The organism is Lactobacillus apis (genome assembly GCF_002837055.1).
Lineage (GTDB): Bacteria > Bacillota > Bacilli > Lactobacillales > Lactobacillaceae > Lactobacillus > Lactobacillus apis.
In genome coordinates this window covers 57,672-173,014 of sequence record NZ_PDKP01000001.1, presented here as the reverse complement: position 1 = coordinate 173,014, position 115,343 = coordinate 57,672, and the positions used below count along the sequence as shown (strand labels likewise).

The 115,343-nt window shown below is 36.4% G+C and carries 104 protein-coding genes, 2 tRNA genes and 4 pseudogenes (2 of these 110 cut by a window edge); 19 read left to right on the top strand and 91 right to left on the bottom strand.

Annotation, left to right across the window (positions count from 1 at the left end; translation table 11 throughout):
- The 11 genes and pseudogenes from CRG87_RS00935 to CRG87_RS00885 all read right to left on the bottom strand — a co-directional run.
- Positions 1–1,072, bottom strand: a pseudogene (locus tag CRG87_RS00935) (phospho-sugar mutase); its annotated part reaches 266 nt to the left of the window's first position; the annotation flags it as partial.
- A gap of 132 nt (positions 1,073–1,204) precedes the next feature.
- Positions 1,205–2,134, bottom strand: coding sequence for a thioredoxin-disulfide reductase (trxB, locus tag CRG87_RS00930; RefSeq protein WP_074425572.1), 930 nt, complete (start codon positions 2,132–2,134; stop codon positions 1,205–1,207).
- A gap of 57 nt (positions 2,135–2,191) precedes the next feature.
- Entirely contained in the window at positions 2,192–3,211 is a 1,020-nt protein-coding gene (locus CRG87_RS00925; RefSeq protein ID WP_074425573.1) for an NAD(P)H-dependent glycerol-3-phosphate dehydrogenase, read from the bottom strand.
- A 31-nt stretch (positions 3,212–3,242) separates the two neighbouring features.
- The gene (lgt, locus tag CRG87_RS00920; protein ID WP_074425574.1) at positions 3,243–4,079 is read right to left on the bottom strand and encodes a prolipoprotein diacylglyceryl transferase; all 837 of its coding nucleotides are present in this window, start codon (positions 4,077–4,079) and stop codon (positions 3,243–3,245) included.
- Positions 4,076–5,038 (bottom strand): HPr(Ser) kinase/phosphatase, encoded by a 963-nt coding sequence (gene hprK, locus CRG87_RS00915; protein WP_074425575.1) that lies wholly within the window; start codon positions 5,036–5,038, stop codon positions 4,076–4,078. The genes lgt and hprK overlap by 4 nt, the downstream gene beginning before the upstream one ends.
- 17 nt (positions 5,039–5,055) lie before the next feature.
- Positions 5,056–5,340 (bottom strand): hypothetical protein, encoded by a 285-nt coding sequence (locus CRG87_RS00910; protein ID WP_074425576.1) that lies wholly within the window; start codon positions 5,338–5,340, stop codon positions 5,056–5,058.
- Between the two features lie 8 nt (positions 5,341–5,348).
- A protein-coding gene (gene prfB / locus CRG87_RS00905; protein WP_165775955.1) for a peptide chain release factor 2 occupies positions 5,349–6,465 on the bottom strand; the annotation gives its coding sequence in 2 pieces (ribosomal slippage) (positions 5,349–6,392 and positions 6,394–6,465; 1,116 coding nt in all).
- 71 nt (positions 6,466–6,536) lie between these two features.
- Complete coding sequence (locus tag CRG87_RS08260; RefSeq protein ID WP_101138659.1) at positions 6,537–9,068, bottom strand: preprotein translocase subunit SecA; 2,532 nt, start codon at positions 9,066–9,068, stop codon at positions 6,537–6,539.
- 129 nt (positions 9,069–9,197) lie between these two features.
- Complete coding sequence (hpf, locus tag CRG87_RS00895) at positions 9,198–9,746, bottom strand: ribosome hibernation-promoting factor, HPF/YfiA family (protein ID WP_074425579.1); 549 nt, start codon at positions 9,744–9,746, stop codon at positions 9,198–9,200.
- A gap of 81 nt (positions 9,747–9,827) precedes the next feature.
- Positions 9,828–10,517 (bottom strand): ComF family protein, encoded by a 690-nt coding sequence (locus CRG87_RS00890; protein ID WP_074425580.1) that lies wholly within the window; start codon positions 10,515–10,517, stop codon positions 9,828–9,830.
- Positions 10,514–11,797 (bottom strand): helicase-related protein, encoded by a 1,284-nt coding sequence (locus tag CRG87_RS00885; RefSeq protein ID WP_074425581.1) that lies wholly within the window; start codon positions 11,795–11,797, stop codon positions 10,514–10,516. Before CRG87_RS00885 ends, CRG87_RS00890 begins: the two co-directional genes overlap by 4 nt.
- 47 nt (positions 11,798–11,844) lie before the next feature.
- Between CRG87_RS00885 and CRG87_RS00880 the strand changes: the two genes are divergently transcribed.
- Positions 11,845–12,507, top strand: coding sequence for a YigZ family protein (locus CRG87_RS00880; RefSeq protein ID WP_074425582.1), 663 nt, complete (start codon positions 11,845–11,847; stop codon positions 12,505–12,507).
- A 13-nt stretch (positions 12,508–12,520) separates the two neighbouring features.
- Here the strand turns inward: CRG87_RS00880 and CRG87_RS00875 are convergent, their stop codons facing one another.
- The 16 genes from CRG87_RS00875 to CRG87_RS00800 form a co-directional block, all read right to left on the bottom strand.
- Entirely contained in the window at positions 12,521–13,678 is a 1,158-nt protein-coding gene (locus CRG87_RS00875) for a glycosyltransferase family 4 protein (protein WP_046306471.1), read from the bottom strand.
- Between the two features lie 111 nt (positions 13,679–13,789).
- Positions 13,790–15,421: a ribonuclease Y gene (gene rny, locus CRG87_RS00870; protein ID WP_074425583.1), complete on the bottom strand. Its 1,632-nt coding sequence runs from the start codon at positions 15,419–15,421 to the stop codon at positions 13,790–13,792.
- A 130-nt stretch (positions 15,422–15,551) separates the two neighbouring features.
- Entirely contained in the window at positions 15,552–16,664 is a 1,113-nt protein-coding gene (recA, locus tag CRG87_RS00865) for a recombinase RecA (protein ID WP_074425584.1), read from the bottom strand.
- Positions 16,665–16,816: 152 nt separating this feature from the next.
- Positions 16,817–17,476 (bottom strand): ABC transporter permease, encoded by a 660-nt coding sequence (locus CRG87_RS00860; protein WP_046306465.1) that lies wholly within the window; start codon positions 17,474–17,476, stop codon positions 16,817–16,819.
- On the bottom strand, positions 17,476–18,411 hold the full coding sequence (locus tag CRG87_RS00855; protein ID WP_074425585.1) for an osmoprotectant ABC transporter substrate-binding protein: 936 nt from the start codon (positions 18,409–18,411) through the stop codon (positions 17,476–17,478). The genes CRG87_RS00860 and CRG87_RS00855 overlap by 1 nt, the downstream gene beginning before the upstream one ends.
- A gap of 13 nt (positions 18,412–18,424) precedes the next feature.
- A complete protein-coding gene (locus CRG87_RS00850; RefSeq protein WP_074425586.1) occupies positions 18,425–19,048 on the bottom strand; it encodes an ABC transporter permease in 624 nt (207 codons plus the stop codon).
- Between the two features lies 1 nt (position 19,049).
- Entirely contained in the window at positions 19,050–20,225 is a 1,176-nt protein-coding gene (locus CRG87_RS00845; RefSeq protein WP_074425587.1) for an ABC transporter ATP-binding protein, read from the bottom strand.
- A 154-nt stretch (positions 20,226–20,379) separates the two neighbouring features.
- Positions 20,380–20,940 carry a CDP-diacylglycerol--glycerol-3-phosphate 3-phosphatidyltransferase gene (gene pgsA / locus CRG87_RS00840; RefSeq protein ID WP_074425588.1) on the bottom strand — a complete coding sequence of 187 codons (561 nt, stop codon included), beginning with the start codon at positions 20,938–20,940 and terminating at the stop codon, positions 20,380–20,382.
- A gap of 34 nt (positions 20,941–20,974) precedes the next feature.
- A complete protein-coding gene (locus CRG87_RS00835; RefSeq protein WP_074425589.1) occupies positions 20,975–22,033 on the bottom strand; it encodes a helix-turn-helix domain-containing protein in 1,059 nt (352 codons plus the stop codon).
- Between the two features lie 78 nt (positions 22,034–22,111).
- Positions 22,112–22,840: an elongation factor P 5-aminopentanone reductase gene (ymfI, locus tag CRG87_RS00830; RefSeq protein ID WP_074425590.1), complete on the bottom strand. Its 729-nt coding sequence runs from the start codon at positions 22,838–22,840 to the stop codon at positions 22,112–22,114.
- Positions 22,841–23,011: 171 nt separating this feature from the next.
- Entirely contained in the window at positions 23,012–25,459 is a 2,448-nt protein-coding gene (locus CRG87_RS00825) for an FtsK/SpoIIIE family DNA translocase (protein ID WP_074425591.1), read from the bottom strand.
- A 19-nt stretch (positions 25,460–25,478) separates the two neighbouring features.
- Entirely contained in the window at positions 25,479–25,871 is a 393-nt protein-coding gene (locus tag CRG87_RS00820; RefSeq protein WP_046306452.1) for a DUF1149 family protein, read from the bottom strand.
- A complete protein-coding gene (locus CRG87_RS00815) occupies positions 25,871–26,431 on the bottom strand; it encodes a tRNA (cytidine(34)-2'-O)-methyltransferase (RefSeq protein WP_046306450.1) in 561 nt (186 codons plus the stop codon). The genes CRG87_RS00820 and CRG87_RS00815 overlap by 1 nt, the downstream gene beginning before the upstream one ends.
- A gap of 48 nt (positions 26,432–26,479) precedes the next feature.
- A complete protein-coding gene (locus CRG87_RS00810; RefSeq protein WP_074425592.1) occupies positions 26,480–27,682 on the bottom strand; it encodes an AI-2E family transporter in 1,203 nt (400 codons plus the stop codon).
- A 13-nt stretch (positions 27,683–27,695) separates the two neighbouring features.
- The gene (locus tag CRG87_RS00805) at positions 27,696–28,076 is read right to left on the bottom strand and encodes a PTS glucitol/sorbitol transporter subunit IIA (protein WP_074425593.1); all 381 of its coding nucleotides are present in this window, start codon (positions 28,074–28,076) and stop codon (positions 27,696–27,698) included.
- Positions 28,077–28,157: 81 nt separating this feature from the next.
- Positions 28,158–30,914 (bottom strand): cation-translocating P-type ATPase, encoded by a 2,757-nt coding sequence (locus CRG87_RS00800; RefSeq protein WP_074425594.1) that lies wholly within the window; start codon positions 30,912–30,914, stop codon positions 28,158–28,160.
- A gap of 161 nt (positions 30,915–31,075) precedes the next feature.
- On the opposite strand from CRG87_RS00800, the gene CRG87_RS00795 reads away from it, so the two are divergent.
- Positions 31,076–32,110, top strand: coding sequence for a lactonase family protein (locus CRG87_RS00795; RefSeq protein ID WP_074425595.1), 1,035 nt, complete (start codon positions 31,076–31,078; stop codon positions 32,108–32,110).
- A gap of 27 nt (positions 32,111–32,137) precedes the next feature.
- On the opposite strand, the gene CRG87_RS00790 is transcribed toward CRG87_RS00795, so the two are convergent.
- Genes CRG87_RS00790 through CRG87_RS00780 form a run of 3 tightly spaced genes read right to left on the bottom strand, consistent with a single transcriptional unit; the run spans position 32,138 to position 34,459 of the window.
- Positions 32,138–33,037, bottom strand: a complete 900-nt coding sequence (locus CRG87_RS00790) for an RluA family pseudouridine synthase (protein WP_074425596.1) — start codon at positions 33,035–33,037, stop codon at positions 32,138–32,140.
- Positions 33,024–33,830, bottom strand: a complete 807-nt coding sequence (locus CRG87_RS00785) for an NAD kinase (protein WP_074425597.1) — start codon at positions 33,828–33,830, stop codon at positions 33,024–33,026. The genes CRG87_RS00790 and CRG87_RS00785 overlap by 14 nt, the downstream gene beginning before the upstream one ends.
- Entirely contained in the window at positions 33,830–34,459 is a 630-nt protein-coding gene (locus CRG87_RS00780) for a GTP pyrophosphokinase (protein ID WP_074425598.1), read from the bottom strand. Before CRG87_RS00780 ends, CRG87_RS00785 begins: the two co-directional genes overlap by 1 nt.
- Positions 34,460–34,959: 500 nt before the next feature.
- Between CRG87_RS00780 and CRG87_RS00775 the strand changes: the two genes are divergently transcribed.
- Together CRG87_RS00775 and CRG87_RS00770 are read left to right on the top strand one after the other, a co-directional pair.
- A complete protein-coding gene (locus CRG87_RS00775) occupies positions 34,960–35,583 on the top strand; it encodes a CYTH domain-containing protein (protein ID WP_074425599.1) in 624 nt (207 codons plus the stop codon).
- 73 nt (positions 35,584–35,656) lie between these two features.
- A complete protein-coding gene (locus CRG87_RS00770; RefSeq protein WP_074425600.1) occupies positions 35,657–36,298 on the top strand; it encodes a DsbA family protein in 642 nt (213 codons plus the stop codon).
- On the opposite strand, the gene CRG87_RS00765 is transcribed toward CRG87_RS00770, so the two are convergent.
- From CRG87_RS00765 to CRG87_RS00740, 6 genes are all read right to left on the bottom strand, one after another.
- The gene (locus tag CRG87_RS00765; RefSeq protein ID WP_306452971.1) at positions 36,273–37,142 is read right to left on the bottom strand and encodes a competence protein CoiA; all 870 of its coding nucleotides are present in this window, start codon (positions 37,140–37,142) and stop codon (positions 36,273–36,275) included. The genes CRG87_RS00770 and CRG87_RS00765 overlap by 26 nt on opposite strands.
- 55 nt (positions 37,143–37,197) lie before the next feature.
- Positions 37,198–37,923 (bottom strand): adaptor protein MecA, encoded by a 726-nt coding sequence (locus tag CRG87_RS00760; RefSeq protein ID WP_074425602.1) that lies wholly within the window; start codon positions 37,921–37,923, stop codon positions 37,198–37,200.
- A gap of 104 nt (positions 37,924–38,027) precedes the next feature.
- A complete protein-coding gene (spxA, locus tag CRG87_RS00755) occupies positions 38,028–38,426 on the bottom strand; it encodes a transcriptional regulator SpxA (protein WP_074425603.1) in 399 nt (132 codons plus the stop codon).
- Between the two features lie 208 nt (positions 38,427–38,634).
- Complete coding sequence (ptsP, locus tag CRG87_RS00750; RefSeq protein WP_074425604.1) at positions 38,635–40,368, bottom strand: phosphoenolpyruvate--protein phosphotransferase; 1,734 nt, start codon at positions 40,366–40,368, stop codon at positions 38,635–38,637.
- Positions 40,368–40,634, bottom strand: a complete 267-nt coding sequence (locus CRG87_RS00745) for a phosphocarrier protein HPr (RefSeq protein WP_046306433.1) — start codon at positions 40,632–40,634, stop codon at positions 40,368–40,370. Before CRG87_RS00745 ends, ptsP begins: the two co-directional genes overlap by 1 nt.
- Before the next feature lie 112 nt (positions 40,635–40,746).
- The gene (locus tag CRG87_RS00740) at positions 40,747–40,929 is read right to left on the bottom strand and encodes a hypothetical protein (RefSeq protein WP_046306432.1); all 183 of its coding nucleotides are present in this window, start codon (positions 40,927–40,929) and stop codon (positions 40,747–40,749) included.
- A gap of 179 nt (positions 40,930–41,108) precedes the next feature.
- Between CRG87_RS00740 and CRG87_RS00735 the strand changes: the two genes are divergently transcribed.
- Together CRG87_RS00735 and CRG87_RS00730 are read left to right on the top strand one after the other, a co-directional pair.
- A complete protein-coding gene (locus CRG87_RS00735) occupies positions 41,109–43,304 on the top strand; it encodes an ATP-dependent Clp protease ATP-binding subunit (RefSeq protein WP_074425605.1) in 2,196 nt (731 codons plus the stop codon).
- Between the two features lie 125 nt (positions 43,305–43,429).
- The gene (locus CRG87_RS00730; protein WP_046306430.1) at positions 43,430–43,711 is read left to right on the top strand and encodes a DUF1827 family protein; all 282 of its coding nucleotides are present in this window, start codon (positions 43,430–43,432) and stop codon (positions 43,709–43,711) included.
- Positions 43,712–43,750: 39 nt separating this feature from the next.
- Here CRG87_RS00730 and CRG87_RS00725 read toward each other — a convergent pair whose 3' ends face one another.
- Both CRG87_RS00725 and CRG87_RS00720 read right to left on the bottom strand, forming a co-directional pair.
- Positions 43,751–45,322 carry a peptide chain release factor 3 gene (locus CRG87_RS00725; RefSeq protein ID WP_074425606.1) on the bottom strand — a complete coding sequence of 524 codons (1,572 nt, stop codon included), beginning with the start codon at positions 45,320–45,322 and terminating at the stop codon, positions 43,751–43,753.
- Positions 45,322–46,191: a hemolysin family protein gene (locus tag CRG87_RS00720; protein WP_074425607.1), complete on the bottom strand. Its 870-nt coding sequence runs from the start codon at positions 46,189–46,191 to the stop codon at positions 45,322–45,324. The genes CRG87_RS00725 and CRG87_RS00720 overlap by 1 nt, the downstream gene beginning before the upstream one ends.
- Positions 46,192–46,291: 100 nt before the next feature.
- On the opposite strand from CRG87_RS00720, the gene CRG87_RS00715 reads away from it, so the two are divergent.
- The gene (locus CRG87_RS00715) at positions 46,292–46,753 is read left to right on the top strand and encodes a hypothetical protein (RefSeq protein WP_046306424.1); all 462 of its coding nucleotides are present in this window, start codon (positions 46,292–46,294) and stop codon (positions 46,751–46,753) included.
- Between the two features lie 6 nt (positions 46,754–46,759).
- Here CRG87_RS00715 and CRG87_RS00710 read toward each other — a convergent pair whose 3' ends face one another.
- The gene (locus CRG87_RS00710) at positions 46,760–47,239 is read right to left on the bottom strand and encodes a hypothetical protein (protein WP_074425608.1); all 480 of its coding nucleotides are present in this window, start codon (positions 47,237–47,239) and stop codon (positions 46,760–46,762) included.
- A gap of 9 nt (positions 47,240–47,248) precedes the next feature.
- Positions 47,249–48,064: a recombination regulator RecX gene (gene recX / locus CRG87_RS00705; protein WP_074425609.1), complete on the bottom strand. Its 816-nt coding sequence runs from the start codon at positions 48,062–48,064 to the stop codon at positions 47,249–47,251.
- A gap of 125 nt (positions 48,065–48,189) precedes the next feature.
- Here recX and rlmD (CRG87_RS00700) point away from each other — a divergent pair, with 125 nt between their 5' ends.
- Positions 48,190–49,566, top strand: coding sequence for a 23S rRNA (uracil(1939)-C(5))-methyltransferase RlmD (rlmD, locus tag CRG87_RS00700; RefSeq protein ID WP_074425610.1), 1,377 nt, complete (start codon positions 48,190–48,192; stop codon positions 49,564–49,566).
- A gap of 281 nt (positions 49,567–49,847) precedes the next feature.
- On the opposite strand, the gene CRG87_RS00695 is transcribed toward rlmD (CRG87_RS00700), so the two are convergent.
- Entirely contained in the window at positions 49,848–50,810 is a 963-nt protein-coding gene (locus tag CRG87_RS00695) for an alpha/beta hydrolase (protein WP_371258107.1), read from the bottom strand.
- Between the two features lie 63 nt (positions 50,811–50,873).
- Here CRG87_RS00695 and CRG87_RS00690 point away from each other — a divergent pair, with 63 nt between their 5' ends.
- A complete protein-coding gene (locus CRG87_RS00690) occupies positions 50,874–51,158 on the top strand; it encodes a hypothetical protein (RefSeq protein ID WP_074425612.1) in 285 nt (94 codons plus the stop codon).
- 311 nt (positions 51,159–51,469) lie between these two features.
- On the opposite strand, the gene CRG87_RS00685 is transcribed toward CRG87_RS00690, so the two are convergent.
- The 7 genes and pseudogenes from CRG87_RS00685 to map form a co-directional block, all read right to left on the bottom strand.
- Positions 51,470–51,658: a hypothetical protein gene (locus tag CRG87_RS00685; protein ID WP_074425613.1), complete on the bottom strand. Its 189-nt coding sequence runs from the start codon at positions 51,656–51,658 to the stop codon at positions 51,470–51,472.
- Positions 51,659–52,148: 490 nt separating this feature from the next.
- Complete coding sequence (locus CRG87_RS00680; RefSeq protein WP_074425614.1) at positions 52,149–53,312, bottom strand: hydroxymethylglutaryl-CoA synthase; 1,164 nt, start codon at positions 53,310–53,312, stop codon at positions 52,149–52,151.
- A gap of 11 nt (positions 53,313–53,323) precedes the next feature.
- Positions 53,324–54,644: pseudogene (locus tag CRG87_RS08255) on the bottom strand (hydroxymethylglutaryl-CoA synthase); the annotation flags it as partial.
- Positions 54,645–54,647: 3 nt separating this feature from the next.
- Positions 54,648–55,799 carry a thiolase family protein gene (locus tag CRG87_RS00665; RefSeq protein ID WP_074425616.1) on the bottom strand — a complete coding sequence of 384 codons (1,152 nt, stop codon included), beginning with the start codon at positions 55,797–55,799 and terminating at the stop codon, positions 54,648–54,650.
- A 136-nt stretch (positions 55,800–55,935) separates the two neighbouring features.
- Complete coding sequence (gene galU / locus CRG87_RS00660; protein WP_074425617.1) at positions 55,936–56,832, bottom strand: UTP--glucose-1-phosphate uridylyltransferase GalU; 897 nt, start codon at positions 56,830–56,832, stop codon at positions 55,936–55,938.
- Positions 56,833–56,891: 59 nt separating this feature from the next.
- Entirely contained in the window at positions 56,892–57,815 is a 924-nt protein-coding gene (locus tag CRG87_RS00655) for a YihY/virulence factor BrkB family protein (protein WP_074425618.1), read from the bottom strand.
- Positions 57,816–57,820: 5 nt separating this feature from the next.
- On the bottom strand, positions 57,821–58,648 hold the full coding sequence (gene map / locus CRG87_RS00650) for a type I methionyl aminopeptidase (RefSeq protein ID WP_046306396.1): 828 nt from the start codon (positions 58,646–58,648) through the stop codon (positions 57,821–57,823).
- A 139-nt stretch (positions 58,649–58,787) separates the two neighbouring features.
- On the opposite strand from map, the gene CRG87_RS00645 reads away from it, so the two are divergent.
- Positions 58,788–59,234, top strand: a complete 447-nt coding sequence (locus tag CRG87_RS00645; RefSeq protein ID WP_074425619.1) for a flavodoxin — start codon at positions 58,788–58,790, stop codon at positions 59,232–59,234.
- Entirely contained in the window at positions 59,227–59,760 is a 534-nt protein-coding gene (locus CRG87_RS00640) for a GtrA family protein (protein WP_074425620.1), read from the top strand. Before CRG87_RS00645 ends, CRG87_RS00640 begins: the two co-directional genes overlap by 8 nt.
- 40 nt (positions 59,761–59,800) lie before the next feature.
- Here CRG87_RS00640 and wecB read toward each other — a convergent pair whose 3' ends face one another.
- On the bottom strand, positions 59,801–60,943 hold the full coding sequence (gene wecB / locus CRG87_RS00635; RefSeq protein WP_074425621.1) for a non-hydrolyzing UDP-N-acetylglucosamine 2-epimerase: 1,143 nt from the start codon (positions 60,941–60,943) through the stop codon (positions 59,801–59,803).
- Between the two features lie 412 nt (positions 60,944–61,355).
- On the opposite strand from wecB, the gene CRG87_RS00625 reads away from it, so the two are divergent.
- Positions 61,356–61,592: a DUF2188 domain-containing protein gene (locus CRG87_RS00625; RefSeq protein ID WP_074425623.1), complete on the top strand. Its 237-nt coding sequence runs from the start codon at positions 61,356–61,358 to the stop codon at positions 61,590–61,592.
- A gap of 223 nt (positions 61,593–61,815) precedes the next feature.
- Here the strand turns inward: CRG87_RS00625 and CRG87_RS00620 are convergent, their stop codons facing one another.
- A complete protein-coding gene (locus CRG87_RS00620) occupies positions 61,816–62,721 on the bottom strand; it encodes an NHL repeat-containing protein (protein WP_074425624.1) in 906 nt (301 codons plus the stop codon).
- Between the two features lie 1,727 nt (positions 62,722–64,448).
- On the opposite strand from CRG87_RS00620, the gene CRG87_RS00615 reads away from it, so the two are divergent.
- Together CRG87_RS00615 and CRG87_RS00610 are read left to right on the top strand one after the other, a co-directional pair.
- Entirely contained in the window at positions 64,449–65,669 is a 1,221-nt protein-coding gene (locus CRG87_RS00615; protein WP_165775954.1) for an AAA family ATPase, read from the top strand.
- Positions 65,662–66,285: an RloB family protein gene (locus CRG87_RS00610; protein WP_074425626.1), complete on the top strand. Its 624-nt coding sequence runs from the start codon at positions 65,662–65,664 to the stop codon at positions 66,283–66,285. Before CRG87_RS00615 ends, CRG87_RS00610 begins: the two co-directional genes overlap by 8 nt.
- 256 nt (positions 66,286–66,541) lie before the next feature.
- Here CRG87_RS00610 and CRG87_RS00605 read toward each other — a convergent pair.
- The 15 genes from CRG87_RS00605 to CRG87_RS00535 all read right to left on the bottom strand — a co-directional run bounded on the left by CRG87_RS00605 (position 66,542) and on the right by CRG87_RS00535 (position 84,279).
- Positions 66,542–66,614 (bottom strand) — tRNA-Arg (locus CRG87_RS00605).
- A 51-nt stretch (positions 66,615–66,665) separates the two neighbouring features.
- Positions 66,666–67,994, bottom strand: coding sequence for a PTS sugar transporter subunit IIC (locus CRG87_RS00600; protein WP_074425627.1), 1,329 nt, complete (start codon positions 67,992–67,994; stop codon positions 66,666–66,668).
- A complete protein-coding gene (locus CRG87_RS00595) occupies positions 67,991–69,229 on the bottom strand; it encodes a DEAD/DEAH box helicase (RefSeq protein WP_371258105.1) in 1,239 nt (412 codons plus the stop codon). The genes CRG87_RS00600 and CRG87_RS00595 overlap by 4 nt, the downstream gene beginning before the upstream one ends.
- On the bottom strand, positions 69,229–69,936 hold the full coding sequence (locus CRG87_RS00590) for a GH25 family lysozyme (RefSeq protein ID WP_074425629.1): 708 nt from the start codon (positions 69,934–69,936) through the stop codon (positions 69,229–69,231). The genes CRG87_RS00595 and CRG87_RS00590 overlap by 1 nt, the downstream gene beginning before the upstream one ends.
- A 120-nt stretch (positions 69,937–70,056) precedes the next feature.
- Positions 70,057–71,058, bottom strand: a complete 1,002-nt coding sequence (locus CRG87_RS00585; RefSeq protein ID WP_074425630.1) for a D-2-hydroxyacid dehydrogenase — start codon at positions 71,056–71,058, stop codon at positions 70,057–70,059.
- Between the two features lie 209 nt (positions 71,059–71,267).
- Positions 71,268–72,452 carry a metal-dependent hydrolase family protein gene (locus CRG87_RS00580; RefSeq protein ID WP_074425631.1) on the bottom strand — a complete coding sequence of 395 codons (1,185 nt, stop codon included), beginning with the start codon at positions 72,450–72,452 and terminating at the stop codon, positions 71,268–71,270.
- A gap of 384 nt (positions 72,453–72,836) precedes the next feature.
- Positions 72,837–73,322 (bottom strand): prolyl-tRNA synthetase associated domain-containing protein, encoded by a 486-nt coding sequence (locus CRG87_RS00575; RefSeq protein WP_074425632.1) that lies wholly within the window; start codon positions 73,320–73,322, stop codon positions 72,837–72,839.
- Between the two features lie 21 nt (positions 73,323–73,343).
- Positions 73,344–74,555 (bottom strand): MFS transporter, encoded by a 1,212-nt coding sequence (locus tag CRG87_RS00570; RefSeq protein WP_074425633.1) that lies wholly within the window; start codon positions 74,553–74,555, stop codon positions 73,344–73,346.
- Between the two features lie 196 nt (positions 74,556–74,751).
- Complete coding sequence (locus CRG87_RS00565; RefSeq protein ID WP_074425634.1) at positions 74,752–75,639, bottom strand: restriction endonuclease; 888 nt, start codon at positions 75,637–75,639, stop codon at positions 74,752–74,754.
- A gap of 190 nt (positions 75,640–75,829) precedes the next feature.
- Positions 75,830–78,838 carry a type I restriction endonuclease subunit R, EcoR124 family gene (locus CRG87_RS00560; protein WP_074425635.1) on the bottom strand — a complete coding sequence of 1,003 codons (3,009 nt, stop codon included), beginning with the start codon at positions 78,836–78,838 and terminating at the stop codon, positions 75,830–75,832.
- 18 nt (positions 78,839–78,856) lie between these two features.
- Complete coding sequence (locus CRG87_RS00555; RefSeq protein WP_074425636.1) at positions 78,857–80,026, bottom strand: restriction endonuclease subunit S; 1,170 nt, start codon at positions 80,024–80,026, stop codon at positions 78,857–78,859.
- A gap of 20 nt (positions 80,027–80,046) precedes the next feature.
- Positions 80,047–81,624 carry a type I restriction-modification system subunit M gene (locus CRG87_RS00550; protein ID WP_074425637.1) on the bottom strand — a complete coding sequence of 526 codons (1,578 nt, stop codon included), beginning with the start codon at positions 81,622–81,624 and terminating at the stop codon, positions 80,047–80,049.
- Positions 81,625–81,756: 132 nt separating this feature from the next.
- A complete protein-coding gene (locus tag CRG87_RS00545) occupies positions 81,757–83,097 on the bottom strand; it encodes a KAP family P-loop NTPase fold protein (RefSeq protein WP_074425638.1) in 1,341 nt (446 codons plus the stop codon).
- A 36-nt stretch (positions 83,098–83,133) separates the two neighbouring features.
- On the bottom strand, positions 83,134–83,673 hold the full coding sequence (locus CRG87_RS00540) for a DUF7010 family protein (RefSeq protein ID WP_228150040.1): 540 nt from the start codon (positions 83,671–83,673) through the stop codon (positions 83,134–83,136).
- A gap of 39 nt (positions 83,674–83,712) precedes the next feature.
- Positions 83,713–84,279, bottom strand: coding sequence for a DNA-3-methyladenine glycosylase I (locus CRG87_RS00535; RefSeq protein ID WP_074425639.1), 567 nt, complete (start codon positions 84,277–84,279; stop codon positions 83,713–83,715).
- A gap of 227 nt (positions 84,280–84,506) precedes the next feature.
- Between CRG87_RS00535 and CRG87_RS00530 the strand changes: the two genes are divergently transcribed.
- Together CRG87_RS00530 and CRG87_RS00525 are read left to right on the top strand one after the other, a co-directional pair.
- Positions 84,507–84,941, top strand: coding sequence for a LytTR family DNA-binding domain-containing protein (locus CRG87_RS00530; protein ID WP_074425640.1), 435 nt, complete (start codon positions 84,507–84,509; stop codon positions 84,939–84,941).
- Complete coding sequence (locus CRG87_RS00525) at positions 84,938–85,396, top strand: DUF3021 domain-containing protein (RefSeq protein WP_074425641.1); 459 nt, start codon at positions 84,938–84,940, stop codon at positions 85,394–85,396. The genes CRG87_RS00530 and CRG87_RS00525 overlap by 4 nt, the downstream gene beginning before the upstream one ends.
- A 124-nt stretch (positions 85,397–85,520) precedes the next feature.
- Here CRG87_RS00525 and CRG87_RS00520 read toward each other — a convergent pair whose 3' ends face one another.
- The 5 genes from CRG87_RS00520 to rlmD (CRG87_RS00500) all read right to left on the bottom strand — a co-directional run bounded on the left by CRG87_RS00520 (position 85,521) and on the right by rlmD (CRG87_RS00500) (position 91,544).
- Entirely contained in the window at positions 85,521–85,886 is a 366-nt protein-coding gene (locus tag CRG87_RS00520; protein ID WP_074425642.1) for a TIGR02328 family protein, read from the bottom strand.
- Positions 85,883–86,263 (bottom strand): YbgA family protein, encoded by a 381-nt coding sequence (locus tag CRG87_RS00515; protein WP_074425643.1) that lies wholly within the window; start codon positions 86,261–86,263, stop codon positions 85,883–85,885. The genes CRG87_RS00520 and CRG87_RS00515 overlap by 4 nt, the downstream gene beginning before the upstream one ends.
- A 266-nt stretch (positions 86,264–86,529) precedes the next feature.
- Positions 86,530–87,777 (bottom strand): DNA cytosine methyltransferase, encoded by a 1,248-nt coding sequence (locus CRG87_RS00510; protein ID WP_074425644.1) that lies wholly within the window; start codon positions 87,775–87,777, stop codon positions 86,530–86,532.
- A 39-nt stretch (positions 87,778–87,816) separates the two neighbouring features.
- Positions 87,817–89,643 carry an ATP-binding protein gene (locus CRG87_RS00505; RefSeq protein WP_074425645.1) on the bottom strand — a complete coding sequence of 609 codons (1,827 nt, stop codon included), beginning with the start codon at positions 89,641–89,643 and terminating at the stop codon, positions 87,817–87,819.
- A gap of 548 nt (positions 89,644–90,191) precedes the next feature.
- The gene (gene rlmD / locus CRG87_RS00500; protein WP_074425646.1) at positions 90,192–91,544 is read right to left on the bottom strand and encodes a 23S rRNA (uracil(1939)-C(5))-methyltransferase RlmD; all 1,353 of its coding nucleotides are present in this window, start codon (positions 91,542–91,544) and stop codon (positions 90,192–90,194) included.
- A gap of 175 nt (positions 91,545–91,719) precedes the next feature.
- On the opposite strand from rlmD (CRG87_RS00500), the gene CRG87_RS00495 reads away from it, so the two are divergent.
- Entirely contained in the window at positions 91,720–92,433 is a 714-nt protein-coding gene (locus CRG87_RS00495) for a Bax inhibitor-1/YccA family protein (protein WP_074425647.1), read from the top strand.
- Positions 92,434–92,659: 226 nt separating this feature from the next.
- Complete coding sequence (locus CRG87_RS00490; RefSeq protein WP_074425648.1) at positions 92,660–93,667, top strand: choloylglycine hydrolase family protein; 1,008 nt, start codon at positions 92,660–92,662, stop codon at positions 93,665–93,667.
- 61 nt (positions 93,668–93,728) lie between these two features.
- Here CRG87_RS00490 and CRG87_RS00485 read toward each other — a convergent pair whose 3' ends face one another.
- From CRG87_RS00485 to CRG87_RS00405, 17 genes and pseudogenes are all read right to left on the bottom strand, one after another.
- On the bottom strand, positions 93,729–94,649 hold the full coding sequence (locus CRG87_RS00485) for a diacylglycerol kinase family lipid kinase (protein WP_046306347.1): 921 nt from the start codon (positions 94,647–94,649) through the stop codon (positions 93,729–93,731).
- Positions 94,650–94,679: 30 nt separating this feature from the next.
- Positions 94,680–96,110: an Asp-tRNA(Asn)/Glu-tRNA(Gln) amidotransferase subunit GatB gene (gatB, locus tag CRG87_RS00480; protein WP_046306345.1), complete on the bottom strand. Its 1,431-nt coding sequence runs from the start codon at positions 96,108–96,110 to the stop codon at positions 94,680–94,682.
- Between the two features lie 3 nt (positions 96,111–96,113).
- Entirely contained in the window at positions 96,114–97,553 is a 1,440-nt protein-coding gene (gatA, locus tag CRG87_RS00475; protein ID WP_074425649.1) for an Asp-tRNA(Asn)/Glu-tRNA(Gln) amidotransferase subunit GatA, read from the bottom strand.
- On the bottom strand, positions 97,553–97,855 hold the full coding sequence (gene gatC / locus CRG87_RS00470; protein WP_046306342.1) for an Asp-tRNA(Asn)/Glu-tRNA(Gln) amidotransferase subunit GatC: 303 nt from the start codon (positions 97,853–97,855) through the stop codon (positions 97,553–97,555). Before gatC ends, gatA begins: the two co-directional genes overlap by 1 nt.
- A gap of 12 nt (positions 97,856–97,867) precedes the next feature.
- Positions 97,868–99,007, bottom strand: coding sequence for a CamS family sex pheromone protein (locus tag CRG87_RS00465; protein ID WP_074425730.1), 1,140 nt, complete (start codon positions 99,005–99,007; stop codon positions 97,868–97,870).
- A 13-nt stretch (positions 99,008–99,020) separates the two neighbouring features.
- A complete protein-coding gene (gene ligA, locus CRG87_RS00460) occupies positions 99,021–101,033 on the bottom strand; it encodes an NAD-dependent DNA ligase LigA (protein WP_074425650.1) in 2,013 nt (670 codons plus the stop codon).
- Positions 101,034–101,076: 43 nt separating this feature from the next.
- Positions 101,077–103,323 carry a DNA helicase PcrA gene (pcrA, locus tag CRG87_RS00455; protein ID WP_074425651.1) on the bottom strand — a complete coding sequence of 749 codons (2,247 nt, stop codon included), beginning with the start codon at positions 103,321–103,323 and terminating at the stop codon, positions 101,077–101,079.
- Positions 103,324–103,402: 79 nt separating this feature from the next.
- On the bottom strand, positions 103,403–104,050 hold the full coding sequence (locus CRG87_RS00450) for a glycoside hydrolase family 73 protein (protein ID WP_074425652.1): 648 nt from the start codon (positions 104,048–104,050) through the stop codon (positions 103,403–103,405).
- 156 nt (positions 104,051–104,206) lie between these two features.
- Positions 104,207–104,293, bottom strand: a tRNA-Leu gene (locus CRG87_RS00445).
- 63 nt (positions 104,294–104,356) lie between these two features.
- The gene (locus CRG87_RS00440) at positions 104,357–106,108 is read right to left on the bottom strand and encodes an ABC transporter ATP-binding protein (RefSeq protein WP_074425653.1); all 1,752 of its coding nucleotides are present in this window, start codon (positions 106,106–106,108) and stop codon (positions 104,357–104,359) included.
- Positions 106,109–106,176: 68 nt separating this feature from the next.
- The gene (locus tag CRG87_RS00435; RefSeq protein ID WP_074425654.1) at positions 106,177–106,863 is read right to left on the bottom strand and encodes a MarR family winged helix-turn-helix transcriptional regulator; all 687 of its coding nucleotides are present in this window, start codon (positions 106,861–106,863) and stop codon (positions 106,177–106,179) included.
- 127 nt (positions 106,864–106,990) lie between these two features.
- Complete coding sequence (locus CRG87_RS00430; protein ID WP_074425655.1) at positions 106,991–107,464, bottom strand: SprT family protein; 474 nt, start codon at positions 107,462–107,464, stop codon at positions 106,991–106,993.
- Positions 107,445–108,143, bottom strand: a complete 699-nt coding sequence (locus CRG87_RS00425) for a glycosyltransferase family 32 protein (protein ID WP_074425656.1) — start codon at positions 108,141–108,143, stop codon at positions 107,445–107,447. The genes CRG87_RS00430 and CRG87_RS00425 overlap by 20 nt, the downstream gene beginning before the upstream one ends.
- A gap of 2 nt (positions 108,144–108,145) precedes the next feature.
- Positions 108,146–109,105, bottom strand: a pseudogene (locus CRG87_RS08320) (oligosaccharide flippase family protein); the annotation flags it as partial.
- Positions 109,106–109,172: 67 nt separating this feature from the next.
- Positions 109,173–109,700, bottom strand: a pseudogene (locus CRG87_RS08315) (lipopolysaccharide biosynthesis protein); the annotation flags it as partial.
- A gap of 3 nt (positions 109,701–109,703) precedes the next feature.
- Positions 109,704–110,849 carry a CDP-glycerol glycerophosphotransferase family protein gene (locus tag CRG87_RS00410; protein WP_074425658.1) on the bottom strand — a complete coding sequence of 382 codons (1,146 nt, stop codon included), beginning with the start codon at positions 110,847–110,849 and terminating at the stop codon, positions 109,704–109,706.
- A 199-nt stretch (positions 110,850–111,048) separates the two neighbouring features.
- On the bottom strand, positions 111,049–111,897 hold the full coding sequence (locus CRG87_RS00405) for an aldo/keto reductase (protein ID WP_074425659.1): 849 nt from the start codon (positions 111,895–111,897) through the stop codon (positions 111,049–111,051).
- 207 nt (positions 111,898–112,104) lie between these two features.
- Here CRG87_RS00405 and CRG87_RS00400 point away from each other — a divergent pair, with 207 nt between their 5' ends.
- Complete coding sequence (locus tag CRG87_RS00400; RefSeq protein ID WP_074425660.1) at positions 112,105–112,851, top strand: CPBP family intramembrane glutamic endopeptidase; 747 nt, start codon at positions 112,105–112,107, stop codon at positions 112,849–112,851.
- A gap of 68 nt (positions 112,852–112,919) precedes the next feature.
- Here the strand turns inward: CRG87_RS00400 and CRG87_RS00395 are convergent, their stop codons facing one another.
- From CRG87_RS00395 to CRG87_RS00380, 4 genes are all read right to left on the bottom strand, one after another.
- A complete protein-coding gene (locus CRG87_RS00395) occupies positions 112,920–113,681 on the bottom strand; it encodes a GntR family transcriptional regulator (RefSeq protein WP_074425661.1) in 762 nt (253 codons plus the stop codon).
- Between the two features lie 125 nt (positions 113,682–113,806).
- On the bottom strand, positions 113,807–114,340 hold the full coding sequence (locus CRG87_RS00390) for a ClbS/DfsB family four-helix bundle protein (protein ID WP_074425662.1): 534 nt from the start codon (positions 114,338–114,340) through the stop codon (positions 113,807–113,809).
- A gap of 91 nt (positions 114,341–114,431) precedes the next feature.
- Entirely contained in the window at positions 114,432–115,331 is a 900-nt protein-coding gene (locus CRG87_RS00385) for an ABC transporter ATP-binding protein (protein WP_074425663.1), read from the bottom strand.
- Positions 115,321–115,343, bottom strand: partial view of an ABC transporter ATP-binding protein gene (locus CRG87_RS00380; protein ID WP_074425664.1) — the 3' end only. 1,057 nt of this gene lie beyond the right edge of the window; the window shows 23 of its 1,080 coding nt (coding positions 1,058–1,080); its start codon lies off the right edge, out of view — the gene reads right to left on this strand; it ends in the stop codon at positions 115,321–115,323. The genes CRG87_RS00385 and CRG87_RS00380 overlap by 11 nt, the downstream gene beginning before the upstream one ends.

Sequence of the window (115,343 nt, the reverse complement as noted above, 5' to 3'; positions counted from 1 at the left end):
TTGAAGTGATTAATTCATAGTCACTTGCTAGTTGATGATTGTCTTTTAAGTTAACTAAAAGATAATAGATCATCAAAGTGGCAATTTGATTACCAGTCAGAACCTGGAATTCGCCATCTTTTGTCCTTACACAAGCTCCCATTCGGTCTGCATCCGGATCCGTCGCAATAATCAAATCAGCGTTTACTTGGTTTGCAAGTTCAATTCCTGGATTAAAAACATCACGATACTCAGGATTAGGCTTCTTAGTTGTTGGAAATTCAGGGTCAATAATCGATTGACTTGCTACAGGGTAAACATTAACGAACCCGTTTTGCTTAAAGGCACGCTCATAAAGCATCTTGCCTGTACCATGGAGTGGTGTATAGACAATTTTTAATTGATCTGCATTCTGCTTAATTTGCTTTTTATCAACATTAACCGTTTTCAGTTCAGCTAAATAGGCTTCATCCAGATCTTCACCAATTAAATCCAAAGTGCCATTGGCGCGTAATTCCTGAACTTCAGCAGTCTTAACTTGAAAAATGTCTGTTATCTTTTGTGCATAGTCAAAAACGCGGTCAGCATCTTCTGGTCCCATTTGGGCACCATCCTCACCATATACTTTATAGCCGTTATATTGCTTGGCATTATGCGAAGCGGTAATGTTAATACCAGCAAATGTATGGAGATAACGGACTGCGTAAGACAATTCTGGCGTTGGCCGCAAGTCATCGAATAGGTAGACGTGAATATCATGGGCTCCAAGCACGCGAGCCGCATGTTCAGCTAAGTCACGCGAATGATATCTTGAGTCAAAAGAAATGACTACACCACGCTTTTGCGCTTCAGAACCTTTTTCATCAATTAGTCTTGCTAGCCCTTCTGTTACCCAGCCAATTGTAAACAGGTTTATCCGATTAATTCCTGGCTCAAGTCGGCCTCGCATACCGGCAGTTCCAAAATTAATTTCTTGGCCAAAAGCATCTTCAATCCATTTCGGATCTTGTCCCAACTGTTCTAATTGTTTCTTTAAATAATCTGGCATATTAGGCGCTTTTTGCCAAACTTGAAATATTCCTTTAGCGTTCATTACAGCACTAAACCTCTTTTTCTTGTATTTAAATGGCTAATTCGTTTTCATAATTTCTATTCTAGCATTTATCAACCTAGCTATCCGCAATAATAAAAAAAGAATCCATTTTTTATGAATCCTTCCTTAGTTTTATTTATCATTTAAATCTTGTAGATAATTGTAAGCGGCTTGACCAGCTATACTACCGTCACCAACAGCATTAGCAATCTGACGCAAATCCTTTGCTCGAGCATCACCTAAGGCAAAAATACCATCAACCTTAGTTCGCATGTGGTCATCTGTTGGAATCCAGCCCTGCTCATCGGTTATTCCAAGTTCTTTAAAAGGAGCGGTTTGAGGAATCACACCAACGTAAATGAAGACACCACGAGTAGCCAATTGCTTTTCTTCACCAGTTTCTTTGTCCTTGTATGTAACACCTGTTACGCGTTGACCATCGCCATCGATTGATTCAGTTATCCCATTCCAAATGAAATTGATTTTATCATTGGCAAAAGCACGTTTTTGTAAAGTTGGCTGAGCCCGTAACTGATCCCGACGGTGAATAACAGTCACTGATTTAGCACTCTGAGCCAAATAAATTCCTTCTTCAATCGCTGAATCGCCACCGCCGATTACTGCAATGTCTTCATCCTTGAAAAATGCAGCATCACAAACAGCACAATAAGACACTCCCTTACCGGAATATTCTTCTTCTCCTGGTACGTTTAGGTGCCGATGATCAGCACCTGTTGCAATAATCAATGCAGGAGCACTATATTCACCAGTGTCAGTCTTAACAACCTTATTTTCACCGTCTATAGTTACTGATTGAACATCACCATATTCAAATTCGGAGCCAAATTTCATTGTCGAGTTATACATTTTTTCGCCCAACTCAGGTCCCTTAATTTCAGTAAAACCCGGATAATTGTCAATTGCATCGGTATTGTTCATTTGACCGCCATATAGGCCACGATCTAAGATTAAAACCGAGAGATTGGCTCGCGAAGCATATAGTGCTGCAGTTAATCCGCCTGGACCAGCACCAATCACAATTACATCATATTTTTTTGCCATAATTACACCTTAACTATACTCTTATTTTTCGTAAGTAAATTTTATATCTAAAGTCGATTAAAGTCTAATTTCTTGCTTTGGACTTCTCCCCATCATTTTGGTAATTTCATCGTCAACATTAGAATTTTCATATAGTACACGATAAATTGCTTCACTGATTGGCATGTCAATTTGCTTTTCTTGGCATAATTCATGAACTGCCTTCACGGTTGTCGCACCTTCAACAACTTGTCCCATGTTTTGCAAAACATAATCAAGGCTCTTGCCTTCGCCAAGTTGTTTACCACAACGCCAATTACGTGAATTAACTGAAGTACAAGTAACGATTAAATCACCGATACCAGATAAACCACTAAATGTCATTGGATCAGCACCAAAGTAGTTAACGCCAAGTCTTGTGATTTCAGCAAGACCTCTGGTCATTAAAGCTGCTTTAGCATCATCACCATAATGCTTACCAACCAAAATTCCTGCAGCGATTGCAATTACGTTTTTAACTGCACCTGCAACTTCAACACCAACTAAGTCGCTATTAGTGTATAAGCGGAAATATTCATTTGAAAACATTTCCTGTACTTTTTCGGCGTTTTCTTTACTTGTTGATGCACAAGAAATAGCAGTGAGATCTTTTTGAGCAACACTTTCTGCATGGCTTGGACCAGAAATTGCCACAATTTTATCCGTGTCGTTAGGATAGATTTCTTCGGTTAGAATTTCTGAGATTAATTTCTTAGTCCCTGGCTCAATTCCCTTAGTTGCAGTTACAATTAAAGGCTTGCGACCAGTTTCAGTCAAAATTTGACCAACTTGCTTGGCAACAATCCTAATTGCTTGCGTTGGCAACACAAAAAGAATGACTTCAGCCCCATCAAGCGCCTTGTTTAAGTCACCTGTGGCTGTGGCTGTTTCATTAACACTCCAATCCTTCATGTAGTGCTCATTGGTGTGATGCTCGTTAATTTCTTGGTTAACTTCCTCATTATTACCGTAAAGTACGATTTCATTACCTTTATCAGCAAGCATCGAGCCTAAAACTGTTCCCCATGAACCTGCTCCTAAAACTGCAATTTTTGTCATTGTTTTTCCAATCTTTCTATTTATATTTTTACTAATCTCTTGAATACGGGAATTTTAGCCCACTACCGTCAAGATACCATTTAGGTTTGACGACTTTTCTTCGATATATGAATAAAGCAATTACAGCAATAAACAAAATCAAACTTAATAATTGCGAAACCCTTATTCCACTTGTTAAATATAAACTATCTGTACGCAATCCTTCGACAAAAAAGCGCACGACAGAATACCAGCCTAGATACAGCATAAAGACCTCACCTTGTTTAAACAAGTACTTTCTGTGTCTTAATAACAGAATCAGAATTAACCCGATGAGGTTAAAAAATGATTCATACAAAAATGTCGGCTGATAATAAGTTCCGCCAATCTTCATTTGATTAATGATAAAATCTGGCAAATGTAGACTCTGTAAAAAATGCAAAGTTGTTGGCCCACCGTGAGCTTCTTGATTGAAAAAGTTACCCCAGCGTCCAAGAATTTGTGCTGCCATGACCCCTGGTGTAATTACATCTAACATTAAAAATGGTGGTAACATTCTTCGATAAGAAAATATTAGTAAAACAATCAAGCCAGCAATTAAACCGCCATAGATTGCAATACCACCATTCCAAATTGCAATAATTTGATCAGGATGCTTTGAATAATAACTCCATTCAAAAATCACATAATAGATTCGAGCCCCAACGTAGCCAAGTGGAACTCCCCATAACAATAGGTCAAGAAAGTCCTCACTTTCGATTTGGCGCTTTCTACCTTCAACAATTGCCATTGAAACCGCCAAAATGATTGCAACAGCCATGATAATGCCGTACCACTTTACACTAAAGTTCCCAATTACAAAGGCGTCAGGACTAATCACTAACTTCATTTACTTTCACCCTTTGTTGAGTCATCTTTAGAATTTTCAGCAATCAAACTAGTTAAATTATTGTCGAAGGTAGTCGTGGCATTATAGCCCATTCTTTTTGCCCTAAAGTTCATTGCAGCAATTTCAATGATATCTTCCATACTGCGACCAACTTTGACTGGAATAGTAATCTGTGGAATTTCAACATTGCAAATTTCACGTTTACTTTCTTCGAAACCTAACCGATCATAATTAGCCTTTTCATTCCAATTAACCAGTTTGATTACAAGCTGAATTACCTCGCGGTTTTTCACTGCACCGACACCAAATAAATCCATTACATCAATAATGCCGATACCACGGATTTCCATCAGATGCTTCAAAATTTGTGGTGCCTCACCCATTACAGTTTCAACATCACGTTGGTAAACATCAACACGGTCATCAGCAATTAGCCTGTGGCCCCGATGAATCAAACCAAGAGCAGTTTCTGACTTTCCAACACCAGAGTCACCAGTTAGTAAAATACCCATTCCTTTTACTTCAACTAATACGCCATGAACGGTATCTCTAACTGCCAAGCGTTCACGCAAGTATTCCGTTAGTCTACTTGAAACATAGGTTGTTGATTCAGTTGAAGATAAAATTGGAATTTTAGCGTCCTCTGCCGCTTCCTTAAGTTCTTTTGGCACAGGCAAAGAACGTGAGACAAAGAAACACGGTGTTTGCGGTGTACAGAGTCGCTTGAAAACATTGACCAAACTCTCGTGATCTAGCCTGGCCGCATAAGATATCTCAGTTCTACCTAAAAGCTGAATTCGCTCTTTCGGATAAAAATCGAAATAACCAGTTAATTCAAGCCCTGGACGGTAAATGTCCGAGACCATTATTTCTTTATCATCAATGTATTGTTGCCCTTGGACAACATATGCAATTTTGTTATCTCGAACTAAATTTTTTAATTTAACAGCGTTTACCATTTAAAATTGCCTTTCAGTTATTTGTCAACATCCTTAGTGTGAACATTACGCACTTTTTTCCGTTTGGGCCGCTCATTCGAATTAGAATACCAATTGTTTTTCTCAGAAAAATCTGGTCGTTCATCAAAACTACTTGGTCGCTGATCATCATCTTTCTTGGTGAAGTGGTTAATCAGCCAGAGAATAGCTGCAATCACCAAGACAGCTGGTAACAGCATGAATAAAATGTGAAAGAAAGCAAATATCGCACTTAGAATGACAACTGCTAATAAAACAATTCCAATAATTCCCCAAAAACTCATTTTTCCACCTACTCTGGATTATCTTGACTAAGTAACCATTGCAAATATGCATAGACAAATGGCTGTAACTTTCCATCCATTACACCACTTGTATCAGAAGTTTCATAGCCTGTACGCAAATCTTTAACTAAATTATAAGGATGAAAAACATAAGATCTGATTTGTGAACCCCAGCCGTTTTCCATTTGATCACCCTTGAGTTCTTGCTTATGCTGGCGCTTCTTTTCCTCTTCTAAATGGAAAAGCTTGGCTCGTAATTCGTTCATTGCCGTTTCACGGTTCTGGAGCTGCGAACGCTGTGCCTGTGATGTAGTTACAAATCCAGTTGGTAAGTGAGTAATTCGCACTGCACTAGAAGTTTTGTTAATGTGTTGTCCACCCGCACCACTAGAACGATAAACATCAATTCTCAAGTCTTTAGGGTTAATATCAATTTTGATACTATCATCAATTTCTGGAATGACTTCAACCGAAGCAAACGAAGTGTGGCGTCTTTTGGCTGAATCAAACGGTGAAATTCTTACTAAACGATGAACCCCATTTTCTGATTTCAACAAGCCGTAAGCATTTTTTCCACTTATTCGAACGCTAACACTTTTCAGTCCTGCTTCTTCACATGGCTCATAGTTGTTAATTTCAAACTTAAAGTTTCTGCTATCTGCATATCGTTGGTACATTCTAAACAGCATTTGTCCCCAATCCATTGCCTCTGTACCACCGGCGCCTGGGTGAATTTCTAGCAAAGCATTGTGATTATCATACTTGCCAGACAGTAACAGATCCATTTCATAGTTATGAAATTCTTCTTGTAACTTGGCTAAATCTGCTTCAACCTCTTTTTGCAGTTCTTGATCCGGCTCCTCACGTAAAAGTTCTAAAGCTGTCATTGCATTTTGATAGTTTTCCTGCAGACTTAAAAAAGAGTCACGCTTTTCCTTTAATAGATTATTTTCACTAATTAAATTTTGTGCTTTTTCTTGATCATCCCAAAACGAGGGTTCCTGCATCTTACTTTCATTAACAATGATGCTTTCATCAATTGACTCTAAGTCAAAGAGACCCCCTAAAGTGGTCTAACCGCTTTTTTAACTCGTCTAACTGATTTTGGATGTCACTAATTTCCATTAATTTTTCTCCTAAATTAGGTTTAATACAAAAAAGAGAAAGCATAGCCGCTTTCTCTTTAATCTTAATTTTTAACGACTAAGATTTTGTCTGATTTCAGCCTTCATGAATAAACGAGTTACATCAAATTCAATATTTGAAACCATTTCTTCAAACATGTTGTAACCGGAATCCTGGTATTCAACTAGCGGATTAAGTTGTCCATAGCCACGAAGACTAATTGATTGGCGTAACTGATCCATTGCGTCAATATGATCTGTCCAACGATCATCTACCACACGTAGAATAACCACTTTTTCAAATTCCAACATTTGTGACGGATCAGCCAGTGCATTAGCCTTTTCGTTGTAGTTCTTCTCAACGTCATCATACAATTTCTCTTTTAACTCAGGAACTGTAATCGTCTTAAAGTCAATTGCATTCGTTTCATCTTCAGAAAGAAGACTAGAACTAATGAAATCCCGAAGGGAATCTATCCGCCATTTGCTTCGATCACCTTGTGCAAACATGTCAACTTGACTACTAATGGTACGACGAATCATTGGAATTAAGACATCCTTAAGTGAGTCTTCTTCTCCAATAACTTGCATCCGTTCACCGTAAATAATTTCACGCTGAATACGCATTACATCGTCGTACTGCAAAGTTTGCTTACGCGTATCATAGTTGTTACCTTCTACTCGTTTTTGAGCAGATTCAATTTGACGAGTAATAAATCTATTTTCAATGACTTTATCATCATCATTATCTGACAAGCGATCCAAAAAGTCCTTAACGCGCTCACCACCAAAGCGTTTCATCAAATCATCTTCAAGTGATAAGTAAAAACGTGTTTCACCAGGGTCTCCCTGTCGGCCTGAACGCCCCCGAAGTTGATTATCAATTCTTCGGGACTCATGCCGCTCTGTACCAATAACCGCCAAACCACCAATTTCTTTAACGCCAGGTCCCAATTTGATGTCAGTACCACGACCAGCCATGTTAGTAGCAATCGTTACTGCACCACGTTGACCCGCATTCATGATGATTTGCGCTTCTTTAGCATGGTTTTTAGCATTCAAAACTGCGTGAGGGATATTCTCTCTATCAAGCAACCCGCTTAATCTTTCAGAACTTTCAACCGCAACCGTACCAACCAAAACTGGCTGTCCATTTGCATGACGTTCTTTAATTTCATCCACTACAGCAGCGTATTTAGAATCTAAGTTAGGATACAAAACATCTGGACGATCTATTCTAATTATAGGACGGTTGGTTGGAACTGTGATAACTTGCATATTGTAAATTTCACGGAACTCTTCTTCTTCAGTTTTAGCAGTANCGTATTTAGAATCTAAGTTAGGATACAAAACATCTGGACGATCTATTCTAATTATAGGACGGTTGGTTGGAACTGTGATAACTTGCATATTGTAAATTTCACGGAACTCTTCTTCTTCAGTTTTAGCAGTACCAGTCATTCCTGCAAGCTTTTTGTACATTCTGAAGAAGTTTTGGTAAGTAATCGTTGCCTGTGTCTTAGATTCTTCCTGAATCTTAACATTTTCTTTAGCTTCAATTGCTTGGTGCAAGCCATCTGAATAGCGCCGCCCCTTCATTACACGACCAGTGAATGAATCAACAATTAAAACTTCACCATCTTGAACAACATAGTCAATATCCTTGAGCATAATGTAATTTGCACGTAAAGCTTGATCGATGTGATGCACGAGTTTTTGGTTTCCAACATCGTATAAGTTTCTCAAACCGAAGTGGTCACAAGCCTTTTGAATACCCGTTCTAGTCAAAGAAATTGTCTTAGTTGGCCAGTCAATCTTGTAATCGCCATGATCTTCTTCATCATCAATATCATCATCACTCTTGTCTTCTTTGAGAGTTTTGACAAAACGATCTGCACGAATGTAGTCGCCATTAGCTTGCTCAGCTTCACCAGAAATAATTAACGGAGTTCTTGCTTCATCGATTAAGATTGAGTCAACTTCATCAATAATGGCGTAGTTCAGTTCACGTTGAACCATCTGTTCTTTGTAAACAACCATGTTGTCACGCAAGTAATCAAAACCTAATTCTGAGTTAGTTGAATAAGTAATATCACAATCATATGCTTCCCGTTTTTCATCAGGTGACATTGCATTAATATTCAAACCAACTGTTAAGCCTAACCACCTATACAATTGACCCATTTCTTCTTCGTCACGACTCGACAGATACTCATTAACCGTAACAACATGTACGCCCTTACCTGTCAGCGCATTTAAGTAAACTGGCATTGTTGCAGTCAAAGTCTTTCCTTCACCTGTCATCATCTCAGAGATGTTACCATAGTGCAGTGAAATCCCACCAAGAACTTGAACGTGGAATGGATACAAACCCAAAACGCGTTTAGCACCTTCACGAGCAACTGCAAAAGCTTCAGGTAAAAGTGAATCTAAAGTTTCACCATTTTCCAAGCGCTCACGAAACTCTGGTGTCTTAGCCTGTAATTGCTCGTCATAAAGTTGACTATATTCATCAGCATAGCTTTCTACACGCTCAGCTAACTTTTCGAATTTCTTTAGTTCTCTTTTATCACTATTGTATAGTTTCTTTAAAATATTAACCATTTAATCGATCCTTATATGTACTTAAGTATAAAACACATAATAATTCTAACATGATTAGCCCTAAATGAAAAACAAACAAAACAAAGACCTCACACTAAATGTGAGGTCCAGTCTTAAATCAGCAATTATTTATTTAGTTTCAATTAAGCCATAATGACCATCATTCCTACGATAAACAACACTAGTACCATTTGTTTCAGCATCTTGGAAAACGAAGAAATCGTGCTCCAACATGTTCATTTGCAAAATTGCTTCTTCTGGACTCATTGGTTTTAAACCAATTTGCTTGTTTCGAACAATAGTGAATTCTCTTGTTTCTTTTTCTTGTGCTTCTTCTTCAGCACCTTCAACAAAGAAATCACCAATTCCCTTTTCACGGGTCTTACGATTCACACGTGTCTTATATTTTCTAATTTGTCTTTCAAGTTTTTCAGAAACAAAGTCGATGCTACGATACATATCATCAGTTGTTTCTTCTGCTCTCAATACTAAGTATGGAAGTGGAATAGTAACCTCAACTTTGGCAGTACGATCACGATAAACCTTTAAGTTGACATGCGCAATGATGTCTTGATTCAAGTCAAAATATTTTTCTAATTTCTTTAAGCGTTTTTCAACGTAGCTTCTTAGAGCATCGGTTACTTCGATATTTTCACCACGAACATTATACTTTAACATATGAGATTCTCCTTTCAACTGCATTCGCAGTCTTATCTTATCTATATTATAACAAAACTTGAAAGCGCTGAACAACATATCTCATCGACAAATTGTAAAGCTAGAAATCTTTGCTTGCGGAAAGGCTGTTTGAAGCGCATCTCGGGCATAATATAACGTTCTTCCGGTCGTGTAAATATCATCCAAAAGCAGGACCGAGTGTTTATTCACGTCAGCCTTAATTCCCTCTTTAACAAGAAAACTTTGTTTGCTTTCCAGCCGCTCACTTCGTGTGCGCTCACCCTGGGCACCTTGACCTTCTTTTTTGGCAAGAAAAAACGAAAGTGGCACTAGTTGACTATAAATCGCAGCAACTGTATCAAACTGCCTTTTTGCGATGTGTTCAAGGGATGTGGGAATAGGAACATAAAAATCGACTTTAATTTTCTTTAGCTGCTCAAAACACAGTTCCTGCAATACTTCACGTAAAACATAGTCACCATATCGTTTATAATTTACCATTATCTCGTGAAAAGCATCATTGTAGCGATAGATTGCATGATTACGAAGCAAATTATGTCCATATATTTTTTGCCATTCTAAACAGTCAAGACAGCGTTCATTTGCAGCTGCTTTACCATAACAAATTTCACAGTGCTCTCTACTTATTGGTGCAAATTTGGCCAAACAATGTTGACACAAGCATTGTTCATGGAATTTCTTAAAGGAAAAAATCCGTAAAAATGAGGTAGCAGGAATGAAATCTTGCCCACATAACAAGCACTTTTTCATTTATTCATCTCCCTAATTTGCTTAAGTGCATTACGAATATTTTGCGTGTACTTGCGGTAACAAAATAAAACAAGTCCATCTGGATCATCTTTTGCCCGGCCGACACGCCCTGCAATTTGAACAAGGCTAGCTGATGTATAAATCTCATCATCAGCTTGCACAACAATTACCCATACGTGCTTAAATGTTACTCCTCGTTCCAAAATTGTCGTCGTTACAAGAAGTTGTGACTTCCCCTGCCTAAAGTTTTCCACTTTTGCCAATCTGTTTTTATCCATGGCATGAACGCCCTCAACTATCACACTACTAAACTGAGCATCATTTTTTAATGCACTCACATAGATGGGAATCTGTTCAATTCTTGGCACAAAAAGCAGTAATTGATGACCGCTCTTAATAACTGCGTTAATTTCTTTTAACAATCTAGGATTAATTTTTTGCTTGAGCAAAAATGGGCGGTAAAAAAATAATGCTCGCGGCACTGGTAATAATCCACCATGAAACCGCCGGTTAAGACGTAAAATCTTTAACTGCTTTTCCTTAACCTTTTCAAGTAGATCATTTGTTGGAGTTGCCGTTAAGTAGATTCTTACACCATCTTCTTTCACCGCATTCTTTGCGGCAAAATGTAGTTGCGTATTTTCGACATATGGGAAAGAGTCCACTTCATCGATTACCAGTAAATCAAAAGCATGATAAAACTTCATGAGCTGATGTGTGGTACAAATGGTTAGTTGATCCAGTCTGGGTTCGTGATGCTCTTTGCCATGATATTTGCCAATTTTTATTGTATTAAAAGCTGCCTTAAATCTCGGGTACAGCTCATTAACAACATCTATTCTTGGTGTTGCAATGCAGCTTCTTTTTCCCTGCGCAATGCATTCCGCAATTGCCGCAAAGAGCATTTCTGTTTTTCCAGCACCAGTGACTGCATGAACTAGCGTATCTGCTCTTTGATTGAAGTTCTTGACAAGTTCGCACGAAACAGCTGACTGGCGTTTTGTCAGACTGCCATGCCAGGTTAGACCGCCATTCTTCATTCTTGAAAATTCAGCTAACTCTAAGTTACGAACAAGTAAATCACCTTCTACTATGCGTCCTAATTCAATACAATCGCGGCAATAAAATTTGCCATTTGGTAGCTTCGCATAAACTCTTGCACCGCAACGCATGCAATGGCTTTGCTGAATTGCGCTAATTTTAGTTAAAACTTCATTTGTGCTAAAATCCTCTTGACTGCTAATCCACTGGCGGCCAGCGAGGCAAGATGAATTTTCCATTTCTCTGCCCTCCTAATAATAAATACGTCAAAAGGAGGCAAACTTTTTTGGTCAAAGAAGAAAATTATTTAACAATTAAAGAAAATGGTTCAAACGAAGTAGTCATTAAAAAGAGTCGCTTTATTGCAAGTCTTTTTCGCACCGAATCAGTAGCTGAAGCTGAAGCAGTAATCGCTGCAACCACAAGAAAATACCGTGATGCAACTCACAACACTTATGCTTATACGATAGGATTAAACGATGAGCAAGTAAAAGCCAGCGATAATGGTGAACCTTCTGGAACCGCTGGTGTTCCTGAGCTAAAAGCCCTACAACTGATGAATTTAAAAAATGTTACTGCTGTAGTTACGCGCTACTTTGGTGGGACTAAACTTGGTGCTGGTGGATTAATTCGGGCATATTCTAATAGCGTTACCGAAGGAGCTGAAGCAATCGGCGTTGTTAAGCGTGTCTTGCAACAAGAGCTTTCTTTTCACGTTGCATATAATCGGTTTGATGAAGTAAACCATTTTCTAAAAGAAGAAAACATTTGGATTGAAAAAGTTACCTATGGGGTCGATGTTGTCATTAGCATTTTTATCGATGAAGATGAGCAGCAAGAGCTTGAAAAAAAGCTCACCAACCTTATGAGCGGTCAAATCGAGTTTACGCCAGGTGATAAACGCTATAATGAAATTCCAATTACCGATCATAATTATCATGACAAATAAAAAGGACTAGTACCTAGTCCTTTTTATGTTTGCTTTTTAATTGCTCTGGTTTTTCTTGACCTAAATGCCAGACTTCGACCGTTGGATCTTTCTTACTACGTGAATTGATTATTTTTTGTATCAAACTTAAAAGGGGTTTGTATTTTTCACCCAATAAGCCAATTGATTCAACAAATAACTCTAGTGCTACGGCTAACCCTGCAATGAGTAACCATAGGCCCCACACCGGTGAAAGTAAGAAAAGCAATGAAATAAATGAAAAAATCAGTGAAATTCCATATATTGCTAAAACTGCTTGCCGGTGAGTTAGCCCCATCTTCATTAGCTGGTGATGCAAATGGTGCTTATCTGCCTGTGAAACAGGTTGATTATTAAGCTTACGCCTAATCATCGCATAAATTGTATCAGTGATTGGCACACCCAAAATTGTAACTGGTACTAGCATTGAAATAAAAGTTACATTTTTCAACCCTTTAAGCGAAAATACCGCAATCATGAAACCAATATAGAGTGCCCCTGTGTCGCCTAAAAACATTTTTGCAGGATGAAAATTATACGGTAAAAATCCCAAAAGACATGCAGCTAACATAAAACAACTAATTGGAATGTATAGCTGACCTGTATGTAAGAAGAAATAGCCAACTATTCCCATTGTTGTCAATGATATCATTGATACACCATCGGCTAAGCCGTCAAGGCCATCAATTAAGTCGACAGCATTAGTCAATGCTAAAATCCAAAAAATTGTTATTGGTAAGCTCCACCAGCCTAGATTTATTTGCTTATTTAAAAATGGCAGATTTAGTACGCTCATCTTTATTCCAGCTAAAAAGTAAATTACCAATGAACCAATGAAAATACCAAACATTTTTTGTCTTGGCTTAAGTTCCATAATATCATCAATAATTCCGGTTAGAACAATCACACTTGACCCAAGAAGGACACTAAAAGCTTCATGAGTAGGAAATTGCTCACGCAAGAGAATAAAAACCCCAATATTAAAAGTAACAAAAATACCCAAGCCACCTAGAGTCGGCATTGGCTTCTTGTTTACCCGTCTTTTGTTAGGGATGTCCACTGCCCCTAAAACAAAGGCTAATCTTCTAATAAAAGGTGTGATTGCAGCTTGAATGATCACTAAGAAAAACAGTTCAACGATAATTTTAAACATAATCGGCTACTTTCATAAATTAATTCTCTTAATTATACCGACTTGGCGAAAAATGTACAAATTAGGCCTATATTTCATAATCAAAAAAGGTTGAATTTTCATTCAACCCTTTTATTTTGCAACTGCAACTACCCTTTTTTCACGAATGACCGTAATCTTAATATTACCCGGGTAATCAAGCTCTTTTTCAACTTGGTTTCGAATATCACGTGCTAAAACAGTGATGCGATCATCTGAGATCTTGTCTGGCTCTACCATTACGCGAACTTCACGTCCTGCTTGAATGGCATAAGCCTGTTTAACTCCGTCATACCGATTGGCAATTTGTTCTAGTTCAGTTAACCGTCTAATATAGTTTTCTAAACTTTCACTTCTTGCTCCTGGTCTTGCAGAAGAAATCGTGTCTGCTGCTACTACTAGTTCAGCAATAAACGAAGTCTTCGGTACATCCCCGTGATGAGCAGCAATTGCATTAACTACTACATCTGGTTCATGATATTTCCTTGTTAATTCCACACCTATTTCTACGTGTGAGCCTTCAATATCATGATCGATGGCTTTTCCTACATCGTGTAATAATCCCGCGCGAACCGCTAATTTTTCATTTAAACCTAGTTCAGCCGCCATTGTGCCAGCTAATTTTGCCACTTCAATCGAGTGACCTAAAACATTTTGTCCATATGATGTCCGATACTTGAGTCGACCTAATGTTTTAACCAATTCAGGATTCATTTTGTGAATTCCTAATTCCATTAGGGCACTTTCACCTGCTTCATAAATATCGTCGTTGACCTCTTTACGAGCCTTATCAACCATTTCTTCGATTCTAGCAGGATGAATCCGTCCATCTTTAATTAAGCGTTCCATTGCTCGTTTTGCAATTTCACGTCTAATTGCGTCAAAACCACTTAGTGTAACTACTTTTGGAGTATCATCAATGATTAAATCGACACCAGTAAGGGCTTCAAAAGAACGAATATTTCTACCTTCACGGCCAATAATTCGTCCTTTCATTTCTTCATTAGGCAAATCAACAACCGATACTGTAGTCTCAGCTACAGTATCAGCTGAACTATTCTGAATGGCATCAATAATGATTTTATGAGCATAGTGATCAGCTTTTGCCTTAACTTCCTCATTACTATTTTGAATCATTTCAGCGCGTTCTTTAACTAGCTCATCAGATAGTTGACTAAGAACCATCTTTTTACCCTGTTCTTCATCCAAATGAGCTACTTCATAGAGCTTATCTTGGCTTTGCTGTACTAATTCATCAGCTTTTTTAATTTTTTCATCTAAATCAGCTTTTTGTTTTACTAATTGGTTTTCCTTCTCGGTCAGTCCATCCTCTTTTTCGATCAACAAAGAATTCTTGTGATTGAGTGTATCTTCTCGTTGTTTTAAGCGATTATCATCACGTGCAATTGCATCACGCTTTGTGTTTAGCTCATCTTCAACTTTTTGTCGATATTCTTGAATCTGTTCTTGAGCTTCAAGAATTTTCTCTTTTTTGGTATTTTGTGCACTTTGCTTAATAGCATCTGCTGCCTGCTTTTGTGCGTTGACTTCAGCCTTTGCAGCATCTACTTGTGCTTTTGCTTCGGTTAAAATATGGTCAGCATCACTTTGCGCATTTTGGACTTTTTTCTCCCAAATGTCCTTTCGAACGGCATAGCCAATGACTGTACCAACTAAAATTGAAATAATAGCAACCGCGACGGGAATCAATATTGTATTTGTCATGATTACTATCGCCTTTTTTTGTTTTTAGATTATTTACACATAATTAATAATAATGAACCGCGAGAACGATGTCAAACAAGTAGAAAAAAACCTTGATCTAAATTATAGATCAAGGTTAATCTCCTCAACTTTAGTTACTTTTGTTGTCGGTTTCCTTTTTTTCGGAAACCTCCTTTTCAGCATTTTCAGCTTCTTTAGCCTTTTTACTTTTAACTTTTTCTGGGTCTTCACGCTCAGCAATTGATTCTTCATCAATTCCATAAGCCTGCCTTACCTTCTGTTGAACTTCATCATAAATATCAGGATGGTCTTCAAGATATGCCTTGGCATTTTCACGCCCTTGACCAATTCTTTCATCGTTATATGAATACCAAGAACCCGCTTTAGCAACAATATCTTTATCGGCAGCCATATCAAGTAATTCACCACTTTGTGAAATACCCTTGCCGTACATCATATCAACTTCAGCAACTTTGAATGGCGGTGCAACCTTGTTTTTAACCACTTTAATTTTTACTCGGTTACCAGTAATTTCGCCACCAGTTTGCTTGATTTTTTCTGCTCTTCTAATCTCTAGTCTAATCGTAGAATAGAACTTAAGGGCACGGCCACCAGGGGTGGTTTCTGGATTACCAAACATAATACCGACTTTTTCACGAATCTGATTAATAAAAATCGCAATCGTTTTTGTCTTATTAATGTTTCCTGACAGTTTACGCAAGGCCTGACTCATCAAACGAGCCTGCAAACCAACGTGACTGTCACCCATCTCGCCATCAATTTCTGCTTGAGGTACTAAGGCAGCTACAGAGTCAACAATTAAAATGTCAATTGCACCACTAGTAATCAGTGTGTCCGCAATTTGCAAACCTTCTTCACCAGTATTTGGCTGGGATAGGATAAGTGAGTCAACATCAACACCTAAAGCTTCCGCATATGCTGGATCCATTGCGTTTTCCGCATCAATATACGCAGCCGTTCCGCCACGCTTTTGCACTTCAGCTACAGCGTGCAAAGCAACCGTAGTTTTACCTGAAGATTCAGGTCCATAAATTTCAACAATTCTGCCTCGCGGATAGCCGCCAACCCCAAGAGCTGCATCTAATGCAAGCGAGCCGGATGGAACGGTTGAAATTTTGGTATCCGCCTTGTCGCCCATGCGCATAACGGCACCTTTACCAAAATTCTTTTCGATTTTTTTCAGCGCATTTTCCAATGCAGCCTGCTTTTCATCTTTGGCCAAGAATTTTTTCCTCCTCTAGTATCTAGTCCTCAATTTAGTACTTACTAATTATACTTTGATTTAGTGTATATTTGCAAGAAAAAGCGAACAAATGTTTTAAAATTACTTTCTTACTAATAAGTACGCTAGAACTAACAATAATTTTTTGCAATTTAATTTCTTAGCCCTTTTGGTTGCAACCATTTTTGTAAAAAGTTCAGAAGTAAATCTGCCAAAATTGCCATTAACGCGGTTGGCAATGCACCTGCTAAAATAATTGCACTACCATTAGTTGCATTGGTACCACGGATAATTATATCGCCTAATCCTCCTGCACCAACAAAAGAACCAATTGATGTGATTCCAATTGCAATCACGAGAGCATTTTTTAATCCGGCAATAATTACTGACATTGATAACGGAAGTCGCACCAGATAGAGCAACTGCCATTTAGTCATACCCATCCCTTTACCTGAGTCAATGACATTTTTATCAACACTCTTCATTCCAGTATATGTATTTTTAATAATTGGCAATAAAGAATAGAGCGTTACCGTCACTATTACTGTCATTACACCTAGTCCCATCGCAATCATAATTATTGAAAGCAACGCAAGTGACGGAATAGTTTGAATAAAGTTGGCAATTTCTACAACAAAGTTACCTAAGTGTGCATTTCTAGAAATAAAAATTCCAATGGGAATTCCAACTACAGCAGCAAACAGTACGCCATAAATCGAAATTAAAAACGTACGGTTAAATTGTTGCAAAACGTAACTGCCATTGTGCTGGTAATAATAAATAAATTGTTGCCACAAACCTAATTTTGACATTATTTTTGCCCCCTAAAGTAATTGTGCTTGACCAAGAATTGATGAGCGACAGTAGCAGGCTCAAGTAATTTATCATCCACTTGATAATTCATTGCCCTAATTTCATGGACATTAATATTACCTACTAATCTACTTAAAAGCGGCTTCAAATCTGGATGCTCACGTAAAAGATAGTTATTAATCAACATCCCGCAGTTATATGGTGGGAAAAAGTGCTTATCATCTTTTAGTAAGTGTAATTTATAGCTATCAATCCGACCATCAGTTGAATAGCCTAAAATGACATCCATCTTTCCACTCTTCAAAGCTGAATATACTAATCCGATATTCATTGGGTGTGCTTTTGAAAAGGTAATGCCATACGCTGTCTGAAAGGCAGGATAACCAACACCAGGAGCATTGACCCATTCGGATGCAACTCCGAAAGAAAACTTGTCCTTCACCTTTTTCAGATCAGAAATATTATATAGATGATATTTTTTCTGATCTTTTGCTCTTACCATAAAGGCATAGTTGTTTGCGAAACCATAAGTTGGCAGATAAGTTTGATCCCATCTTTTCTTTACTTCTCGCCTAACTGTTTCATTCGCCTTTTTTGAATCCTTAATTGCTGGTAATAGTAAATTGGCGGTCAACTCACCACCATCATAGGCCGCAGCTTGAATGTCAGCATCATGCCGATAAAGAGCTTGGTGTTGCATTGGCGCTGAACCTAAATTATTGATAATCGAAGTTTTATAATTCGTTTCATGTTCAATCAATTGAGCAACAATGTTAGCCACAATTTGTGATTCAGTAGTCGTTAGAGCCGTAATCCTAATATCGTCATTTTGCCCCTGAGTATCCGCTAAACCAGGTAAGCCACAAGCACTGCTGGTCAATACAAGTAAGACTGAAATGAATAACAACAATATATTTTTAAATTGCTTTTTCATTAGACATGCCTCCTTATATTCCCTTTGGCGAAAGTTTCTTCTCTAACTGGCCTAATAAGTAATCTGCCAAAAGTGCCAAGATAATAACTGGAATCGTACCACCAAAAATTAAATCTGGTTGATATAAACTCAAGCCATTGAAGATAAAGTCACCTAATCCTCCTGCCCCGATATATGAAGCTAAAGTAGCCCAAGCGATGACATAAATAGCTGATAATCGAATGCCTGACATAATTACTGGCATTGCTAAGGGAATATCAACCTTGAGAATTAATTGCATTTTCGTCATTCCCAGCCCGCGAGCTGAGTCTATCGTGTCTGGATTTACATCAGTCAAGCCAACGTATGTGTTTCGCATTATTGGCATCAAACTATAAAGAAATAAAGCGATAATTGCTGGTACACGTCCTACGCCAAAGAAAGGAATCATCATTGCAAGTAGTGCTAGGGCTGGAATAGTCTGCAACATACTCGCAAGTGCAATTACGTCTTTGGCAGTCTTAGGAAATTTAAGCAAAATTACACTAATCGGTACCGCAACTATGATTCCTAAAAACAATGAAATTGCGGAAATATAAATTTGTTGCCAAGTTTTTTCAAGCAACTCTGAACCATGCTGTGCAATGAAAGCAGACATACTAATTCGCCTTCTTTTCTAACTCTTCTGTTGCAGGTTTCTTTTCTCCCCAAATTTTTTCATAGACAACATTAACTAAACTAGCTCGAGTAACTACTCCAATTAGCTTTCTCTCTGCGTCAACGACAGGAATATATTGACCGTTGCGGCTTAAAATTCTGCTGAAATTATCACGTAAATATTCTTCAGGCCCAACGGTAGCATTAATTGGCAACATAATATCACTAACTGAACTAACATGAGGATATTTTCTTTGTAAGTCAGCAATCGAAATGTAACCTTTCAAATGATTATCATCATCAATTACAAGCAGAGTATCAACGTGACGTTCCTTCATCATAGCTAACGCATCATTCAAAGAAGCACCCAAATTAATTTTTACGGGTGCTGTCATCACATTTTTAACCTTAACAGTTTCATATTTTGCTTCAGAAAGTCGCTCCTCACCAATCAAGCTCTCAACAAATTTGTTTGCAGGATGATGCAAAATTTCTTCCGGACTTCCTACCTGAATTAACTTGCCATCATGCAAAACGACAATCTTAGTGGCAAGCTTTAATGCTTCATCCATATCATGTGTTACAAAAACAATCGTTTTGCCTAACTGCATTTGTAAATTTTGCACTAAGTTCTGTAAGCTCTCCCGTGTAATTGGATCGAGTGCACCAAAAGGCTCATCCATTAAAATCAAATTTTGATCTGCAGCCAAAGCCCGCACTACACCAATCCGTTGCTGTTGTCCTCCAGAAAGTTCAGCTGGATAACGGTCTAAATAAGATTCGGGTAATTCAGCCATTTTGATTAAACGCTCTGCTTCTTCATTGAGCTTTTCTTTTGGCCATTTTAAAAGTTTGGGCACCAGAACGATATTTTCACGAATTGTCATATGCGGCATTAAGCCATTATTTTGAATTACATAACCAATCTTTCGACGTAAGTTAACTAAGTTAAACTTCTTTACATCCTTGCCGTTAACCAAGACTTGTCCCTTAGTTACGCTATTCATCCGGTTAATCATTCTCATTAACGTCGTTTTACCTGAGCCGGAGGTACCGATTAAACAGCAAAATTCACCCTTATTTATTTTAAAGCTAATGTGCTCCACTGCTGGTTGCTTCGACTTGGAGTAAATCTTCGTCACATCTTTGAATTCAACCATTGGACTTTCTTCTACCATAAAATCTCTCCTTTTCATTTTAATTATAATTTAATCTTAACAGTATTATTACTAGTTATCAATCTTGTTGCTCTACACTAGGCTTCACCAATTAACTTTTGGCAAACAAAAAACACTAACTAAGTTAGTGTTTTTATAGTTATTCAATTTGTTTTTACATAGAACCTTTGAAAACATCCCATGAACTGCGGAAGTAATCCCAGCCAGAGTATATTGTAAAAATTAAAGCTAGATATAGCAAAATTGTTCCAATATGGTAAAAATCACCAATTAATAAGAAGATGATTGATAGCATTTGGCATGTTGTCTTAATTTTGCCTGGCATAGCGGCTGCCATTACTTGACCCTTGTTTTCAGCAAGTATCAAACGTAAACCAGTTACTGCTAACTCCCGACAAACAATAACTGCAACAACCCATGCTGGAGCTAAATTTAATGAAATCAACATAACGAATGCTGTCATTGTCAACATCTTATCAGCTAAAGGATCAGCAAACTTACCAAAGTTAGTAACTAGGTTTTGCGAACGGGCAATATGTCCGTCAAACCAATCTGTCGCCGATGCAACTGCAAAAACAATCGCAGCAACTACTAACTTCCAATAGACAGTTGATCCAGCAACCTTAACACTGGCATCTCCACCAAAAATAATAATTAATACAAATACTGGTATTAAGAAAATTCTAAAAACCGTTAATTTATTAGGTAAATTCATTCTAAATTACTTCTTTCTACTATTTGGCAACCTTTTACCGACCACCGTTACTGTTATTTGTGGACTGGTTAGAATGGTTAGCTTCAGTTCCCTGACCATTATTAGTTTGCTGGTTTGTTTCATGACCGGATTGACCATTATCAGTTTGATTATTCTGCTGACTGGTAGTGGTCTCATTTGACTGGTTTTGGTCTTGATTAGTATTGGTATTTGAATGGGTAGTCGTTTGATTATTATTAGTTTGCGTTGAATTATTCTCAGTTGTCTGAGATTGTTCTTGCTTGTGCTTACCAATATAGAAAGTCAAAGTGCTACCAGTAATCCGTGGATCAAAGTGCATTCTCTTACCGCCAATCCTAATTGTTGCACCATAAGGATTAGTAAATGTCACTACCATTGTTTTAGCAGATTCAGGAATAGCTATAGTACGTTTCTGATTTGAAGTTAGTACTTGATTTGCTTGGCTAACGCCGTCAATTATAACTGAAACATTGGTTTGTTGATTACCAGCACGTACAACTAAATTACGATTTTCCTTTAAACCAGTTACTTGATACTGATTATTACTCAACTGCTTAATTTTCACTTTAGCTTTCTTAACTTGCTTCCGCTTCTTAGACTTTGTGGTGTTACTATCTGACGAAACAGAAACATCGTTAGCAGAATTATCAGGTTGATTGTCGCTAGCTGAAAAATGAGCATAAACCATATAACAAACAAGCACGGCTAAAATAATTCCTACGCCAACAATAATTCTTGGAAGGTATTCTTTCCAAATCTTCTTTTTATTGCTAGTTGTTTTGCTAACTTCTTCACTTTTGTTGTCGATGGAATCCTCAACGTATTCATCAGGCTCGGCTTGGGGAACGTCGTTGTGGTATTCACTAAGAAGCTGTTTTCCGTCTAATCCGACTACTTGTGCGTATTGTCTGATAAAAGCACGTACATAAAAGTCTCCAGGAAGCTTATCAAAGTCATCTTGCTCAATTGCCGTCAGATACCTGCCTTGAATTTTGGTTGCTTTTTCAATATCTTCAATTGAAAGTCCCTTTGCCTCTCTGGCACTGCGTAATTTGTCTCCAATATCTGCCATAGTTACCCCTTTTAATTTTTAAATTCTACACACTGAGTATAACATATATACTACTAATTTCTTTTGACATTATATAAACTATGTTAACCATCCACCACTAACGTAAAGCGTTTGTCCAGTCAAATAAGTCGAATTGGAATCAAGTAAGGCTTTAACCCAGAACGAAATGTCATTGCCACTAGCTAAACGTCCAGCTGGAATATCTTCTACTACTTCTGCCATTTCTTCAGCAGGAATAACTTTATTCATTGATGTATCAACCGCACCGGGCGCAATAACATTAACCGTTAAGTTAGCAGATGCAACTTCTCTAGCATATGCCTGGGTAAAACGACTGAGTCCAGCCTTGGTTGCACTATAAACTGCTTCCATTGCACTGCCCTGAGCTCCATAAACTGAGCCGATAAAAACAATTCGACTAAAATCATTTTTTATCAAAAGCGGCTCAAGTAGGCTAGTCAACTTAATTGGTGTAACCAAGTTGACCTGCATTATCTCATCCACTTTATCTAAATGTTGGTCACTCAGAAGATGATAATCTGTAATACCCTGAGCAAAAATAACTGCATTAACTGGTAATAAACTTTGCACCATTTTTTCAAGCTCATTATTTTCTGCTAAAAAACTGAACTTCAGCGGTAGAAAGTCCTGCGTTGGATACTGCTTCATGAAGCTTTGACTCATTTCACAAGCAGTTGTCCAGTTACTGCTACAATGAATATATAAAGACCAACCGGCTTCGGCTAAGTCAGTACAAATTGATTGACCAATACCACCAGTTGCACCAAAAACTATCGCTCGCTTCATCAAAACATTTCCTTTTTGTTTTAGTGAACAAACAGCAAAACAGCATTGCAATTATATAATAATTACTTTTTAGATGCTACAATTTCGACTAAAGTTCACATTCGAATTAATTTTAACATTATTTTTTCTCAAATTTTGTCAAAAAAACAACATGCTAAACTTTCTTAAAAATTAGCTCTTATCTTCGGCTTTTTGAGGCTGTATTAATACTTGACGTGGCTTTGATCCTTCGGAAGGGCCGACTACACCATTAGCTTCCATTTCATCAACGATGCGCGCTGCACGATTGTAGCCAATTCTAAACCTACGTTGCAACATTGACACACTGGCAGATTGTTGCCTTCTTACTAGATCAACAGCTTGATCATATAATTCATCCTCTGGCTCAGCATCAGCATTATCAGCTGCTTCTTCCGTTTTTTGCGGAATCATACCCTCATCATATTTTGGCTTTTGCTGTTGGCTTACCCACGAAATTACTTTTTCAACTTCACGAGAAGAAATATAGGCGCCTTGAATTCGCTCTGGCTTTGAAGCACCCACTGGCATGTACAGCATATCACCACGCCCTAGCAACTTTTCTGCACCATTTTGGTCGAGAATAGTCCGGGAATCAATTCCACTTGAAACCGCAAATGAAATTCTGGAAGGTACATTAGCCTTGATTAGTCCCGTAATGACATCAACACTTGGTCGTTGCGTTGCTAAAATCATGTGGATACCGGCAGCACGAGCCATTTGTCCCAAACGAACAATTGCACCTTCTACGTCGCGGCCACCAACCATCATTAGATCACTTAATTCATCAACTACAACTAAGATGTATGGTAAAGGCTGCATCACAGGCTTACTTTTATCCTGATTATTTATTTCCACCTTTTCATTAAATTCAGCCATGTTACGTGCACCACTTGCAGCAAATAGTTTATACCGACGCTCCATTTCTTTAACTGCTTTACTTAAGGCATTTGCAGCTAATTTTGGATCCGTGACCACCGGAATTAACAGGTGGGGTACACCATTATAGACTGAGAGCTCAACCATCTTCGGATCAATTAAAATCAATTTTACTTGATCTGGAGTGGCTTTCATTAAAATACTTGTTAATATCGTGTTTACTGCAACAGATTTACCAGAACCGGTTGAACCAGCAATCAGGAGATGCGGCATCTTCGTCAAATTGGCAGAAATAATTTGTCCACTGACATCCTTACCGAGTGGAACTTGCATCGGATCAGCTTTAGCCTTGCTGTCCTGATTTTGCATCACATCTTTAAAAGCCACAACTGAAGTTGCACGATTGGGTACTTCAATTCCAATATATGGTTTACCCGGAATCGGTGCTTCAATTCTGATATCTTTTGCTGCAAGAGCCAGCGCAAGGTCATCAGCTAAGTTAACTATCCTGCTCACCTTTACACCGACGGCTGGTTGAACTTCATACCGTGTGACCGTAGGTCCCAAAATTGCTTTCTTGATATTAACATTGACGCCAAAGCTCTTAAAAGTAGATTGCAGGGTCTGGGTATTTTTCCTAATCAAAGCTTTGTCAGCACTTTGGTCAGTGTTTTTAACTGAATCGAGTAATGTCAACGGTGGCTTTTGATATTCGGGGTTAACTACTTCTTTACCATCAAATTCACCGTGATCAACTGATCCAAGCTCCTGCATCAATTTCTGGTCTTCGTCAGCAAAAGAATGAGATTTAGGTAGTGCGTTATTGGCTGTTCCTGAATGCTCTTGCTGGTCATCATGACTGGAATATTGAACTTGCCCATCATCTTCAAGTGGCTCTTGATAAGTTGGCTGTTCTTCAATTGGAAGTTCTTCTGCAAAATCATTTTCTTGATTGGACGAAATATTACTTTCATCTTCGTTATCGTCTTTTACAGTAAAGTCATCAACATTTGGAAAAACTGGTGATTCAGAAGAAAGTGGATCTTGAAAATCGTCCTCTTTTTCTTCTCTTTTTTGAATTTGTTCCTCACGAATTTCACTGTATTTCTCTTTGATTTTTGAACCAGCTTTTTTATTTTTGGCAATAAACAACTGGCTGACTGCCTGAAACTTCCTGATGATGTCAGCAAATTTAACATCAAAGAACATTAAAATACCAATTGGAATGAACAAAATTGCAAATACACGCAACCCAATATGTCCAAGTAGTGGATAAAACAGTTGATAGCATATAGCACCAATTAATCCACCTCCAATCGACTCAGTAATAGCAGCACGGCCAAATTCAGCAGACATCTCGTGCCAAAAAGCGTTCATAAAAGCACTATTAACTAATTCACGTTCAAAATAAACGCTACTTTGGATAATCAAAAAACCTAAAATTGCTAATAGCAACCCACATGTTCTTTTCAGCTTAAAATGCATCGGTTTGTTGTAAATCAACATCACTAAACCAAAAATTGCACATAGTCCCGCAACTAATAGATAAGAGTCACCAAAAAATAGGCGGAAAACATTAGCAATTTGTTTACCTAGAATACCAAATTTGGCAAAAGCTAAAACTACAACAATTATTTGGACAAGACCGACAATAGCCCAAGTTATCCCTGTATTTTGCGCCTTCTTACTTACTTTTGTTGTCTTCTTCTTTTTCTTAGGCATAAAACCACCTAATTAGGCTTTAAAAGTTGGCTTGGAAGTTCAAATTAACTGGTTCATCCAGGGCAATTTGTGTAACTTCATAAGTCAAAGTTTCGATATATTCAACCAATGGGCGACTTAAGATTTTATAATCTGTTTTTGAAAGGTCACTACCATCACCGAAATAATCTTTAATTTTAACAACTTGGCTAATCATGCCACTAACAGTGAATTCACCAGGAGCAGGGGCCACTTCAAAGACAACGGTAATGTCGAAATAGTTACCATCTTCACCCGGATCAGTGGTGCCATCTTCATTTTGTTTTTCAACTTTTTTCAAACCAAAGTTTACATTGTCCTTAGTTTCAAGTTCTTCATTAATGTCGTAGTGAAAATTCTTTACTATAACTGGTGTTTCTTTATTAAATTCCATTATTGTTCTCCTTTTAAATTACGTTCATATCTTTCTGGACGATTATAACTGTCCTTAAGTTTATCATTTTCGTAGTGATGCTCTTTTTCCAATCCCGGAAAACCTTGCTGACGAATTGCTTCCAACAAGACAATCGCAACCGAATTAGCTAGGTTATAGCATCTAATATTATCAGACATTGGAATCCGCAAATTGCGTTCATAATATTCTCGCATAAACGTTTCTGGTAAACCAGTTGTTTCCTTACCAAAAACAAAATAATAATTCTTTTTTGGATCTGTGTAACTTACTTCCGCATAGTTTTTTGATGAAAATTTGGAAATCAAGTACATTTCATCGTCTGGACCAAGACTGTTTAAAAAAGCCGTAAGGTCATCGTGCAGCCGCACGTCAACCTTATCCCAATAATCAAGCCCGGCACGTTTCATAGTTTTATTATCAATGCGAAAACCAAGTGGTTCAATTAAGTCCAATACAGTATTAGTACCCGCACAAGTACGCGCAATATTACCTGTGTTAGCAGGCATTAATGGTTCATATAAAACAACGTGATTAGTCACTTTTTTCTCCTTAACATAAAAAGTGTGGCCCAGTGACCACACTTTACTTTAATTCTTTGTCACTTCTTCGTTATCAACTGTCTTCTTTGGAACTAAAGAAGTTTTTTCGTCTTCATCAAAAACTTTTGAAACCTTACGATAGTAATTATACACACGCATGATGATGATTTTTAAAATTGCGTAAATTGGAATACCAAAAATCACACCCCACAAGCCCCAAACAGCACTTGAACCAATCAAGAGAAGAATAGTTGTAACTGGATGCATTTCCATTTTATTTCCCATAACCAATGGACTAATCAGACGTGATTCAATTGTTTGCTCAACAGCAAAAACAATTAAAACTTTAATGACCATCGGTAGAGAAATCATGATACCAATTACGATTGCTGGAATAAACGCAATAAAAGTACCAAAATACGGAATCAGGTTTAAAAAGGCACTTAAAACAGCGAGCGCAATCCCATACGGCAGACCGATGATGCTATAGCCGATTGCAAACATAATCCCTACCCAAAAGGCAACTGTTAATTGACCTCTGATATATGAAGAAAGAGCTGTATTAATGTCATATAGCAATTCACCAAAACCGTTTTGCCAACGTTTAGGAGCAAATTGGGTCAAATAAGGACGTAGATTATGTCCATCTTTCAACATGAAGAATAAGATAAATGGCGCCGTTAATAACGTCATAAAGATCATCGTAACAATACTAATTGCCGACGAAATATTATCTAGTGCCGCATCAACCGCATGTTGGCCAGATTTGAAAATCATGTCCTGCGCACGTGCAATTGCATCATTAATATTATTTTTCACACTATGAAATTGTGGATCACTTAACATATTTTGAACAGCAATTGTTGCATCATTCCAAATATGAGGCCAGTGTCTTATTAAAGAATCGACTTGCGTTTGCACAATTGGCAATAAAGTATTAACAATCCAAACCAGTAATACCGCTACCAGTAAAAACAAGCCAATAATCGTTGCAACCCGTGGTACTTTGAACTTACGCTCAAGAATGTCGACCAAGGGGTTCATAATGTAATATTGAATTAAGGCTAGTAACAAAGGTGGCAAGATTGCACTTACAAATAGCTTTGCCGGATTCATCACAAAAGATATTTTATTAAAGACCCAAATAATCAGGAAAAACAATAAAATATTGAGTAAGACAATGCTAAAGCGATTATTCAAAAACCACTTTTGAAAAATGCTCTGTTTTTTAGGATTTTCTTGTGAGTTCATTAAATCCCCCTATTTAAACATGCTCGTAGATAATTTCATCACCTACATTAAACTCTGGGAATGTTTGCTTATCAGCAAACGTCAAGTAGACAGCATTTGCCATGGGATTTTTAGGCTTTTTTTGATCAAAAAAGATTGTAATATGACCTAAAGCTTTCATATTACTTTCGACCATTGCTCCGACATAATCAGCCACGTAGGTTTGACCATCAATCGTAATTGTGTCGCCCTTTTTGAACACAAACTGACTAACTGGTGTTGTGTCATCAAATTTTTGAATGACTGAAACATCATCTAAATCAGTTGTCACATTATCACTAAATAAAATCACCATTTTGCCGTCTGCTTCAATAGCTTGTTGACCAATTTTCGTAATCGTTGAGTTCCATTTCATTTTATTAAGCTCCTTAGACAATAATTTTAGCATAACAAAAACCGCTTAACTAATATATAAGCGGTTTTATTTGTCTAATGACTATTTTTCACGATATAACAGCCATTTTTTGATTTCATCTATGATTACTAATGGGATTGGTAAGCAGAATAAGAAGAGCCAATCAATCGGCATTAATCTTGTAGTGTTAAATAATTGTTGTAAACCTGGAGTTACAGTTAAAACAAGGAACAATAAAATTTCAAAAATAATTCCATACCAGATATTACGATTACTGAATAAACCCTTTTTGAAAATTGAAACCTTATTTGTACGGCAGTTTAACACATTGGCAATTTGAGAGAAGATAATTGCTCCAAGTACCATTGTCGTAGCACGCATATAAACTGAACCACTTGAAGCAAGTGCCACTTTTGGCCAACCATTTTGCATATTAACAAAGAAGTAAGCACAAATGGAAATAATACTTGAAATCAAGCCGTACCATAAGAATGCTTTGATAATTACACTTCGGTTGAGCAGATGTTCGCTTCGTTTACGTGGTGGTTGCTTCATTACATCAGGATCAACCGGTTCACCACCGAGTCCCAATGCAGGAAGCATATCAGTTCCCAAATCGACCGTTAAAATTTGCATAACTGTCATTGGAAGTGGAATCAAACCACCAGAAAGTAGGAAGAGAATCGATGGAAAAGCTTCCGGAACATTTGAGGTCAAGATATATGTCAAGAACTTACGGATATTACTATAAACTGCACGACCTTCCTCAATTGCAGCAACAATTGAAGCAAAGTTATCATCAGTCAAGATAATATTGGCAGCATCCTTAGCAACATCTGTACCAGTCATCCCCATTGCAATACCGATATCAGCCTGTTTCAAAGCAGGAGCATCGTTAACACCATCACCAGTCGAGGCAACAATTTCACCATTTTCTTGTAAAGTCTTAACAACTTTATATTTTTGCTCAGGTGCAACTCGAGCAAAAATCACTTCGCCCTTAAGTGCCTCACGGAGTTCATCATCGCTCATCTTGTTTAATTCATCACCGGAAATAACTCTCGCTTTATCTGAAGTTAAACCAATTTGAACAGCCACAGTTTTGGCAGTCAACTTGGAGTCACCGGTTACCATGATAATTTTGATTCCTGCTTCATGACAACGTTTAACGGCATTGTAAATTTCAGGACGTGGTGGATCACTCATCGTGGTTAAACCAACAAATACCAAATGTTCTTCGGCAGTTTCAATGGTTAACTTATTAATATCAGTGTCCTTAGAATCAATGATTCTGTAGGCCATTGCCATACTACGTAAGCCTTTAGCAGCATATTCTGCATTACGCTTATCTGCAACATTGCGGTCGTCTTCAGTCAGCGGCCGAACCTCACCATCAACTTGAATCTGATCACATTGTTTAATTACGTCACTAAATGAACCTTTAGTGAAGATAATGTCTTGTGTATCATTCCAGCGGTGGATAGTTGACATTCTCTTTCTGTCTGAATCAAATGGTAATTCACGTAAACGTGGGTATTTAACCAAAACCTTTTGGCGATCAAAGCCCGCCTTTTCCGCCATTATTATTAATGACGCTTCAGTTGGTGTTCCCAAAATCTTTGGTTTGCCGCCCTTAGTTTTACTTGGCTGAACAGCTGTATCGTTATCAAGCGAAGCAATTTGAACCAATTTATGTAAGTCAGGATTTTCTTCATACCAAAGCTGTTTTTTATTTAATTCAACTTGGCCATTGTTTTCATAACCATTACCTGTAACTTGAAACTCATTTTTAAGTGTCCAAATGTAATGAATGGTCATTTGATTTTGAGTTAAAGTTCCCGTCTTGTCTGAACAAATGACGGTTGTTTCACCCAAAGTTTCTACAGAATTAAGTTCCTTAACCAAAGCATGTTTCTTAGCCATTCTTTTGACCCCTTGGGCAAGACTAAGAGTAACAGTTGGTAAAAGACCTTCTGGGATGAATGCAACAATCATTCCTAAAGCGAAAATGAATGCTTTTGCAAATGGGTATTTAACAAAAGCGATTGCTGCAATCATGAATACAATTCCGATTGAAACCGCAATAATTGATAACTGTTTAGTAAGTCGGTTTAATTCTTGTGTAAGTGGACTATCGACCTTGTTCTGCTTTTGGGTAAGCTTGGCAATTTTACCAAACTCGGTATTCATTCCCGTTGCAAATGCAATCGCACGTGCAGTTCCCGCTCCAACTGTAGTACCAGAATATACTAAGTTAGTTTCAGCGTAACTGCCCTCGCCAGGTGAATAGTCGGTTGTCTTTGATTCAGGAACAGACTCACCGTTTAAAGCACTTTGGTCAACCTGCATCGAACTCGCAGAAATCAACCGTGCATCGGCTGGAATTGAATTTCCAGCTTGCAAAACAAAAACATCCCCAGGAACTAATTCCTTAGCATCAATTTGGACCTTTTTGCCATCACGAATGGCTTCGACATATGTTGGCAGCATATTATTTAAAGCATCTGTTGCTTTTTTAGCTGCTCGCTCTTGCCAAAAACTAAATAACCCGTTGATGATATTAACCAGCCAAATAGCAATTCCCAATTCCAGTGTGCCACTAAACATGGCAACCGCGCCTGAAATCCAAAGCAAAATGGCCATCATACTAATAAAGTTTTTAAAAAAGGCCTTCCATTCAGATTCTTCTTTGGCTTTCTGAATTTGATTCGGACCATACTTCTCTAATCGACTAGCAGCTTCTTCGGAACTCAAACCGTCCGTAGAAGATTGCAAATTAGTAAAAACTTCAGAAATATCATTCTGGGCATATAGCTCACGAATTTTATTTTCGTCCATTCATTTGTACTCCTTAATAAAAATGTGATTTAATCGGAATATTCCGATACCATACTTTACCACTTTTAAACTAATGTAATCATGCAAATTTTTTACAAATAAATGTCATGTTATACTTATCTCATTAGTTCATATCAATGAAATTAAATGGAGGCTGAAAAATGAAATTATTAATTGGTGGTTACACCAAAAAAAAGGCTACAGGAATTTACGAATTACCACTTTATAATTCTGATAACGGCTTAAAAGTTGAACTGGGAACAGCCAAGGAAGTAATCAAAATCGGCGGTCCTACATACTTTGTTCAAGACCGAGATTTGATTTTCACAATTAACAATGCCGGTGATAAAGGCGGAATTAGTTCTTTCCAGTTAGTTGATGGTGCATATCAAGAAAAAGATTCTTATTTAACTGCTGGTTCTTCACCAGCTTACATTGGAATTGATTCAGTAAAGCACCTACTTTATACAGCAAACTATCACACTGGCGTTTTAGCTGTCTTTTCTTACACAACTGATGGTCAACTAACTCTAATCGACTCTGTCACACATACAGCAGACACACTTGGACCTCGTCCAGAACAAGTTGACGGGCCTCACCCACACTTTTTTGATGAGACACCAGAACAAAACCTGGTAAGTTGCGATTTGGGTAACGACTGCGTTGATTTTTATCGCCTTCAAAACAACAAGCTTGAACACTTAGCTAAGTATCAAAATGAAGCCGGTTTTGGGACACGTCATATTGTCTTTAGTCCTGATGGAAATTACTTCTATGTCGTTGGTGAGCTTGCAAGCAAGGTCAATGTAGTTCAATTTAATGAAAAAGATTGGACTTTTAACAACATTGCCACATATTCAACCATTCCTGACGATTATACTGATCACAATGGTGCTGCTGCTATTAAAATCAGTCATGATGGTAAGTTCATTTACGTATCTAACCGCGGTCACGACTCAATTACTGTTTTTGCAGTTAAAGAAGATCACGCGTTAGAGCTTAAACAACGCGTCTCTACTTTTGGTGAATTTCCTCGTGATTTCAACTGGGATCCAAGCGAGCAATTTGTTGTAGCAACTAACCAAAACACTGACAATGCTACCTTATATAAGCGCAGTGCTGAAGATGGTTGCCTTACTCCAATTCAAAAAGACATTTACGTACCTGAAGGTACTCGTGTTCTCTTCAGTGAATAAATTTTAAGCCAAACAAAAAGAACTGTTTTACAGTTCTTTTTTTGTGCTATTTTGCCATAAAGCTTGCATATCTTCCGGATCCGCAATTTCAATTTCTACCAGTTGGTTGTGTGCAAATGGATCGGGAAAAGCTAAATAAAAACAGTTCAATGCTTGGCGGTTAAATTCATCATTTATGCCATACGGCGGATCACCAAATAAAGGATGGTTAATTGATTGCATATGAAGTCTGATTTGATGAGTGCGTCCAGTATAAAGCCTTAATTCAACTAGACTAATTCCGGGCTCTTGTTTAAGAACCTGATAAGCTGTAATTGCTCTTTTGCCATCCGGAGTGATACTTCGCTTGACCGCATCTCCCTTTTTTCCAATTGGTTTATCAATCACACCCTTTAATTCATTTTCCGCAAAATTACCATGAACAAGCGCATGATACTTTTTAACAAACTGATCTTTATCTAGCTTACTAAAACGTGAATGAGCTATTGCATTTTTACCAACCAATACTAAGCCTGAGGTTTCGCGATCAAGCCTGGTTACAACGTGCGGCTTAACGCCCTGCAGCTTTTGTTGCTCAAAATAACCCAAAACACGATTTACAACCGCATTGTCATCATATCTTGAAGGAATTGACAAGAGATCTGCTGGTTTATTTATGACTAAATAGTTTTCCGTTTCTTTAGCAATCATTAAAGGCCTAAACGAAGGTTTTAGCCATGGATTTTCCTTTTCGTTTCCAGGAACAAAAATCACTTCGTCACCAAGATGTAACTGATAATTGGTAAAACGCCGCTTATGATTGACTAAAATCATTCCGTCATTGTTTTTTGCATCATTAACAGCCTTTTTTGAAAAACCATTTTTCATTAAAAAAGCCCCTAATTCTATAGGAGCTTTATTTTCTACTTTAACTTTAAATAGTGTCATGCTTATCCCCAATGAATGCACTCTGAACTCGAGACCAAAAATGAGTATGTCCAAACCGGTCAAACCGAATTTCCTTGTTTGAAATTCGAAAATCTATCTTTTTGGCATTATGAATGTTAATTCTATTACCGTCAACCGTCATTACAAAATGATCTGAATTAGGGACAATCGTAATCCACTGGTCGGGTGCAATGACAATTGGAGATGAAAGGGTTCTAAAGACACGATTATTAATCGATGCAATTTCCGTCATCTGCAACGCCTTTAGTTTCGGGTGAATTACTGCTCCACCAATTGATTTGTTATAAGCAGTCGAGCCCGTTGGCGTTGAGACACAGAGACCATCACCACGAAAATTTTCAAATAGCTTGCCGTCAATATAAACATTGGCCTCAAGTGTATGAGAAACCCGTTTAACAGCAGACTCATTCAAAGCTAAATAATGTTTGCGCTCATTAGATTCTGTTGTCAATTCTACTTCTAGTAAAGGGTACTTGGCTGATTCAGGTTCACGCAAAAAGAGCGCATCAACCATTTTATCAACATCTTGCCCCTGCCAATCAGTATAAAAACCTAAGTGTCCTGTGTGAATTCCAATAAAACGAATCGAGCTGATTTGTTTTTCATACCGGTGAAAAGCGTTTATTAATGTGCCATCACCACCCACAGTAATCACTACATCAGGATATTTTGCGTCAAAAACTACGCCCTCTTTTGTGGCAAGAATCTTTTTTAAATGAGCTACTACTTTTAAAGTTTCTTCATTGGTGTTATGAGCAATCGCTATTCTCATTATTTTTCCTTACCTTTGTTTTTGGTAAAAACTTTCTGTGCCTCTTGTACTTCATCCTTGATTAGCGACATTTCTTCATCAAGCTTATAGGCTGTTTCAGCCGTAGACTTTAATCTTTGCGAAATGTCTTCAGGATACGAACCTTGATACTTATAGTTTAGCGTATGTTCTACGGTAGCCCAAAAGTTCATTGCTAGAGTTCTGATTTGGATTTCAGCCAACAATTTTTTCGAACCTTCAGGAAGATAAACTGTATATGAAATTACCATGTGATAAGAACGATAGCCTGAGGGCTTGGCATTTTGGACATAATCACGCTCTTCTAAGACTTCCATGTCATCACGCTCGTGAATCAAATCTACCACTTTGTATATATCATCAACAAATTGACAAACAATTCTAATGCCCGCAATATCCTGCATATCGGTTTCAATTACATCAGGACTAATAACGCGCCTTTTCATTTTTTCTTTAATCGAATCCACCGTTTTCACGCGTCCAACAACAAATTCGATTGGTGAGTGCTCACCTTTAGTCAAAAAGCTCTGGCGCAGCGAACGGAATTTTACTTTTAATTCTCTAACGGCTTCAGTATAAGGCCATAAAAAAGTATCCCAGTCAAAATTCATTGAAATATTTCCTTTCTCAGTTGCTTCTTCATTCTAACATAAAACAAATGATAGCAATTTCATATTGGTGGCAGAAGCTATTATCTTGCTTTTTTAATAACAACGACACAAAAAAGTGCGATTAATTAGCGTTTCCAGTAAATAGTTTTCTTAAAAGTTATTCTTTAACAATCCTTTAAAATTATGATAAAATTATTAAACAAAGTCAAAAAAGTTGCTCACGTTAATTTTTTACCTGTTCTTCACATTTGCTTTATGACAATAGTTTAAGTAGCTCCATTTTGAAAAAAACAACTTTTGCTAAGCTTATTTTTTGACTCTTATAGCAAAAGTAGTTCAGAATGAAAAACGTTGCCGCATTATAAGAAATGTGATCAAGTTGCGAAAAATTGACTATAATATAGATAGGTAAAGTTGCTAGTTGTAATTTTCCCTATGATACCTTTTAAGGTAAGATTACCTACTACAACTAATTTGTTGATGTACATTGGGGTAGATTAATGTCAGAGAATAATGAAATTGAAGCCAAGATAATTTTACCCAAAACAGCGTATTCCCAATTATATACAAGTTTTCCTGTTAAAAGTGATTTTAAGCAAGAAAACTACTACTTCGACACTAATAATGGCTTATTAAAGCAAGCACATATCAGCTGCCGGATACGTTTGTTTGAGGATCATGCCGAGCAAACATTGAAAATACCGGGGAAAAATCCTATACAGCATCATTATCATCAAGCAATCGAAATCAATGATGACTTAAAACTAGAGAAGGCACAAGATCTTCTAAAAAAAGCCGAAGAAAAAGGCAAGATTACTTTTACTGGTTCGGTTGGTGATTATCTTAAAAAACACTTCGGTTCCGAAACTAATTTATGCTTGCAAACATTCAGTAAAACGCATCGAATTCTTGCTCAAGGACCACAAAATTGTGAACTTACATTTGACGATACAAAATATCCTGATGGATTTGAAGACTTTGAACTAGAAATAGAAAATGATAATCCTGCTTTAATTGAATCAACACTGAGTTTGCTTAAACAACAGTATGGTTTAGTGCAAAATTCTGCTAATACAAATCGAGCAAAAATTGCACGCGCTTTCAGTCATCGTGGTAAAATGTAATTGTATGGTTTTTTTCAAGGATGGATATTTGGTAAAGTTGTATTGATTAATCAAGTTATGGAGGAGCCTGATCATGTTTGAGATATTTCTTTTTGTTAATCCAATTGGCGTGTACTGCTATGATACCGAAGTATCTGTTAAGAAAACTGTCGATGAACTTGATATTAGCTCTTCTTTCCATTTTGTTCCTATTACCAACTCAAAAGTAATCAAAGACGATATTATTCGAAGAAAAACTTGCGGTCAAACGATAGACGATATTCCTGAATACACAATGGCTGCTTATCAGGCATTACGTAATTATCACGCGATTAAGCTTGAATATGGTAACAAAAAAGCACGTTGCTATTTAGTTAGCTTGCAAAAAGCTGTGAGTAAGGACTTTAATGTTTATTCGCAAGATTTGCCTAAAAAAGTTGCAGTTGATTTAGGTCTAAACTACAAACGAATCTGTGATTCTAACATCAATAAATATATTGATGACTCGATTGAGCAAGACAAAGAGCTCGCACGAAAATTTAATATTCAAACCATTCCTACAACAATCTTTTTTAATGAAAGTGGCGACGATAATGGGCTTTTAGTTGAAGGCACAATTGCTCACAATAAATTGCTTGCTTTGTTAAAAAATAGTTACTGTAGGGAACCGCAAGAAGAAGAACAAAAGCAAGTGGAAAATGGTTATCTTCCTAGAAAGCACCTTCGTTTGATGTAAAGTATGTTGTAGCATTATCAGCTGAATTGACAGAACGAACTTGGCTAAACACCCATTGTGGTAATTCATCAACCGTCATCTGTTTTTGGTACAACTTTGCACCTATCTGCAGTCCATTGATACTTTTATGTGCTAATTGCATTTTTAGATAGTTCTTCTGAACGCTAGAATCAATCTGGTAATTTTTCAAGCGTGGCTTAAAATACCATAACTTTTCTAATCCAATCGAATTCAAACTAAAACTAGCAGTTTGAAAATGTAACCTATCCGTTAGTGGTTCAAGTTTGACGTTATATTTCAAACGTAAACTTCTTTGATACGGATTAACTTCTAAATAATAATTATTCCACAACTCGTTTTCACGAAAGAAAATGAGTTGTGTTTTTTTGAGATAATGTTGAAGAAAGTGCCTTTTTCCTACAATCCAAATGTCCTTAATGCCAATTTGTTGGTACAAAAGATGTCGGTGCATAAATTCTGATTTATTGAGCGGCGCGCATTGCACCTCAAAAGCCAACTTAGGACTTGCTAGCACATCTGCTCGTAATCTACCATTTGCAAGTGAAACTTCCGTCTGCGCGTCAAATTTAGCCGCTTGCAAGGCATTTTTAAGTAGTTCCTTACTTTGCGCATGCTCATCTTTTTCTCCTGCCATATTGATAACCTGTGGCAAGTGCTTAAAGTAAGCTGTCTTCTTTTTTACAATTAACTGAACCTCTCTTTTACAATGCGGACAGAAATAATGTCGCCTCACAAACTGCTTTGGGTTAGTACTTTCTTTTACTGCTTCTTCTCTGGCAGTAACTAATTCATTATTCAAAAATGCTGCGTACAAAATAATCACCTATTATGAAGTACGCAAAAAACGACAGGTTTTACCCTGTCGTTTTTAATTAGTTTTATTTTTTAGCAAAAGTCTGGCGTAATTGCTCCAGCGCATCCTGTTTAATAAGACACTTTGCAGTTGTCCGGACACGTCCCATTTCTTCACTCTTTACCTTGGTACCGTACTCATTAGCAATTGCCCACGCATCAGCAGGTTTAAGTTCAGAATAGTTTTCATTATCAAACGCTAAGTCAAGGTAAAAACGATTTCTTTCATAGTAAAGACTTGAAGAAAGATCTGGTGCCAATAAATTATCGGCAAGTTCAACTACAAATTCAAGGTCAGAAAAACTGTAACCCTGTTTTGTCTGCAATTTCCAAAACGATTTTTTAACTTTTGGAACTGTAGCTTCATCAGTGTCTTGGCTGTCCTCGTCATCCAAATCTTCTTCATCATCGTCTTCTAAATCAAGGAAAGAGCGACGTGCATCATCAGTATTTTCGTTTTTAATATCGCCAAAATCCTTCTCAAACAGTTTTGATAAGCTCTCTGTATCCTGATTCGTTGCCTTAGTGATCAACAGGTCAAGTCCACCATTATTTGGCATTACTTGAAAAGTGACTGGAGCATCTTGGCTAAAAGAATGGTCGGTGTCAATTTCATCTAAAATTGAATAGAAAAATTGTTGGATCTTACCTTTATCGCCCAGCAAATCTAGAACTTTCAGACCACGTTTAGCTAATTCAGACTTGTTAATTCTCACGCGGATAGTATTTTCATTAATATGTTCTACTTGCATGAGTCATTCACCTCCATCAGATCCTTTGTTCTATTGTAGCGTATTTTGTACATAAAATAAAAGCGTTAGTTCCAAAACTAACGCTTTTTTTGAAAGATTTCAAATTATAAATCTGCGATTTTTTGCATTTCCTCAAGTTCAAGTCGACGAACTTTTCTAGGCAAGAATCGTCTAATCTCGTCTTCGTTGTAACCAACTTGAAGACGACGATCATCCATAATAATTGGTCTTCTTAAAAGACTTGGGTCCTTTTCAACCATATCTAGTAATTGATCAATTGACAGATCATCCAAATTTATTTTAAGTTGTTGGAATGCTCTGGATCGTGTAGAGATAATCTCTTCAGTACCGTTTTCAGTCATTCGCAAAATTTGGATAAGTTCCCCTTTAGTAAGTGGTTCAGAAAAGATATTTCTTTCCTTAAAATCAATATCATGTTTCTTCAACCATGCCTTCGCTTTCCGACACGAGGTACAACTTGGAGATATATATAAATTTACCATATATTTTCACGCTCCTTCTGATCAAAAAATGATTCGTTACCTCTAGTATTATATCACATTACTTTCTTTTTATAAGTAATGTATCTATGCTATCTATATTTTATGATAGTAAGTAAAAGTGAAGAAACTGTGAAGAATTTCTCAAGAAAAAGTAAAGAAATAAAAAGAGTGCATTAATATCTAATGCACTCTTTGTTAACCTATGAATTTAATTATTCACTTTTTTCATTAAGTCGTCAACTAATTTTTCGTTTTCTTCAGCAGTTTCTGAAACAAAACAAGCAGTATTAGCTAATTCCTTAATATCTTCTGTGTTTAACTTCTTCATTAAGCTTCTAATTCTTAAAATTGAAGTTGCGCTCATTGAGTATTCATCAAGACCCATTGAAAGCAAAATTGGGAACATGGTGCTGTCGCCAGCGGCTTCACCACACATACCACACCAAATGCCATTTTCATGAGCAGCATCAATTGTATGCTTGATCAAACGCAATACTGAAGGGCTTGCTGGTTGGTATAGATATGAAACATTATCATTACCACGGTCAGCTGCCATTGTGTATTGGATTAAGTCATTGGTACCGATTGAGAAGAAGTCAACTTCTTTAGCGAATTGGTCAGCAATAACTGCAGCAGCAGGAACTTCAATCATCATTCCAACTTGTAAGTCTTCGCCAACCTTAACACCGCTTTTAACTAACTTATCTTTTTCTTCAGCCAAAATTGCCTTAGCCTTACGCAATTCACCCAAAGTACCGATCATTGGGAACATGATGCCCAACTTACCGAATGCTGATGCACGTAAAAGCGCACGTAATTGTGTACGGAAGATTTCTTCATTTTGCAATGACAATCTGATAGCACGAACACCTAAGAATGGGTTCATCTCTTCTGGAAGATCCCAGTAGTCTAAGTGCTTGTCACCACCGATATCCATTGTTCTAATGACAACTTGCTTGCCATTCATTCCTTCGATAACTTCTTTATAAGCTTCGAATTGGTCTTCTTCACTTGGGAAGTCCTTGGAATCCATGTACAAGAATTCAGTTCTATACAAACCAATAGCTTCAGCGCCGTTCTCATTAACGCCTTCCATATCATTTGGTGTACCAATGTTAGCTGCAATAATGAATTGCTTACCATCAGCAGTTACAGAAGGTTCGTTCTTGAGTTTCTTCCATTCAGCCTTTTGCTTTAGGAATGCTTCACTCTTAACTTTGTAATCAGCAACTTGTTCATCAGTTGGCTCAATTACTGCATCACCGTTCAAACCGTCAACAACTAATGTTTGACCGTTTTCAACGTCTTTAGTAATTGAATCTGTACCAACAACAGCAGGCAATTCAAGTGAACGAGCCATGATTGCTGAGTGGGCAGTACGACCACCGATATCAGTAACAAAGCCCTTAACAAATTTCTTGTTTAATTGAGCAGTGTCACTTGGAGTAAGGTCATGAGCAACAACAACAACTTCATGATCAATTGAAGCTGGATTAGGTAATTCCTTACCTAATAAGTGAGCCATGATTCGTTTTGAAACATCGCGAACATCAGCAGCACGTTGTTGCATATACTCGTTATCTGTCATGCCTTCAAAAATTGTAATGAACTTTTGAGCGGTTTCATCAAGTGCAGCTTCACTGTTAATTTTTTGCTCTTTGATTTCATTTTCAATTGCACCTGTAAATTCAGGGTCATTCAAAATCATCAAATGAGCTTCAAAAACTTGAGCTTCTTCTTCACCTAAACTCTTTTTGGCACTATCACGAATTTTTTCAACTTCTTCAGTTGATACTGAAATAGCTTCATGGTAACGAGTTAATTCACTGTCAACATCTGAAACAGTTGTCTTCGTGAAAGAAAGATCTGGTTCGACCAAGAGATAGGCTGGTGCTACAGCGATACCATCACTAGCAGCAATTCCTTTTAATGTCTTGGTCATTATTCAGCTAATCCTTCTTTTTTCATTGTTTCTGAAATAGCGTTGATTGCATCTTTTTCATCATCACCATCAGCACTAATTGTAACGTCAGCATTCTTACCAACACCTAGTGACATAACACCCATGATTGACTTCAAGTTAACTGATTTGCCATTGTATTCCAAGTTGATGTCTGAACCAAACTTTGAAGCAGCTTGTACTAATAAAGTTGCTGGACGAGCATGAATACCTGTTTCTGCAATAACATGAAAATCGCGTTTTTCCATTATAAATATCTCCTTTGAATTGAAAAATCAAACCGGTAGTAACTACCTATTCGTTTACTTAGACTATCATTTTTTTGTGAATTAGACAACATAAATGTAACAGTTTACATCATCAAAGTTCCGTCGTTGATTGCTTGTAAACTATTTTTCCACCACGTAGGGCCTTACCAGTTATGTTCTGTCTTTTGCCAAAAGATCTTAAAGCAGCCTGAAACGCAAATGCATCTTTAGGTTCAACTTCATAATGATCTAGTTCACCACTTGCTAACTGCTCTAAAATTTTTTGATAATCCAAATATACCACCGTTTTTCTAAAACATACACTAAAAATTAAGCATTTTTGCTTTTACAAGTGATTATTTTAGCATATTTGGATTCAATAGATAATAATGTATATTATTCCGAGTTTTAGCACTTGATTATTGAGAGTGCTAATTATATAATTTAGTCATTGAAAAGAAAGGCGGTAATGTAATGCTCTGTCAAAACTGTCAAAAACGACCTGCCTCTATTCATCTTTTTGCAAAGGTAAATGGAGAAAGCCGCGAAATCAATTTATGTGGACAATGTTATCAAGAACTTAAACAACAAGGAAATATTAACATGAGTAACGACAACAACGGTTTCTTTGGCGACTTTAACGATCTCTTTAATTTTAATAATGAAAATGCAATGAACGGCAACCCTAATAACCCAGGAAACCCTGGAATGAACAATGGCAATCCTAATAATGGTGGTGGAGGCCGTTCACTACTTGATCAATACGGTACAGATTTAACTGCTCTTGCTAAAAAAGGCAAAATCGATCCTGTTATTGGTCGTGATAAAGAGATTGCACGTGTCATCGAAATTTTAAATAGAAGAACAAAAAACAATCCTGTCTTAATTGGTGAAGCAGGAGTTGGTAAGACTGCGGTTGTCGAAGGATTAGCACAACAAATAGTCGATGGTTCAGTACCTGCAAAATTACAAGATAAACGAATTATTTCATTAAATGTTGTTTCTCTTGTTCAAGGAACAGGAATCCGTGGCCAATTCGAGCAACGGATGCAACAATTGATTAAAGAACTGCAAGATCATGACGACATCATCTTGTTTATTGATGAAATTCACGAAATAGTTGGCGCCGGAAATGCTGAAGGCGGTATGGATGCTGGTAACATCATTAAGCCTGCCCTTGCCCGCGGTGACTTGCAACTAGTCGGTGCAACTACCTTGAACGAATATCGTGAAATTGAAAAAGACTCTGCTTTGTCACGTCGTTTCCAACCAGTTGATGTTAAAGAACCATCAGTTGCAGAAACTATTCAAATTCTAAAAGGCATTCAGAAGCGTTACGAAGACTATCATCACGTTCACTACACTGATGATGCAATCAAATTAGCTGCCGAATTATCTGAGCGCTATATTCAAGATCGTTTCTTACCTGATAAGGCCATTGACTTGCTCGATGAGGCTGGTTCAAGAATGAACTTAACCATCCCTTACGTTGACAAAGAAAAATTGCAGGAAAGAATTGCAGCAGCTGAAAAGTTAAAGCAGGAATCATTGCAAAATGAAGACTACGAAAAAGCTGCTTACTATCGTGATCAAATTGAAAAATATAATAAAGTAAAAGACCAAAAGGTTGATCCTGATAAATCACCAGTTATTACCAGCAAGATTATGAATAAGATTGTTGAAGAAAAAACTGGTATCCCAGTTGGTGACTTACAAAAACAAGAAGAAAATCAACTGCAAAACTTGGCTTCTAACTTAAAAGAACATGTAATTGGTCAGGATAAGGCTGTCGACAAGGTAGCACGTGCTATTCGTCGTAACCGGATTGGTTTCAACGAATCCGGACGACCAATTGGCTCCTTCCTCTTTGTTGGTCCAACTGGTGTTGGTAAGACTGAGCTTGCTAAACAATTAGCCAAGCAAATGTTTGGTTCAGAAGATGCCATGATTCGCTTTGATATGTCAGAATATATGGAGTCCTATTCAGTTTCTAAATTAATTGGTTCTGCACCTGGCTACGTTGGCTATGAAGAAGCAGGTCAATTAACTGAACAGGTTCGTCGTAATCCATACAGTTTAATCTTGTTAGATGAAATTGAAAAAGCTGATCCTTCTGTAATGAACTTGTTCTTACAAATTCTAGATGACGGTCGCTTAACTGATTCTCAAGGTCGTACTGTTTCATTCAAAGACACAATCATTATTATGACATCTAACGCGGGTCAAGGCATTAAGGAAACTAGCGTGGGCTTTACAGCTGAAAATGCTAGTGATGAGCCAGATGCTGCTCGTTCTTCAATGAGTCAATTCTTTAAACCTGAATTCTTAAACCGTTTAGACGACGTAATCGACTTCAACGAACTATCTAAGGAAGACTTAGTTAAGATTGTTGACTTAATGCTTAACAGTGTAAACAACATGGTTAAGAGCCGCGGAATGCAAATTACTGTTACTGACGAAGCAAAGAACAAGTTAGTTGAGGAAGGCTACAACCCAGCTATGGGTGCACGTCCACTTCGCAGAACTATTCAAGAAGAAATTGAAGATAAAGTAGCTGATTACAAGCTCGATCATCCAACTGCTAAAAACTTAACTGCAAGTGTTAAGGACCAAAAGATTGTTATTAGCGATGAAGAAAAAAATTCTTCTGATGAGGAAATTGATCATTAATCTCTCGGCTTTATGCAATAAAATTTTAATTAATTACAATATAATTGCTTTTTTGCAAAGAAAAATGTTGTAATTAGCGTTATACTAAAGTAAAAGATAACTACTAGAAGAAACGGGTGAAATCCATGCACTTAATAGATGTAACCAATAGTTATAAGGATCTAGTTCATAGTCAACTGAATTCGACTAACGTTAATTATGTAAAAGTTTATTCATTAGGAAATACCTCTGTCATCTATACCGAAAGCAATGAAGCAATTGAAATTGCTTTGGAAAATCATGATCGTCGTATTCGTAAAGAAGAAGCTGAATTTGTCATTAAGCGACTAATTAAGGAAGATGATCCTTCCTACGTTATAACCTTTGACAAAAACCAACAGTTAATTGAAATCAATATTGATAAATAGAAAAAAGGTTGATAAATTTATCAACCTTTTTTTGTTTGCTTATAATTTCTCAGTTAATTTAACATCCGGATACTTATCTTGGAAAAAGCGCTCAGCAAACTGATTTTCAAAGAGAAACAGTGGCTGATCATAGCGATCTTTAACCAATAAATTACGGCTATTCGACATAGCAGGATCAAGTTGCTCTGGATCAATCCAGCGAGCCACACGATGACCGATACTATTTAGCTCTACATCTGAGTTATATTCGTTTTTCATTCTGAACTTAAAAACTTCAAATTGCAGTTGACCAACGGCACCCAAAATATATTCATCAGTTTGATAGTTGCGGTATAACTGAATCGCACCCTCTTGAACCAGTTGCGTCATTCCTTTATGGAACGATTTTTGCTTCATCACGTTTTTCGCAGTTACACGCACAAACAATTCCGGTGTAAATTCTGGTAATGGTGGGTAAACGATTTTCTTTTTACCAGCATAAATACTGTCACCTATTTGGAAATTGCCAGTATCATAGAGACCAACAATATCGCCAGCAACGGCATCGGAGACTTGAACACGTTCACTAGACATGAACTCGGTCGCATTATTTAGCCTAATTGGCTTATCAGTCCGCGCAAGAGTAACATCTAAGCCCTTCTTAAATTCGCCACTACCAATTCTAATGAAAGCAATTCGATCCCGGTGATTTGGATTCATATTAGCTTGAATTTTAAAGACAAAGCCTGAAAATTCCGGGTCATCTGGACTTAGCTCTTCATCATCATTAACTGTGTGTGCTTGTGGAGCTGGAGCCAATTTTACAAAACTCTTTAAAAAGGTTTCAACGCCAAAATTAGTTAAGGCAGAACCAAAGAATACGGGGGTCTGGTCTCCTCTGAGAATCTTCTCAGAATCAAAAGTATTACCAGCTTCTTTGATTAATTCAATTTCATCTAAAGTATCCTTAAATTGTGGGTTCTGGCTTAATGGTTCGCTTTCAGGCAAGTTGCCATCTTGATCAAGTGGCAAGAAACGGTCTTCACCGTCCTTGTGATAAAGCTCAACTTGATTATTGGCAATATCATAAAGACCCTGCAAAGTTTGGCCGGAACCAATTGGCCAGTTCATCGCAACACCTTCAATGCCAAGAAGATCTTCCAATTCCGCAATTAAGTCTAGTGGTGGACGACCATCACGATCCAACTTGTTCATAAACGTGAAGATTGGAATACCACGTTGCTTGACAACTTTGAACAGCTTTTTCGTTTGTGGCTCAATACCCTTAGCCGAGTCAATTACCATGACCGCTGCATCGACCGCCATCAATGTTCGATATGTGTCTTCCGAAAAATCCTCGTGTCCTGGTGTATCAAGAATATTAATTCTTTTACCATCATATTCAAATTGCATTACGGAACTAGTAACGGAAATACCACGTTGCTTTTCGATTTCCATCCAGTCACTAGTTGCATAATGGCCTGTCTTACGTGCTTTAACGGTACCAGCACTACGAATAACGCCACCAAAAAGAAGCATTTGCTCCGTAATCGTTGTTTTACCCGCATCAGGGTGCGATATGATAGCAAATGTTCTTCTTTGTTCTACCTTATTTTTAAGTTCATCACTCATTAATTACTTTGCTCTTCTTCCTTTTGTCCTTTGTCTGGTATCGTCAACGAGACCGTGAGTAACCTTGACCGGTTCATTCTTCTTGTGGTCAAAACCATCCCATTGTCTAATTTGACTGATAATTTTTCTCCTTTGGCAGGAATAATTCCCAATTTAGTGATTACGTATCCGGCTACTGTATCAACGTCTTCCATTTCAAGATCAGTACCAAACTGTTCGTTAAATTCGTCAAGCGGCATTTTCCCGTAAATCACATATTTATTCGGAGCGATTTGTTCGGATAAAACTTCAGTGTGATCGACTTCATCATCAATGTTACCAACAATTTCTTCGATCAAATCTTCAATGGTTGCAATACCAACAACTCCACCATATTCATCGGTTAAAATTGCTAATTGTTGCTGTGTTCGCTGCATCTCAACTAGTAATTCAGCCAAATCAGTTGTTTCTGGAACAAATAGCGGTGGATTCATGACATCTTCATAATCAATCTTATCAAAGCCCTTTTCCCAGGCCTTTCTAAGCACTGTCCTGATATGAATGACACCAACAATCTTGTCCTTATCCTGCTTGTAAACAGGGATTCTTGAATATGGCTCGTGCAAAATTTCTTTAAGGTTATCCTGCAAGCTAACGCCATAATCGACCATAAACGCATCGATTCTAGAAACCATGACTTCGCGGACCATCCGTCCTTGAAAATCCAAAACATTATCCAACATTGAAAATTCAGTGTCACTCACTTTTTTCTGATTGTGTAGTTCCTTTATTTCCTCAGTTAAATGTTCTTTCGTCTCTCCATCACTTGAAGAGGATAATTTATTCTTGAAAATTTGAAATAAATTCCCCTTATCAGGGTCGCTAGCCATAGTTTTTTCTCTCTTTCTAAAAATACGAAGTTTAATAGTGCCATTATATCATGTACGCACAGGATATGTTAAAATAGCACGTAAGAAATGAGGTTTATTAATGAAAAAAAGTCATGTTTTACTTGTTTTTACGTTTTTATTGCTAATACCATACATCTGCAGTCTTACTATTATTGGTATCGGTTACGATGCATTAGTACTGCATTCAGCTGACTTGTTCAGAACCTCAATTGGTGCATTTGTCGGCGCTCTAATTATGTTTGCAATTAAGGCTACCATTCAACGTCCGGTCGACCTCTTGGCTGTGGAAGTTGATGACGGATTACTAAAACAACTTTTACGTTTTTTCAGTATTAGACGGCGGCCACTTTTGCAATTAGCCAATATGATTTTGGACTTTGTTCTCTGCTTTGGCGCAACGTTTGTTGTTCGCCAATTTCTAACTTTGGATCAGATTGTTGGCAAATCGGCAGGAATCGTAATGTTAGTCATGTTACTTTCAACCTGCTTAGGTGCCTACGTTGAATACGATAATTTATCAATCGACCCTAACCAGCATTAAATTAAGCTATTCACTGGCATCCAGATATAACATCTGTGCCAGTTTTTTTGTCGCTAAATTTAACGTTTGAACAAAGTATGGTGTTAGGCTATCACCTGGATTTTCATACATTTGAATTCCTTCATCGCCAACTTTTTGTAAAAATGTTGGTAAAACGGAATTAAGTGGTTGACTGAAAAAAGCAAGATTTTGCTGGTCAATTTCTTCAAGTGCGGCCTCATTTTGAGGTAAAACAAATCTCATTAGACCACTAGGAACTTCTACTTCATTTGGAACTAGTACACCGTACCAGTACATAAAATTTTCTGGACCGAAAACGATCATGCTAGCCCGTTGATCAGTTAATTCATGCTCGGCTAAAAACGCTTGAAAAACCTGATCTTGTTCCATTTCCACATTACAACTAGAAAATGTTCTTTGGTCATCCATTAATTGATCGGAAAAAGGACGACCAACAAATGTACTTTTTTCTTGTAACTTTTTCATAAAAACTCCTTAATAGTCTGCTAATTCATCAAGCGGGATAATTTCCCCTGCTAAAAAAGAATCAATTTCATTGCTGGCAAAACCATGTGTATAAAGATAATTACGGATCTTACTGTTGCGCTCTTGTTCGGGTAACCTTCTGAAACGCTTATAAGCCTTAACGCCTTGCTTTTTCAAAGCATCAAGTTGCTCACTTTCATCTTGCGCAAGATCCAGTTCGGCAATTATTTCATCAGCAATTGCACTAGAAAAGCCATGGCTCATCAACTTGGTCCTCATTTTACGTTCAAGTTCACGTTGTGAAATTCTGCCAATTTTACTTTTCATTGACTTCAAAACCCGTTGTCCCGCATCTTGCCATTCACTATCATCAATCTGCTCTAAGCCTATTTGGACTGATTCCGGATCAATTCCCTTTTGCGTAAGTTTGCGTGAAATCGTCATTGGCCCATCAGTACCAATTCGCAAGTTTTGCCTAATTGCCAAATCCACGTACTTTTGATCGTCCAAAAAGCCCATTTCAGTTAATTGACTAACCGCAGCTTGCGCAGGTTCATTATCAATCCCATGGTCCTTTAAGTATTGTAAAACTTCATAAACCGTTCGAGGTTCATAATTTAAATATCTTGATGCTAAATTAGTTGCTTTTGCATCCTCATCATATTGCTTTACTTCATTTACTTTTTCATCAGTCAGCTCTTGTCCCTTTAAAAGAACAAATTCAGCGACAGTCTGCTCACTGGCAGAAAAAGCGTACTTGCCATCTAAAAAAATGTTATACCGGCCCGGACGTTTTTGACTGCTTACTTTAGTAATTATTGGCATTTTACTCACCTTTCTACTAGATTATAGTTACATGCTAGCAAATTTCTTTCATTCTTGCGAAAAAGTTTTGTTAGGTAGTACAATAAATTGTTAACATTGTAACGTTTTATTGTAGAAAGAAAATTATGTACAAAAATTTTAAGCAAAAAGAAACAAAAGAAAAAGACGTTATCATCACGATTAAACGCTTAGGAATTAATGGTGAAGGTATTGGCTATTATCGCAAGAAAATCATTTTTATTCCAGGCGCACTGCCAAACGAAGTTGTTGTGGCAAAAATCATTAAGGAATATCCGCATTACATTGACGCTGAATTAGTTCGTATTAAGGAAAAAAGTTCAGACCGTGTTCCCTACCCTAAGGGAGTTGATCCAGCAATCGGTGGACTTGAACTAGCACATTTAAGTTACGAAAAGCAGCTTGAATTCAAGCGTGACAATGTTTTAGAAGCTTTAAGGAAATACTATCCACGCGGTTACAATAAGTACAAAGTAAAAAAAACAATTCCTGCTCCAAGTGAATGGCACTACCGTAATAAGGCTCAATATCAAATTGAGCAAGATCATGGTCAAACCAAGCTCGGCTTGTTTGCCCCAAATTCGCATGAACTATATGATTTGCCTGTCATGCCAACGCAAAACAAAGCAACCCAAGAGACTGAACGCAAAATAAAAGAGCTGGTTGACAAGTTACACGTAGCAGTTGCTGATCCTTTCAGACATTATGACGGTTTAAAGACAATTGTTGTCCGCCAAGCAGAAGCAACCAAAGAAATTCAGGTAACACTGATAACGGTTGGACACAAAATTAAGAACTTACCTGCTTTAAGCAAGGAAATCATTAACTTGCCTAACGTTGTTAGTGTTTTTCAGAACGAAACTGATTGGCGCAATCCTCAGGTTTGGGGTAACAAGACAGAAAAATTGGCCGGCAAAAATCAAATTATTGATGAAATTTTAGGCAAGAAGTTTGCTCTTTCACCACGCGCATTTTTCCAATTAAACCCAGTTCAAACTGCAACCTTGTATTCTGAAGCACTTAAATTCCTCGACTTAAAGCCTGAAGACACTTTAATTGATGCATATAGCGGTGTCGGTACCCTAGGAATTTTGGCAGCGGATCAAGTCAAACAAGTAGTTGGAATTGAAACTATTCCTGAAGCTGTTGAGGATGCTAAGCACAATGTTGAGCTTAATCATTTGCGTAATGCAGATTACTTTCAAGGCAGTGTAGAAAAAGTGCTGCCTGAGTTGCAGAAAAATGGTGTTCCAATTGATGCCTTAATCGTCGATCCACCCAGAACCGGACTTGCAAAAAGCCTAATTAAGACCTTATTGAAAATTAAACCTAAAACTTTTGTTTACATTTCATGTAATCCCTCTACTCTTGCACAAGACTTAGTGCTATTGAGTGAAGCATATGATGTCCGCTTAATTGAAAATGTTGATATGCTACCTCAAACACCACGCTGTGAATGTGTCGTCAAATTAACCTTACGCTAATATAAAAAAGTTGTCGCAAATTGCGGCAACTTTTTTGTTTGTGGATGGAGGTATTTCAATGCTTTAGGTGAATAAATAAAGACCAACCTTTATTATTTGATAAACCGATCTCCTTAAGTAAAGATCATTATCCCTTAACTATTAGAAAGCCAACTCATATATGACATATACTTTACTTTAATAATATACAGAATATGGAAATAAATTAGGTTATTTGTTTCCCCTTTCCACAATTTAATTATAGCATTTTACTGCTAGTACTCGCTACCAAAATGCACTTATTATTTAACATAATCTTTCAAAAAGCTTGCGATACGCTTACGGTACTCCTTCGGGTGATCCGCAAATGAATCTGCATGTTTGGAATTTGGTGTAACCCATAATTGTTTAGGACCTTTAGTCGCTAAATAATTATGGTATACCATTTTAGTTGGAACAAATGTATCATGACTACCATGAATAAAGAACATTGGTCGATGATTTTTATGTAGTTGCTTAATACTCGAAGCATCTTTCATAAAGTAACCAACTTTTATGCGATTGATGCCGCTCAAGATTTCTACTAATGGAAAACGTGGAAAAGAAGGCATATTATATAATGCTTCGGCTTCGTGTTCAATTTCATCTTTAACGCTGGTATAGCCACAATCCTCAATAAAGGCCTTAACCTGCCCTGGAAGTTTTAAGCCACTGGTCATCATCGCGGTAGCTGCGCCCATACTCAGACCATAGACGACAATTTGTTGCTGACTACCTTTGCGCTTGAGTACTAAATTAATCCACTTTTTGACATCATCTTTTTCTGGCCAACCATAGCCGATATATTTCCCTTCACTTTTACCTTGAGCACGTGGATCAGGTGTTAGAGTATTGTAGCCCATTTCGTGGAATAGCGCATCATATTCGGCCATGTCTTCCTTGGTATTCATATATCCAGGTAAAATGATTACCGTCTTATTAGAATCAGCAGCAGGGATATAGTTTGCAACTAATTTATATTGGTTATCAGCCGACTGCATGTACCATTTTTGCTTGGCAGTTTTTTTAAACCACATTTTTTCTTTGTACAGAGGATCAGACTTTTTTAGCGTTTCACTGGACGACCCTAAAAAACTTTTTGGTCCTGGTACACAGGCCATTTTAAAGAAATAATAGCCTGCACCTGTAAAAATTACGCAAACTAGCAAAACAATAATTATTAATGAAAGCCATAGCTTTTTATGCTTTAATTGTTTCAAAGAAATGTCACCTTTTCTAAAAATAATATCAATAGTATAGCACTTTAAAAACGTATAGGAATCATTATTATGAAATTGACTAATTTATTGCAATTAACGAATGATATAGATGGCCAAACCAAGCTGTTTTTAACAATTAATCAACAAGTTTATCCCTTAGCAAAATTAAAAATTTCTAGCAAAGAGTGTCTGTTGTATCCAGGAAAACAGGCGATGACCAAGGGTAAAATGATTCATTTAGTAAAAAACATCCATGGCTTTGATATCCCCACATACATGGTCAACCAGCAAGAACTCCTTCCGGTATTTGGAATTCAAATATTGCCCGAACAAAATTCAGTTAGATTAACTTAGTTTTGATTAAAGACCAAGCTAGGTCCATCACGTCCACTAGTTTATTTATTTCAGATAAATATGAGTAGTTAAAGACAGCAAAAAACAGTTAGTCCCATTCGACTAACTGTTTTTTATATTCTTACTTCATCTAAACCAAGAACATTTGAAAAACACATTTAAAATGGCCAGTTTGTTCAAAATAGTTATACAATAAGCAATTCTAAATTAATCCTACTAAAATCTGATACACTTTGGTAAATTCAAAAGTGCTTAGTATCTCTTATCAATTTCTAAGTAGTTAATGACCGACTGTTCTTAGAAAAAGAAAGTTATTTTGAAGGTACCCACCAGTCGTGGATTATATCAATCAGGGCTAATAAACCTAAAATGTTCATGATGATTCCCTTAGTTTGCGCATGTCTGATCTTAGCGTCAATATCTACTTCTTTTTCTTTACCAGATTTTTTTACTTGAAAGTTAGCATCGTAAGATGTGTTACGTTGTACAGTTAGTGGCATATGTAACGCATTTTGTTTTTCGACATATTCAAGTCGCTCATTTGTTGTTAGCTTATAGAATCTTCATCAGTTAGGATACCTTCTCGTTTAAAGGCTTCTCTTTGATTCTTTTTTATTCTTCCTGCTGGCCCATGTTGCTTTCCGCTTACCATTTTTAGTGCCTCTATTTTCAACCCTCTTTTAATATTATGTATTAGTCTCACTATTTTGATTTAACAACCATCTAAAACCGATTTTTTATCATCAGTTTTTAATATTGTCTCATCAAAAACATTTCCGGCAACTATCAAAATATTCTTCGTCAACCAAACAATCTCGTAATTGCGAAAAACACGCTTTTGAATTAAAAATTAGCTACATTTTTAGTTCAAAAACTTTTAGACTAAAATTAAATCACCTAAATTATAGCACAAGGGTTAATTAGCTTAATGCTTTGATTTCATATTTTATAAAAATAGGTACAAAAAAGACCCAACTTTAGGGTCTAAGTTTATTTTTGCTTGTATTGACGAACATGGTCTTTAGTACCAGCAAAGTACCAATAACCTGTTTCTTCATCGCTCTCTAATTCAAAGTTATCTTGAGGAAGTTCAAGTGCTTGAGTAAAAATTTGCTCGTATTCTGAAACACTAACTTTTTGACGACGGGCAATCATTTCCTGGTCGCCGGCAAAATCAAGCGCATTTTGATAGCCTTCCATTACTTGACCAGCATAAAACTCACCCATTGCGCCCGAGCCATAAGAAAATAGTCCGACTAACGCTTCAGGTGCCAAATTACCATTTTCTAATAAGCTTAAAAGACTTAAGTATAGGGACGCAGTATAAATATTACCAATTTCACGGCTGTATTGCGCAGAAGCCGTAAAGTTGTTAGCTAATCTTTCTGCAGTTTCTTGTTCCTGTTTTTCAATTGCCAATTGATTTGCTTTAATTCCCATCTTAACAAAAGGTAGATGATAAATTAGTGCCGCAAAATCGGCAGTATGACAGTCATTTTGTGCTTGATAATTGGTAAATGTCCGTTTGAAAAAGTCAAGATAGACTTCGGTAGAATATTTACCATTGACTAAAGCAACAGCAGAATCGTTTGGACGCCAAAAATCATTAATATCAGCACTGTAGGCGCTGTGACCATTTTTTAAGGCTAAAATTCGTGGCTCTGCCTTAATTAACATGCTGACGCTTCCGGCACCTTGCGTCACTTCACCACCAGTGTTTAAACCGTAACGCGCGATATCACTACCAATAACGATTGCACTGTGATGGGGGTGAAGTCGAACATAATCTCGCGCAATCATAATTCCTGCGCTCATTCCAAAACAAGCTTCTTTTATTTCAAAAGTTCGCACTTCAGGTGCAAGCTCTAGCGCACTCTTAACAAAAAGTGATGCAGACTTGGATTGATCCACTCCACTTTCCGTTCCAATGACTAGCAGACCAACTTGTTCACGATCAATTTCATCAATATAGCGCATAGTTGCGTTAATTCCCATTGAAACAGCATCCTGCGTTTGATCAGCCACGCTCATTTTGCTTTGACCAATTCCAATCAAAAATTTATTAGGATCTTGATTACGCGCATGTGCTAAATCCACCATATCAACGTATTTATTAGGGGTGTAAAAACCAATTCGATCTATTCCAACTTGCATTATTGTCCCTCTCTTATTTGTTTTAAAAACTGCTCCGCAGCTGCTAATGAATACTCTTTTTTGTCAATCATCATTTGCCGTACCTGCTTCTTTTCTCGCAAAGTGGCAGTTAAATTGGCAACAGTATTTTTAGCTTGCAATTTCATGTGTCCCGCTTGAATTCCCGTGGTCGATATTGCTAGCAAAGCAGCTAAATTGTTAGCTAAGCCAACGGCTGCAATTACGTTAGCCAGTTCGCTACTTGTAATGCCTTGGCCTAAAAGACGGTAACTTTGCTTCACATCAGTTCGGGAGTTAATTGAACCCCCGACAGTCCCAATTGCTAGAGGAATTGTCAAAGAACCGATCAGCTTGTCATCTTTGACATTCCATTGACTCAGACTACTGTACTTGCCCTTTTCATTGGCCCAAACACCGCAAGCCGCTTCAACGGCTCTGGCATCATTACCAGTTGCTAACAGAACCGCATCAACACCATTCATGATGCCTTTGTTATTTGTAACGGCGCGAAATGAATCGTTTTGCCCAATTTTGCTCAGTAAGGCAATTCGTTCAGCCACTTTTACTCNCAGTTGCTAACAGAACCGCATCAACACCATTCATGATGCCTTTGTTATTTGTAACGGCGCGAAATGAATCGTTTTGCCCAATTTTGCTCAGTAAGGCAATTCGTTCAGCCACTTTTACTCCGCCAACTGTGGCAACACCTAATTCAACTTGTGCGGTAGTGAATTGACTCGGATAATTCGATAAAATGGCGAATAACTTATCAACAACTCCTGGAAAAGTGGCTAATTTGTTAGCGATAAACTCCAAAATTGAATTTACTCGATTAGCACCCATTGATTCAGCTGGATCGACCAATACCCTGAGCATTACTAAGTCATCTTTTTGCTGTAGATTAATTTGACGAACACCACCACCGTGTTTAACCAAGCTGGCAAATTGAGAGTTTGCTTGCTCGATTATCATCGGAAAAAGTTGAGAAAGCTTACTTGCATCAAATTTAGCGTCAACTTCTAGAGTGATTTGACCGTAAATTCCGGTACGCTTACTTTTTGCCTTAACACCACCGTTTTTTGCAAAAATACTTGCTCCATGATTGGCGGCAGCAACGACCGATGGCTCTTCTGTTGCCAGTGGAACAAAATGCGACTTGCCATTTACCAGCAAATTTTGCACAATCCCTACCGGAAAACGCAATTGTCCAATGACATTTTCACTCAGGTTATCCAATTCGTGCAAAGTAATTTCGTCGATATCGTCTAATTCTATCCCTTGATTAATCAAATATTCTCGTCTTTTTTCAGGCGTTAATTCATAAAACTTCATTCGTTAAAAGTCCCGAATTAATTCACAGGCAATAGCCTGACCTCCACCAATACAGAGTGTGACTAAAGCTTTGTGCCCATTAATGTGCTTTAATTCATTGATTGCCGTTCCGACCAGTCTAGTTCCTGTTGCGGCTAAGGGGTGCCCTAAAGCGATGGCCCCACCATACATGTTCAACTTTTCACGTGGGATTGCTAAAGCTTGTTCTACCGCCACGCATTGAACAGCAAAGGCCTCGTTTAGTTCAATTACATCATAGTCCGTAATCGTGTTACCCGTGTTTTTCAATAGTTTTTGCACTGCATGATACGGTGCAAATCCCATTTCAGCAGGATCATTCCCTGATTCCGCAAAAGAACCTAGTTTAGCAAGTGGCTGCAAACCTAATTCTTCCACCTTGTTTGCAGTTGCCAAAATTACGATGCTGGCCCCATCACTTATAGGCGACGCATTACCAGCTGTTACAGTACCATCTTCCCTGAAAACTGGCTTTAAGGTGCTAAGCTTTGCAACATTTGTATCTTCGCGGATATTTTCATCGTGCACTAGGTCATTATTTTCATCAAAAACTTCAATTAACTCATCTTTAAAACAGTCATTTTGCACCGCTGACGTAGCTTTTTCATGTGACCAGCTACTGAATTCGTCCATTTCTTGCCGAGAAATTTGATACTTGTCAGCAAGTCGCTCAGCAGTCAAACCCATCGGCATTCCTGAAAATGCATCCGTTAGTCCATTAGCAAACATTTCATTTTTTAAATTGCTACCAGCTTTATCTTCAGCGATAAAAGCCGCATTAGTCATGCTCTCGGCACCACCGACTGCAACTAATTCAAAGTCGCCAAGCTCCATTTGTCCTTGAGCCAAACGCATTGCCTTTAAACTCGAGCCACAAACCTCATTTACAGTTACACTACTGCTGGTTTCTTTCATCCCAACATTCAGTGCAACTTGTCGAGCCATATTTTGTCCAAGTCCTGCACTTAGCACGTTACCCATAAACAATGCATCTAGTTCCTGTGGCTGCATATCAATGCTTTCAAGTGCCCCAGTCACTGCTAATTCACCAAGTTCAGTTGCAGTTTTTTCATTCCACAAACTGCGGTAGCGGCCAAAAGGTGTTCTTTTAGCTGCAACAACATAAATATCTTTCATAAGTTAATCTCCTCACAAAATATTCAAGTTGAATCTTACCTAAAAATCACGCAGAAAAATAGTAATTTGGCCCACGTTAAGAAAAATTTTACACAAAAAAAGAAACCATTAAGATTTGGTTTCTTTAAATTGTTATTTATTTTTTCTTATCTTCAGCCTGCAACTTTTTAGCTAAATCAATAATATATTGACGTAACTGATCCTTAGTTTCAGGATGTTGCAGCCCGTATTCGATTGATGTTTCAAGGTAATTCTCTTTATTACCAACATCATGACGAACACCTTCAAACACATGTGCAAAAACGCGCTGTGTTTTATTCATTGTGTCAATTGCATCAGTTAATTGAATTTCGCCACCCTTATCCGGTTTTTGTTCTTCTAAAATTGCAAAAATCTCCGGGGTAAGCAGATAGCGACCAATAATCGCATAATCACTTGGCGCCTTGTCAATTTCTGGTTTTTCCACAAATGACTTAACATTAATCAAACCAGGCATAATTTCATTTTCGGGTTCAATAATACCGTATTTTGAAACCTCTTTATGTGGCACTGGCATCACTGCAATAGTCGAAGCATGAGTTTCATTGTAGCGATCAATCAATTGCTTGGTTAACGGCTCTTTGTCCATCATTAAATCGTCACCAAGCATTACCACAAAGGGTTCATCGCCGACAAAACTGCGTCCGCGCGCAATTGCGTCACCCAAACCAGCTGGATAAGGCTGTCTAGTGTAGTAAATATTAATTCCTAAATGGGTAATTTCTTGCGATAGTTTAAGTAAGCCAGTCTTACCTTTTTCTTGTAAGTTCTGTTCAAGTTCTGGGTTAGAGTCAAAATGGTCTTCAATTGTTCGCTTGTTTTTACCAGTAACAATTAAAATATCTTCAATTCCAGAACGTTTAGCTTCTTCAACAATAAACTGAATTGTTGGCTTATCAACAATTGGTAGCATTTCCTTTGGCATTGCTTTAGTGACAGGTAAAAATCTTGTACCCAATCCAGCCGCCGGAATAATTGCTTTCCTTACTTTCATCCCTTGTACGCTTTCTTTATTAATCTAAAAAATAATATAACAGATTAGTGCATCTGATGCTAGTTTTTCCGGTTGCGCTTTCCTTGCACATATTCAGCCAAGTGACCTACCGAATAACTCACTTCACCGTAGTTCATTGTCACAATTGCTGCATTCACACAGGTTCCAACCAAAAACAAAATGGAAGCAATATTGAGCCACAACATGAAAATGATGAAAGTGCCAACAATGCCATAGTTTTCCCAGCTAATATGGAAATTATGTAAATAGTAACTAAAGAGCCACGACAGTGCCACCCAACCAATTAAAGTTGTAAAAACCCCAGGCCAAATGACACGTTTTTTTAATTTTATATTGGGCAAAAAATAATTTAAGTAATACAATGCACCAATTAAAGTAATAATGACCACAGGATAGCGGTAGCTAAAGATTTTTTCAATTTCACCGACTGATAATGAAAAAATTGGACGTAAAAATTCCAATACCTGCTGACCAAAAATAAAAGTCAAAATAAGTAAAGCAAAAATCAATATCATCAAGTTGGTTAAAAAGATGGTAATCGATCTTGTCCAGACAGTAATCTGCCACTTCTGCTTCAGCTCAACTTCACGTACACCGTAAATCCGATTCATGCCAATTCTGATAGCATTTACAAAAGACGAGACCGACCAAAATGCCAGCAAAATACCAAACGAAATATAACCAGTTGAGTTACTTTTTAACAGTGAATCAATGATTGGCATAATAAATTTGGCAATCCGATCAGGAAAAATCAATTTAAGATAGCTAGCAATCGGTGCCGTATTAATGTGAAATAATGGCAAAATGTTTCCGATAATAATGATCAACGGAAAAATTGAGAATAAAACATAGTACGCAATTGAAATTGCACTGGTTAAAACTTCGCCCTGAGTAAACTTGTTAGAAACGGTTTTATAAAATAAAGCAACACGTTGACTGGCTGCGCTCGCTTTTCTACCCATTCAACTTAGTCATCCATTTCGTCAAAGTGTGGCAAATACTTCTCATAACCATCATATGGCTTTTGTAAAGTTAAAATCTTAGGACCATCTTTAGTAATGGCAAAAGTGTGCTCAAATTGTGCAGATTTAGAACCATCTGGAGTAGCGTAAAAGACCCAATCATCGTTTGGATCAGAAACAGTTTTTTGTTCAATCCGCCAGTCACCTCCAGCTTCAACCATTGGTTCAACCGTAATTGTCATTCCTTCGCGAAGACGTAAACCGTGTCCTGCCTTACCCCAATGAGGAACTTCAGGATCTTCATGAATACTTGGTTGGATACCATGACCAACTAGTTCTTTTACGTCACCATAATGGTGTTCATCTTCAACGAAATGTTGGATTGCAGCACCAATATCACCGATTCGGTTGCCTAAAACAGCCTGATCGATTCCAAGGTACATTGCCTTCTTAGTTGTTTCCATTAAGTCCCGATCTTCAGGAGAAATTTCACCAACTGCATAAGTGGTACATGAATCAGTTTCAAAACCGTTAAGGTTGCAAGTTACATCAACCTTAACCAGATCGCCTTCTTTTAAAATGGTGTCCTTACGTGGGGTTGCGTGAGCAATTTGGTCATTGACTGAAATACAAGTACCATATTTGTAGCCCTCAAAACCTTGTTCTGATAAGCGACCACCACGACTTTTAACAAAGTCTTGGCAGAATTCTTCAATTTTCCAGGTCGTAATTCCTGGCTCAATGACATCGCGCAATCCTTCAAACATTGAAGCCAATAAACGGCCAGAAGCTTGCATACCTTTAAGTTCACGAACAGATTTAATTGTTATCAAAATTAAACTTCTCCTCTTAGTAAAATGATGTTTATTATCATTATAGCGTTTTTTAAAACTTTACTAAAGAATTTCATCAATACAGTGAAATTATGTATAATGTTATGATGAATAAAAAAGAGGAAAGGTAAGGAGAAGTATGAAAGCTAGAATTGTCTATGCTAGTATGACTGGTAATGATGCCGATATGGCAGATATCTTGGAAGAAGATTTACAAGACTATGGCTTTGATGTGGAAACAAGCGAAGCAGAATTTACCGATGCTAGTGACTATTTGACAAGCGACCTCTGCATCTTCGTCACTTATACTTACGGTGAAGGTAAAATGACTGATGACGTTGCGGACTTTTATGAGCAACTAAAAGAATTGGATTTAAGTGGTAAATACTTCGCCGTGATGGGCAGCGGCGACATGGTCTATGCTGACTATTTTTGCGAAAATGTCTTTGACTTTGAAAAAATGTTTAATCAAGTTGGTGCAAAAGAAGTGACTAAACCAGTTACAATTGAAAATGCACCGGATGATGACGATATCGCTGCTATTGACAATGCCGCAAAGGAAATGGCTGATCAATTAAATGGCTAAAAACACTAACACTAATTCATCCAAGTTTAATTCAACGTCTGATCCAACCATTCATCGCTTGGGACAAAACTTGGTTAAACGGCACCGTAATTTATTTGTTTACATGATTTTCGGTTTTATTGCTGCTCTAATTAACACCGTGGTATTTATGGTTATCCACAAATACATGCATAGCCCCGTATTAATTTCAAATACAATTGCGTTTGTGATTTCAAATTTGGCCTCTTTTGTTTTTAATCAAAAAGCCGTTTTTACAAATAACGTTGATGAAAAACACTCTACTTGGCAAAAGTTAATCGTCTTTTTCACTTACCGCATTATCAGCTTGATTCCAGACAGTCTCATCATGTTAGTTGGTCTATCATGGTTAAAACTGAACGCATTGTTTGTGAAGATTCTTGATCAAGTTCTGGTTGGTATTTTCAACTACTTGACTACCAGATCTGTTTTCCAAGCAAAAGAAACTACGATGATTGAACGAGCTAAAAAGATGCTCAAAGAACATCAAGAAAAACATCAAAAATAAAAAGTCATGAATTCTGCTAGTGAATTCATGACTTTTCTTTTTATTCAAAATCTTTTGGTCGTTGCCCCTTTTTATCAGAAAAGTAATAAGCAATTGCATCCATGATACGGTCTGAAGCATGACCATCACCATAAGGATTCTTTGCATTAGCCATTTGGTCATAGGCACTTTTATCTTCTAATAATTGCAGCATTGCTGCTCGAACTTCGTCAACCTGAGTTCCAACCAGTTTCAATGTTCCAGCCTTGACACCCTCTGGCCGTTCAGTAGTATCACGTAAAACTAACACAGGTTTGTTTAAGGCAGGTGCTTCTTCTTGAACACCACCCGAATCTGTCATAATAAAGTAACTGCGCTTAGCTAAGTTATGGAAATCAACCACGTCAAGTGGTGCAATCAAATGAATGCGAGGATCATTGCCTAAAATCTCATGAGCTACTTCTTGCACCTTAGGCGACATGTGAACAGGATAGATGATTTCAACATCATCGTGACTATCCACAACTTCTTTCATCACCTTAAAAACGCGTCTCATCGGTTCGCCCTGATTTTCCCGTCTGTGCATTGTTACTAAGATCACTCTATGATTTGGCTCAATTAAATCGAGCACCTTATGATGATAATCATCTTTGACCGTTTCTTGCAAAGCATCGATAGCAGTATTACCAGTAATAAAAATATTCTCTGCTTGATGATGCTCACTAAGCAGATTTTCTTTACTCAACTTAGTTGGTGCAAAATAAATATCTGCCAAGTCATCTGTCATTTGGCGATTCATTTCTTCAGGGAAAGGCGAATACTTATTCCATGTTCTCAAACCTGCTTCGACGTGACCGATAGGTCGTTGTTGGTAAAAACTGGCTAAACTCGCTGCAAAACTAGTGGTTGTATCACCGTGCACCAAAACGATATCAGGTTGTTCCTTGGTAATCACATCTGCCAATTTAAGCATTACCTTTGAAGTAATTCCTTCGAGCGACTGGTTCTTTTTCATGATATTAAAATCATAATCTGGTTTTATATTAAAAATTTCTAGAACTTGATCTAGCATTTCGCGATGCTGCGCAGTAACGACTGTTACCTCGTCAAAACGCTCATCGGCCTTTAGTTTCAGCACCAAAGGAGCCATTTTTATTGCTTCTGGTCTCGTTCCAAAAACCATCATTACTTTTATTTTAGTCATAAGTGCCTCCACACTAATAATATTAATTTCACAAGAAAAACTCAAGTCATTATGCTTTAATAATTAGAGGAAATAGAAAGCTGGTAAACTAATGCAAAATCACTTTGGACTACTTTTAATCACTGCCTTTTTAATCATCATTGCCTGCTTCTTTCTAGTGTTTAGTTTCGATAACCGGCGTACAAAGCAAAAACGGTTATTACTTTTGACTGGCGCAGTTATCTTATTTATTATAATCGGCATTTTAACCAAGCTAATCTTAAACAATCCTCTACTTTAATCATTTTTAGGTTAGGGTCTTCGTAAAAGAGTGCTACTCATTTTTTCCGAGTTTTTAAATGTGCATCTTTCAACTATTAATTGGTAGCTCGTTGTATAATCACAATATAGAGTAAGAAAAGAGATGAGCAAAATGAGCAAGGAAGAAACCACTAAAAATGTTTGGGTTACAACTCACGGTGACCAATGGGCAGTAAAGATTGCTGGTGAAGCCAAGACACTTAAAGTCTTTGACCGCAAAACTGATGCAATGGAATTTGCTAAAGAACGGGCTAAAGAAGAAAAGACTGAGTTAATTAGCCAAAAACGAGATGGTAAAATTAATTTGAAAGATTCTTATGGTCATGATAGTCGTAAAACAAAAGGCTGACTTTAATAGCTGAACTTAAATCAACTTTATAGATGACAGTGACTTCTATATTCTCATTCATTATGGTTAAATAATAGTTGATACTCTCAAAACCTATTTAAGTTAATATTTTAATTAACCAAATAGAACACTTTTTCTTTATTTATATATAACAAAAAAACTGATTTCCAAATCGGGAATCAGTTTTTTTAATACTTAAATTAGTAACTCCTTTAATTGAGTATTAATTTAATGAGTAAACATATACAGCACCATCTGACCAGCTTGATACATAAAGTTGATCATTATAAGCGCGCACACCTACACAACCACCAATTTTATCAGCAATAACTTTAGTTGAGCCGTCTTTAGCAATTCTTCTGACACAATCACCACCATTGTCAGCCGCAATTATCTCGCCCTTAGCTGTAATGTCGATGCCAACACCTGGTCTTGCAAAACCTTTTGAAAATACTGAGACTTGTTTATTGGTGTCAATTTTTAGTACACTTCCACCATAGTTCGTGACAAAAAGATTGCCTTGAGAATCTTCCACCACTCCAACTGGAGTCTGCATTTTATTCGAAACAATGGTCTTTTTACCTTGAGGGTCAATACTTACTATTTCATCACTACCACGGTTAGTAACAAGTAAATTCCCTGCTTTATCAAATGAAATACCTGTTGGCGTACTCAAATTATTAGCAAAAGTAGTCTTTTTACCATTTTTATCTACCTTAAGAATGACATCGGCACTATAGTCAGATACATACAAATTGCCACTCTTGTCGAAAGCTAATCCTGCTGGTGAACTCATGCCAGTTACAAATTTTGCCTTTTCACCATTGCTCGATATTTTAGTTACTGAATCTCCACCCCAATTTGAGACATAAAGGTTATTCTCTTTATCAATTGCCATTGCTGTTGGAGATGAGAAACCTGTGTATTTTTTAATCAGTTTCAATTTTTGGTCCCCTTTCTGATTGCCCTTTTTTGCCTTTTTCACTTTTTTGACCTTTTTGGTCTTCTTTTTCTTACTGTAAACTTTGGTGCTTAGTTCCACGTCACCTAGTCCCATGTCGTTTGTGCAAGCAGCTAAACTGCCTAGTAGACCTAATAAGACCGTTATTTTAGCCAAACGCTTCATCATTTTTAAAATCTCCTATTATGTTCTTGTAAAGCATCATTTGCATAATGAAACTTATTGTCATAAGGATAAATTTAACTATCCTTATTTACACTGCTAACTATTTTGTCATAATCGTATTTAGCATCACCATCAGTCACTTTCTCAAACACTGTTTGAGTTGTAACTCGTATTGGTGGATCTATTTTATTTGTTCGAAAACTGGTGCTCCAGTATCTAAAGCCTCCTATTCTTGTAGTTTCTTATATATAGTAGTCTATCTGCTGGAGTTAACTCCATGTCAATTAAATATTGCGTAACAAAAAATCCATGCTTTTTTACAACATGAATTTTTCCATTTATTTACCTTCAACTCGTTTCCAAACAGTGCTTAAGTTTAAGTATTTTACTAAATCACTTATATAGCGCCATTTTAAAATCATCCCGTTTGTCATAGTCAATTGTTACTTTTTGCAACGATGTACGGTGCTTGAGTATTCTCTCCACCTACACAATCTATTTGTTCTAGTTTTAATATCAGAACTTGAAGTGGAGCTAACTCTAGCATATTTTCATCATAATTGGCGTAAATATGATAATAATGACCCCCCAATTTTTCTATTCTCTATAATCAAAATAAATTGGAAAAACAATTGATAATCACTACTACAATTAACTAGTCAGAACAAAAAAACTGGTCCCCTACTTGGAAATCAGTTTTTCATTTTCAACGTTTCTAATTTTTCATGACCCCGGTGAGATTACTTAAGTATAATAACCTATAATAAATAATGATACAGTAGTAACTCAAAATTACCTTTAATATATTGTTTTGAAAATTTAGTCCATATTTTAGTCCAAAACTTATTTACTTTGAATGTTTTGATGCGGTCAGCTAGCTATTTTTTTAAGGTAAACAGTTTTAAGGTATTATTATTATTTAAGTTCATAATGTTACACCTTGCTTGATATAACAACATTATTGACTATAGCGAGTTATAGTTTCCTGTTTTTTGCCATGCGAAAGTAATAGTAATCATTGATATTGCAAGCTTTTTAAACGTATTTAAGGAGAGTACAGGCGTATTTTGTATTAATTATTATTGTCTTTGAAATTAAAATATTTATTTTATAGCATTTTATTATTAATAAAGTTATTCAAAGTTGAAGTTAGATGCCCTTACTATTACTATTTTTTCAGTTCTGCTCTACATTATCCAATGTATTCTTGTATCGTACCGAAGGAAATTAAGGTTTTTAAAAATTTAAAACGTTGATTTGACGGGAAATAGAATTTTATCAATTTATAAAAGTTTTGGCAAAAAATTGAAACAAAACTTTGCAGCCTCTCTTTAATTCGTACCATTTTTAATCAATTTAACAATGATACGAAATTTGAATCTAATAATATCAAAAATGCTAAGAGCAGGAATTGACTTAGATAATCAATTTTAAAAACATGATACTTTTGTTCATATCTTAAACATTTAAAAATAACCATTAATACTAGTAAAAACCAAATTAAGTGTTTTATTAGTATACAAAAACACAATTTTCGTACTTGTTTATTTGTAATTTTAAATCAATTTTCAAATAAATAAGTTGATTAATCAAAATACAATGCGATAATAAAAGATATTAACCGTTTAAAACGAAAAAACGTTTTAGACAAGAAATACCGAGGTAAAAAAATGCTAGTTGATTTTAAAGTAACTAACTTTCGTTCTTTCAAGAATGAACAAGAATTTTCAATGCAGACTGGAGAACGTTTAAGAAAATATAATACTTCAAATACGGTTAAAATTTTAAGTGAAAAATTATTAAAATCAAGCTTAATCTTTGGAGCTAATGCAAATGGTAAAACAAATTTAATTTTAGCATTAGCAACTTTAAAACACGTAATTATGTATCCAACTTCTAATATTGAACAAGAATTAAATTCCGATACATTTGGTAATAATGATAACAGCACAAAATTTGAAATTACTTTTATAAGAAACCAAAAAAAATTCTATTACTTTTTAGAATACACATCCCTGGAAGTTCAAAAAGAAATTCTTAAAGTTAATGAAAGATACATTTTCAAACGCCAACAGCAAGATTTTAGACTATTACCAGAGCAATTAATTCCAATAAGTACTAACATCAGAAAAAATCAATTACTCTTATATTTTGCACAACAAAATAATGAGCCTAATTCCAATGAAGCATACTTATGGTTTGCTCAAGATTTAATTTTTGTTGATGCAGATAACATCGACTCTAGAAGGCTTAAAATCTTATCAAATCAAGATTTTAAAAAGCAGCTTTTATCTTTTATACAAGCTGCTGATTTTGACATTATTGATATTGAAGTTAAGAAGAGAAAACAAAATTTGCCAGAACTTTTATACCAAATAGTACAAAATCAAAATATGGAAGCAGATGAAGACCAAAATGTACCTGAAATACCAAAACAGATAACAGTTTATGATTTATTCTGTAAACATCGTTCTAAAGATAATACTTTTACACTTAACCTAAGAGAAGAAAGCAGAGGAACTAAAATTTTTATCAATTTAGCTTTATATATCCTAGAAAATACGAATAAAGTTTTATTGATAGATGAATTTGATATGTCTTACCACTTCGAGTTAGCAAACGCGCTTGTATTATTAATTAATAATGAAATCCAAAGTAATCAATTTATTTTGACAACTCATAATTTGCCATTAATGGACAGCAACTTGCGTCAAGATCAAATTTGGTTTGCGGAAAAAAATCGTTATGGCGAAAGTGAACTATTTAGCCTTTTTGATTTTGATGATCCTGCATTAAAACGAAATGATTTTAATTACAAAAGGCGCTATTTAGAGGGTCGATATGGAGCTACTCAAATGGTAAATCTAAATTCAATTTTAGAAATTTTAAAAGAAAACAAGTTTACATCTTCAGAGAAAGCCAAGTTAGAGAAATCGTCAAAAAATGAGTAGATCAAGAAAAAAACGCCCAGTCAAAGAAAAAATTCTTTTCTTTGTAGAAGGAACTACTGAAAAAAACTACTTTGACGAGTTGTTTTTCATTTATAATTTACGTACCGCTAAAGCTACCAAGATTATGAAGGGTTCCGGAGATTGGGTAGACAAAACAGCTAGCTTTATTAAAAACACACCTGATAATAGGTATAAGTCTGATTCTGAAACAAAGATATATATCATTTTTGATAAAGACGGCTATGATGATAAGCGGATAGCAAAAATGCGAGAAAAAGCCACTTCTTTAAAAGGCATTAAAAAAGCTAGTTGTCAAGTTTGTGTTTCAAACTGTTCCTTTGAAGTTTGGTTACTTGCTCACTATGAAAAAATGACACCAAAAGTTATAGAATCTAGTAGCATATGGCAAAAAAATTTAAAAAGAAAATTGACAGAACATTTAGGCGAAGAATATGTAAAAGTAGAGTCTACTAATACTAAGTTAATTAGGAAAATTCTAGAAGATGATAAGGTTTATGATGCTATCAATAATACCCAATCAATTGCAGTTTATTCTGATACCAACCAATCGACAGATATTACTTCAATTATTAAAAACCTAATCAAGCAGCAATAATATATACATTAAAACAATGAAAAATCCACCTTTAATTATTAAGATTCGTGCTGACGATAATAACTCTGTCGAAGTTAATACTAAGAAAAATAAAATTGACATTAATAAAATCGAGTAATCAATAACCACATAAAAAGCCTCTAATATTCCTTAGAATCATTAGACAAATAAACCGCGCTGTATTTATTAACAGTGCGGTTTTTAGTTCAAAATTAGTCCATCATTCCATATAAGCAACGCTTTAGGCTACTTATAATGACCCCGGTGAGATTCGAACTCACCTCTACGGTTTAGGAGACCATTGTTCTATCCAGATGAACTACAGGGTCGCAACAAATTAACTTTACCAAATTTAGTTGATAAAAGCCAATTTTTTTAGATTAATATTGCCGTGTGAAATATGGACTTGGATTGTTTGAATCCGCAATTTTATCTGCCGCAAAAACAAAGGGCGTCCAGATTGCCAGCGCAATTAACATGTTAATAATACACAAAACAATTGCACGCCAATCATAATTGCAAGCTAAGAATGGGCCAATAATTGGCGGCACAACTGCAGGAACCGCAGCTTGTACCGGATTTACCAAGCCCAGCATTGTCACCCAATATGAAAATGCAACATTGACGATTGGAGCTAAAATGAAGGGAATGAAATAAATTGGATTAAGCACGACTGGCAATCCAAGTACAATTGGTTCGTTGATGTTGAAGACGGCTGGAGCCAATGCAACTTTAGCAATCGTGCGGTAATCACTCCGTTTGGAAAATAGCAAAATCGCTACAACTAACATCAAAGTACCACCTGCGCCACCAAACCAAGCAAAGGCATCAAATGAGCCCCTAACCCAGAGATAAGAAGCGGGTTCACCATTACGTACCGCAGTTACATTAACATTCTGGGCTGTTAACCAAATTGAATCGAGGATTGGAGCCCAGACTCCCAGCCCATTAAGTCCAAAGAAACTAAAGATTTGGACAAACAGCGTTACTAGCAAGACCATACCAAAGCCCTGGCCAAGTTTTACAAGCGGTGTTTGGATGGAATTTAATAGCCAATTACCAAAATAAGTACCAGTAATTGTTTGAAAAGCAAAATTGATCATGCCGACACAAAAGATGGCAATAATTGCTGGGATCAGTGAATCAAGTGCCATTTGTTCTGCATATGGTAAAGTAACCGACATATTCAACTTAAGTCGTGCTTTTACACAAAAGGCAAAAATTGAAACACCGATTGAACCAAACAAGATTGCGGTAAAAATTCCGGTAGTTGAAAACTGCGAAATATCAAAAGTATGCTTAACTGAAATAGTCCGACCATTTACCCGCATTTTAGTTAAGTTAGCAATGCTCATTGCTAAGGAAGACAGGGAAACAATTGCCCCTGCAATTGGATCAACTTCCATACTTTTAGCTAAATGATAGCCAAGTGACATAGATAAAAAGAGTGCAAAAAGTGCAAAGGTTCCTCGCCAAACCACATTGCTAATCAAAGCGAGGGGACTCATCAACCAGGCGAAAGTTTCCCAGCCCAAGTTAACTCGCGCAGCTTCAATCAAACTCTTAATTAAAACTGCAAGTGAACCAGCAATCGTAATTGGCATTACAGAAACGAATGCATCACGTAAGGCCACTAACCAATGGGTCTGCGCCAATTTATTTGCTAGTGGTAATATGTAGTCTTCTAACCAGGCTACTAATCGACTCATTTTTGCTCCTTTTTCTTTAAATAATGTGGATGATATCCCTTATTCTTACGATTCTTGTTTTTATGCTTTTTCTTTTTAGTAGGCTGCTCTGGCTGAACTGTCTTTGTAGCAGCTTTGGACGCTATTTCTTGCTCCTTTGGCTGTTCAGTCGACAAACTGTGTTTAGCAAAATAAACCCGCTCAATTTGAGTTGTATCTATTAATAACTTTTTGAGATCACGCAAATCATGGTCATCCCCAAGTGTCACAACATAACCCTTGGCTCCCATTCGTCCGGTTCTTCCGGCGCGATGCAAGTAGGTATTCGTTTCACTAGGAATATCATAGTTTATTACATAAGTTACTCCAGGTATATCTAAACCGCGAGCAGCTAGGTCTGTTGCAATTAAGAGTCGTGTTCTACCAGCCTTAAAATCGCTGAGTGCTTGCTCTCTTTTTTGCTTGCCAAACTCATTTGCTAGTAAACCAAATTTGGTTTTGGTATGACCAAGGATACCAGCAAAACGCATCATTGTCTGATTGGAATCGAAAAACAAAATCCCTTTAAAGTGATCCAACCGCATTAAACGCTGAATGAAGTCAATTTTATGGGCATTATCAACCTGCAGAAAATAATTTTTTACTGTTGTGCTTTGCTTCGCCCGCACATCAACTAGTTTAAAAGGACGATCAAACAATTCAGCTGCATTTTGCGTAATCTCTGATTCAGTTGCTCCAAATAATAAAATTTGAGCATTCGGTAATAAGTTTTGTCCTAATGAACTTAACAATTCCATTTTGCTGAATTCAAGAATATCGTCAGCCTCATCAAGGACTAAAGTTTTGATCTGTTCTACTTTAATACGGTTGCTTGAAAAAAAGTCAAAGAAACGTCCTGGAGTAGTGACAACAACTTCAGGATGTTTTTTCTTTAAATTGTCTTCCTGCCGTTGCCGATTACCTGAACCGACCAACGTAATACCAGTAAGATCTAAAGCATGAATAAAAGGATTGATTGCATGTCTGATTTGCACTGCGAGCTCCGTTGTAGGTGCAAAAATAATCAAACTATTCGGCTCACCTTTAGTGACTTTTTCAAGCGTCGGTAAAGCATATGCCAACGTTTTTCCCGTTCCCGTTTTGGCCAACGCAATACAGCTTTCACCCTCACTAATTAACTGGTTAGTTTCTTGTTGGATTAAAGTTGGTTTTGTAAAACCTAATTTAGTTAAAACTGTTTCGATTTCTTTTTTCATTATTGTGTTAACTGTCCATATCGTTGTTTATATTGCGTTACCGTCCCGTTATATGCGAGCATTGCAACGCCATTTTCTAAGCCGCTAACCGATTTTACGCGACCGTTGTTAGTGTAGCGCCAAAAAGAATATTTCATCTTACTTGGTGCTTTTTTACCATTAGTAATAAATAAAGTTCCATCAGGAAAAAGCGGTTTATACCTGATATTAACATCAACCATGACTAATTTGCCATGGTTTTCAAGCATCCTGACAAATTGAGCCATCTGTTGTAGATAACGGTTACTATGATCGTCTACTGCAGGTTCAATCAAGATAGGTAAGCTGCCTGTGTTCAAACCGACTTTTTTCATGAAATATTGGTAGTGTTGTTCCGGCGTAGATTCATTACTGTATGCGATGCTAGTGCCAAAAGCCATTTTAGTGCCTAACACTTGATCGCGATAAGATAAGTAATCATCATCAAAATATGAACGTCCTTGCGTGCTTCTGAGATACACAAACGAAATACCGTGATCTTGTAATTCATGTAGGTCAACATATCCAAAAGTTTGATTTAGTTCCACACCAATTGCACTTGAATTTGAGTCGGAAGGCAATGTTGTTTGATTGCGAAAATTAAGTACACCTGCTACAAGTCCACCAACTGCAACTATTAACAGTAAAATAATTGCTGGCAACGTATATTTGTGATGAAATCTACCCATCCTGATCTCCGACCTTTATCTATTAGTTATTATACCAATATTTTTATTATAATTGACAATAACAAAATATGATACCAGGACAAAAAAAGACTAACAAAAGTTAGTCTTTCTTGATTTCATCTATTCATCAACTGGATATACTGGCTTTTCACCACTTAAAACACGTTTAGCATCAGTCATACTCTGGTTAACCATATTTTTAACCGAGGTCTTAGTGTAGTATGCAGAGTGCGGCGTGAATACAACATTTGGCATTTTAACCAATTCTTGATAGTCTTTTGGCAATTCCGAAATGTCATTGAATTTCTTCATCACAATTGCTTCTTCGCCGGTCATAACATCAAGCGATGCGCCAGCGATTTCATTATTTTTCAGAGCAGCAATTAAATCTTTGTTATCAACTAAAGGACCACGCGCAGCGTTAATTAATACCGCTGTGTTTTTCATTTCCTTAAATTCCTTAGCGCTTATCATACCCTCTAAATCAGGTGTAAATGGCGTGTGCAAAGATAAAATATCGGATTCTTTAATAACCGTTTCAAAGTCCGTGTACTCGAGAAAAGCTTCATTGGCAGGATTTTCAACAATGTCGTAACCAATAACTCGTGTACCTAATGCATGAAAAATTTCAGCTGTGGCGCTCCCGATGCGTCCTACACCAATGATACCAACGGTTTGATTATAAATTTCGTCACTCATCAAGTTGGCTTCACGCACAAAATTTAAATCTTCTCGTTCATTTTTCAAGATTGGACCCCACTTGCGTAGCAAGTACATTGCGGAAGTTAAAGTGTTTTCAGCAACTGCTCGTGGCGAATATGCAGGAGTGTTAGTAATAAGTAAATGATATTTATGTGCATAATCAAAGTTAACAATATTATAGCCAACTGAGCGTAATGCAATATGTTTTATGCCATACGAAGCTAATTTGCGATAAACTTCTTCCTCATCAAGATCAAAAACTTGCAAGACACTAACAACGTCAAAACCTTCAGCTTGTTCAACTGTCTTTGCATCTAGATCAGCATCAGTAGTTTGAAGATCGTCGTCAGGATGTTCTTTATTCCACTGGTCAACGTAAACCTTTTGTTCAGGGGTCATACTGTATAGTAAGGCCTTCATTAAATAATCCTCCCTTTTTGGATAAATTGTGATATCTACTATTCTATCTAAAATTAGTGAAAAATTAAAGATTTATTTGAACGAATCTAGATTTAGTTTTATGACTAAATAATCTAAAAGTTTTGAACTCTTTTTTCGCTAAAAATAAAAAGAGATTACTAATCATCGTAATCTCTTTCGGTGTTTGCATTTATTTGGATAACGGCAAATTAATACTCTCGACGACCTTTTTTGTAAACAGCCTTATCTTTTTGAACAACTGCTTCAATCTTTTCTAAAGGATTTTCATCCAAAACAAGGAAGTCAGCGTATTTGCCTTCAGCTAGTGAACCATATTCATCATCAATTTTCATCAACTTAGCAGAATTATAGCTCGTTTGTAATGCTTCATGGTTAGTAAAGCCTTGCTCAACCAAAAGTGGCAATTCCTCAGGCGTCATTGTAAAGTCGTTAAATGGCGTTCCTGCATCTGTACCCAAAGTAATTGGAACTCCTGCATTTTTAGCATTAGTAATGTTACCACGCAAGTCTTTCCATGCAGCCGCAATTTTGTTCATTTCCCAATCAGGAATTTTACCTGGTGCATATTCGATAAAGGCCCAAGCACCAACAATTGTTGGTGTTAAATATGTACCCTTCTCAAGCATTAGCTTGATTTCTTCATCGTTAACGTAAAAACCATGCTCAATACTGTCAACACCAGCCTTGATGGCATTCATGATCCCTGGATTACCTTCAGCGTGTGCAGCAACCGTCAAGCCTTTGTGGTGAGCTTCTTCTACAGCAACATGAATTTCTTCTTCACTCAACTGTGGGTCATCCATGAAGTCATTTTCAGTCATGACACCGCCAGTTGCCATTACCTTGATTGTTTTAGCGCCTCTTTTGATTCCTTGTCTGACTGCTTTACGCATTTCATCAGGTGAATCTACCAAATGGCCAAAATTAGGCACATCACCATGACCGCCAGTCATTGAATATGGACGGCCAGAAGGTAAAATCTCTGGTGCTTTAGTGACTTTACCCTGATCAATTAGCTTGCTTAAATAAATATCAACATCATAACTGCTTCCACATTCTCTAATGTACGTTACACCTGATTTTAATAAGTCATGCAAGTTACTTAAAGCTTGAACTACTGCAGCTACTTCATTGTTATCTGTTCCACCATCAGCCGTTTGTGGATCCATTACAACATGCGTATGGCAGTTGATTAAACCAGGAATAACAAATTTTCCTGCTAAATCAACAGTTTTATCCACTTGAGGTATTTCACCTGAACCAATTTTAGTAATTTTTCCACTTTCATCATCAACTACTAAGTAGTTGTTTGCATGAATTTGAGCATCTTCGCCAGTATAAATATTGGCATTGATATAAGCTGTTTGTGACATTTGAAATCCTCCAAACCAAATAAAAAAGCACTCATCCCTAATATAAGGACGAGTGCTTCGCGTTACCACCTTTAATTTTTTTATTACTCACGTAATAAAACTCACTAGCTATCAATCAATAGCTTGCATTTATAACGGCTGCAGCGCCGCTAACGGCTAACTATCACCGTTAGTCATCAATTAAAGCCCATGTTCATTAACTGCTATCTGCTAGCTTTCACCACCTGCTAGCTCTCTTTCACGATACCAAGAGAATTACTCTGCTTCTCAAGATGAAATATTTAATTATATTTTAATTTAGCATCTAAATTGGCATGTGTCAATAGCTCATTAATTAAAATTGGTTGGCTTATTTAGCCAAAACACTGTTTAATGTAAGTTTTCTTACATTTCCACTACTTTAATTGGATTTCCTTGCTTTTTAACCACTGCAAGCAAGTCCTGGGGATTTAACCAAATCGTTGCAGTATTGTCATTAGGATGAACGGCAATTCTAGGCTGGTCTGCAAAGTACTCATCCAAATAAAATGATACTTCATGCTTTTGATCATTTAACAAACCTAAAGGTGTAACTGAACCTGGAGTCAAATCAAGTTTTTCTTTTAAGTCAGCTGGTGAGGCAAGACTAAGCCTTCTGGTATCATTTTGCTTGCGAAAATCAGCTAAGTTTACTCGCTTATCACCCTTTACGGTCAGCAGGTAATACTTGCGCTTTTTATCATCTCGCACGAACAAGTTCTTAGCGTCTGACTCAGGATGAGGAAGAGAAATTTCTTCCATTTCTGCCATATTAAAAACGGCTTGGTGCTCAACTATCTCATATTCGATTCCCAATTGATCAAGATATTGTAAAGTTTCTTTTTTGTTCATTTAGAAAACCTCAAAAATCTATTATTTTTCATTTTGATTTTTATTTGTCCGCATAATTAATAAATATGCAGTTACAATCATCATGACCGTTATCAACGAGACGGCAATGAGCATATTTATTGTGCCGTATTTTTGAATTACTGCACCAATAACTGGATTAATAATCATTGTAGCTAAACTAGTAGAGAATGATAGTCCAGAAATAAAAGTAGCCCTGGATTTATCTGACACCCATAAATTTAACATTTGCATTACTACTGGATCGAGCATGTCTAAAACAATATATAATAAACCAGCACCTAGTAAAAACAAATACTTCGAGCCTTGAATTTCTAGTCCTGTTGCGGCTAGTAAAACGGCAATTATTAAAACCGTTAAAGATGAAAACTTCATTTTTACCAATCGGTAAGATTGAGCTGCTACTAACCCACCAGCAAAACTATAGATCATAAAGACGCTTCCGTTAGCAGAAGCATCAAAACCTAATTTAGAAATATAATTGGGCAATAGCATAAATATCGCATTTTCGACCGCAGTTACTATAATCATAATTACAAAGAGAAACAGAATGTCTGAAGAATGAATCATATCCCTAAAAACTGATAAAATACTTTTTAGCATATCAGTGTAAGTCTCGTGATCATGATCTACGTTTTCAAATTTTTTGGACTCTTTAGTTAAAGCAATAACGGCCACTGCACCTAGGAGAAAAAGTGATTGAAACAAGTATGGGAATTTATCGTTTTGAGTAAAAAGGGTACCTCCTACTGCAGTTGCAATGCCTAAAACAATTGAGCCGATTAACTGTCTATTTCCTCGTATTTTGCCATAAAGCTGTTCATCCCCATCTTCGCGAATACCTTCGTAAAAAAAGGCCTCATCCGCACCACTCAGCAGTGCATTTCCTACTCCTTCTAATGCAAAAGAAACAGCAAGTAAAGGGAAAATAATATTTTTCGGGCAAAACATTGCCATAACCGTTAATAGTGGTGTTGTAATTAAAACGGCTAAACCAGTCAAAACAACAGTTTTGTTTTTAAACAGATCACCTAAAACTCCGCTTGGTATTTCAGAAAAAAATTGTGCAAACATAAAAATTGATTCTAGTAGCGCAAACTGAACCAAACTTAGTTTTAATACTTGTACTACAAACAAAATGCTAATAATTCTGGAAAACCTTAGATTAGTAAATGCAGTGTGGAGATAGTATTTAATTGTATTATTAATCTTCATTTTGTTTATTAGTAGCTAAAATAGCCTCACTATCTTCTTTCTATAATACTGAATTTATACTTAAAAATGCTGTTTATTTATAAGGATTTAATAAAATTCAGATTAGCATAATTACCAAAATAAGTAAAATAGACTAGGTTTTTGAAAAGAAAAACACCAGACTAACTATAGCCTGATGCTTTCTTTTATCTTTGGATTAATCTTTATCTGTATAAAAATCTTTTAATCTATATGTTGTGACAGCTTCAACATAATAATTATACTTAGCGACTAAATCACAAATTTCCTCACCGTCAATAAGCGTAATAATTCTTGTTCCCTGGCGAGCAGTTTTAATCGCTCCACGTGTAAAGCCAGAATTGGTAATGAAAATGCCGAATTCAGCATTATAATTGTCCATTGCACCTCTAAATTTGTCAATTTCGGGAGCTGGTACATTAGCCTGCCATCTTTTTGCCTGGAGTGCAACTCTAGTAGTACGGTAATCGTTTGACCTAACATAGCCAAAGCCATCGAGACCACCGTCAGAAGCATAATTGACGCAAATTGTATCGTCAACATCAATTTCCATCTTGGTTAATAGGCCCCGGCAAAAAAACTCAAACTTTTTGGGATTCATTTTCATTAAAGCGTCAAGTAGATCTTGTCTCCATTGGTCTTCATCTGTATCTTCATCATTCATATCTTTAGCTGAATCAACTTCGGCTAGACTCTTTTCTTTCAACTCTTGAGAATTATTATCTTCCAAAAAAGGACGAACATCCTTTTCAGCATCAAAAGAAGACAAGTCGACATTGCGTCCTTTTTCAGTCAATTCCAATACTCGATTGTCCTCAGTATTTATAAAGCCAGTTAAAATCAAATACTTAACTGCAAAATTCATTGAATAGTAAAATGGATGATACTGTTTGCCAGTTTTGCGTGAAACGCGAGTTTTATCAACTTCGTCTTCAGAGAAGACAACGGAACTATCACGAATTTCATTACGTATATCTTGCCTCGTTACTTGACCGCCTATCTTATGCATCGCAATCAAAACTTCTTTCATTGCCGCATTTTCATTATTAATTTGTTGATTGGCCATTCGTTTTGTTCCTCTCACTTAGATAACAATTCTTATTATAATTTGAAATCTATATATACTCAAATAGACTTTGTATGAAAGAATATACTAATTAAGTAAAAAGCACCAGGAAATCGATAGCCTGATGCTTAAAATACATTCATTTTTATAGAAAACGCTTTTTTTAAAACCATACTAGTTTATTAATTGATCAGTCTTCAGATTCTAACGGCTTGATCTTGGTATTATAGATTACCTTAACTTTTTCGCGTACCTCAGTTTTCCAGCTGAGCCAATTTTTCCACTTACTATCAGGATGGTTCTCTTTATACCTATCAAAGTATCTCTTACTTACTAAATCTCCCATTCCCTTTGGATTAGCTTCGTCTGGTTTAAAATTGTTAACAACATAGTTCAAATTGTCATAGTCGAGTCCGAAATCGTCCGCTAGCTCGCCTAAGATTTTTTCATTTTTTTGCTTTATAGAATTTGCCAACACATCTTCAACTTTTTGATCCATATACTTTTGAGGGTTATCTTGAACATCTTGCCAAATAGAACGAATTTGGTTTGCCCGTGACTCATTAGTTTTGGCATATTGGTCGATATAGTCGACAACTTGTGTGGTTTCATTTTGATCTTCAGATTTTTGTGATGCACTTACCTGCTGATTAGCTGTTGAAATATAATCTTGAATAAGCGACATAATATAGTGTTCATCTACTTCTTTAATGTGAATAGATTCAAGCTCATAATCTTCGTCAATATCAAGGTCTACAGGATCCCCTTCATTTTTATTATCTGCTTTTAACGCAGCAATAACATTTTGGTACACGCCTTCTAAAGTACTTTCTATTTCAGGAGAAATATCATTAATATTAATTTGTTCTGAAACAGGAAGTTTATCTTGTTTATCTAACTCATCATAGGTCTTAATAGCAGCAAGAGCCTGATCATATTTTTGAAAGGCTTTAATAAATTCCTTCTGGTCTTTTTTAGGCGCATCAATGATGGTGTCCAATATCTGGGGGTTATTAACATATTTGTCCAGTTTCTTACGTGCCTGTACATAACGTTGCCGTGATGTATTCCAGTCTGGAGCAAGAACACCATCACTACCACCATTAGCATAAAGTGTTAATGCGTTATCTATCGCTTCACTATATTGATCCGGATATTGAAAAGTTACAATTTGGCCCCATTTTTTACCATCATCATAAATACGGTTTGTTCTTGAGAAAGCTTGTATTAGATTTTGAGCATTCATTGGTGGACGATCAAGATATAACGTGGACAATTTCGGAGCATCAAATCCTGTCAATAAACGATCAACTACGATCACAATATCAAGCTGTTGATCTCGTGTTTGATACATTTTGTTTTTACATGCAAGTCGATCATTGACATTGCGGTTATAACTTCCAAGCTCTGACATAGAAAAATGTGTATTAAACATTTTATTGTAGTCATCTAGAGCTTGCTTCATTTCTGCCTGATTGGCAATTGATTCTTCCTCGTTTTGAGAAATTGAATATGTAATAGCTATTCGAGGAAAATCTGGTGCCACCTTTTGAATACGATTAGGAACTTCACCATGGACAATTGCCTCTTTAAACAAGTGATAGTACTTCTGCGCTTGTTTAATAGAAGATGTTGAAAACAGTGCAGAATATCTGTGACCATTGCTAAGTCCTTGCTTACGATAAGCTAAAGCTAAGACTTGTTTAACAACTGCTTTCATGTGAGCATCTGCGAGATAAATCTGATCGTTATCTGTTTGATTCGAACTACCTTCATTATCAATTTTAAAACCTAATACTTTTTTATCATGAATTGCGTCTTCGATCGTATATTTGTGTAAAATCGGACCATAAAGTTGCTCAGTGGTACGAGCATCTTGTCCGTTTTCAGACCGTGCATTTTCTGCAAAAATAGGCGTCCCAGTAAAGCCATACCACAATGGTTGACGATTAAAAAATCTATCAAGTTCCCTTTTCTGAGCTGGCGTAACTGCTCGATGACATTCATCAACAATAAAAGCTAATCGTAAGTCTTTTAGTTTTTCATATTTCTTAGCAATTTCAGTTGAACTTTCCATTCGCTTAAAAATAGTTTGCAGTTTCTGTCTGGTAGTTACAATCACATTGCGGTTGCCATCACCCAATTGCCTAGCCAATTCAAAACTATTCGCGGTTTCATCTACATCAATAGTGTCATTATTTGCATAAGTTTGAAATGCAGTAACAGTTTGCATATCCAAATCTTTGCGATCTATTAGAAAGATTGTCTTATCAATAGCAGGTATTTGTAATAAATTACGGGCAACTTTATACGAGGTTAAAGTTTTACCCGAACCTGTAGCGTGCCAAATAAAGCCAGACTTTCCCTTACGCGATTCTTTAAAAATTGCTTGTATTGCTTGAATTTGATACGGGCGCAAAAGGATAATTCTTTGGGCATTATCATCTAAAACTGTATAGTCAGCAATCATGTGATGTGCCATCGGAATTGACAGGACTTCATGCGCAAAATCCAAGTAATTATTAACTTGCTGTCTGTCATGATCAATCCAAGAAATCAAAAAATTAGGGCGTAAATTTTGCCCAGCAGCAATATACTGAGTATTGGTACCATTAGTAACAACAAACATTTCTACAAAGTTATAGATATCACCAAATTTATCTTCGTCTATATACTTTTGTATTTGGCGAAACGCATCCATAAAGGGAAAATTCGGTGTCTTCAATTCAATATGAATTAAAGGTAACCCATTAATCAGGAGAGTAACATCAAAGCGCCTATCTTGATCAAGCGGTGACAAGCTCGACTTATTAACTTCTACTTGATGAACAACTTCATAAACGGAAGTTCCACCGGCAATATTGGTATTATCTAAAATTAATAAATCAGCATCTGGCAAAGAAGAATCATCACGCTTTAAGTGATGCCTAACCTGCCTGTTAGCACCAGCCAAAAACTTAGCAGCTTGGTAAAAATTAGGCTTAGTTATTTGCGTACGAATGGTTTCTTTTTCATTTTGTGTCAGTGGAACGTCATGAAGTTGATCGCGATTATTATCTTCAAGAATCTGGAAAAAGTTAGCCCATAATTGCGGAATGGTTTTTAAATCTTCACGTAAACGCCATTGATTAGCTTCTTTAGTTAAATGATCAATTAAAGTTTTTTCCATTTGGGCTTCTTTAACTTTGGTTACTGCCATCCTTATCTCCTTTCCCTGTTATTCAACAAACATATTTTGTAAAAGACACTTTTTAACTTGTTGAAAATTTTGTAATTTCTTATTTTCTAATTCGATTAATTGGTCAACCTTAGATAGGAGGTTGCCGATCTTTTGTTGCTCTTCATCTATTATCGTAAATTTTGCTTTTTTACTTTTAAGAATTGAAAAGTGTCGTTTGTATCCTTCTGAATCAGGCTTATATTTTTGTAAAAAGGCAAACAAAAAGTGTCCATTCCAGTCTTTTACGTATAATATTTTTATTCCGTCAGTAGCAATTAAAAAAGGACTTTCCGGTTTGTATAAAGACACAGTATGGTCTCCAAAAAGTACTACTTTTTTATACTCTTTGTATGGTGTTTTGTTAGAAAAACCCAAAATGGGTTTTTCACCCTGTTGAATAACTGGATTTAGACCCTTTTTTGAAGCTTCTGTTATATATTCTTTATTTGGAACAACTTCTAACAGATTACCAACAAGACAATCTTCCCACTCACCATCGCAACCTTTAAATCGCAATTCAGGTATTTTGGCATCATGCTTAGGAAATAGTTTTTGCAACAAAGCCTTTTTTAGCAGCTCCAACTTGTCAATCTTTTGCTGCTGCAAATCAAGTAGCTTATCTAACTTACTAAAAAAGTCACCGATTTTTTGTTGTTCAAAAAGATTAGTGGGAAAAGTAACATTAATACCCATCATTTTAACTTTTGAAATATTAAATCTAGAAATGCCTTGTGCTAATATCACTATTTGTCTTCTAACACCTTGAGACCTTAACAGAAATGCAAGGAAATTTAAGTCAAATTCAGAATTGGGCCTAAATCCGAATGAAAAACTATTTAGATATACATTTTTTGCATGGTATTCCCATACGCTTGACATACCAACTTCTTCTGGTGTTTCAGATGACATAGTAAACAATACATCCCCATACTTAACAGAATTTTGTTTTTTATCTATTTCAATAGCTTCTGTTCCTGACATGGATGCAATTGGATTAGTAAATACATTCATATAAGTTATATACTTTGCATTTCCGTGCCCAAAATCTTTTTTGGATTTACCAGATAAACTAGGAAAAGTGTTGCCTAATTCCTCCAATTTTTCGGTTTTCCATCTTTTTTCAAATTTTCTAAACCTGATATTAGGTAAAAATTTAATATTATTCATTTATTCAAACCTATTTAAAACTATAAAATATCTTTTAACCGATCTAGTATTTTTTGAGTATCCGAATCAGTACCAACCAATTCATCCAAAGAATGCTTAATTTCATCAGTTGTTTCTTTTTGTTCTTTTGTAATGTTAGCCATATCTGCAACTAGTTTTTGCACATCAACTGGTGGTTCTTCTTCAAAAGTATCAACATAACGCGGAATATTTAGATTAAAATCATTTTCTTTGATCTCATCAAATTTTGCCAAATGAGCATATTTTTCAACATCTTGACGTGCAGAATAAGTAGTTAAAATCCGATTTATATCTTCTTCACGCAATTTGTTTTGCGTTTTAACCTTTTCAAAACCTTTAGAAGCATCAATAAACATGACATCACGATCTTGCTTATTTTTTTTAAGTACGACAATCACTGTTGGAATGCCAGTACTATAAAACAGATTTGCTGGCAGACCAATAATTGCATCAATAGCACCATTTTCAAGCAGCTTTTGTCTGATTTTACCTTCAGCACCGCCACGGAAAAGAACACCGTGAGGTAAAACAATGGACATTACACCACTGTGCTTTAGATGGTAATAACCATGAAGTAAAAAAGCATAGTCTGCTTTCGACTTAGGAGGCAAAACTCCGTACGGAGAGAAACGAGGATCATCAAAAAAGCCCTTGTTTGCTGACCATTTTAATGAATACGGTGGATTCATAACAACTGCATCAAAGTTATTGGCTTCCTCTGCTGGCCAATCTTCGTCCAAGGTATCGCCATTACGCAAATGCCTGTTTGCTTGGTCAATGTTGTGCAAGATTAAGTTCATTTTGGCCAAGTTATACGTAGAAGTATTAATTTCTTGCCCATAGTAAGTAACTCGGTCGTGAGCTGAACCATATTTTTTAAAGTTTAAGAGCAGAGACCCAGATCCCATAGCAGGATCATAAACTGTCATTCCTGCTGAATAATCTTTGCCTACCAAAGTTAAACGGGTTAATAGCTCAGAAACTTGTTGAGGTGTATAAAATTCACCCGCTTTTTTACCAGATTCTGAAGCAAACTGACTAATCAAATATTCATAAGCATCGCCCAGACTATCGCCTGAAGTTTTGACCAATTCTATTTTGCCAATTGCTTGAATAACTCCAGCTATAGTATCTGTTCTTTTTTGCGCTGTGCTTCCTAAACTCTTAGAATACAAATCATAATCATCAAATAACCCTTCAAAGTCTTGGTCAGAGCTTTCTAGTTTATTAAAAGCATCCCCTAATTGCTTGACCTGAAAAGTATGATTGTTGACCGCTTTTAAAATACTATTGTATGTATATTCAGGCTCAATTACATAACCTAATGATACCCGCAATTCATTAACTAGTTCTGCATCATCAGCATTATCTTCATAAATTTTTTGAGCTTCATCTAGTGTTCCATCAGGTTCATCAGATAATAATTCCAAAACGTTGTAAAGCATGTGATCAGATAAATATTTATAAAAGACAGTGCCTAATAAATAATTTTTATATTGACTCGCATCCATCTTCGATCGCAATGAATCTGCCGCACTGAAAAGTCCTTGCTGTAAACTTGTAGTTGTATTTGACAATGTTATCTCCTTTAATTTTAAAATTTATATTCAAAGTTATTTTCTAATTAATTAGTTGATTGAAATTAGCTCAATCAATGTCTATTTAATTGTACCATTATATATTTTTCAATCAGATAAATTTTAATATGACTATTCCTTAGTAGAGTTATTATCCTTATCTTCATAAACCGAATCGTTCGATACTAAACTTAAAATATCATTGACTTCTTTTTTTAATTTATAAGGTTCTCTAATATAAATATTCTTTGGTTCTTTAATAATTCCAACAGATTCTACAATTTCATTTCTCACAAAAATACAATCGTAAATGTCCTTTGCAGCTTTCTTAAGAGTATTTGAATCATCAGTCCACAAATAACTTAAAAAGATTTTACTCGATGCCAAAAAACTAATAAAGTCTGTACCATCATTATAATAAACAAAAGCATTGAATTGATCGCTATCGACCATCTTAAGTGCAATCAAATAGGGAATTATAAAGAAATCTACTATTTCATTACCATTTCCGAATACATCTGCATGGTAATTAGAAGACAAGAATCTATTTTTAACACCAGTAATATCTATCATGCTTGTAAAATGATTCTGTTCCCTAAGACTAAAATTGAATTTCTGAGTGATCTCGTCACAATACTTTAAATACATTTTTTCATCTGAAGACAGACCTTCTATATTTTCAGAAGCATAATATGCATCTGGCAAGCTGATAATTGAATAAAAAAATCGATCAAGATATCTATCACCGTCAAAACTTGAGCCATAAAGCTTTTTTATTGTATTTTTTAATTCATAAAGATTAACGGAAAAAATGAAGGTGATTTTCTTGTTATCAAAAAAATGTTGCACCCTTTCTAATAGCTTAACAGCATATGTTGGGCGACACCTATCTAATTCATCAATAAAGACAATTAGACGTCCATGTTTAGGAATTAAAGAAGCTAATTCCTTCTTGAATTTGGCTTCAACATTTTCTTCTGTATGAAAAATATCTAAGATACTATCAATATCAATTTTTGCAATTTCTTTGGCTGCTATTTCAATTAATTTTTTTCCTGCTTCAATAGCTACACCCTTAGCTTTCGTTTTAATGTTAAAAGCAGTTGTAGCTATGCTTTTGGATAAAGACACAATCGGATCCAAATCACTATCATTTTTCCAAGCATCAAAATAAACAGTTTTAAAATTAACCTTTGTAAGTTTAGCAATTTCATCTTCATCTATGACATTTAAAACTTGGTCTTTATATTGGGATTGATTTTCATCATTTAAACAATCTAATACTAATTTACATTGTTTTACAAAAAAGGTCTTTCCCGAACCCCATTTTCCATCCAAAGCAATAGAATATGAGTCATCCTGATAATTAAGCATTTCTATAAACTTTAGTAAGCTGTCATTTCTTCCAACACTGTTCTTAACAAAAGTATCCATTATATTTTCTTCAGTTGGTTCTAAATCTCTTTTTTTCAAAATACTATTCCTTTCTATTAATAAATCCCCAAAATTTTAATCATTAATTTTTCTATTTTCCCGTACTAAAGCAATGGAAAAGATAATTTCAATTCCCATCATTGTCAAAGCCAAAATTGCTGGATCAAAGTTTAATCCAATAATTAATGCTATAAAAGGTATCAAAATTGACAAAGTAAAATAAACTCGTGATTTATAAAGCCAACTATATGGTAATAAATGTGCGCCAAAAATAATCGCTAATATCATAAGCATTTTTTCTGGTATAGTTGGATAAATCCACATCGCAATTAGCAAATAAAGTGCCTGGTTAACAGAAAACAGTATCCCTAACTCAGTCAATGGGTTACTTTTGTTTTGAAAATCAACATTAATTAACTTAGAAAAAAAGCAGGATAACGGCAGCAATATTGCAGCACAAACAAAAGTAAAGAGGTTTTTCGTTAAAATTGAAATAGGCAATAAGTGAATACCCACAATAGCTAACCAAATAATAATGGAAGCTAATATTATATGTAGGCCTCTTTTTTGTTTTATAGCACAATCCAATCTCAGCTCATCAATTATTTTCATCATCTTCATTCCTTATTTACTACAATGACTTAATAGCATTAACTATTTGTTTTTAAAAGAACATCTATCAAGATGGTCATTCACCATCCCAACAGATTGCATAAATGCGTAAACTGTTGTTGATCCAACAAACTTAAAACCTTGTTTCTTTAAATCTTTACTCAATTTATCCGATAATGGTGTACTTGCTGGCACTTCTTCGGTACTCTTCCAAGAATTAATAATAGGTTTATTATCAACAAAAGACCAAAGGTAATTGTCCAAAGAACCATATTGCTCACAAACATCGTAATATGCATGGGCGTTGCTAATAGCAGCGTTAATTTTTAGCTTATTCTTGATAATTCCATCATTTTGTAAAAGCTCTGCCTTCTTCTTATCGTCATAAGTAACTAAAGCTGCAGGATCAAAGTCATCAAATGCTTTGCAGAGAGTTTCTTTTTTAGCTAAAATTGTTGTCCAACTCAGTCCTGCTTGCTTTCCTTCCAAGACTAGCATTTTAAACAACTGTCTATCGTCATGTACAGGAATTCCCCATTCTGTGTCATGATATTCCTGCTCTATTTTATTCTTTGTTGCCCAATCACAACGTTTAATTTCCCGTGTCATCTATAAGTATTCCCATCTTCTTTTCTTAACATAAATAGTTAAAACTAATCTCATTTTAAATTATACTTTAGTATATTCATGTGCTCAAACTATCTTTTAATTCTAAAGTCAAAAATCCAATATTCCCGCTTTTCCAACCACTATTGACACTTTTCCAACCATTTGAGGTATTACTAAATAAAAACAAAATTTATCTATTATACTGGGTAGCAGAAAGGAGCTTAAACATGAAAATTAATTGTCACGTTGATCCCAACTTAAAAGAAGAGCACGGTGAGTTGTGGCTCAGAAAAATCACACCCGAGATCAATGATTTTTTACAGAAATTAGCACAAAGTGATGATGCAATCTGGTGTCATTACCAGTCACAGATTATTCCAGTTAAGTATCAAGACATTTATGCTTTGGAAGTAGCCAACCGTGATATTTCAGTTTTCACTGAAAAGCAGCAGTTATCTTATAATGACCGCTTATCAAATCTAAAAACTGATTTACCCAGTTACTTCATTGAAGCATCCCGGAGTGCTGTCTTTAATTATCAGCATATCGATCACCTTGAAATACTTGATAACGGATTAATTGATGTTGTTTTAACCAACAATCATCGCGTACAAATTTCTCGCAGAAATATTAAAAACTTGAAAGAGAGGTTAGGAATATGAAAAGCGTTAAAAGATTTATCTATCATTTATACATGTTTGCTACTGAAGGCATCTTCATAGGCTTAGCAATTTCGATTATCTGTAATTATCTATCACGAAACTCTATTTACCTTCCATCAGATCCTTCTTTTACGTCAAAATTTAGCAATTCACTTGATGCTTTTACCGTCTCAGTCATTCTATGGGCGGTAACTGGAGCGTTGTTCGGATTTGGTAGTTTTATTTTTAGTATTAGCCAATGGTCATTACTAAAAAAGACGATAGTTAACTTCTTTACCTACTACCTTGGCTTTGTTCCTTTAGCCCTCTTAGCAGGCTGGGTTCCATTAAAATTAATTAACTTATCAAAATTCACTTTAATTTTTATCCTGATCTATATTACTACCTGGTATTGCAGTTACCATAAGGCTGTAAAAGACGTTAAAAGAATTAACAAAAAAATCAAAGAAAAGTAATTTAATTACAAAATAAAAAAGTTGATCATCATATTACAATGCTCAACTTTTTTACTTGTGTTTTTTCAAAGTGATTTAGACAAAAGTTATCATGACTTTTTTCCTGTCTTTAATTAAGTCAAACTTAATACAAATCGATGCCTTTTTGGTGCAAATTATCCAAACAGATTTGTAAATAAGTATCATCATGCTCTGGATAAATTGGATCAGTCCATGGAATAGCTGGTAATGTTTCATACCTAGGGCAATATTGTCCGCGATAGTATGGATCAAACCAATTAAGATCAGGATGGTAATGGCGTCGTTGCATTTCAGCTAATACTAGTAGATGAAACTGGTACAGCTTATATGGCGAATATTGGAAAACATAATTAACAGTGGAATGATTTTTGGCCCATCCTCGGCCTCGTAAAGCCGCAATTTCACGATGTTGTCCTAATAACTGCTGTCTAGGCAACCGCCAAATTAAATCTTGATGCCATAATCTCATGATTTTTCTTTGCACTCCTGAATTAAACGTGAGTTTAATAAATAAGAAACTTGATACTTTTCAGTTAAATGTTTTAAAAATGAGCCCACGTCATCATTTTTGGGCGATAATTCTTGTAATAACTGTAAATAGGTTTGCTTTTCTGAGGTTGTTGCAATCTTCTTAAAGTAGCCCCAAACATGTTGGTAAGCATTGGTTAAAGTTTTAACTGTTGGTGTTTGATCTGCAGCCTTTTTTAATAAACGTTCGAATTCAGCATTCTTTTTAGCTGACCACTCGTTGTCTTTAGCTAGTAATCTAATCTGCTCATAACATTGCTGCGATCGCGCCATCACCCAATATTTGTTGTAGGCCCATTTTTCCTGCCATTTATCCATTTTGATAACCTCAGTCTTTCATGAATTGTCTCCATTCTTATAATTGAATTTCATCTGACTGAATTTTATAGCTAAACACCGTTTAGATACAAATGATAGGAACCATAGATTTAAAACTATAATTACTTTTGCGGAAAAACTTTGAAAATTTAGCGCAACTCTTCTAAAAAGAGTATAACTTCCCTTTATTAGGCTATATTTGTACCTTCTTTACTTATCTTTTCATTATCAAAATAATAAAGTACACTTTCGTGTAAATATAATAGTTATAATGAAAATTGCTCAAGAGCAATCAAAATAGCTTTAGCAATTTTCTTTGATAAAATTGGCGGAACAGCATTTCCAATTTGAGTATAAGCAGCAGTTCTTGAATTTTCAAAATAGTAATCATCAGGAAAGCCTTGAAGCCTAGCTGCTTCACGAACTGTTATTGATCGATTTTGGATTGGATCAGGATGAATATAATGATGTCCATCTTTAGCAATATGAGCAACGATTGTATGTGCAGGCGCATTCCAAGGCAATGCTTTATATCTATCCAAAAATTCTTTTGTATTTTTATGTGTAATTAGCTCTTTATCTAATTCATCATATCTTAAATTTTTCCCCTTTAGCTTTGCTTTAGCCACAATTTTATATATCCTTAAATCGTTTGCATTATTTGGCCTAGATACATTCTCGGTTAAACATAACTTTTTGCTTTTTCTATAATATTTTCTCTCAAAATAACTAATTTCGTCGACATACTTATTATTTGTTTGTCCGGAATGTAATTTGGGTAAGCCTGTAAAAGCTTCTTTAACCGTTAATGGTTTTTCTTTCATAGCTTCAAATTCATCAAAAAAAGTTCTTGGAAGTCCGGGATAAGCTCTTTGTGCCCCAAAAATGATTATTCTCTCACGCACTTGCGGAACACCAAAATCTGCTGCATTTATAACTTGATATTCCAGATTATAGCCTACTTGCTCAAACTCTTGTTGCATCTTAGGAAATAGCAATTCATTATCTACATCCTTAAAGCTAAGTAGTCCTTTAACATTCTCAAAAACAAAAAAAATAGGTTTATATTTCTTTAAAAAATCAATGTAGTATTTATACAAGTATATTCGTTCATCTTCCGATTTTTTTGAAGCATTCCTTGAACGTCCTATTGTAGAATACGCCTGACAAGGAGGACCACCGATAATTCCTGTTATATTTTTTGTGTCATCTAAATCATAATCTATTTCGTTAAATATACTTTGAATGTTTTTATCATTTATTTCTGCATTTATAGTTCGCTTAAAAATCTTTTTTGGTACAAAAGAATACAATTGCTTCTCACTAATTTCTCCCTTCAAAAAGTCATAATACTGATTTATCATATTATGCTTTTCCAAATAATAAAAAGAATCTCTGAGTTTTAAAGTTTCACAAGCAGCTCTCTCTTTCTCCACATGTTTGATAACTTCGAATTCTTTTCTGAATCCTTCAGTGAGACCACCTGCACCAGAAAATAAATCTATTATTTGCAAATTGATACCTCTTTACTAATCCACATAATAGAAGCAAGGCTAAGCTTCATTCTTTCCTTTAATATACTTAAAAGCTTTAGTCAAAATTGGATCTAAAAGTACCCACCAAGCTTGTAACTGACCAAAATCGGGACAATAGTTAATATCATGCATCAACATGTCAAGATTATCAATGATGTCTTTTAGTCTACTTATATATACTTCTTCTGTCTTTTTTGCGGCAAGCTCCTCTTTTTTATTCAAAAATTGAATGGTTGCTTTTAATCTGCTTCGCAACGGCAAATTGCAAATCCACCTGGTAGTTCCAAAACTTGCTCTTTTATTATTTTTTTTCTTACTATCTTTTTTTATTTCATCTTCTATTGCTTTTATATCTTCCATATCTTCTATATTTTTTTCGATTAAGGTGCTTGTAGTTGCATCAATTAATGCTCTAAACAATAGTCCTTCGGATATAATAAATTTATCTCCTTCAGTTTGATTACAAGGAATACTGGTAGCTTCTGCTACAATTTTTTGTAGTTTAACACCAATATCATCAGGAACACTAAAACCAGCAGGAATAAGCTTACTATATACACCATATTCTTTTTGATATTGATCAGTTCTTTGAACAAAATTACTTAATAATTTTTTTTCATTGTTTTTAGAAAGTTGCGTTTTAGGATCCAGCATAATTTTTTTAACAAAAGTTAACATTTCATTATCAGAATCAGATAATTCACTTGAATTAAAAACGCTATTTATTTGATTGTCAGACTTAATCACACCATTAATTTCTTCATTTTTTTTAGTAGATATCGCCTTATTTCTATCACTTCTCCACCTACGCATAATGCGATTAATCAATTTATCCATCATATTCCTTACATTGATAAGATTTTCATCAGAATCCCACAAAATAGATTGTCGATCAGTAGATATATAATTTTTTTCATTGTCCTTATCAATAAAGTCCATATTAAAAAATCCAGTTGCATAACCATAGAAATAATCGTTTGCTCTATCGGAAAATTGATAATCAACTGGTTCGCCCGCTAGTTTCCCTCTAACTAATATAGCGAAACCAGTATCTTTGGCTTTCAAGGGTTTTTCACTTGTATAAACAATACCATTAATTCCCAAATCATTTAATTTTTGAAGGTCTTCATTTTTTTCCATTTCTTCTCTAAAGTCATCTGGAAATTTATATTTAAAGTCATGCCTCTTGGGTTTTATACTATAAATGAAGGCTTTTTCATCTAATATCTTTTTATTTTTATTAGAATCCTCTAAAATAACTAGAAAATCATTTTTCGAATATTTATTGAACCTACGAGCTAAAGATTCCCAAAGTATAGATAAAGAAGTCATGTTTTTAAGAGAAATTTCTTTAAGCAATATTTTAGTACCATGGTTACTCGAATTAACATTTTTATTCGTAATTAAAGATTTAGGATGGTATTTTTCATTGCTAGGCGTTTTCTTGATTTTATTATAATTCATTTCAAAGGAATTCATTTTCCCATTTTTCTTGCTGGTTACTTGAATTATATTAGCTACACCAAATAAAGAAAGCTTCCCTACTCCCTTCTTACCGGTTACTAGCCTTCCTTTAGGTGAAAAACCTGTACCTTTTGTGATTCTTCGATTATTTGCTACTGTTAAAAAATCAGAATTTAATTCTTCATGTGACATGCCTATGCCATTGTCAGTAACTTGTATCTCTCGATTTTCATAATCCATAAATACTTTTACTTCTGTTGCATCAGCATCCCATGAATTTGTAATTAGCTCTTCTATTGCTTGGGGTAATTGTTTATATAAGCCAATCCCTAGCAATTCAATAACACTGGGTGCATATTCCAATGTAAACTGATCATTCATTATTATTCTCCCTTGAAAATACTCAAATTAAATATCTAGTTCTTATCATTTAGTACTCTAAACAAATCTAGTATATAAGAATAATCTCATATTTAAAAGCTGTAAATCAGATTGAATAATCTTAATTACTGTGTTACTAAAAAGTCATTACTTATATGCACGTGCGTAATCTTTTGTTATACAGCTGCAGAGAATCACTGCAAAAAATGAGATTTTGGAGTTCCAATGAAATCACTAGGCATAAAACATCAAACTAAGAAAGTTATAAAATTATCTATTTGCTATCATTTGTTTAACACTAGAATGTTCAACAATCTTTCTGCGTACTTTTTATTATTAAGTTATTTCTCAAACTCATCAATACTCTACTATATTTTTATGAATAGTCCCATATTGATAACTGACAAGCATAATCAATTTAATGGAAGAATATTATTTTTCGAATTTATATGAATTAGTTCCAGTATCTTAATATCTCCAATTTAGGTCTTGGGTTTTAAAACCAGCATGCACTTCACAAGTCTTTTTTGATTAACATAATATCTTACTTAGCTATTTTCCCGTTCGAGCACCGTCACAGCTTCGACATGAGGTGTCTGTGGAAACATGTCAACTGGATCAATACGTTCAAAACTATAGCCATGTTCCTGCAATTCTTGCAGATCACGAATCATTGTTGCGGGGTTACATGAGATATAAACAATCTTTTTTGGATTTGTTTTAACAGCGGCCTCAATAAATTCTGAAGTCAAACCCTTTCGAGGTGGATCAACAAAAATCACATCTGTTTTCATCCCTTTGGCTGCCCACTTAGGCATTACCTCTTCTGCCTTACCAGCAACATATCTAGCATTGTCGATATTGTTCAGTTCAGCATTGTTGTTGGCATCCTTGACAGCATCACGGACACTTTCAATTCCCCTAACTTCTTTAACATGCTTAGCAACAGTCAAACCGATCGTACCAATTCCTGAATATGCATCGACGACTACATCATCGGGAGCAAGTTCAGCCTTTTTTATGGCTAAATCATATAAACGCGGCGTTTGAAGTGAGTTAATTTGGAAGAAACTTTCGGGTGAGATTCTAAACTTCACATCACCAATTTGATCAGTAATCTGTGGCTTACCAAAAATTAAGTAATCTACCTTACCCAAGATAACGTTGGTCTTCTTCGGGTTATAATTCAATACTAAGCTAGTGACACCATCAATTTGTTTAATAGCCTCTGCTACTTTTGGTAACTGAGGAAAATCTTTGTGCAAGCAAACTAAAATCACCATGATTTCACCGGTAGCCTTGCTCCGACGAACATCTAAATACCGTACTTCACCTTTGTTGTGCACTTCATCATATGCAGGTACGCGGTACTGACGCAATATATCCCTAACGGCAACCAAAACACGGTCAATTTCTGGATCAGTGGTAAAGAAATTAGTTAGTGGCACTAAATCGTGCGAATGACGTCTGAAAAAGCCAATTTCAAGTTGCCCATTAACTTCTCTTACCGGAACTTGTGCTTTGTTACGATAGCCTGTTTCTTCAGGACTAGGTAAAGTTTCGCCTACTTCTACATCATCTAAGTGTGCCTTTTTCAATAAGTTCACTACTTGGTTACGTTTGAACTCTAATTGCTTATCATATTTGATATGTGCTAAAGATGCTAACCCTGTTTGAACCCACTGGTTAAGCTTAATGTTTACTCGGTCAGGACTTTCCTTTACAATTTCTTCAATTTTAGCAAAAGCAAAGTTCTTTTTGACCTTTAAAATTTTGCCTTTAACTGTCTCACCTGGCAGGGCATTAGTGACAAAGACAGTCATGCCTTCATAATGGGCTACACCCATTGCTTCATATGATAAGTCAGTTATTTCTAAGTCGATAATTTGATTTTTTTCCATTTTTTGTCCTTTTTTACAAACAATAATTAACATTACTATTTTACTAAAAAAACTGGTTAAAGTAACGGCATTGCTCATTCTTAACATTGATTTAATTTACAGCAAGATCGCTTCACTCTTTACTCAAACTGTGTTAGGTTTATTATTAATCTTATTTATAGAGAGGACGTTAATTATGAATGATTTTGATACAAATTCTAATAAGCGACAAATTCACAGTATTTCTGAAACCAATGGCTTTTTAACCAAAATGTATTCACTAATGGCTGTAGCCGTATTGATTTCGGCCTTAGCGGCTTACTTAACAATGACCGTTTTCAGATCTGCAGTAATGAATATGCCTGTAGCTATGATGTGGCTCATTTTGCTAGTTCCACTTGGTTTATCAATGGGGATTAGTTTTAATGCTAACCGTAGTCCGATTGCTAGCATGATTATGTTGGCCATTTTATCTATTATCTATGGTTTTGAGTTCGCATTAATTGCTGGTTTTTACACCGGCTCTCAAATTACTACTGCTTTTGTTTCATCAGCAGCTGTCTTTATTGCAATGGCACTCTTTGGTACATTTACCAAGAAAGATCTATCTAATTGGAATGCCTATCTAGGTGCAGCTTTAACTGGCTTTTTAGTATCTTGGCTTGTTAATATGTTTTTAAACAGCCCAGCAGTTACATACATATTTTCATTTATTGGTGTAATTATTTTTACTGGTCTAGTTGCTAGTGATGCTAACAAAATGAAAATCATTTATAGCCAATACGGCAATCAAGTTTCAACTAATGGCTTAGCTGTTCTTGGCGCATTGCAACTTTACCTTGATTTCGTGAACATCTTCATGTTCTTATTAGAAATTTTTGGTGGTAGCGGCAATAGCAGCAATAACTAATTTGAAGCTAACCTAACTATTTAAAGACTTTGTCACTTAATCAGGTGGCAAAGTTTTTTTATGCTCAAAAAGCTCCATATACAATTATGATGAGTAAATTGTTATTTTTCTTTAATGTTTTTCTTAATATAGCTTGAATTAAGTCTCTAACACTCTTATACTTTTAACATATACATTAATTTATATAAATATTTTTTATAAAGCTAATTAAGCAGGAGGTTGCAATATGATTGGTTGTAGTAGCTTTACACTGGAAACAAAGGATCATAAACACCTATTGTCACGAACAATGGACTTTATGATGGAAATGGCAGAACAAGTTGTCTTTGTCCCAAAAAACAAAACTTTTGCCGTTTCTTATGATGATAAAGAAGAAATCACTAGTATGCATGCTTTTATCGGTATGGGCAGCATTCAGGAAGTTGATAATGCACCAGTAACTTGTGATGGCGTTAACGACGCTGGTGTTACTGCTGGTGTCCTATACTTCCCTGGCTATGCAAGCTATAAGGAAAAGGCTACAGACAACACTTGGGCTGTTTCACCAGACAAAGTAATTTCAGCTGTTTTGTCTCAAGCTGCTTCACTTGCAGAAGTTAAAGAGTTATTCGACGAGAAGATTTCAATTGTTAATGAAGCTAGCGTGACTTTGAAAGTTGTTCCACCACTACACTTCATTTTCTCCGATACTTCAGGCAAGAGTTTAATTGTTGAACCAGAAAAAGATGGTGTTCATGTTATTGAAGACTCAATCGGTGTTATGACTAACAGTCCTGACTACCACTGGCATGAAACTAATTTACGTAACTACCTATCTGTTCAGCCAAAGCAACATGAAGATATTGAATTTTTGGGTAAAACATTGAAACCTTTCAGTCAAGGCTCAGGAACATTTGGCTTACCTGGTGACTTTACGCCAGTTTCACGTTTTGTCAGAACAGCTTTCATGAAGAACAATGTTGAGCAACCAGCAGATGAACTTTCAGCAGTTACTCTTTCTCACCATATTTTGGAATCTGTCAGCATCCCTCGTGGAATTGTCGTTACTACTGACGATACATTTGACTACACTTGCTACACTGCTTATATGTGTGCTGAATCAAGAAGTTACTACTATGCAACTTACGGCAACCAACGAATCAGATGTGTAAGATTAACTCCTGAATTGGAAAAAGAAACTGATTATCGTGAATTCAAGGTTCAACCAAAAGAAGACATTGATTACGCTAATTAATTAAAAATAAGCAATAAAAAAAGATCGCTCGTTTATAAGCGATCTTTTTTGTATTTGCGTTTTATTCTCCAACAAAGAATTCAATTCGTTGCTGTAAATTTTTAAAAGTAACTGGACAGTAATCACCAATTTCACCATCAAGATTGACTGGTAGCTTTTGTCCTAAGCTTTTACCTACCAGCTCAATCTTTAAGCTACGGGTTTTAGTATAAATAATATCCGGATCATCAACGTGCTTACCGTTCATGGCTAAAGCCATCAGTTTCAACAGTTTAACTGGCTCAGATGGCTTAACAATAATCAATTGAAACAGTCCATCACTAAGCTCTGCATCAGGCATAATTTGTTCAAAACCACCAATTGAATTAGTCATACCCAATAATAGCATTGATAATTTACCCTCATACACACCAGCATCATAGGTAAGACGTAGTTCATTTTCAGTCAAATGAGGTAACATCTCTGCTCCCTTGATTAGGTATGCAGTATAGCCCAAAGCTGATTTGACTTCGGAAGGAACATCGTAAGTTAGTTCTGTTAACGAGCCACAAGCGGCGATATTAACAAAATACTGTCTATCCTCACCAAATGTTGCTTCACCGATATCCATCTTACGGGTTTTATTGTTGAGAATGACCTTAGTTGCACCTGATATACTATCACGCGGTATGCGCAATGCACGAGCATAGTCGTTAGTTGTTCCTGCAGGAATAATCGCCATTTTTGGACGCTGTTCCAAAAAGGCAATCCCATTAACAACTTCATTGATTGTGCCGTCACCACCAGCTGCAACAATTAAATCAAAGCCAGCTTTGGCTGCACGCGTTGCTTCTTTTTGAGCACTTTGCTTTTCAGGTGTTGTTCGATAAGCACTTGCTTCATAGCCTGCTTGCTCTAACACGTCTAAGATGTCAGCGACATTCTTGGGCATCTGTTCGTGACCAGATACAGGATTATAGATTAATCTTGCTTTTTTAGTCATAGTTACTACCTTATTACTTAAAAATTGACATTAACGTTTTTGCAATTCATCGTTTAGCAATTGGTTAATCACTTTAGGATTGGCTTTACCACGAGTTTGCTTCATGATTTGACCAACTAAGAAGCCAATTGCACGATCCTTACCGTTCTTGAAGTCTTCAACGGATTGTGGGTTGTTATCAACGACTTCCTTAACCATTGGTTCCAAGACACTAGTATCAGATAACTGAACCATTCCTTGATCTTCAACATATTTCTTCGGATCAGTTCCGTTAGCAATTGTTTCAGCAAAGACCTTCTTAGCAATCTTGGAAGAGATGGTACCATCTTTAATCAACTTGATCATTGCTGCCAAGTTCTCTGGAGTCAACTTAATGTCAGCAAGTTCAACACGGTTATCATTTAGGTAACCATTAACTTGGGTGTTCATCCAGTTGGCTGCTAATTGAGGATCAGCACCGGCAGCAACAGTTTTATCAAAGAAGTCAGAGCTTTCCTTTGTTTGAAGAAGAACATTTGCGTCATATTCCTTCAAACCGAATTCATTGACGTATTGGTTGTAACGTTCTTCAGCCGAACGAGGTAAGCTGGACTTAATTTCTTCAATCCATTCGTCACTGATGTGATCAGGTGCAATATCTGGTTCAGGGAAGTAACGGTAATCTGCGTCACCTTCCTTAACACGTTCCAAAACAGTTTTACCAGTGGCTTCATCAAAACGACGAGTAGAAATTTGAACACGACCACCCGAAAGCAAAACTTGAGCTTGACGTTTTTCTTCGTATGCGAGTGATTTACGTACGTGTTCAAAAGAGTTAAGGTTCTTCATTTCGACCTTGGTACCAAGTTCCTTTTGACCAGCAGGTCTAATTGAGATGTTGGTATCAACACGCATTGAACCCTCTTCCATCTTAACGTCGGAAGCACCAGTGAATTGAACAATTTTACGCAATTTTTCCAAATATGCATAACCTTCATCAGGATCAGAAATTTCAGGTTCAGAAACAACTTCTAGAAGTGGAACACCTTGACGGTTTAAGTCAACATATGAAAAACCGTTAGTTCCGTGAGTGTTCTTACCGGCATCCTCTTCAATATGCATTTCGTGAATACCAATACGTTTCTTCTTACCATGTACTTCGATTTCAACATAGCCATCACGAGCAAGTGGTTGGAAGAACTGCGTAATCTGATATGCCTTCGGACTATCTGGGTAGTAGTAATTCTTTCGGTCAAAGTGTGTTGTTGGCAAAATATGTGAGTGCGTTGCTAAAGCAACCATAATTCCCAAACGGTAAACATCTTTATTAACGTATGGTAAAACACCAGGCATACCCCAGTCGATTACGTTGGTTTCTGTGTTAGGCTTTGCACCATAACTAACTGGTGAAGGTGAGAAAATTTTACTCTTAGTTTTTAATTCGAAGTGGACTTCGAATCCAATTGTTGATTTAAAGTTCATTAATTAATCCTCCATTCCAGCTGGTGTTTTTTCATAAAACTTATTGTTACGTTCAATGAAGTCTGCAACTTGGAAAATGCTACCTTCATCAAAGCGCTTAGCCATCACTTGCAAACCAACTGGCATGCCATCAACAAGACCAGCAGGCACACTAGCAGCTGGAATTCCAGCCAAGTTAGCAGAAATGGTTAAAATGTCGTTATTGTACATTTTAATTGGATCAGAAATTTCACTACCAATGTTAAATGCAGGCGTAGTTGTGGTTGGCCCAACAATTACATCGTTATCAGCAAAAATCTTGTCAAAATCATTGCAAATCAATGTTCTAACCTTAGAAGCTTGTCTAAAGAAGCGGTCATATGAACCAGCTGATAAAGCAAACGAACCTAGCAAAATACGACGTTGAACTTCTTCGCCAAAACCTTCTGAACGAGATTTTACATATACATCCAACAAGTTCTTGGCATCTTCAGCACGGTAACCATAACGAATACCATCAAATCTCTGAAGATTTGATGAAGCCTCACTTGAAGCGATAATGTAGTAGTCAGGAACAACATATTTTGTTAATGGTAATGAAACTTCATTAATAATTGCACCAGCATCCTTTAAAACATCAATTTGTTTTTGGATTACTTCATGCATCTCACCATCAACGGCATCCATGTATTCTTTAACCACGGCAACACGCAAGCCCTTAACGTCCTTACCAATATACTCTGTAAAGTCTGGTACTGCTCTTGTAGAAAGAGTTGAATCATGATCATCTGCACCAGCAATAACGTTAAGAACTTGTGCTGAAGTCTTTGCACGTTTACTCATAACACCAATTTCATCAAGTGATGAAGCAAAGGCAATAAGACCCCAACGTGAAACACGACCATAAGTTGGTTTAATACCAAAAATACCGTTAAAAGCTGAAGGTTGACGAATTGAACCACCAGTATCAGAACCTAGTGCAGCAACTACTTGACCAGCAGCAACAGCTGCAGCTGAACCACCAGAAGAACCACCTGGAACCTTATCAAAGTCCCATGGGTTATGAGTAGCACCAAAATATGAATGCTCTGTTGAGGAACCCATGGCAAATTCATCCATGTTAGTCTTACCAACAAAGGTGACATGAGCCTTCTTCAAGCGATCAATAACAGTTGCGTCATAAACTGGAATATAGTTATCCAAGATATGACTAGCTGCAGTTGTTTTGACATCTTTAGTGATGATGTTGTCCTTAATGGCAATTGGAATACCAGCTAATTTATTATTAGCAAAATCCAAGTCTTCATCAGGCTTTGCATCTTCTTGAACTGTAATCCAAGCATTTAGCTTTTCATCAGTCTTCTTAATATTTTCAACGGTGTCTTGCGCCAATTTGTCTGCAGACAAAGTTCCTTGGGCAAGTTTTTCATTTAATGAATCAATATCTTCGTTTAAATAGTTCATTACTCGTCCTCATCCTTATTAATAATTACAGGAACCTTGATAAAGCCATTGGCCTGTTCAGGAACATTTTTCATTAATTCTTCACGAGTTTCCCAGTGCTCAGGTTTATCTTCTCTAAACACAGTATCACGATCAACTACTTGTACTGTTTCTTCAACACCTTCAGTATCAACTTCTGATAATTGATCAGCCATGTTGATAATTGAGCTCATTTGCTCGGTAACTTTACCTATCTCTTTTTCATCAATTTCAAGTCGCGATAATCCCGCAACGTGCTTAATTGTTTCTTCTGTAATTTCCACGCATATACCTCCTTATTCGCCGCCATAAATATGGACTTGATAACTACTATCTCCTGATTCTTTCGCAACCAAGGCTTGAATATCATTAACAGAACCGATCTTTATTTCAAGAGGAACATTGTTAGGCAGATATTTTTTCGCCGTGGACAGAACAAGACGAGTAAAACTCTGAATCTGTTCATAACCATAAAATTGAGTAGTAATTGAAATATTTTCTTGAACCAATTTCCCGTTTTCATAACGCAATGATGCTGTCACACCACTAATATTTGGAAAATAATTTTGAATTGATTCTTTAAAACTGTTAAAGCTGGATGCATCGTTACTGTTGATTGCTTTTTTACCACCAATCGTCGGTAACACTTCTGTTTGGGTATTAATAGTTTTCCATTTAGATATTTTACTACTATTAGCAGCCGCTGTCCCGCTCAAAAAGTAAGTTCCACTGACCAGTGAGTCCTTACTCTCTTTTGAAAAAAGGCCAATTGTGATTGGAATATTCTTCAAAGCTTTTTTCTTGCGCAAGCGTGTCACAATTTCTTGGGCTATTTTTTGCCCATATTGCTTTTGGTTTGAACGTGAGATGGCCATTTGATATTCAGGACCATCTTTTTTCTTCTGGTAATAATCAACCGAATTAATTGCTAAGCCAATGCTCATCCCTGCAATGTGATAACTTGAACCTGAACCATTCAAAAAGTCTTGTTCAATTATTTCTTCAAGATAATATGGATTATATTTTTTCTTTGAACCGAGTTCAGGGTTAAGCCCTAAAGGATTGCTCTTCGCTTTACGTCCCAGCCAATCATTGGCTACAGTCGTATTAATATATTGTCCCTCTTGGAAAACATAAGAATTAGGTGAATATACACCCTTCGAAATTTGAACCAATCCACGTTCAAGTTCACGCGTATCAACTGAATTATCATTACTGGTTGCAGTTAAACCAGTAATTGGACTAGTTACATAGTGACCATTTTTTAACAATACTGTATAGCCATTGTTACCAGTTTCGGTGGTTTGATAGGTTTTAGTATTCGTATTTGTTGAAGTTTTGGCATTATTAGCCAAATTGGAATTTTTCAGATTCCCACAAGCACTCAAGCTAAGTGCCGCCCCTAAAACTGCTATTATCTGTAAATACTTTTTCACTTTAATTGTTCCTTTATTTAACTTGAGCAACTGCTTCTTCCTCAGTTAATAACGCTACACCAAGCTTTTGGGCCTTAGTATACTTAGAACCTGCATCCTTACCATAAATTACATAATCGGTTTTCTTTGAAACTGAACCAGTCACTTTTGCACCTAAAGCCTGTAATTTTTTCGTAAATTCACTTCGCGTGAAATGGGATAGTGTTCCAGTTAAGACAACTGTTTTACCCTTAAAGTAATTGTCAGGAATGTCTTCAATTTGCTCTTCTGTTTCACCCAAGTAATCCATATTAACGCCACTAGCTTGCAATTCTTTAACTAGTTCAACCACTTCATCCTGAGCAAAATAGGTTGTTAGCGATTCAGCAATTGTCATACCTATTGTATCGATAGCAGCAACCTCTTGCACGTCAGCTTCCATAATCTTTGCCATATTTTTAAACTTTTGCGAAATTAAACGGGCTGCCTTTGCACCGACATGATCAATTCCTAGACCAGTAAGCAAAAGTTCAACAGAATTACGCTTTGAATTATTAATTGCTGTTAACAGATTATTGATAGACTTATCTTTAAAATGATCAAGCTTAGCCAAGTCACTTGCTTGCAAGTGGTATAAATCTGCTACGTTATGAACAAGATCGTTAGAAATCAGTTGACGCACAATTTTGGGACCTAGTCCATCAATATTCATTGCTGGCCTAGAAGCAAAGTGCGTAATTTCCTCTTCCATCTGTGCTGGACAAGATGGGTTCACACAACGTAAAGCCACTTCATCTTTTAAGTGAATCAATTTCTCGCCACAAGATGGACATTCAGTAGGAATTGGATATGGTTCAGAATCCTTAGGCCGTTTGGCTAACACAACCTCGGAAATTTCAGGAATGATATCGCCTGCCTTGTGCAGCATAACGGTATCACCAATCCGTACATCCTTTTGTTTTAACAAATCTGCGTTGTGCAAAACGGCATGTGAGACCGTTGTTCCAGCAAGTTGTACTGGGTCCATTATAGCAGTAGGTGTTACAACACCGGTGCGACCAACCGTCCATTTAATTTCATGAACCACAGTTTCCTGTTCTTCAGGCGGGAATTTATACGCAATCTCCCAACGCGGAATTTTAACCGTGTTGCCCAGTTCACTTTGCAAACCAAGGTCGTCAACTTTTAAAACGATACCGTCAATTCCATAAGCAAGTGAATCTCTTTTGGCTGTATATTCGTCGATAAAGTCAAAGATTTCATCCATCTTTGAAAGACGACGACCTGTTAAATCAGTGTGAAAGCCTAGATCCGTCATTTTTTCAATTGCTTGGTGCTGACTAGTAATTTCTTCAGGAGGATTAACCCAAGTGTAAATATAGGTGCTCAGATTGCGATGCTTCGTAATATTGGCATCAAGCTGGCGCAATGAACCCGCAGCAGCGTTACGTGGGTTAGCAAAAGTTGTTTCACCTTTTTCATCACGCTCTTGGTTTAACTTCGCAAAAGCTTCTTTTCCCATGTAACACTCGCCGCGGACCTCTGTCGTGAGTTTTTCGGGCAAGGTTTGTGGAATATCGGAAATAAAACGTGCATTAGCCGTTACATCTTCTCCAACTTGGCCATTACCACGGGTTGAAGCCCGCATTAATTTACCATCTTGATATTCAAGGTTAATTGATAAACCGTCAATTTTAAGTTCAACGTTATATGCAACCTCATGACCAACTTGCTTTTGCACCCGTTCATCAAATTCACGTAATTCCTGTTTCGAAAAAACATCACCCATTGAAAGCATAGGAATCTTGTGCGTAACTTTGGTAAATTCACTACCGATTTGTCCACCCACTCGCTGAGTAATTGAATCCTGCGTTACGAGTTGGGGAAACTGTTGCTCAAGTTCGACCAAACGCTGATAGTTTTGATCATAAACATTATCTTCAACTTCTGGTGCATCATTGGAATAATATGCGTTAGCCCATTCGTCAAGTTTATCTCTGAGGGAAGCAACTTCTTTTCTAGCCTCATCAAGAGTTAAGTCTGCCATTTTGTTCCTCCTGATTAATTTTTATTTATGTTTTTCGCTTTAATTATACCTTTTTAATAGGAGCAAATGCTGCTAGAAGGCGTTTAATTCCTTTATTTGGAAACGCAATATCGAGCTCCATGTCTTCGCCTTCGCCGTTAACTTTCGTTACAACGCCGTGGCCCCAAGCTTTATGTTCAACTTGATCGCCAACATTCCAGCCCTTCTTTTCAGCACCAATTGCACCACCAGCAGGTTTTGCCTTTGGTGTGTAAACTTGAGCACGCGCACGTTCATCAACGTTAGCAAAAGGAGCTGTTTGAACTTGGAAATCACTATTTCCTACACTCTCTGGAACTGAGTTTTGCATGTCAAGATCATCGACATCAATTTCTTCCAAAAATCTTGAAGGTGGATTGTTTTGCATCCGACCAAACATCATTCTGGAATAAGCATTGGTCAAAAAGAGCTTTTCTTTGGCTCTAGTAATTCCAACATAGGCAAGTCTGCGTTCCTCTTCTAATTGATCGTCTTCTAAAAGGGCACGAGAAAGTGGGAATAATCCATCTTCCATCCCTACCAAAAAGACCACTGGGAATTCCAAACCTTTAGCTGCATGCAAGGTCATTAATGCGACCTGATCATCATTATTTTCTAAATCATCCTGATCACTTAACAATGAAACTTCTGCTAAAAAGTCGCTTAAAGCGTTAGCATCATCTTCTTCAGGTTCATATTGATCGTCAAAACGCTTAGTAACTGAAAGAAATTCATCCAAGTTTTCTAGTCTTGTTTCTGCTTCAATTGTATGTTCTGCCTTAAGCGCATCTGTATAGCCAAAATCCTGCAAAATCTTTTCGGTTAGGCCTGTAACACTATGATCTTTGGCATATTCAATTGCATCACGTAATTTAGCACCAAAGTCACTCATTTTAGCTGCAGCACGGGTTGAAATGCCTGATATATTAATGTGCTTAAAAGCGTCGATCAATGACAAGTTGTTTCCTTGTGCGACATCCATAAATTTGTCAACACTAACACGACCAATTCCCCTTTTTGGCGTATTGATGATACGATTAAAACTCATTGAATCGTTTGGATTAGCAACCAGCTTGAGATAAGCCATGATGTCCATAATTTCTTTTCGATCGTAGAACTTGTGACCACCCACAATTTGATATGGGACATTTGACTTCACAAAAGCTTCTTCGACTGTTCTTGACTGGGCATTGGTCCGATACAAAACAGCAAAATCTTTGTAGGAGCGGTTATTATCATCAACTTCATCTTGAATCTTGGAAATGATAAAGTGAGCTTCATCGTCACCACTTTGGGCACGGTAATAAGTAATCTTTTCGCCATCGCCCTGATCAGTCCACAAGTTCTTTTTCTTGCGATTACGATTATTGTCGATTACTGCGTTGGCTGCGGACAAAATATGACCAGTTGAGCGATAATTCTGCTCTAATTTGACAGTTTGAACTCCAGTATCACGGTAATCATTTTCGAAGTTCATGATGTTTTCCATATTGGCGCCACGCCAGCCATAAATAGACTGATCTGCATCACCAACAACACAGATATTCTTATATTGTGCCGCTAATTCATGACATAATTCATATTGTGCTTGGTTAGTATCCTGATACTCATCAACGAGCATATAACGGAATTTATTTTGATAATAATGTAAAACTTCAGGATCTTTTTTAAAGAGAACCAATGTCTGCATAATTAAATCATCAAAATCCATAATTTGGTCATGTTTCAACCGTTTTTGGTATTCCTGATAGACTTTAGCAGCCATTTTTTCAAAAGGTGATGCAGCACTATCCTCAAATGCTTGTGGCGTTAAAAGGTCATTTTTAGCATTTGAAATGGCAGACAAGATACCTCTGGGTTCATACATTTTAGGATTAATGTTCAGTTCTTTTTCAATGTGCTTAACCAAAGTCAATTGTTCGGCTGAATCCGCAATTGAAAAATTACGACCATAACCTATCTTATCTGAATCACGCCGTAAAATACGGACACATAAAGCATGGAAAGTTGACATCCAAATATCATTTGCGGCAGGACCAAGGAGTTTTTGTTCACGCTCGCGCATTTCGCTGGCTGCCTTATTGGTAAAAGTAATTGCCAGAATATTCCAAGGCAAGACTTGTTTTTCTTCTACTAAGTAGGCAATTCGTCTTGTTAATACGGAGGTTTTGCCTGAGCCTGCACCAGCCACAACCAAGAGTGGACCCTCTGTCGTTTTTACGGCCTCTTTTTGTTGCGGATTTAATCCTGCCAAAATCGATTCTTCGCTCATTATAATTCCCTTCACAAATAAAATTATGTAACTAATTCATTGTACCAAAAAAGCAGGCAGCTTTTAGCAAGAATACCTGTTATTTATCAAAACGATCAAGGTTGTACTCCTCGATTAATTTAATTAATTTGGCCGCGTAATCAGGATCTGTGGCATAGCCGTCCTGAACTAATGCATGTGCCTGCTTTTGATAGTTTTTAGCAGCTAGAACATGCTTATACTGTTGACTATTCCATGTAGTACCTTTTTGGAAAAGACGAGCATGCGCACGAATTGACGCTTCATAGGAGTCATAGATTTGGAAGCGTGCCTTCACGACAATCCACTTACCCTTTTGATATTCCTTTGTCTTCAAAATCGCTGAGGTATTTGGATTGCTGCCTTTCACGCCAAACAGATTATTGTACTTTTGTGACAGACTGCTCTGACCATAGTCACTCTCAAGACATGCCTGGGCAATTGTAATACTTGGAAGTAACTCAAATTCCTGATCAACTTCCTTGGCAATTGGTCCAATTTCTTTAATAAATGCTTTGTGCTGCCTAATGATCTTTTGTCTAGCTTCTTCACGGGCGAGTTGCTCTTGTCTAATTTGCTCCGTTTGAATTGCTTGCCGCCGATAATATCTAAACGCTACAAAAGCAATAATTAAAACAAATAAGATGATAAATGTTCGCAAAATAATAATAAAATTTGATTGCTTTTTGCCCCTACGTTTTTTTGGCATAGAAATTCCCTTACTCTTTTAGTTATTACTTTTTAGTATAACCTCTTTCAGACATAAAAATGTGCAATGTAATTAATTTTTAAAATAAAAAAGCACCTTTTTAGTAAAGGTGCTTTTATCGGGTACAAAAAATGGAGCCGAAGCTCCATTAATTAGTGCGGGCAAGAAGACTCGAACTTCCACGATCAAAAAGCGATCACAAGATCCTTAGTCTTGCGCGTCTGCCAATTCCGCCATGCCCGCAACACATTCAATACTATACCTCAAAATAAAGTTTTGCACAAGACTTTCTGGCAGTCTTTTTTATTAATCAACCATCTGTTCATTAACATAGCGCGCATATAAAGGATGTGATTTCATTAATTCATGATGCGTACCATGGCCTGTTATCTGACCATGTTCAATAAAGTAGATTTGATCAGCATTCACGATTGTGGCTAGCCGGTGGGCAATGACCAGCGTAGTACGATTTGTCATTAATTGGTCAAGTGCCTGTTGCACCTTGCGCTCTGATTCAGAATCCAAACTAGCAGTTGCTTCATCTAACATCAAAATCTTGGGATTGCGCAAAAATGCACGTGCAATTGCAATTCGCTGTTTTTGTCCACCAGATAATTTGATGCCTCGTTCACCTATTTCAGTGTCTAATTGATGCGGAAAGGTACGGACAAAGTGATCTGCATAAGCAAGCTCTAACCCATGCCAAAGCTGCTCATCAGTCAGTTTTTGATCTAGTCCATAAACCAAATTATCTCTAATCGTACCAGAGAAAATGGCACTATTTTGGGACACGTAACCAATTTGTGAACGCCAACTCGCTAGCTCAATCTCATCAATATTTTGCTTGCCAATCAAAATTTGACCAGTTGTTGGATGATAAAAGCGTTCGATCAAGGCAAAAATGGTCGACTTTCCTGCGCCACTTGGTCCAGCAAACGCAATTACAGAATTGGGCTTGGCAACAAAAGAAATTGAACTTAAAACTGGTTCATCCGTCTCATAATTGAAACTCAGGTTTTCTGCCTTCAAAGTTTGATTAGCTATATCTGTAGGCTGACTTAAGTAACTTTTTTCTGGTTCAATTTGTAAAATTTGTTGGATTCGTTCTGTGGAACCTAAAGCTTTTTGAATCTGCGAGAAGAAGGTTGCAAAGTTGGCAAATGGCGCAATCACATTAAATAAGTAAAGTAAAAAGGCAACAAGTGATCCGCTTGTTAATGAACCTTGCCCGACACGAATAAGTCCAAAAGCTAAAATGCCAGCAAATGCTGCCATCATCAGTGTTGTCATAATTGGCTGTAAGATTGCTTCAACGCGGGCATCGATCACTCCGATGTTAAAGATTTTATTAATCATCCTTTTCCCACTTTGCTCTTCAAACTTTTCGCCGTTACTTGATTTAATCAGTCGAACTTCCGCTAATTTCTCACTGACATCACCGTTGAATTCGGCTGTTGCAGCTTGCAGCTTACGCCCAAGTCGCGCCATAATACGACCGACCGGAAAAAGAATCAAAATGACAATCGGCACAATTGTAAAAATTAAGACCGCCATTTGCCAGTCCATCACAAAAAGAATAATTAAAGAAAAAAGCAGTTGAATGGCACCGGTAATAAAGTTAGGAAATTGTGAAGCAATCAGGTCTTTAATTACTCCAGTATCATTAACAAGACGTGAACTAGTTTCCCCAGCCTTATTTTCATCAAAATAAGAAATCGGTAATTTTAACAGGTGCGACCAAAGTTTTTCACGTAAGCTTTTTACGACACTTTCACCAAAGTAGCGCAAAATATAACCACCAAGTGTGCCCAAAACTAGCTGAGCCGCAAAAACAACAATGATTAACTCCATACTCCGATAGTTGAACTTATTCCATTTACTTGTATCAACTAAATTACGTGTCAATAATGGCAGTAGTAGATTAGTTGCACTCGTAACTAAACTGAAAAGCAAACCGGCGGCAAAAAGCCCGTTTTTCAGTTTTAGTCCTTTTAAAAGTTGTAAAAAGTCTTTCATTTTAACCGTTTTTGTCTTAGTTTGGTCAGACTTAAATGTCATTAGTAGTACCGGCTTCCTTAATTAAAAAAAAGCTTTTCAATTACTGAAAAACTTTTTCTTTTTTCTAACTACAATTCGTTATCTTCATTATGCCAAAATTCACGCCAAAAGTCGCGGTCGCCATGCCAATTTTTGTCAAAATCACAGTATTTCTTAAAATCTTCACTACTATAGCCATGACAGTGATCACGATAATGATGGTGACCGTGCATCCGGTGACAGAGATCTCTCATCTCTTCTTTTGAGTAATCGTGATTTTCAGCATACTTGCGCCATTTGCTATAAGCCTTCATACGGACTGTTGGATCAACAAACTTTTGCGCATGTTGCTTAAAGTCCTCGTCCCAACCATCAGCTATTTTTTCCAAGTAATGGCTAAATTGGGTTTGCTCTTCTTCATCTAGACCGGCAAAAAATGAGCCTGTGTCTTGGGCCTTCTTTAATTCATCTAAACGAGCTGCTTCTTTTCGTCCTTCTTCAGTTAGATAAACCCGTTTAACCCGCTTATCCTGTTCATCTGTCTCACGTCGAATGGAGCCCTTAGCTTCCATTTTCTTTAAAAGCTCAGCTAAGGATCCAGGTTTAAGCGCCAGAATTTCAGCTAAATAGTTTTGGGTTAAGCCATCTTCGAGTCTAAGGACTGCCAAGACACGTTTTTGACCAGAAATAGGCTGCTTATTCTCAAACATAAAGTAGCGACTGGCACGCATAATAAAATAAAGTTGCTTCATTAACTTATCACTTGTTTGACTCATGATAAAACTCCTTTTGTTTTTCTATTTTTAATTTTTGTTAGGTACCTAATTTCTATAATTTGATTATAGTTTGGCACCTAACGATTTGTCAAACAAAATCTATGGAAACGGTAACTTTATTTTTAAATTAGCTTTTCACCAGCCTTAAAGGGCCACCACATTTACCGCAAGCATAGTGGCGTACGTTAATGCGGCGAACACGTTTAAACTTTTGGCCACAGTGCTGACATTTATAAACAAATTTTGGTTTTTGCTTCTTGCGCAATCCAATATCAGGTGCGTAGCGACTGCCTCCAACCTTTTTCAGCAATAACTTAAAGTCTGTATCACGGTGGCGGTAACCGCGGTTTTGCAGGTGTAAATGATAGTGTGTTAGTTCATGCTTGATGATTCCAACCAATTCATCATGGTATTGTGGTTGTAAAAAATGTGCATTTATCTCAAGATGATGATCAGTTAAATGATAGCGTCCCCCAGTTGTCGTCATTCGCCGATTAATCTTGGCTTGATGCAAAAAAGGACGGTTAAATGATGTCAGCGAAACATGTTCAACTAATTCCTGCAATTCTGATTCAGTTAGTTCACCTGAAGAGTTTGGCATAAAGCGCCGCCTCTTTTTGTGTTTTAATTCTTACTTTGAACGCTGTAACAAGTTTTCTTTTTAGTGGCTTCTCGCCTTCCATCCAAGTACCAGTAAATACATGGATAGTCTTAGAATCAGCTGATGGGTTGCATAAAACGCCATCTGGGTAAACATGAATTCCCTCTTTAAGCTCTTGTTCTTGGTTGTTAGGCTTAGCACCATACTTGTTTTTTAAAATATCTGAAACAGAGACCGTGTTAACACCAGCCAATTGATCAGCTCGATCAAAATTAAAGTCGCGATCATCGTAATAGTTCAGCATATCCTTCAGTAGTGGATGGTGTTTTTCGGCACCAAAAACTGCCGTAAAAGGATTGTCTTTGTTTTCAAAGCCAACAAAAGCGCGATTATTAAGCAAACTTGTCAAATCGTCAAGGACGAGTACATCAGTATCCAAATAAATGCCGCCGTATTCATAAACAGCCTTGGCACGAATATAGTCGGAAACGAAGGCCCATTTTTTTGCTTGATAGGCTTGTTCAACGTATTTGTTCTCATGAATGTCAAAATTATCCTCGTTCCACTCGATAATTTTATAGTCCTGCAAGTGTTTGCGCCAAGTTTTTAAACATCGCTGAATATTTTTGGGCTTAGGATTGCCTCCAACCCAAACATAATGAATTATTTTCGGAATCATTTTTAACCTCTAGTAAAAAGTTTCTTAACTAACATAATAATGTCCTGATTAAAATCAAGCTTAAATAGGAACATAAGGGCAAAATATAGGATGAACATTACAATTGATTTGATAGCCATATTGAAAAAGGCTGACGAAACAAGCTGCGGAATAAGCATCCCCACCATTAAGACAATTAGGGCTATCAACAGATATTTCGGAATTTCTTTAAAGGAATACTTAAAATCATATCCGTCACGCACTATCCACAACCGCAAAATCAAAACGATGAATTCAGTAATCAAAATTGCAATCATCGCCCCCGTTGCACCATATAATCTGTCCAAGAAGTAACTTAGAACTACTTCAAGAACTGCACCAACTATTACTGGGATGGCATAGTCTTGATCGCGATGGTTTGCCAAGGCGAACTGGTTAGCAAAAACGCCCCCAGTTGGTATCATCACTATTGTTAGTGCAAAGAAGAACATTAACGGCGTCATCGGAATAAACTTATGACCAAAAAAGAAAGGAACAAATTCCTTTGTATTGGCCATAATAATCACTGCAAACAATGTTCCCAGCATGACCGTTGCTTCAAGCGATTTTTTCAGAATAACACGCTGCTCTTTTTTACCTTCACCAGCCATTTTGGGCATAATAACTAGTGAAATACTTGTAACAACTCCCAAAACCATATTTGAAATACGCTGAGAATTGTCGTAGTAGGCCACCTGAGTTGAATTTTGGAAAAGACCTAAAATCGGCTTATCAAGTGAAGTATAGATTTGCGTCGCAATTTGCGGAATTAATAATGTAATAATGGATTTAATTGTCGCTTGATACTGATAAAAGTGCTTAACTGGCCCCCCAACATAGCGCCGAATATCAAACCAGAAAACAAATGAACCAAACATCGTTGAGACCGACATAATCAACATATATTTCCACAAGTCGCCTGGTTGTTTAACCCATAATAAAATCAAAACAACTGAAACTAGTTTAACCGCCGTATTTTTTAAAACAACACGACCAANACATCGTTGAGACCGACATAATCAACATATATTTCCACAAGTCGCCTGGTTGTTTAACCCATAATAAAATCAAAACAACTGAAACTAGTTTAACCGCCGTATTTTTTAAAACAACACGACCAAAGTCTGCCAACCCTTGGAAAAACCATGAAATATCAACTTGAGCTGAGATTAAATATGGCACCATCAACAAAATGTATTGCCAATACTTAATATGGAAAAAACACGCAACTAAAACAACAATTAGAATCGTAACCAAGCCCGCTAATGCTTGAAAATACCATAAGCCCCAAAATGCTTCAGTTAATTCTTGTGGGCTTTTAAATGCTCGTGTTTGCGAAATTGTCCTCATTCCAATATATGAAACTGATAATGTACAAAAGATCATTAAGAACTGGACAATATTATTAACATTGCTATAAATACCATAAGTTTTTGGGCCCAAAATTCGCGATAAGTATGGCACCGTAATTAACGGCACTAGCACAAGGAAAATTTGGTAAACCGCATTATACAAGATATTTAAAAAAGTTTTTTTCACAACTTACCCTCTAATGTTCTTCATTAACTTAACAACATTTTCGCAATTTGAATCAGTTTGAACTTGGTTGGATAGGTTTAGCCAATAATGTCGCTTTTGCTGAAACCGGTCAGGTTTGTCCAATGCTTCTAAAAGCTCTTGCTGGGTTTTCACACATATTCCAGGGACAACATCTTCATATGGTCCCATTAGTAAACCACGCTTTTCTTCATATTGCTGCAAATAGTTGGTGAGGAAAATAATTGGCTTATCAATTGTTAAATAATCAAAGTAAATTGACGAGTAATCAGTAATCAAAAAGTCAGTATTGCCCAACAATTCGTACAGGTCAACATCTTGCTGGTTGAGATAATCATTGTTAAGAAAGGTAATATTAGAAAAATTACTATGCATATCTTTAAATAAGCGCATTTCATACGGATGCAATTTAACAATTAAATACTGCTGATTTTGTTTTAAATTATGATTCAATTGTTCAATATCAAAGTCAGCCAGCGTTAAAAAGTTACCCTGTTCAACCTGTCTCATAATCTGACTGTCTTCCATTTCATAGCGAAATGTTGGCATGTAAATACCAATTTTGGCATCAGCATCTTCGGCTTTAAACAAATCCATCAGTAGCTGCTTTTTGCTAATGGCAGGTCTTTTCAAAGCATCGAGTCGAGGAAAGCCAGTTTTTTGATACTTATTAGTTTCAATGCCGCAACACGCACTCATCAAACTTTCGTATAAGTCACTACTTGAACAAACAATATCAGCATTTTTTTGCCATAATTTGGCGTTGCGCTGATCCGTTTTTCTGGTAGTATTATTTGCCATTATTCCCATTCGTTTAAGTGGAATACCATGCCAAAACTGGATATTAATCTGCTTAGCATGAACTTTAAATGGCTGGTGTGTGGTCAAAACGAATTTAGCCGCGCCGATTTCGCGCCAAGTTTTAAGCGGTAAATGTGAAGACGGCCACGGTTCAACAAGTGTAACTTCATATTCTGGATGGTTTTTTTCCAGGTACTTGCCAAACAAATAGCCATTTGAGCCTGACCTACCTGCCCCATTAAGAATGACCACTTTATTATCTTGCATTGGCATAAAATGAGCAACTAGCTTCATTAATGCCAGATATAATCGAAACAAAAAACTCTTCATTATTTAACTTCCCAATTTCTTACTTAGTATAAGAGTACAGAAAAAGCTTGAGCGAACTCAAGCTTTTTTGCTTTATTTTTTAGTTTTTTAATCATTAAAAAAGATTTTTGTATCAATCAAAATAATCTCATATCGACTAATGAATCTTTCCCATTTACATTTTCAACTCACTAGTTTTCAAAAAAAACCAGTTAATTGCCTAGTAAATCGCAAGTGGCTCCTTATGATCGGGCTTTGGGTAAGCTTGGTCTAAAGTTTGCAAATCTTCTTGAGTTAATTCTATCTCTAGTGCTTTTAAGTTAGACAATAAATGCTCTGAGCTACTGCTCTTAGGAATTGCTAAAACATCTGGTTGTTGCATCACCCAAGCTAATAAAATTTGATAAGCAGTTGCATGATGCTGCTCAGCAATTTGCAAGACTGACTGATTTTTCATCATTGTACTTCCCATTTTTGCACCTCGTCCTAATGGGCTGTATGCAATTAGTGGAACTTGCTTTTCTCTTTGCCAAGGAAGCAAACTGTATTCAATTCCTCGAGTTTCCAAGTTATATAAATCTTCATTAGCAGCGCAATTACGACCGCTGGGTAATTGCCATAGTTCTTCCATGTCAGCTAAGTCAAAATTTGAAACACCCCAAGCATGGATAAGGCCCTCATCTTGTAAAGACTGTAGCTCAGCAATAGTCTCTTCTAATGGTATTGCTCCGCGCCAATGGTAAAGATACAAATCAAGATAATCTGTTTGAAGGCGCCTTAAACTATTTTCTAGACTTCGTCTCATATGTTCCGCAGACGCATTTGAGGGTAACACTTTAGAAATCAAGAAAATACTAGACCTCTGGTAAGTTTTAATTGCCTCACCTACCAACTTTTCAGAACGGCCATTGCCGTACATCTCAGCCGTATCAATTACGCGTAATCCAGCATCAAGCCCAGCACGAATTGCAGCAACTTCTTCAGTTCTTATTTCAGGTTTATCGCCCATTTCCCACGTACCAATCCCTAAAGCAGGGACTTCACGATGAGCAATTGTAACAGTCTTCATAAAATAGCTCCTTTCTGTAAATATTATTTGCATACTACTCATTTTTGATTTTAGCACACTCTTTATTGTAACCGATAACAATCCGAATTCTAAAAAAGTCCTACAATTCCTTTTCTTATCTTTTGAAGCTTGTGCATTTTACACAAGCAAGGAAATTGTATTTCAACAATATAGTCAATAAAATGAGACTAGTAAGAGGTGGTAAAAATGAATAATTCTTTTACAAATATCAATTCAACTAAATTAACCTTTAAACAATGGCTAATAATTCTGGGCTCAAACCTTCTAGCCTATTGCTGTTTAATGATGCCTGGTATCCAAATCCCAGACTTTTTAATCTTCGATGAAAACCATCCAACTTTTGTAAGTGATATATTTCAATTACTAATAGTTGCGCTTTTTCTTGGAATTCAAATTTTGGGTGTTCAACTAGCTACTGGTAATAGATGGCATCGCCTATTTCATGGCCTTAGGGCAAAAGAGTGGCTCTGGGTTCTAGCTTTCTTTATTTTAGCTTACATTATTTCTGTTTTATCGGGCATGATTGCGCAAAAGCTATTCGGATCTGTTTCTGGTAATGCCGCAGCTGGCTTAACAATGAAAACACCACACGTCTGGCTAATCTTTTTTTATCAAAGATTCAGTAGTGCTATCCAAATTTTAGGTGAAGAGTTCTTGGCAATTATGCCGCTATTGGCAGTCACGCAATTGGCTACCTCTGCAAAGTTGCCGCATCCGCTATTATGGGGAAATATTGCTTCTACTTTAATTTTTGCGCTACTTCATCTATCAACATACGATTATAACCTTGGCTATGTCATTTTAGGTTTAGCATTTACACGGTTAGTTCTAAACTGGGCTTTTACGAAAACTCATAATATTTGGGTTAGTTTTTTAGTTCACTTTTTATTCGACACATTATCCTTCTTGATTTTATTACTAGCTACGAAATAAAAATAATCTCTTAATTAAAAGGCAGCTAACTGAACTAGTTAGCTGCCTTTTGTACTATTAAAATCAATTTACTTTTTATTGTTTAAGCAAAATTTGCCGTCAACATTCGAATTGATGATATAAGTCATTTCATCTCCACGAACCACATAATGTGAAAATTCCAATGGTTGATCGAACTGATTATAAACTGTCTTGTTAACCTCAAATAATGGTATTACCTTATCGAGTTTAAGCAGACTAGTTTGTTTTGCAGTTGGCAGACTTGTACTAATTTCACGATATGAATTTGCTGGTAATTCATGATATTTCTGTTCAAGATATTCATATAAAGAAGAGTCAGAGTTAATATTAACAAGCAAATCAGGAAACCGCTCAGCAGATAACCAAGCTTCATCTATCCCCAAAGGTGTTTTTTCAATTTCAGAAAGTCGTTTGATGTAAATTAAATCCGCATCATCAGGTAACATTAATTTCCTGGCAATATCGACGTTCTTGATGATTTCACGTTTCAGAATTTTGGTCTCACTCTTTTTATCAAGCGAAAGCGCAAATTCTGAAAAGCCTTGAATCTGATCCAACTTACCTATCATCTTCTTAGCGTTAACATATGAGCCTTTACCTTGAACGGTAACAACTAATCGTTCCTCAGTTAACAACTTTAAAGCTTTACGAACCGTTATCCTACTTACGTTGTACTTTTGGCACAAGTACTGTTCACTAGGCAATTTTTGTTCCGGCTTTAATTCATTACTTTGAATTTGCTTTTTAATATCAAGATATATCTTGCGGTAAAGCGGAACTACTGTTTCAATTGTCTCATCAGATCTCATTACAACACTCCTCAATACCACAATATTACTAAATTAAAATTGAAATAACAAACACTAAGTGATTACTTTTTATTATTGAAAACAGGAAAACCGTTAGCCAAAGTGCTAACGGTTTTTATTCTATCTTACTTTATAGATCTCTTATATTTTCTTAGCTTCTTCAAAGCCCATTCATAGTGACTAGAAGTATTGGCAATAAAATATGTACCTAGAGCATTATTGCCTGTCCATGGGAAAACATTCTTTTGGAATAGTTCATCATTGGTATAGGAGTCAATTAAAGCCATTGTTTTCTTATGACTTTGAGCAAGTAGCTCTTCCATTTCTTCAAGAGGAATTGATTGGTCGTTCTTCCAAAACTCTTGGTTCATTTCGCCATAGTTACGCCAATTATAGCCCTCTGGTAAATATTCTTTTGGTTTGCCAGCTTGATTACTATCAATCCAGTCAATTAATAATTTTTGCCATTCATATAAATGAGCTAATACGTCTCTAACGTTGCGGTCGCGTTTCCAATGTGCTTCTTTTAACTTACTAGTATCAAAATCAAAGTCAGCTGTACGTGCCTCTTCAGGTAATGAAGCAATTAAATCAACTATCTTTTGATATGCTGTATTACTTGCTTCAATTAAATCAGTTTTATTTGTTGGTCGTGCCATTGATAAACTCTCCTATAAACTTGTTTTGCGTTTCGACCAGCCAAGTATAATTAAATAAGTAAACTTTTGCAATTGTTATTTAACCGTACTTCTACGACCACGAGCCATCATCCAAGACCATGTGCCCATTGCCAAGATCAACCATCGTTTTGTTTACATATTGATGCCGATGTGCATGATAATCAGACAATTGCTTTTTCTGTTCAGCAATCGGATCTGTAATCGGAATTGCGGTCAACAAACTTTTAGTATAGGGATGCTTCGGGTGATCAAAGATTTCATCTGTAGGACCTGACTCAACGATGTGCCCTAAGTGAATAACGCCAATGTGACTTGAAATGTGCTTAACCATTGCCAAGTCATGCGCAATAAACAGCATCGCACTTCCAGTTTCTTCTTGAATATGTTGCAACAAGTTAACAACCTGAGCCTGAACAGAAACATCAAGGGCTGAAATTGCTTCATCGGCAATAATTAAGCGAGGCTGCATAATAACAACACGTGCAATGCCGACTCTTTGTCTCTGCCCACCAGATAGTTCTTGCGGGTACCGGTTAATAAAAGAGCTATCAAGACCAACGACTTTTAGCATTTTAAGAACGCGCTCTTGCTTTTCCTCTTTACTTAGTTCTGGATAGTGGATATCTAGGCCAAGCTTTATAATGTCACCAACTTTTTTCCTTGGATTTAACGATGACATCGGGTCTTGAAAGATCATCTGCATATCTTTACGTAACTTTGAAGTACGCTTTTTATCTAAAGTGCCAGCTATCTGTTCACCTTCAAAAATCACTTCACCGTATGTTGGTTTATAAAGTCTGATAATTGAACGACCAATTGTCGTTTTTCCACTACCGGATTCACCAACAAGACCAAAAGTTTCACCGCTAGCAATATTAAAAGAAACATCATCAACGGCTTTAACTACTTTTTTCTTCCCAATTGGAAAATACTGTTTTAAATGGTGTACTTCAAGAATATTATTCGCCATCAGCTTCAGCTT

Bases quoted from the DNA above. Each gene is read 5' to 3' on its own strand.
- trxB (WP_074425572.1), bottom strand. From the start codon at position 2,134: ATGGCAAAAAAATATGATGTAATTGTGATTGGTGCTGGTCCAGGCGGA.
- CRG87_RS00925 (WP_074425573.1), bottom strand. From the start codon at position 3,211: ATGACAAAAATTGCAGTTTTAGGAGCAGGTTCATGGGGAACAGTTTTA.
- lgt (WP_074425574.1), bottom strand. From the start codon at position 4,079: ATGAAGTTAGTGATTAGTCCTGACGCCTTTGTAATTGGGAACTTTAGT.
- hprK (WP_074425575.1), bottom strand. From the start codon at position 5,038: ATGGTAAACGCTGTTAAATTAAAAAATTTAGTTCGAGATAACAAAATT.
- CRG87_RS00910 (WP_074425576.1), bottom strand. From the start codon at position 5,340: ATGAGTTTTTGGGGAATTATTGGAATTGTTTTATTAGCAGTTGTCATT.
- hpf (WP_074425579.1), bottom strand. From the start codon at position 9,746: ATGTTAAAGTATAATGTTCGTGGTGAAAATATCGAAGTAACCGATGCT.
- CRG87_RS00890 (WP_074425580.1), bottom strand. From the start codon at position 10,517: ATGAAAAAGTGCTTGTTATGTGGGCAAGATTTCATTCCTGCTACCTCA.
- CRG87_RS00885 (WP_074425581.1), bottom strand. From the start codon at position 11,797: ATGGAAAATTCATCTTGCCTCGCTGGCCGCCAGTGGATTAGCAGTCAA.
- CRG87_RS00875 (WP_046306471.1), bottom strand. From the start codon at position 13,678: ATGTTTAAAATTATCGTTGAACTGTTTTTCTTAGTGATCATTCAAGCT.
- rny (WP_074425583.1), bottom strand. From the start codon at position 15,421: ATGACAAATACAATATTGATTCCCGTCGCGGTTGCTATTATTTCAATT.
- CRG87_RS00860 (WP_046306465.1), bottom strand. From the start codon at position 17,476: ATGTCAAAATTAGGTTTGTGGCAACAATTTATTTATTATTACCAGCAC.
- CRG87_RS00855 (WP_074425585.1), bottom strand. From the start codon at position 18,411: ATGAAAAAGCAATTTAAAAATATATTGTTGTTATTCATTTCAGTCTTA.
- CRG87_RS00850 (WP_074425586.1), bottom strand. From the start codon at position 19,048: ATGTCTGCTTTCATTGCACAGCATGGTTCAGAGTTGCTTGAAAAAACT.
- CRG87_RS00845 (WP_074425587.1), bottom strand. From the start codon at position 20,225: ATGGTAGAAGAAAGTCCAATGGTTGAATTCAAAGATGTGACGAAGATT.
- pgsA (WP_074425588.1), bottom strand. From the start codon at position 20,940: ATGAATTTACCTAATAAATTAACGGTTTTTAGAATTTTCTTAATACCA.
- CRG87_RS00835 (WP_074425589.1), bottom strand. From the start codon at position 22,033: ATGGCAGATATTGGAGACAAATTACGCAGTGCCAGAGAGGCAAAGGGA.
- ymfI (WP_074425590.1), bottom strand. From the start codon at position 22,840: ATGAAGCGAGCGATAGTTTTTGGTGCAACTGGTGGTATTGGTCAATCA.
- CRG87_RS00825 (WP_074425591.1), bottom strand. From the start codon at position 25,459: ATGCCTAAGAAAAAGAAGAAGACAACAAAAGTAAGTAAGAAGGCGCAA.
- CRG87_RS00820 (WP_046306452.1), bottom strand. From the start codon at position 25,871: ATGGAATTTAATAAAGAAACACCAGTTATAGTAAAGAATTTTCACTAC.
- CRG87_RS00810 (WP_074425592.1), bottom strand. From the start codon at position 27,682: ATGAACTCACAAGAAAATCCTAAAAAACAGAGCATTTTTCAAAAGTGG.
- CRG87_RS00805 (WP_074425593.1), bottom strand. From the start codon at position 28,076: ATGAAATGGAACTCAACGATTACGAAAATTGGTCAACAAGCTATTGAA.
- CRG87_RS00800 (WP_074425594.1), bottom strand. From the start codon at position 30,914: ATGGACGAAAATAAAATTCGTGAGCTATATGCCCAGAATGATATTTCT.
- CRG87_RS00795 (WP_074425595.1), top strand. From the start codon at position 31,076: ATGAAATTATTAATTGGTGGTTACACCAAAAAAAAGGCTACAGGAATT.
- CRG87_RS00790 (WP_074425596.1), bottom strand. From the start codon at position 33,037: ATGACACTATTTAAAGTTAAAGTAGAAAATAAAGCTCCTATAGAATTA.
- CRG87_RS00785 (WP_074425597.1), bottom strand. From the start codon at position 33,830: ATGAGAATAGCGATTGCTCATAACACCAATGAAGAAACTTTAAAAGTA.
- CRG87_RS00780 (WP_074425598.1), bottom strand. From the start codon at position 34,459: ATGAATTTTGACTGGGATACTTTTTTATGGCCTTATACTGAAGCCGTT.
- CRG87_RS00775 (WP_074425599.1), top strand. From the start codon at position 34,960: ATGTCAGAGAATAATGAAATTGAAGCCAAGATAATTTTACCCAAAACA.
- CRG87_RS00770 (WP_074425600.1), top strand. From the start codon at position 35,657: ATGTTTGAGATATTTCTTTTTGTTAATCCAATTGGCGTGTACTGCTAT.
- CRG87_RS00760 (WP_074425602.1), bottom strand. From the start codon at position 37,923: ATGCAAGTAGAACATATTAATGAAAATACTATCCGCGTGAGAATTAAC.
- spxA (WP_074425603.1), bottom strand. From the start codon at position 38,426: ATGGTAAATTTATATATATCTCCAAGTTGTACCTCGTGTCGGAAAGCG.
- ptsP (WP_074425604.1), bottom strand. From the start codon at position 40,368: ATGACCAAGACATTAAAAGGAATTGCTGCTAGTGATGGTATCGCTGTA.
- CRG87_RS00745 (WP_046306433.1), bottom strand. From the start codon at position 40,634: ATGGAAAAACGCGATTTTCATGTTATTGCAGAAACAGGTATTCATGCT.
- CRG87_RS00735 (WP_074425605.1), top strand. From the start codon at position 41,109: ATGCTCTGTCAAAACTGTCAAAAACGACCTGCCTCTATTCATCTTTTT.
- CRG87_RS00730 (WP_046306430.1), top strand. From the start codon at position 43,430: ATGCACTTAATAGATGTAACCAATAGTTATAAGGATCTAGTTCATAGT.
- CRG87_RS00725 (WP_074425606.1), bottom strand. From the start codon at position 45,322: ATGAGTGATGAACTTAAAAATAAGGTAGAACAAAGAAGAACATTTGCT.
- CRG87_RS00720 (WP_074425607.1), bottom strand. From the start codon at position 46,191: ATGGCTAGCGACCCTGATAAGGGGAATTTATTTCAAATTTTCAAGAAT.
- CRG87_RS00715 (WP_046306424.1), top strand. From the start codon at position 46,292: ATGAAAAAAAGTCATGTTTTACTTGTTTTTACGTTTTTATTGCTAATA.
- CRG87_RS00710 (WP_074425608.1), bottom strand. From the start codon at position 47,239: ATGAAAAAGTTACAAGAAAAAAGTACATTTGTTGGTCGTCCTTTTTCC.
- recX (WP_074425609.1), bottom strand. From the start codon at position 48,064: ATGCCAATAATTACTAAAGTAAGCAGTCAAAAACGTCCGGGCCGGTAT.
- rlmD (WP_074425610.1), top strand. From the start codon at position 48,190: ATGTACAAAAATTTTAAGCAAAAAGAAACAAAAGAAAAAGACGTTATC.
- CRG87_RS00690 (WP_074425612.1), top strand. From the start codon at position 50,874: ATGAAATTGACTAATTTATTGCAATTAACGAATGATATAGATGGCCAA.
- CRG87_RS00685 (WP_074425613.1), bottom strand. From the start codon at position 51,658: ATGCCACTAACTGTACAACGTAACACATCTTACGATGCTAACTTTCAA.
- CRG87_RS00680 (WP_074425614.1), bottom strand. From the start codon at position 53,312: ATGCAAGTTGGAATAGATCGAATTGGTTTTTACACCCCTAATAAATAC.
- CRG87_RS00665 (WP_074425616.1), bottom strand. From the start codon at position 55,799: ATGAAAGATATTTATGTTGTTGCAGCTAAAAGAACACCTTTTGGCCGC.
- galU (WP_074425617.1), bottom strand. From the start codon at position 56,832: ATGAAAGTAAGGAAAGCAATTATTCCGGCGGCTGGATTGGGTACAAGA.
- CRG87_RS00655 (WP_074425618.1), bottom strand. From the start codon at position 57,815: ATGGGTAGAAAAGCGAGCGCAGCCAGTCAACGTGTTGCTTTATTTTAT.
- CRG87_RS00645 (WP_074425619.1), top strand. From the start codon at position 58,788: ATGAAAGCTAGAATTGTCTATGCTAGTATGACTGGTAATGATGCCGAT.
- CRG87_RS00640 (WP_074425620.1), top strand. From the start codon at position 59,227: ATGGCTAAAAACACTAACACTAATTCATCCAAGTTTAATTCAACGTCT.
- wecB (WP_074425621.1), bottom strand. From the start codon at position 60,943: ATGACTAAAATAAAAGTAATGATGGTTTTTGGAACGAGACCAGAAGCA.
- CRG87_RS00625 (WP_074425623.1), top strand. From the start codon at position 61,356: ATGAGCAAGGAAGAAACCACTAAAAATGTTTGGGTTACAACTCACGGT.
- CRG87_RS00620 (WP_074425624.1), bottom strand. From the start codon at position 62,721: ATGATGAAGCGTTTGGCTAAAATAACGGTCTTATTAGGTCTACTAGGC.
- CRG87_RS00615 (WP_165775954.1), top strand. From the start codon at position 64,449: ATGCAGACTGGAGAACGTTTAAGAAAATATAATACTTCAAATACGGTT.
- CRG87_RS00610 (WP_074425626.1), top strand. From the start codon at position 65,662: ATGAGTAGATCAAGAAAAAAACGCCCAGTCAAAGAAAAAATTCTTTTC.
- CRG87_RS00600 (WP_074425627.1), bottom strand. From the start codon at position 67,994: ATGAGTCGATTAGTAGCCTGGTTAGAAGACTACATATTACCACTAGCA.
- CRG87_RS00595 (WP_371258105.1), bottom strand. From the start codon at position 69,229: ATGAAAAAAGAAATCGAAACAGTTTTAACTAAATTAGGTTTTACAAAA.
- CRG87_RS00590 (WP_074425629.1), bottom strand. From the start codon at position 69,936: ATGGGTAGATTTCATCACAAATATACGTTGCCAGCAATTATTTTACTG.
- CRG87_RS00585 (WP_074425630.1), bottom strand. From the start codon at position 71,058: ATGAAGGCCTTACTATACAGTATGACCCCTGAACAAAAGGTTTACGTT.
- CRG87_RS00580 (WP_074425631.1), bottom strand. From the start codon at position 72,452: ATGTCACAAACAGCTTATATCAATGCCAATATTTATACTGGCGAAGAT.
- CRG87_RS00575 (WP_074425632.1), bottom strand. From the start codon at position 73,322: ATGAACAAAAAAGAAACTTTACAATATCTTGATCAATTGGGAATCGAA.
- CRG87_RS00570 (WP_074425633.1), bottom strand. From the start codon at position 74,555: ATGAAGATTAATAATACAATTAAATACTATCTCCACACTGCATTTACT.
- CRG87_RS00565 (WP_074425634.1), bottom strand. From the start codon at position 75,639: ATGGCCAATCAACAAATTAATAATGAAAATGCGGCAATGAAAGAAGTT.
- CRG87_RS00560 (WP_074425635.1), bottom strand. From the start codon at position 78,838: ATGGCAGTAACCAAAGTTAAAGAAGCCCAAATGGAAAAAACTTTAATT.
- CRG87_RS00555 (WP_074425636.1), bottom strand. From the start codon at position 80,026: ATGAATAATATTAAATTTTTACCTAATATCAGGTTTAGAAAATTTGAA.
- CRG87_RS00540 (WP_228150040.1), bottom strand. From the start codon at position 83,673: ATGATGAAAATAATTGATGAGCTGAGATTGGATTGTGCTATAAAACAA.
- CRG87_RS00535 (WP_074425639.1), bottom strand. From the start codon at position 84,279: ATGACACGGGAAATTAAACGTTGTGATTGGGCAACAAAGAATAAAATA.
- CRG87_RS00530 (WP_074425640.1), top strand. From the start codon at position 84,507: ATGAAAATTAATTGTCACGTTGATCCCAACTTAAAAGAAGAGCACGGT.
- CRG87_RS00525 (WP_074425641.1), top strand. From the start codon at position 84,938: ATGAAAAGCGTTAAAAGATTTATCTATCATTTATACATGTTTGCTACT.
- CRG87_RS00520 (WP_074425642.1), bottom strand. From the start codon at position 85,886: ATGAGATTATGGCATCAAGATTTAATTTGGCGGTTGCCTAGACAGCAG.
- CRG87_RS00515 (WP_074425643.1), bottom strand. From the start codon at position 86,263: ATGGATAAATGGCAGGAAAAATGGGCCTACAACAAATATTGGGTGATG.
- CRG87_RS00505 (WP_074425645.1), bottom strand. From the start codon at position 89,643: ATGAATGATCAGTTTACATTGGAATATGCACCCAGTGTTATTGAATTG.
- rlmD (WP_074425646.1), bottom strand. From the start codon at position 91,544: ATGGAAAAAAATCAAATTATCGACTTAGAAATAACTGACTTATCATAT.
- CRG87_RS00495 (WP_074425647.1), top strand. From the start codon at position 91,720: ATGAATGATTTTGATACAAATTCTAATAAGCGACAAATTCACAGTATT.
- CRG87_RS00490 (WP_074425648.1), top strand. From the start codon at position 92,660: ATGATTGGTTGTAGTAGCTTTACACTGGAAACAAAGGATCATAAACAC.
- CRG87_RS00485 (WP_046306347.1), bottom strand. From the start codon at position 94,649: ATGACTAAAAAAGCAAGATTAATCTATAATCCTGTATCTGGTCACGAA.
- gatB (WP_046306345.1), bottom strand. From the start codon at position 96,110: ATGAACTTTAAATCAACAATTGGATTCGAAGTCCACTTCGAATTAAAA.
- gatA (WP_074425649.1), bottom strand. From the start codon at position 97,553: ATGAACTATTTAAACGAAGATATTGATTCATTAAATGAAAAACTTGCC.
- ligA (WP_074425650.1), bottom strand. From the start codon at position 101,033: ATGGCAGACTTAACTCTTGATGAGGCTAGAAAAGAAGTTGCTTCCCTC.
- pcrA (WP_074425651.1), bottom strand. From the start codon at position 103,323: ATGAGCGAAGAATCGATTTTGGCAGGATTAAATCCGCAACAAAAAGAG.
- CRG87_RS00450 (WP_074425652.1), bottom strand. From the start codon at position 104,050: ATGCCAAAAAAACGTAGGGGCAAAAAGCAATCAAATTTTATTATTATT.
- CRG87_RS00440 (WP_074425653.1), bottom strand. From the start codon at position 106,108: ATGACATTTAAGTCTGACCAAACTAAGACAAAAACGGTTAAAATGAAA.
- CRG87_RS00435 (WP_074425654.1), bottom strand. From the start codon at position 106,863: ATGAGTCAAACAAGTGATAAGTTAATGAAGCAACTTTATTTTATTATG.
- CRG87_RS00430 (WP_074425655.1), bottom strand. From the start codon at position 107,464: ATGCCAAACTCTTCAGGTGAACTAACTGAATCAGAATTGCAGGAATTA.
- CRG87_RS00425 (WP_074425656.1), bottom strand. From the start codon at position 108,143: ATGATTCCGAAAATAATTCATTATGTTTGGGTTGGAGGCAATCCTAAG.
- CRG87_RS00410 (WP_074425658.1), bottom strand. From the start codon at position 110,849: ATGAAGAGTTTTTTGTTTCGATTATATCTGGCATTAATGAAGCTAGTT.
- CRG87_RS00405 (WP_074425659.1), bottom strand. From the start codon at position 111,897: ATGAAGACTGTTACAATTGCTCATCGTGAAGTCCCTGCTTTAGGGATT.
- CRG87_RS00400 (WP_074425660.1), top strand. From the start codon at position 112,105: ATGAATAATTCTTTTACAAATATCAATTCAACTAAATTAACCTTTAAA.
- CRG87_RS00395 (WP_074425661.1), bottom strand. From the start codon at position 113,681: ATGAGATCTGATGAGACAATTGAAACAGTAGTTCCGCTTTACCGCAAG.
- CRG87_RS00390 (WP_074425662.1), bottom strand. From the start codon at position 114,340: ATGGCACGACCAACAAATAAAACTGATTTAATTGAAGCAAGTAATACA.
- CRG87_RS00385 (WP_074425663.1), bottom strand. From the start codon at position 115,331: ATGGCGAATAATATTCTTGAAGTACACCATTTAAAACAGTATTTTCCA.